This window comes from Tsukamurella sp. PLM1 (genome assembly GCF_023168325.1).
Taxonomy (GTDB): domain Bacteria; phylum Actinomycetota; class Actinomycetes; order Mycobacteriales; family Mycobacteriaceae; genus Tsukamurella.
Genome location: NZ_AP025688.1, coordinates 2330239 through 2445581, shown reverse-complemented (window position 1 = coordinate 2445581; position 115343 = coordinate 2330239). Strand labels below are relative to the sequence as shown.

81 protein-coding genes, 1 tRNA gene, 3 rRNA genes, 28 pseudogenes and 1 riboswitch (2 of these 114 only partly in view) are annotated in these 115343 nt (G+C 70.8%); of the genes and pseudogenes, 84 read left to right on the top strand and 29 right to left on the bottom strand.

Features of this window, described 5'->3' with window-relative positions:
* Positions 1-54 carry the beginning of a sugar-binding transcriptional regulator gene (locus MTP03_RS12640; RefSeq protein ID WP_248492151.1) on the bottom strand. 945 nt of this gene lie to the left of the window's left edge, so 54 of the gene's 999 nt are visible here — the first part of the coding sequence; the start codon lies at positions 52-54; the stop codon falls past the left edge of the window.
* Positions 55-137: 83 nt separating this feature from the next.
* Here MTP03_RS12640 and MTP03_RS12635 point away from each other — a divergent pair, with 83 nt between their 5' ends.
* Together MTP03_RS12635 and MTP03_RS12630 are read left to right on the top strand one after the other, a co-directional pair.
* Positions 138-1175, top strand: a complete 1038-nt coding sequence (locus MTP03_RS12635; RefSeq protein ID WP_248488597.1) for an NAD(P)-dependent alcohol dehydrogenase — start codon at positions 138-140, stop codon at positions 1173-1175.
* Positions 1175-2658 (top strand): annotated as a pseudogene (locus MTP03_RS12630) (mannitol dehydrogenase family protein). Before MTP03_RS12635 ends, MTP03_RS12630 begins: the two are co-directional and overlap by 1 nt.
* A 10-nt stretch (positions 2659-2668) precedes the next feature.
* On the opposite strand, the gene MTP03_RS12625 reads toward MTP03_RS12630, so the two are convergent.
* Positions 2669-4084 carry an FGGY family carbohydrate kinase gene (locus MTP03_RS12625; protein ID WP_248488596.1) on the bottom strand — a complete coding sequence of 472 codons (1416 nt, stop codon included), beginning with the start codon at positions 4082-4084 and terminating at the stop codon, positions 2669-2671.
* Between the two features lie 105 nt (positions 4085-4189).
* Here MTP03_RS12625 and MTP03_RS12620 point away from each other — a divergent pair, with 105 nt between their 5' ends.
* From MTP03_RS12620 to coaE, 3 genes are read left to right on the top strand one after another with little or no spacing between them, the layout of a single operon-like run.
* Positions 4190-5236: a hypothetical protein gene (locus MTP03_RS12620; RefSeq protein ID WP_248488595.1), complete on the top strand. Its 1047-nt coding sequence runs from the start codon at positions 4190-4192 to the stop codon at positions 5234-5236.
* Positions 5193-5450, top strand: coding sequence for a hypothetical protein (locus MTP03_RS12615; RefSeq protein ID WP_248488594.1), 258 nt, complete (start codon positions 5193-5195; stop codon positions 5448-5450). Before MTP03_RS12620 ends, MTP03_RS12615 begins: the two co-directional genes overlap by 44 nt.
* A gap of 10 nt (positions 5451-5460) precedes the next feature.
* A complete protein-coding gene (coaE, locus tag MTP03_RS12610) occupies positions 5461-6357 on the top strand; it encodes a dephospho-CoA kinase (protein ID WP_248488593.1) in 897 nt (298 codons plus the stop codon).
* A 169-nt stretch (positions 6358-6526) separates the two neighbouring features.
* On the opposite strand, the pseudogene MTP03_RS12605 reads toward coaE, so the two are convergent.
* From MTP03_RS12605 to MTP03_RS12595, 3 genes and pseudogenes are all read right to left on the bottom strand, one after another.
* Positions 6527-6679, bottom strand: a pseudogene (locus tag MTP03_RS12605) (hypothetical protein); the annotation flags it as partial.
* A 214-nt stretch (positions 6680-6893) separates the two neighbouring features.
* On the bottom strand, positions 6894-7412 hold the full coding sequence (locus MTP03_RS12600; protein ID WP_248488592.1) for a helicase-related protein: 519 nt from the start codon (positions 7410-7412) through the stop codon (positions 6894-6896).
* Between the two features lie 113 nt (positions 7413-7525).
* Positions 7526-8437: pseudogene (locus MTP03_RS12595) on the bottom strand (DEAD/DEAH box helicase); the annotation flags it as partial.
* A gap of 398 nt (positions 8438-8835) precedes the next feature.
* Here MTP03_RS12595 and MTP03_RS12590 point away from each other — a divergent pair.
* Positions 8836-9333 (top strand): annotated as a pseudogene (locus tag MTP03_RS12590) (TetR/AcrR family transcriptional regulator C-terminal domain-containing protein); the annotation flags it as partial.
* A gap of 98 nt (positions 9334-9431) precedes the next feature.
* On the opposite strand, the gene MTP03_RS23775 reads toward MTP03_RS12590, so the two are convergent.
* The gene (locus MTP03_RS23775; protein WP_371820753.1) at positions 9432-10241 is read right to left on the bottom strand and encodes a DUF402 domain-containing protein; all 810 of its coding nucleotides are present in this window, start codon (positions 10239-10241) and stop codon (positions 9432-9434) included.
* Between the two features lie 36 nt (positions 10242-10277).
* Between MTP03_RS23775 and MTP03_RS12580 the strand changes: the two genes are divergently transcribed.
* The 3 genes from MTP03_RS12580 to MTP03_RS12570 all read left to right on the top strand — a co-directional run bounded on the left by MTP03_RS12580 (position 10278) and on the right by MTP03_RS12570 (position 14108).
* The gene (locus MTP03_RS12580; protein WP_248488591.1) at positions 10278-11306 is read left to right on the top strand and encodes an SAM-dependent methyltransferase; all 1029 of its coding nucleotides are present in this window, start codon (positions 10278-10280) and stop codon (positions 11304-11306) included.
* A gap of 52 nt (positions 11307-11358) precedes the next feature.
* Positions 11359-13521: an excinuclease ABC subunit UvrB gene (uvrB, locus tag MTP03_RS12575; protein WP_248488590.1), complete on the top strand. Its 2163-nt coding sequence runs from the start codon at positions 11359-11361 to the stop codon at positions 13519-13521.
* 140 nt (positions 13522-13661) lie between these two features.
* Positions 13662-14108, top strand: coding sequence for a universal stress protein (locus MTP03_RS12570; RefSeq protein ID WP_248488589.1), 447 nt, complete (start codon positions 13662-13664; stop codon positions 14106-14108).
* 25 nt (positions 14109-14133) lie between these two features.
* On the opposite strand, the pseudogene MTP03_RS12565 reads toward MTP03_RS12570, so the two are convergent.
* Positions 14134-16388, bottom strand: a pseudogene (locus MTP03_RS12565) (ATP-binding domain-containing protein).
* 480 nt (positions 16389-16868) lie between these two features.
* On the opposite strand from MTP03_RS12565, the pseudogene MTP03_RS12560 reads away from it, so the two are divergent.
* Positions 16869-17894, top strand: a pseudogene (locus MTP03_RS12560) (DNA polymerase IV); the annotation flags it as partial.
* Between the two features lie 21 nt (positions 17895-17915).
* On the opposite strand, the gene MTP03_RS12555 reads toward MTP03_RS12560, so the two are convergent.
* A complete protein-coding gene (locus MTP03_RS12555; protein WP_248492149.1) occupies positions 17916-18485 on the bottom strand; it encodes an MBL fold metallo-hydrolase in 570 nt (189 codons plus the stop codon).
* Positions 18486-18621: 136 nt separating this feature from the next.
* On the opposite strand from MTP03_RS12555, the pseudogene uvrA reads away from it, so the two are divergent.
* Positions 18622-21476: pseudogene (uvrA, locus tag MTP03_RS12550) on the top strand (excinuclease ABC subunit UvrA).
* 126 nt (positions 21477-21602) lie between these two features.
* Positions 21603-21836 carry a glutaredoxin-like protein NrdH gene (gene nrdH, locus MTP03_RS12545; protein ID WP_248488588.1) on the top strand — a complete coding sequence of 78 codons (234 nt, stop codon included), beginning with the start codon at positions 21603-21605 and terminating at the stop codon, positions 21834-21836.
* 148 nt (positions 21837-21984) lie between these two features.
* Here the strand turns inward: nrdH and MTP03_RS12540 are convergent, their stop codons facing one another.
* Together MTP03_RS12540 and MTP03_RS12535 are read right to left on the bottom strand one after the other, a co-directional pair.
* Positions 21985-22332, bottom strand: coding sequence for a hypothetical protein (locus tag MTP03_RS12540; protein WP_248488587.1), 348 nt, complete (start codon positions 22330-22332; stop codon positions 21985-21987).
* A gap of 83 nt (positions 22333-22415) precedes the next feature.
* Positions 22416-22901, bottom strand: a complete 486-nt coding sequence (locus MTP03_RS12535) for a recombinase RecA (protein WP_371820752.1) — start codon at positions 22899-22901, stop codon at positions 22416-22418.
* A gap of 273 nt (positions 22902-23174) precedes the next feature.
* On the opposite strand from MTP03_RS12535, the gene infC reads away from it, so the two are divergent.
* The 8 genes and pseudogenes from infC to pheT all read left to right on the top strand — a co-directional run bounded on the left by infC (position 23175) and on the right by pheT (position 30734).
* Positions 23175-23765, top strand: coding sequence for a translation initiation factor IF-3 (gene infC, locus MTP03_RS12530; protein ID WP_248492147.1), 591 nt, complete (start codon positions 23175-23177; stop codon positions 23763-23765).
* A gap of 42 nt (positions 23766-23807) precedes the next feature.
* Positions 23808-24002 carry a 50S ribosomal protein L35 gene (gene rpmI / locus MTP03_RS12525; protein ID WP_013127045.1) on the top strand — a complete coding sequence of 65 codons (195 nt, stop codon included), beginning with the start codon at positions 23808-23810 and terminating at the stop codon, positions 24000-24002.
* 53 nt (positions 24003-24055) lie between these two features.
* Positions 24056-24436, top strand: a complete 381-nt coding sequence (rplT, locus tag MTP03_RS12520) for a 50S ribosomal protein L20 (protein ID WP_248488586.1) — start codon at positions 24056-24058, stop codon at positions 24434-24436.
* Between the two features lies 1 nt (position 24437).
* Positions 24438-25235: an RNA methyltransferase gene (locus tag MTP03_RS12515; RefSeq protein WP_248488585.1), complete on the top strand. Its 798-nt coding sequence runs from the start codon at positions 24438-24440 to the stop codon at positions 25233-25235.
* A 65-nt stretch (positions 25236-25300) separates the two neighbouring features.
* Positions 25301-26794: an acyltransferase gene (locus MTP03_RS12510; RefSeq protein ID WP_371820751.1), complete on the top strand. Its 1494-nt coding sequence runs from the start codon at positions 25301-25303 to the stop codon at positions 26792-26794.
* On the top strand, positions 26700-27056 hold the full coding sequence (locus MTP03_RS12505; RefSeq protein WP_248488583.1) for a hypothetical protein: 357 nt from the start codon (positions 26700-26702) through the stop codon (positions 27054-27056). The genes MTP03_RS12510 and MTP03_RS12505 overlap by 95 nt, the downstream gene beginning before the upstream one ends.
* 104 nt (positions 27057-27160) lie before the next feature.
* Positions 27161-28214, top strand: a pseudogene (gene pheS, locus MTP03_RS12500) (phenylalanine--tRNA ligase subunit alpha).
* A 51-nt stretch (positions 28215-28265) separates the two neighbouring features.
* Positions 28266-30734, top strand: coding sequence for a phenylalanine--tRNA ligase subunit beta (pheT, locus tag MTP03_RS12495; RefSeq protein WP_248488582.1), 2469 nt, complete (start codon positions 28266-28268; stop codon positions 30732-30734).
* A 68-nt stretch (positions 30735-30802) separates the two neighbouring features.
* Here the strand turns inward: pheT and MTP03_RS12490 are convergent, their stop codons facing one another.
* Complete coding sequence (locus tag MTP03_RS12490; RefSeq protein WP_248488581.1) at positions 30803-32635, bottom strand: NAD(P)/FAD-dependent oxidoreductase; 1833 nt, start codon at positions 32633-32635, stop codon at positions 30803-30805.
* Positions 32636-32773: 138 nt separating this feature from the next.
* On the opposite strand from MTP03_RS12490, the gene MTP03_RS12485 reads away from it, so the two are divergent.
* From MTP03_RS12485 to argH, 12 genes and pseudogenes are all read left to right on the top strand, one after another.
* The gene (locus MTP03_RS12485) at positions 32774-33976 is read left to right on the top strand and encodes a helix-turn-helix domain-containing protein (protein WP_248488580.1); all 1203 of its coding nucleotides are present in this window, start codon (positions 32774-32776) and stop codon (positions 33974-33976) included.
* Positions 33977-34068: 92 nt separating this feature from the next.
* The gene (locus MTP03_RS12480; RefSeq protein WP_248488579.1) at positions 34069-34839 is read left to right on the top strand and encodes an acetoin reductase; all 771 of its coding nucleotides are present in this window, start codon (positions 34069-34071) and stop codon (positions 34837-34839) included.
* Positions 34840-34862: 23 nt separating this feature from the next.
* On the top strand, positions 34863-35999 hold the full coding sequence (locus MTP03_RS12475) for a GAF domain-containing protein (RefSeq protein ID WP_371820750.1): 1137 nt from the start codon (positions 34863-34865) through the stop codon (positions 35997-35999).
* A gap of 83 nt (positions 36000-36082) precedes the next feature.
* Entirely contained in the window at positions 36083-36760 is a 678-nt protein-coding gene (locus MTP03_RS12470; RefSeq protein ID WP_248488578.1) for a PIG-L deacetylase family protein, read from the top strand.
* Positions 36761-37110: 350 nt separating this feature from the next.
* Positions 37111-38145 carry an N-acetyl-gamma-glutamyl-phosphate reductase gene (argC, locus tag MTP03_RS12465; protein WP_248488577.1) on the top strand — a complete coding sequence of 345 codons (1035 nt, stop codon included), beginning with the start codon at positions 37111-37113 and terminating at the stop codon, positions 38143-38145.
* Positions 38142-39340, top strand: a pseudogene (gene argJ, locus MTP03_RS12460) (bifunctional glutamate N-acetyltransferase/amino-acid acetyltransferase ArgJ). The gene argC and the pseudogene argJ overlap by 4 nt, the downstream one beginning before the upstream one ends.
* A pseudogene (argB, locus tag MTP03_RS12455) lies at positions 39337-40241 on the top strand (acetylglutamate kinase). Before argJ ends, argB begins: the two co-directional pseudogenes overlap by 4 nt.
* A gap of 5 nt (positions 40242-40246) precedes the next feature.
* Positions 40247-41439 (top strand): annotated as a pseudogene (locus MTP03_RS12450) (acetylornithine transaminase).
* Positions 41436-42373: pseudogene (gene argF, locus MTP03_RS12445) on the top strand (ornithine carbamoyltransferase). The pseudogenes MTP03_RS12450 and argF overlap by 4 nt, the downstream one beginning before the upstream one ends.
* Positions 42374-42386: 13 nt before the next feature.
* Positions 42387-42872 carry an arginine repressor gene (locus MTP03_RS12440; protein ID WP_248488576.1) on the top strand — a complete coding sequence of 162 codons (486 nt, stop codon included), beginning with the start codon at positions 42387-42389 and terminating at the stop codon, positions 42870-42872.
* Between the two features lie 35 nt (positions 42873-42907).
* On the top strand, positions 42908-44329 hold the full coding sequence (gene argG / locus MTP03_RS12435; RefSeq protein WP_248488575.1) for an argininosuccinate synthase: 1422 nt from the start codon (positions 42908-42910) through the stop codon (positions 44327-44329).
* A gap of 8 nt (positions 44330-44337) precedes the next feature.
* Positions 44338-45858: an argininosuccinate lyase gene (gene argH / locus MTP03_RS12430; RefSeq protein WP_248488574.1), complete on the top strand. Its 1521-nt coding sequence runs from the start codon at positions 44338-44340 to the stop codon at positions 45856-45858.
* A gap of 5 nt (positions 45859-45863) precedes the next feature.
* On the opposite strand, the gene MTP03_RS12425 is transcribed toward argH, so the two are convergent.
* Genes MTP03_RS12425 through MTP03_RS12410 form a run of 4 tightly spaced genes read right to left on the bottom strand, consistent with a single transcriptional unit; the run spans position 45864 to position 48779 of the window.
* Positions 45864-46658 carry an SDR family oxidoreductase gene (locus MTP03_RS12425; RefSeq protein ID WP_248488573.1) on the bottom strand — a complete coding sequence of 265 codons (795 nt, stop codon included), beginning with the start codon at positions 46656-46658 and terminating at the stop codon, positions 45864-45866.
* Positions 46655-47296: a TetR family transcriptional regulator gene (locus MTP03_RS12420; protein WP_248488572.1), complete on the bottom strand. Its 642-nt coding sequence runs from the start codon at positions 47294-47296 to the stop codon at positions 46655-46657. Before MTP03_RS12420 ends, MTP03_RS12425 begins: the two co-directional genes overlap by 4 nt.
* Positions 47293-48051 carry an ABC transporter permease gene (locus MTP03_RS12415; protein WP_248488571.1) on the bottom strand — a complete coding sequence of 253 codons (759 nt, stop codon included), beginning with the start codon at positions 48049-48051 and terminating at the stop codon, positions 47293-47295. The genes MTP03_RS12420 and MTP03_RS12415 overlap by 4 nt, the downstream gene beginning before the upstream one ends.
* Positions 48048-48779, bottom strand: a complete 732-nt coding sequence (locus MTP03_RS12410; RefSeq protein WP_248488570.1) for an ABC transporter ATP-binding protein — start codon at positions 48777-48779, stop codon at positions 48048-48050. The genes MTP03_RS12415 and MTP03_RS12410 overlap by 4 nt, the downstream gene beginning before the upstream one ends.
* 150 nt (positions 48780-48929) lie before the next feature.
* On the opposite strand from MTP03_RS12410, the pseudogene MTP03_RS12405 reads away from it, so the two are divergent.
* The 23 genes and pseudogenes from MTP03_RS12405 (at position 48930) to scpB (ending at position 72653) form a co-directional block, all read left to right on the top strand.
* Positions 48930-49423: pseudogene (locus MTP03_RS12405) on the top strand (DUF4334 domain-containing protein).
* Positions 49420-49554 carry a hypothetical protein gene (locus tag MTP03_RS23770; RefSeq protein ID WP_371820749.1) on the top strand — a complete coding sequence of 45 codons (135 nt, stop codon included), beginning with the start codon at positions 49420-49422 and terminating at the stop codon, positions 49552-49554. Before MTP03_RS12405 ends, MTP03_RS23770 begins: the two are co-directional and overlap by 4 nt.
* A complete protein-coding gene (locus MTP03_RS12400; protein ID WP_371820748.1) occupies positions 49536-50492 on the top strand; it encodes a zinc-binding dehydrogenase in 957 nt (318 codons plus the stop codon). The genes MTP03_RS23770 and MTP03_RS12400 overlap by 19 nt, the downstream gene beginning before the upstream one ends.
* A gap of 9 nt (positions 50493-50501) precedes the next feature.
* Positions 50502-50708 carry a Trm112 family protein gene (locus tag MTP03_RS12395; RefSeq protein ID WP_248488569.1) on the top strand — a complete coding sequence of 69 codons (207 nt, stop codon included), beginning with the start codon at positions 50502-50504 and terminating at the stop codon, positions 50706-50708.
* On the top strand, positions 50677-51258 hold the full coding sequence (locus MTP03_RS12390) for a DNA-3-methyladenine glycosylase (RefSeq protein WP_248488568.1): 582 nt from the start codon (positions 50677-50679) through the stop codon (positions 51256-51258). The genes MTP03_RS12395 and MTP03_RS12390 overlap by 32 nt, the downstream gene beginning before the upstream one ends.
* Positions 51259-51282: 24 nt before the next feature.
* A pseudogene (tyrS, locus tag MTP03_RS12385) lies at positions 51283-52550 on the top strand (tyrosine--tRNA ligase).
* Between the two features lie 655 nt (positions 52551-53205).
* Positions 53206-54726: ribosomal RNA gene (locus MTP03_RS12380) — 16S ribosomal RNA — on the top strand.
* A gap of 440 nt (positions 54727-55166) precedes the next feature.
* Positions 55167-58248 (top strand): 23S ribosomal RNA (locus MTP03_RS12375).
* Between the two features lie 130 nt (positions 58249-58378).
* Positions 58379-58495 (top strand): 5S ribosomal RNA (rrf, locus tag MTP03_RS12370).
* Together the 16S, 23S and 5S rRNA genes form the textbook arrangement of a ribosomal RNA operon.
* Positions 58496-59185: 690 nt before the next feature.
* Entirely contained in the window at positions 59186-59368 is a 183-nt protein-coding gene (locus MTP03_RS23765; RefSeq protein ID WP_371820747.1) for a hypothetical protein, read from the top strand.
* Complete coding sequence (locus tag MTP03_RS23760) at positions 59365-59802, top strand: hypothetical protein (RefSeq protein WP_371820746.1); 438 nt, start codon at positions 59365-59367, stop codon at positions 59800-59802. Before MTP03_RS23765 ends, MTP03_RS23760 begins: the two co-directional genes overlap by 4 nt.
* Positions 59799-60749 (top strand): HAD hydrolase-like protein, encoded by a 951-nt coding sequence (locus MTP03_RS23755; RefSeq protein ID WP_371820745.1) that lies wholly within the window; start codon positions 59799-59801, stop codon positions 60747-60749. The genes MTP03_RS23760 and MTP03_RS23755 overlap by 4 nt, the downstream gene beginning before the upstream one ends.
* A gap of 10 nt (positions 60750-60759) precedes the next feature.
* A complete protein-coding gene (locus MTP03_RS12360; protein ID WP_248488567.1) occupies positions 60760-60969 on the top strand; it encodes a hypothetical protein in 210 nt (69 codons plus the stop codon).
* A pseudogene (locus MTP03_RS12355) lies at positions 60969-61789 on the top strand (TlyA family RNA methyltransferase). Before MTP03_RS12360 ends, MTP03_RS12355 begins: the two are co-directional and overlap by 1 nt.
* Positions 61786-64500 carry a DNA repair protein RecN gene (gene recN / locus MTP03_RS12345; protein WP_371820744.1) on the top strand — a complete coding sequence of 905 codons (2715 nt, stop codon included), beginning with the start codon at positions 61786-61788 and terminating at the stop codon, positions 64498-64500. The pseudogene MTP03_RS12355 and the gene recN overlap by 4 nt, the downstream one beginning before the upstream one ends.
* Positions 64501-64578: 78 nt before the next feature.
* Positions 64579-65769 (top strand): putative cytokinetic ring protein SteA, encoded by a 1191-nt coding sequence (steA, locus tag MTP03_RS12340; protein WP_248488566.1) that lies wholly within the window; start codon positions 64579-64581, stop codon positions 65767-65769.
* Complete coding sequence (locus MTP03_RS12335; protein WP_248488565.1) at positions 65770-66690, top strand: copper transporter; 921 nt, start codon at positions 65770-65772, stop codon at positions 66688-66690.
* Positions 66691-66755: 65 nt separating this feature from the next.
* Positions 66756-68409 (top strand): annotated as a pseudogene (locus MTP03_RS12330) (CTP synthase); the annotation flags it as partial.
* An 87-nt stretch (positions 68410-68496) separates the two neighbouring features.
* Positions 68497-69144 carry an NUDIX hydrolase gene (locus tag MTP03_RS12325; protein WP_248488563.1) on the top strand — a complete coding sequence of 216 codons (648 nt, stop codon included), beginning with the start codon at positions 68497-68499 and terminating at the stop codon, positions 69142-69144.
* A gap of 59 nt (positions 69145-69203) precedes the next feature.
* Positions 69204-70118, top strand: coding sequence for a site-specific tyrosine recombinase XerD (gene xerD / locus MTP03_RS12320; protein ID WP_371820970.1), 915 nt, complete (start codon positions 69204-69206; stop codon positions 70116-70118).
* A gap of 109 nt (positions 70119-70227) precedes the next feature.
* Positions 70228-71109, top strand: coding sequence for a ParA family protein (locus MTP03_RS12315; RefSeq protein ID WP_248492145.1), 882 nt, complete (start codon positions 70228-70230; stop codon positions 71107-71109).
* Positions 71106-72003: pseudogene (locus MTP03_RS12310) on the top strand (ScpA family protein). Before MTP03_RS12315 ends, MTP03_RS12310 begins: the two are co-directional and overlap by 4 nt.
* On the top strand, positions 72000-72653 hold the full coding sequence (gene scpB / locus MTP03_RS12305) for an SMC-Scp complex subunit ScpB (protein ID WP_371820743.1): 654 nt from the start codon (positions 72000-72002) through the stop codon (positions 72651-72653). The pseudogene MTP03_RS12310 and the gene scpB overlap by 4 nt, the downstream one beginning before the upstream one ends.
* Positions 72654-72672: 19 nt before the next feature.
* Here the strand turns inward: scpB and MTP03_RS12300 are convergent, their stop codons facing one another.
* Entirely contained in the window at positions 72673-73440 is a 768-nt protein-coding gene (locus MTP03_RS12300; protein ID WP_248488561.1) for a hypothetical protein, read from the bottom strand.
* Between the two features lie 539 nt (positions 73441-73979).
* Between MTP03_RS12300 and MTP03_RS12295 the strand changes: the two genes are divergently transcribed.
* The 5 genes and pseudogenes from MTP03_RS12295 (at position 73980) to MTP03_RS12275 (ending at position 78854) form a co-directional block, all read left to right on the top strand.
* Positions 73980-74336, top strand: a complete 357-nt coding sequence (locus MTP03_RS12295; RefSeq protein WP_248488560.1) for a hypothetical protein — start codon at positions 73980-73982, stop codon at positions 74334-74336.
* Positions 74337-74378: 42 nt separating this feature from the next.
* Positions 74379-75322, top strand: a pseudogene (locus tag MTP03_RS12290) (pseudouridine synthase).
* A complete protein-coding gene (cmk, locus tag MTP03_RS12285; RefSeq protein WP_248488559.1) occupies positions 75319-76080 on the top strand; it encodes a (d)CMP kinase in 762 nt (253 codons plus the stop codon). Before MTP03_RS12290 ends, cmk begins: the two are co-directional and overlap by 4 nt.
* Positions 76077-77518: pseudogene (gene der / locus MTP03_RS12280) on the top strand (ribosome biogenesis GTPase Der). The gene cmk and the pseudogene der overlap by 4 nt, the downstream one beginning before the upstream one ends.
* Before the next feature lie 10 nt (positions 77519-77528).
* Entirely contained in the window at positions 77529-78854 is a 1326-nt protein-coding gene (locus MTP03_RS12275) for an MFS transporter (RefSeq protein ID WP_248492143.1), read from the top strand.
* 290 nt (positions 78855-79144) lie between these two features.
* Here MTP03_RS12275 and MTP03_RS12270 read toward each other — a convergent pair whose 3' ends face one another.
* The 3 genes and pseudogenes from MTP03_RS12270 to MTP03_RS12260 all read right to left on the bottom strand — a co-directional run bounded on the left by MTP03_RS12270 (position 79145) and on the right by MTP03_RS12260 (position 82320).
* Positions 79145-80182: an MlaD family protein gene (locus MTP03_RS12270; RefSeq protein ID WP_248488558.1), complete on the bottom strand. Its 1038-nt coding sequence runs from the start codon at positions 80180-80182 to the stop codon at positions 79145-79147.
* 70 nt (positions 80183-80252) lie between these two features.
* Positions 80253-81247, bottom strand: a pseudogene (locus MTP03_RS12265) (glycosyltransferase 87 family protein).
* 296 nt (positions 81248-81543) lie between these two features.
* A complete protein-coding gene (locus MTP03_RS12260; RefSeq protein ID WP_248488557.1) occupies positions 81544-82320 on the bottom strand; it encodes a siderophore-interacting protein in 777 nt (258 codons plus the stop codon).
* A 126-nt stretch (positions 82321-82446) separates the two neighbouring features.
* Between MTP03_RS12260 and MTP03_RS12255 the strand changes: the two genes are divergently transcribed.
* Both MTP03_RS12255 and MTP03_RS12250 read left to right on the top strand, forming a co-directional pair.
* The gene (locus MTP03_RS12255) at positions 82447-83823 is read left to right on the top strand and encodes a DUF2252 domain-containing protein (RefSeq protein WP_248488556.1); all 1377 of its coding nucleotides are present in this window, start codon (positions 82447-82449) and stop codon (positions 83821-83823) included.
* A gap of 364 nt (positions 83824-84187) precedes the next feature.
* A complete protein-coding gene (locus tag MTP03_RS12250) occupies positions 84188-85105 on the top strand; it encodes a tyrosine-protein phosphatase (RefSeq protein ID WP_248488555.1) in 918 nt (305 codons plus the stop codon).
* Here MTP03_RS12250 and MTP03_RS12245 read toward each other — a convergent pair.
* The 3 genes from MTP03_RS12245 to MTP03_RS12235 form a co-directional block, all read right to left on the bottom strand.
* Positions 85102-85563, bottom strand: a complete 462-nt coding sequence (locus MTP03_RS12245) for a hypothetical protein (RefSeq protein WP_248488554.1) — start codon at positions 85561-85563, stop codon at positions 85102-85104. The two genes, MTP03_RS12250 and MTP03_RS12245, sit on opposite strands and share 4 nt — an antisense overlap.
* Positions 85564-85613: 50 nt before the next feature.
* Positions 85614-86654, bottom strand: a complete 1041-nt coding sequence (locus MTP03_RS12240) for a sorbosone dehydrogenase family protein (RefSeq protein ID WP_248488553.1) — start codon at positions 86652-86654, stop codon at positions 85614-85616.
* Between the two features lie 80 nt (positions 86655-86734).
* Positions 86735-86808 (bottom strand) — tRNA-Pro (locus MTP03_RS12235).
* Between the two features lie 134 nt (positions 86809-86942).
* Here MTP03_RS12235 and MTP03_RS12230 point away from each other — a divergent pair.
* The 4 genes and pseudogenes from MTP03_RS12230 to MTP03_RS12215 form a co-directional block, all read left to right on the top strand.
* A pseudogene (locus tag MTP03_RS12230) lies at positions 86943-87215 on the top strand (NAD(P)H-dependent oxidoreductase); the annotation flags it as partial.
* A pseudogene (locus MTP03_RS23750) lies at positions 87188-87433 on the top strand (hypothetical protein); the annotation flags it as partial. The pseudogenes MTP03_RS12230 and MTP03_RS23750, both read left to right, overlap by 28 nt.
* A gap of 6 nt (positions 87434-87439) precedes the next feature.
* Positions 87440-87673 carry a hypothetical protein gene (locus MTP03_RS12220; RefSeq protein ID WP_248492363.1) on the top strand — a complete coding sequence of 78 codons (234 nt, stop codon included), beginning with the start codon at positions 87440-87442 and terminating at the stop codon, positions 87671-87673.
* Positions 87674-87680: 7 nt separating this feature from the next.
* Positions 87681-88121 carry a nitroreductase/quinone reductase family protein gene (locus tag MTP03_RS12215; protein ID WP_248488552.1) on the top strand — a complete coding sequence of 147 codons (441 nt, stop codon included), beginning with the start codon at positions 87681-87683 and terminating at the stop codon, positions 88119-88121.
* A 32-nt stretch (positions 88122-88153) separates the two neighbouring features.
* Here MTP03_RS12215 and MTP03_RS12210 read toward each other — a convergent pair whose 3' ends face one another.
* Positions 88154-88678 (bottom strand): maleylpyruvate isomerase N-terminal domain-containing protein, encoded by a 525-nt coding sequence (locus tag MTP03_RS12210; protein WP_248488551.1) that lies wholly within the window; start codon positions 88676-88678, stop codon positions 88154-88156.
* 290 nt (positions 88679-88968) lie between these two features.
* Here MTP03_RS12210 and MTP03_RS12205 point away from each other — a divergent pair, with 290 nt between their 5' ends.
* Positions 88969-89607: an alpha/beta fold hydrolase gene (locus tag MTP03_RS12205; protein ID WP_371820742.1), complete on the top strand. Its 639-nt coding sequence runs from the start codon at positions 88969-88971 to the stop codon at positions 89605-89607.
* A 21-nt stretch (positions 89608-89628) separates the two neighbouring features.
* On the opposite strand, the pseudogene MTP03_RS12200 reads toward MTP03_RS12205, so the two are convergent.
* Positions 89629-92544 (bottom strand): annotated as a pseudogene (locus MTP03_RS12200) (FAD-binding and (Fe-S)-binding domain-containing protein).
* Positions 92545-92557: 13 nt separating this feature from the next.
* On the opposite strand from MTP03_RS12200, the gene MTP03_RS12195 reads away from it, so the two are divergent.
* The 17 genes and pseudogenes from MTP03_RS12195 to MTP03_RS23735 all read left to right on the top strand — a co-directional run.
* Positions 92558-94036, top strand: a complete 1479-nt coding sequence (locus tag MTP03_RS12195; RefSeq protein ID WP_248488549.1) for a M28 family peptidase — start codon at positions 92558-92560, stop codon at positions 94034-94036.
* A 53-nt stretch (positions 94037-94089) separates the two neighbouring features.
* Positions 94090-96393, top strand: a complete 2304-nt coding sequence (secA2, locus tag MTP03_RS12190) for an accessory Sec system translocase SecA2 (RefSeq protein WP_248488548.1) — start codon at positions 94090-94092, stop codon at positions 96391-96393.
* Between the two features lie 7 nt (positions 96394-96400).
* Positions 96401-97009 (top strand): CDP-alcohol phosphatidyltransferase family protein, encoded by a 609-nt coding sequence (locus MTP03_RS12185; RefSeq protein WP_248488547.1) that lies wholly within the window; start codon positions 96401-96403, stop codon positions 97007-97009.
* 88 nt (positions 97010-97097) lie between these two features.
* A complete protein-coding gene (gene gcvH, locus MTP03_RS12180) occupies positions 97098-97502 on the top strand; it encodes a glycine cleavage system protein GcvH (protein WP_248488546.1) in 405 nt (134 codons plus the stop codon).
* A 138-nt stretch (positions 97503-97640) separates the two neighbouring features.
* Positions 97641-98081, top strand: coding sequence for an FHA domain-containing protein (locus MTP03_RS12175; protein ID WP_248488545.1), 441 nt, complete (start codon positions 97641-97643; stop codon positions 98079-98081).
* 41 nt (positions 98082-98122) lie between these two features.
* Positions 98123-98817 (top strand): annotated as a pseudogene (locus tag MTP03_RS12170) (MerR family transcriptional regulator).
* 44 nt (positions 98818-98861) lie between these two features.
* Positions 98862-99379 (top strand): annotated as a pseudogene (locus MTP03_RS12165) (bifunctional nuclease family protein).
* Positions 99380-99571: 192 nt separating this feature from the next.
* Positions 99572-100186, top strand: a complete 615-nt coding sequence (locus MTP03_RS12160) for a MerR family transcriptional regulator (RefSeq protein WP_248488544.1) — start codon at positions 99572-99574, stop codon at positions 100184-100186.
* A 13-nt stretch (positions 100187-100199) separates the two neighbouring features.
* On the top strand, positions 100200-100568 hold the full coding sequence (locus tag MTP03_RS12155) for a YciI family protein (protein ID WP_248488543.1): 369 nt from the start codon (positions 100200-100202) through the stop codon (positions 100566-100568).
* A gap of 2 nt (positions 100569-100570) precedes the next feature.
* A pseudogene (locus tag MTP03_RS23745) lies at positions 100571-101257 on the top strand (RNA polymerase sigma factor); the annotation flags it as partial.
* A 46-nt stretch (positions 101258-101303) separates the two neighbouring features.
* Positions 101304-101795 carry a hypothetical protein gene (locus MTP03_RS23740; protein ID WP_248492361.1) on the top strand — a complete coding sequence of 164 codons (492 nt, stop codon included), beginning with the start codon at positions 101304-101306 and terminating at the stop codon, positions 101793-101795.
* Positions 101796-102088: 293 nt separating this feature from the next.
* The gene (locus MTP03_RS12135) at positions 102089-103354 is read left to right on the top strand and encodes an alpha/beta fold hydrolase (RefSeq protein WP_248488542.1); all 1266 of its coding nucleotides are present in this window, start codon (positions 102089-102091) and stop codon (positions 103352-103354) included.
* Positions 103258-104451: a macrolide family glycosyltransferase gene (locus MTP03_RS12130; protein ID WP_248488541.1), complete on the top strand. Its 1194-nt coding sequence runs from the start codon at positions 103258-103260 to the stop codon at positions 104449-104451. The genes MTP03_RS12135 and MTP03_RS12130 overlap by 97 nt, the downstream gene beginning before the upstream one ends.
* 50 nt (positions 104452-104501) lie before the next feature.
* A riboswitch (glycine riboswitch) is annotated at positions 104502-104610 on the top strand.
* Between the two features lie 62 nt (positions 104611-104672).
* Positions 104673-107497, top strand: a pseudogene (gene gcvP, locus MTP03_RS12125) (aminomethyl-transferring glycine dehydrogenase).
* A gap of 42 nt (positions 107498-107539) precedes the next feature.
* A complete protein-coding gene (locus MTP03_RS12120) occupies positions 107540-107968 on the top strand; it encodes a hypothetical protein (RefSeq protein ID WP_248488540.1) in 429 nt (142 codons plus the stop codon).
* Between the two features lie 250 nt (positions 107969-108218).
* Positions 108219-109532, top strand: a complete 1314-nt coding sequence (locus MTP03_RS12115; RefSeq protein ID WP_248488539.1) for a hypothetical protein — start codon at positions 108219-108221, stop codon at positions 109530-109532.
* A 174-nt stretch (positions 109533-109706) separates the two neighbouring features.
* A pseudogene (locus tag MTP03_RS23735) lies at positions 109707-110331 on the top strand (DUF222 domain-containing protein); the annotation flags it as partial.
* A gap of 1535 nt (positions 110332-111866) precedes the next feature.
* Here MTP03_RS23735 and MTP03_RS12105 read toward each other — a convergent pair.
* The 5 genes from MTP03_RS12105 to MTP03_RS12085 form a co-directional block, all read right to left on the bottom strand.
* Positions 111867-112250, bottom strand: coding sequence for a DUF2510 domain-containing protein (locus tag MTP03_RS12105; protein ID WP_248488537.1), 384 nt, complete (start codon positions 112248-112250; stop codon positions 111867-111869).
* Between the two features lie 79 nt (positions 112251-112329).
* Complete coding sequence (locus MTP03_RS12100) at positions 112330-113433, bottom strand: substrate-binding domain-containing protein (protein ID WP_248488536.1); 1104 nt, start codon at positions 113431-113433, stop codon at positions 112330-112332.
* Between the two features lie 10 nt (positions 113434-113443).
* Positions 113444-113761 (bottom strand): hypothetical protein, encoded by a 318-nt coding sequence (locus tag MTP03_RS12095; protein WP_248488535.1) that lies wholly within the window; start codon positions 113759-113761, stop codon positions 113444-113446.
* A complete protein-coding gene (locus MTP03_RS12090) occupies positions 113713-113898 on the bottom strand; it encodes a hypothetical protein (protein ID WP_248488534.1) in 186 nt (61 codons plus the stop codon). Before MTP03_RS12090 ends, MTP03_RS12095 begins: the two co-directional genes overlap by 49 nt.
* A gap of 382 nt (positions 113899-114280) precedes the next feature.
* Positions 114281-115343, bottom strand: partial view of a malate synthase G gene (locus MTP03_RS12085; protein ID WP_248488533.1) — the 3' end only. The gene runs 1118 nt beyond the window's last position; only the last 1063 of its 2181 coding nucleotides appear in the window; its start codon lies beyond the right edge, outside the window — the gene reads right to left on this strand; it ends in the stop codon at positions 114281-114283.

The window sequence follows — 115343 nt, the reverse complement described above, 5'->3', positions numbered from 1 at the left end:
GTGGCCGGGTTCCCGGAAGTGCGCTGCGGTGATGTCACCCGATGCTCCGTCGATAGTGTGAGCAAATGCTCACTAGCGGTGATTCTGCTCACTACGCTAACATCGGTGGTGTGATCCAGGCAACAGTTTTGAAGGAAATGCGCGCCAGCGTGCTGCACCCCGGGGGACGGATGGCCGTCGAATCGAGGCCCGTCCCGGCACCCGACCCCGGCGACGTGCTGGTCGAGGTCGCGGCCGTCGGCGTGTGCGGCTCCGATACCCACTACCTGCGCCACGGACGGATCGGCGAGTTCGTGGTGACCGACCCGATCGTGCTCGGGCACGAGGCGTCCGGGCGGATCGTGGCGGTCGGCGAGGGCGTCCCCGCCGAGCGGATCGGGGAGCGCGTCTCCATCGAGCCGCAGCGCCCCGACCCGCACAGCCAGGAGACCCTCCGCGGCGAGTACAACCTCTGCCCGGCCATGCGGTTCTACGCCACCCCGCCGGTCGACGGAGCGCTGGCCGAATACGTGACCATCGGATCGGCGTTCGCGCACGCGGTCCCGGACTCGGTGTCCGACGAGGCCGCGGCGCTGTTCGAGCCGCTCTCCGTCGGGATCGCCGCGCTGCGGAAGGCGGCCGTCGGCCTCGGCGGATCGGTGCTCATCGCCGGCGCCGGGCCTATCGGCCTGCTCTGCGCGCAGGTCGCGCGAGCCTCGGGGCTCACGCGGATCGTGGCGACCGACCCCGATCCCGCGCGGCGCGCGGCGGCCGAGCGCTTCGGTGCCACGCGCACCGTCGACCCGGGGGTGGACGCGCCCGCCGTGGGGGACGGATTCGACGCCTTCATCGACGCGTCCGGGGCGCCGCCCGCGATCCGCGCGGGCATCCCCGCCGTCCGCCCCGGCGGCCGGATCGTCTTGGTGGGCATGAGCGCCGACGAACTCGAGCTCCCCGTGTCGCTGATCCAGGCGCGCGAGATGATCCTCACGGGCGTCTTCCGCTACGCGAACACCTGGCCGACGGCGATCGCGCTCGCGGCGAGTGGTCGCGTCGACCTCGACGGGATGGTGACCGGGCGCTTCCCGCTGGAGCGGGCCGACGAGGCGCTGAACGCCGACCAAGCCCCGGGCAGTATCAAGGCCGTCGTCCATCCCGGCCGCACCGGCACCGAACCGCACACCCAGGAGCAGTGATGAGCGCACCGATCGACCTGACCCCGGCCGCCCTCCCCGCGGTCACGGGCGCCACCGTGCCCGCCTACGACCGCGCCGCGGTGCGGCCCGGCATCGTCCACTTCGGCGTCGGCGGCTTCCACCGCGCCCACCAGGCCGTTTACGTCGACCGGCTGCTCGGCGCCGGTGGCGATGCCGCGGGCTGGGGCATCCGCGGCGTCGGACTCCGGCCCGCCGACGCCGCGATGCGCGACGCGCTCGTCCCGCAGGGCGGGCTCTACACGCTCACCCTCAAGCATCCCGACGGTGCCGTGGAGACCTCCGTCGTCGGGGCGATCGTCGACTACCTGTACGCCCCCGACGATCCCGAGACGGTGCTCGAGCAGCTCGCGGCGCCGGAGACGCGCATCGTCTCGCTCACCATCACCGAGGGCGGGTACAACTTCTCCGCGACCACGGGCGAGTTCGACGCCGACAACCCGGATGTCCGGCACGACCTGGAGTCGGGCGCGGCGCCCCGCACCGTCTTCGGCTACGTCACCGAGGCCCTGCGCCGGCGGCGCGACCGCGGCGTCCCCGCTTTCACGGTCATGTCCTGCGACAACATCGAGGGCAACGGGCACGTCGCGCAGCGCACCTTCAGCGCCTTCGCCCGGCTGGCGGATCCCGCTCTCGCCGAGTGGATCGCCGAGCACGTGCGCTTCCCGAACTCGATGGTAGACCGGATCACGCCGGCCACACCCGCGTCGCTGCGGGAGGAGGTCGCCGAGCGCGCGGGCGTCGACGACCGCTGGCCCGTGGTCGCCGAGCCCTACACCCAGTGGGTGCTCGAGGACGCCTTCGGCGCGGGCCGCCCGCGGTTCGAGGACGCCGGCGTGCAGGTGGTCGACGACGTCGCGCCGTACGAGCTCATGAAGCTGCGCCTGCTCAACGCGGGGCATCAGGCCCTGGGGCACTTCGCCCGCCTGCTGGGCTACGAGTACGTCCACGACGCCGCCGCCGACCCGGACGTGCGGGAACTGCTCCGGCGGTACATGCAGGAGGAGGGGCGGCCCACGCTGCGCCCCGTCCCCGGCATCGACCTGGACGACTACATCGACACCCTGCTCGACCGGTTCTCCAACCCCGCGATTGCCGACACCGTTGCGCGGCTGTGCCAGGACGCCTCCGATCGCATACCGAAATGGCTTGTGCCCGTCATCGTCTCACGTCTCGACGCCGGGGCCGCGGCGCCCTCGCCGCCGCCGTCGTCGCGGCCTGGACGCGCGGCTGCGAGGGATTCGACGATGCGGGCGCCGCGATCGAGCAGAACGACCGCGAGGCGGACGCCCTCACGGCGCGGGCCCTGCGGTCCAGGGCCGAGCCGCTCGCCTTCGTGACGGCGCCGGACCTCTTCGGCGATCTCGCCGTCCGCCCCGGGTTCACCGAGCCCTACCTCTCGGCGCTGACCGCGCTGCGCGAGGTGGGCGCCCGCGCCGTACTGCGGGACCTGCTCGCCCGGTAGGTTCCGCGGTTCAGGCGCGGCCGAGCACCAGCGCGGCGGCCTCGCGATAGCGGGCGTAGACCTCCGGGGCGGGTTCGGCGGTGCGGGATTCGGCGCCGGGGCGCGACCACTCGGGCGGCGTTCCGCTGTCCGTGCGCGCCCACGCCGCCTGCCGCGCCGCGCCGCGGGCGACGTACTCGCCGTCGGCGGGGAAGTCGACGGCGCGGCCGAAGATCGCGGGTGCGATGGCGCGCACCGCGCCGGAGCGGCCACCGCCGCCCACGACGAGGATCCGCTCGACGGCCGTGCCCTGGTCGGCGATCGCGTCGAGGCAGAACTGCAGCGAGCAGAGCAGGCCCTCGACGGCGGCGCGGGCGATGTTCTCCCGCGTGAGGTTCGTGCCGGTCACGCCCTGCAGGGAGCCGGTGGCGCTCGGCAGGTTGGGGGAGCGCTCCCCGGCGAAGAACGGGACCAGGACCAGGCCGTCGGCGCCGGGCGGCGCGGCCAGCGCGAGCCGCGCGAACTCGTCGAGGCCGGCCCCGAGCATCCGCGCGGTCGCCGCCAGCACCGGGGCGCCGTTGAGGGTGCAGACCAGCGGCAGCTGGTGCCCCGTCGCGTCGGCGAACCCGGCGACGATGCCCGACGGGTCCCGCGGGGCCGTCGCCGTGACCGCACTGACCACGCCCGACGTCCCGAGGGAGACGATGCAGTCCCCGGGCCGGGCGTCGAGCCCCAGCGCGGCGCCGGCGTTGTCGCCCGCGCCGGCGCCGAGCAGCGTTCCGCGGCGGAGCGGGCCGTCGTCGGTGACCACCGGTGTCGACTCCGCGGGGCCGAGCACGCGGGGGAGGGCGGGCCTCCGCCCGCGCAGTGCGAGTTCGAGGAGGTCCGTGCGGTATTCGCCGGTCGCGGCGCTGAAGTAGCCGGTGCCGGAGGCGTCCGAGCGATCCGTCGCGAGGGTGCCTATCCCGCCCCCGCCGAGCCGCCACGTCAGCCAGTCGTGCGGGAGGCAGACCGCGGCCGTCGCGTCCGCGCGCGCGGGCTCCGCGTCGGCGAGCCAGCGCAGCTTCGCGGCGGTAACGGCGGCGACCGGGACGACGCCCACCGCGTCGGCCCACCGGTCCGGTCCGCCGAGGTCCGCGATGAGCTGCTCCGCGGCGGCGGCCGACCGGGTGTCGTTCCACAGCAGGGCGTCCCGCACCACGGAGCCGTCGCGGTCCAGGCACACCATGCCGTGCTGCTGCGCGCCCACCGCGGCGGCGGCCACGTCGTCGAGGCCGCCCGCGGCCCGCGCCGCCACGGCGAACGCGTCGAGCCACGCGGCGGGGGCCACCTCGGTGCCCGGCGGGTGCGGAGCGGATCCGGAACGCACGACCTCACCCGAATCCGCGTCGCACACAACGACCTTGCATGACTGGGTGGAAGAGTCGATACCGGCGACGAGGGGCATGACCGCGATCATCCCAGACGGCTCACATGCACGCATGGACATGCAGCACTTTGACAATGATTTTCATGATCGATTAGTAATTCCGTCATGTCCACTCGCCTTCGCATGACAGTCCCGCTCCTCGCCGCCGCTCTACTCGTGGCCGGATGCGGCAGCTCCGACGTGACCACGGCACCGTCGGCCTCCTCCGGCCACGAGGGCCACGCTCACACCGGCGACGGCGCCGAGAAGCCGGGTGGGGCCACCGAGGAGCGCCGCGCCGCGGCCCGGCTCGCCCTGACCTACGAGGGCGGCGTGCAGGTGCTCGACGCCGCGACGCTCACCGAGATCGCCGACTTCCCCGGCGAGGGCTACCTCCGGGTGAACCCCGCGGGCGACGGTCGGCACGTCTACCTGTCCGAGGGGGACGGGTTCCGCCTGATCGACCTCGGAGCCTGGTCGGTGCCGCACGGCGACCACCAGCACTTCTACTCGGCGGCGCCCCGTCGGACCGACATCCGGATCGAGGCGCCCGAGCCGGGCCACGTCGTACGGCACGACGGCCGGACGGTACTGTTCTCCGACGGCACGGGCACGGTCACCTCGTTCGCCTCGGCGCAGGTCGGCGAGAAGGACGCGCCGCGCGCCACCTACACCGCTCCGAAGGCGCACCACGGCGTCGCGGTCGAGCGGGCCGACGGGTCCATGCTGATCACCCTCGGCGACGAGAAGACCCGCACCGGCGTCGCGATCCTCGACAAGGATCGCAAGGAGATCGCGCGCAACGAGCAGTGCCCGGGCGTGCACGGGGAGGGTGCGGCGGAGGGCGGCGCGGTGCTGTTCGGCTGCGAGGACGGTGTGCTCATCGTGCGCGGCAACGAGATCATCAAGACCGCCGCCCCGACGCCCGGCTACGCGCGGACCGGCAACGTCGCCGCCACCGAGGCCCACGCGGTGGTCCTGGGCGACTACAAGGTGGACAAGGAGGCCAAGCCGGAGCGTCCCACCCGCGTGAGCCTGATCGACACGCGGACCGGCACTGTCAAGCTGGTGGACCTGCCGGCCTCGTACAGCTTCCGCTCGCTCGCCCGCGGCCAGTTCGGCGAGGCCGGTCCTCGGTACCGACGGCGTGCTGCGCACCCTCGACCCGAACACCGGAGCGATCGTCCGTGAGCTGAAGGTCACCGAGCCGTGGACCGAGGACGCGAACTGGCAGGAGCCGCGCCCCGCGGTCTTCACCATGGGATCCACCGCGTACGTCACCGATCCCGCGGCCAAGGCGATCGTGGCGATCGATGTCCCGACCGGCAAGGAGCTGCGCCGCGGCACGCTCGAGCACGCACCCGACGAGGTGTCGGGCGTGCCGGGGGTCAGCGCCGCTCACTAGTGTTGATCCCATGATGCGGATCGGACTCACGGGCGGTATCGGCGCGGGCAAGTCGACGGTGGCGAAGGAACTCGCCGAGCTCGGCGCCGTGATCGTGGACGGCGACAAGATCGCGCGCGAGGTCGTCGAGCCCGGCACGCCCGGCCTCGCTGCCCTCGTCGAGGCCTTCGGTGAGGGCATCCTCGCCGAGGACGGCAGCCTCAACCGGCCCGCCCTCGCGGCGATCGCCTTCTCCGACGACGAGTCCCGCGCCAAGCTCAACGCCATCACGCATCCGCTGGTGGGCGCGCGATCGGCCGAGCTGATCGAGGCCGCGGGACCGGACGCCGTGATCGTGCAGGACATCCCGCTGCTCGTGGAGAACAAGGTGGCGCCCATGTTCCACCTGGTGATCATCGTCTGGGTCGACGCCGAGGAGCGGGTGCGCCGGCTCGTCGGCGCGCGCGGGATGGCCGAGGACGATGCCCGCGCCCGCATCGCGGCGCAGGCCACCGACGAGCAGCGGCGCGCCGTCGCCGACGTGTGGCTCGAGAACACCGGCACCGAGGACGCCACCCGCGCCGCCGTTCGCGCGCTCTGGGCGGAGCGCATCGCTCCGTTCGCCGCGAACCTCGCCGCGCAGCGGCCCGCAGCCGACGCCCCGCACGTGGAGGATGCCGCGTACGGCGAGCGGCTCGTCGGGCGGCTGTGGATCACCCTGGGCGCCGAGGCCGCCTCGGTCACGGCCGACGGTGCCGCGGCCTCCGTCGTGCTCGCCGAGGGCGTCACCGTCGATGCCGTCGCGCACAAGCTCGCGGACGCCGGATTCGCCCCCGCCGCAACGGAGCCCGGGGTCTTCCAGGGTTCCGATCCCGGGCGTGCGGTGACGGTGCGCGTCGCCGCTCAGGGCGTGGCGGGCAGCGCGTAGTAGTCCCGCACCTGCAGTGCGGCGAGGGAGTCCAGCGCGGAGTCGGACGGTCCGGCGCTGCGCCCTCCGCGGGCCCCGCGGCGCCGTACGACTGGATCGTCAGCGCGGTCACCGGCTCGTGGTCGACGAGCGTCGCGAGCGCGTACGCCGCGGCGAGCACGTGCACGCACATCGTGCTGCGCGCTGTGCACGAGCAGTCGGCGGCCTCGAGGACGGGCGCGGGCCGCAGCCCGGCGGCGATCAGGGCGGCGTGGATCGCATCGTCGGGCTCCGTGCGGGACCCGAGCTCGTCGCGCAAGGCCGTCGCGACCGCAGGAGCCATTGCGGCGAACTCGAGGTGCGCCACCGATGCGCTCGCGCCGCTGTGCACCAGCGCGGTCACGCGGCCACCGTCGAACTGCAGTGTGACGCCGCCGTTCCGGGCGAGGCTCCGCGCCCGCGGCGCGTGCGTGTTCGGTGTGCGCGCCGTGATCGGTTCCGCGATCCGGACGAGGTCGGCGCCCCACGTGGTGAATCCGAAGGGGTTCGTGGACATGTCAGTTCTCCCGGTTCCGGCGCAGGACGTCCATCAGCCGCTCGTCGTCGAGTGCTGCCAGCTCGGTCACGATCGATCCGTCGTCGGCGTGCACGCCGAGAAGCGCCTTGCGGCGGTGCATCTCGTCGATGTGCTCCTCGATCGTGGTCGCCGTCGTCAGCGTGGTGACGGTGACCGGGCGGTCCTGGCCGATGCGGTGCGCCCGGTCGGTGGCCTGGGCCTCCACAGCCGGGTTCCACCAGCGGTCGTAGTGGAGCACCTCGCTCGCCCGGGTGAGGGTGAGGCCCGTGCCGCCCGCCTTGAGGCTCATCACGAGGATTTCCGGCCCGGCGCCCGACTGGAACGCGTCGGCGATCGCGGACCGCTCGGCGACCGGCATCTCACCGTGGAAGAACGGCACCGGCCGGTCCAGCACGGACGATGCCGCCGCCGCGAGCATCTCGCCCGTGTCGCGGTACTGCGTGAATACGAGGGTGGGACGGTGCGCCGCGACGTTCGCCTCGAGGATCTCCAGCGCCACATCGAGTTTGCCGGACCGGCCGCGTTCCGGCGACGGCGCGGCACCGTCGGGGAGTCCGGGTGGTTGCAGATCTGCTTGAGCGCGGTGAGCACCGCGAGCAGCCGACCGTGCCGTTCGAGTCCGCTGCCGAAGCCGTCGTCCGCGGCGCGGGCGAGGACCGCGTCGTAGCGGCGGGCCTGCTCGTCGCTGAGGTCGCACACCACCGGATTGACGATCTTCGGCGGGAGCGCGCCCGCCGCGCGGTCCTTGGTGCGGGCCAGCATCACCGGCGCGACGGCGGCGCGCAGGCGTCGCAGGGCGCCGTCGTCTCCGGCCTCGACGGCGCGCGTGAACCGGCGGCGGAAGACCGCCTTCACGGGGAACATCCGTGGGGTGACCACGCGCAGGATCGCCCACAGGTCATCGAGCGAGTTCTCGATCGGTGTGCCGGTGAGGGCGATTCGGAACTCCGCGTCCAATTCCCGGGCGGCGCGCGAGACCTGGGTGCGTGGGTTCTTCAACGTGTGGGCCTCGTCGAAGACCGCTGCGGTCCACCGGGTCTCGGCCAGCTCCCCGGCGGAGCGGCGGAGCCGGGCGTAGGAGACGATCGTGACCTCGTCCAGGAGCGCGGGCGCGAACCGGGCGATTTCGCGCCGCCAGTTGGTGGCGAGGCTCGTGGGGCAGACGACGAGGTGAGGCCCCGGGCCGAGTCGCGTGAGCGCCCCGATCGCCTGCAGCGTCTTGCCGAGGCCCATCTCGTCGGCGAGGAGCGCGCCGCCGTGGTCGTGCAGGGTCCGGAGCAGCCACGCGACGCCGGCGGCCTGGTAGGGCCGCGGTTTCGCGTCGAGGGCGCCGTCGAGGGACGCCGCCGTCGCGGCGGTGTCGGCGAAGGCGGTGGTCGCGTAGGCGGCGGAGGTGACGGCCGTTCCCGTCGGGTCCGGCTCGGCGTGAGCCGCGATCGGCAGCGTCGCCCCGTCACCCCGGAACAGGGCGGACCACGCGGCGAGTGAGGCGGAGGGCCGCGCGGCGCCCGGCAGCGCGGTCACGTCGACGAGGTCGCAGCGGACGTCGCGCACGGCGAGCGCCCCGTCGACCGACACGACGAGCGGGAGCGCCGTGGCGCGGGCGGGATCGTCGAGATCGTGGGAGGACCAGAGGGCGAACTGATGGAGGTCGGGCAGGTACGTGACTTCGAGGCTCAGGGTGCGTCCTTCGCGGAGACCAATAGGATACGCTGTATGGAGTACGCGAACAGTGTACACAGTACGGAGAAAGATGTCGATGAATCCCGAGGACGAGGGTCGCGCGCTGGTTAGGCTGCTGTGGCGGTCAGAGGCAGGAGCCGGCCCGCCGCCGGAAGGGACCCAAGCAGCGGCTCACCGTCGACGAGGTGGTCGCGTCGGCGATCGAACTCGCCGACGCCGAGGGCCTGCCGGCGGTCACCATGCGCGCCCTCGGCGCGCGCCTCGGGGTCGGGCCGATGAGCGTGTACACCTACGTGCCGACCCGGGACGTGCTCGTGGCGCTCATGGTCGATGCGGTCGCGGCCGAGCAGCCGGCGGCGGCGCGCCTGTCCACGCTGCGCGAGTCCCTCACCGCCGCGGTTCGCGCGCGACGCGACGAGTATCTCGCGCACTCCTGGTTGCTCGACGCCCCGTCGTGGCGAGACGTTCTGGGCCCCGGGAAGATCGGGCAGTACGAGGCGCAGCTCGCGCTCCTGGAGGACCTGCCGATCAGCGACCTCGAACGCGACTGGCTCATCGTGTTGCTCGAGAGCTTCGCCGCGGGGGCCGCCCGCAGCTCGGGCGCACGCGGCGCGGCATCGCGGCCGATGACCGACGCGCAGTGGTGGGAGGTCGTCGGGCCGGAGCTGGCCGGTCTCATGCCGCCCGGGAAGTACCCGCTCTCCGGGCGCGTCGGGAGCGTCGTGGGGCAGCACTACAGCGGCCCGGGGGATCCCGACGCAGGCTTCGAGCTGGGCCTGCAGGTGCTGCTCGACGGCCGGAGTCGCGCATTCCCGGCCTGCGGGACGGGTGACGCTCAGCGCCAGGTGACCGGCGCGCCCTCCGCGGCGAGCCAGGCGTCCACGCTGTGCCCGTGCGCCCCGGTGCCCGCGATCGCCCGCGCCGCCGCGTGCAGGGCCCGCTCGGCGTCCTCGTGGCTCAGCAGGTCGGCCGTCGAGGCGGCGAGGAGCTCGTCGACGTCGATGAGCTCGATCGGCCGGCCGGGATGCTCGACGAGGTCGAGGTACCAGTCCTCGGCGTGCCAGGCGTTCCCGTCGCGCCATACCCGCGCGATGTCGAGGTACACGCGCTGATCGCGCTCGTGCCCCGGCGTGAAGTGGAAGATCGTGGCGCGCAGGTCGAACGCCGGCAGCAGCCAGGACTCGATCGCGTCGAACTTCGGATGGTCCGCGCGGCGGAACAGGTACAGCCCGAACGGCGTCTCGCGGAACTCCTCCACCTCGCGGACGAACCCCTTCGGGTCGGTGTTCGTCATGGCCGGCGGGTCGAAGACCTCCCGCTTCGGCGGGTGGATGGCGCCGTCGTCGACCGCGGTGTCGGCGGTGAGGCGCAGCACGAGCGTGACCTCGGTGCGCCCGCGGGGCCGGCCGGCGACCGCCCCCGACGGCCGGAACCCGTGGCGGCGCAGCAGCGCCGACAGCGCCTCGTCCGCCGTGCGGACCAGGAGCCCGTCCAGCCCGCGCGCGCGGTCGCGGGCCTCGGCGAGCAGGGCGGGGACGGCGTCCTCGGCCGCGTCGAGCACCGTCAGGTCCAGCCAGCCCCCGCCGATGGACCCGAGTGCCGCGGCACCGTCGACGGTGAGCTCGAAGGTCTCCTGCGCGCGCATGGATTCAGCCTACGACCGTCTCGCTAGGATTCCCGGGTGTCCCGCTATCTGCTGCTGCCCGCCCCCGCCGCGAACCGCGTCTACGCCGACGCCACGGCGACGATGCTCCGCGCGGAGCTGACGGTGCTCGGCCGCGCCGCGCTCGACGGGAGGATCGGCACCGTCGAACCCGAGACGGTGGCCGGCGTGCAGTACCTGGCGCTGGACGCCGATCGGCTCGACGAACGGGACCTGGCGTTCCTCGGCCTGGCATCGGCGTTCTACGCGCTGTTCGAGCGCGACGGCGAGCTGCTCCGGCCCGTGGCCGTGCCCTCGCCCGAGAAGTACCCCTCGGACCTGCTGACGATTCTCAAGTACCAGGGCAAGACGAACGAGCAGTTCACGCGCCTCGTACTCAACATCACCGCGGCGTCGACCGCGCGGCCGGACGGCGTGCTCGACGGGACGCTGCGCGTGCTCGACCCCGTCTGCGGGCGCGGCACCACCCTGAGTCAGGCGGTCATGTACGGCCTCGACGCGGTGGGGATCGACGTGGACACCAAGGATTTCGAGCTCTACAGCTCCTTCTTCACCACCTGGCTCAAGGACCACCGGTTCAAGCACGCCGCCGCGACCACCGCGGTGCGCCGCGAGAAGTCGGTGATCGCCAAGAAGTACGAGGCGGCCTTCGCGGCGCAGAAGGCCGATTACCTGGCGGGGAGGAAGCAGACGCTGACCTGCTTCGCCGGCGACACCCTGGTGACCTCGCAGCTGCTGAAGCCCGGCTCCGTCGACGTGGTGGTCGGTGACCTGCCCTACGGGGTGCAGCACGGCAGCCGCGGCCCCGCGGCCTGGTGCGCGACCCGATCGACCTGCTGGAAGCGGCACTTCCCGGCTGGGCCACACGGCTCCGCTCCGGCGGGCGATGGGGCTGGCGTGGAACATTCGGGTAGCGCCGCGGGCACGGGTCGCCGAACTCCTCACCGCCGCCGGCCTGACGGTGCTCTCCGGGCCGGGTACGACGACCTGCAGCATCGCGTGGACCGTGCCATCACCCGGGACGTGATCGTCGCCCGGCGGGACTGAGCGCCTGCGCCGCTCGCCAGAACTTGTCACTGGGTCGGCCTACGCTGGACACATGGCATTCGCGGCAGAGCAACCGGTGGTGGCGCACTCCGAGCACCGGCCCATCGGGGAGATCGAACGGGCCTCGGCGGAGTTCACCGTGGTCAGCGAGTACGAGCCGGCGGGCGATCAGCCCACGGCCATCGCGGACCTCGAGCGCAGGCTGAACACGGGTGAGCGGGACGTGGTGCTGCTGGGCGCCACCGGTACCGGCAAGTCGGCCACCACGGCCTGGCTGATCGAGAAGGTGCAGCGGCCCACGCTGATCATGGCGCCGAACAAGACCCTCGCGGCGCAGCTCGCGAACGAACTGCGGGCGATGCTGCCGCACAACGCAGTCGAGTACTTCGTCTCGTACTACGACTACTACCAGCCCGAGGCGTACATCGCGCAGACCGATACGTACATCGAGAAGGACAGCTCGATCAATGACGACGTGGAGCGGCTGCGGCACTCCGCCACCTCGTCGCTGCTGTCCCGCCGGGACGTCGTGGTGGTCGCCTCGGTGTCCTGCATCTACGGCCTCGGCACGCCGCAGAGCTACCTCGACCGCTCCGTGCAGCTGGACGTGGGCATGGAGGTGGACCGGGACGCGCTGCTCCGGCTGCTGGTGGACGTGCAGTACAACCGCAACGACACAGCCTTCACCCGTGGGACCTTCCGGGTCCGCGGCGACACGGTGGAGATCATCCCGTCGTACGAGGAACTCGCGATCCGGATCGAGTTCTTCGGCGACGAGGTGGAGGCGCTGTACTACCTGCACCCGCTCACCGGCGACGTGGTGCGCCAGGTCGACAACCTGCGGATCTTCCCGGCCACCCACTACGTCGCGGGGCCGGAGCGGATGGCCCGCGCGATCGACTCGATCGAGGCCGAGCTCGAAGAGCGGCTGGCGGAGTTCGAGCGGCAGGGCAAGCTGCTCGAGGCCCAGCGCCTGCGGATGCGCACACAGTACGACGTGGAGATGATGCGGCAGGTCGGCTTCTGCTCCGGCATCGAGAACTACAGCCGCCACATCGACGGCCGGCAGGCCGGCTCCGCACCGGCAACGCTGCTCGACTACTTCCCGGAGGATTTCCTCCTGGTGATCGACGAGTCGCACGTCACGGTGCCGCAGATCGGTGCCATGTTCGAGGGCGACCAGTCGCGCAAGCGCAACCTGGTGGACTTCGGGTTCCGGCTGCCGTCGGCGGTGGACAACCGGCCGCTCACGTGGGAGGAGTTCACCGAGCGCGTCGGGCAGACGGTGTACCTCTCGGCCACGCCGGGCCAGTACGAGCTGGGCCAGACCGGCGGCGAGTTCGTGGAGCAGGTGATCCGCCCTACAGGCCTGGTCGATCCGCAGGTGGTGATCAAGCCCACGAAGGGCCAGATCGACGATCTGATCCACGAGATCCGCGAGCGCACCGAACGGGACGAGCGGGTGCTGGTGACCACGCTCACCAAGAAGATGGCGGAGGACCTCACCGATTACCTGCTCGAGGCGGGGATCCGCGTCCGGTACTTGCACAGCGACATCGACACGCTGCGCCGCGTGGAACTGTTGCGGCAGCTCCGGCTCGGCGAGTACGACGTGCTGGTGGGCATCAACCTCCTCCGCGAGGGCCTGGACCTGCCGGAGGTGTCGCTGGTCGCGATCCTGGACGCCGACAAGGAGGGCTTCCTCCGCTCGACCACCTCGCTGATCCAGACCATCGGCCGCGCGGCCCGCAACGTGTCGGGCGAGGTGCACATGTACGCCGACAAGGTCACCGACTCGATGCGCGTCGCGATCGAAGAGACGGAGCGCCGCCGCGAGAAGCAGATCGCCTACAACACGCAGATGGGCGTCGATCCGAAGCCGCTGCGCAAGAAGATCGCCGACATCCTCGACCAGGTGTACACCGAGGCGGACGACACGGACCAGGCGATCGGCGGCTCGGGCCGCAACGCCTCGCGCGGACGGCGCGCGCAGGGCGAGCTGCGGGCCGTGTCCGCGGTGAGCGCCGGCATGTACGAGGGCGAGGACGTCTCGTCGATGCCGCGGGCCGAACTCGCCGACCTGATCTCCGAACTCACCGACCAGATGATGAACGCCGCGCGCGAGCTCCAGTTCGAGCTCGCGGGCCGAATCCGGGACGAGATCGCGGATCTCAAGAAGGAACTGCGCGGGATGGACGCGGCCGGGTTGCAATGACCTGCGAATTCGGTGATTTGCACCACGTCGTGTGTTCCGTGACGCAAACTGCCTGTTCCGGGGCGGGATGGGGCTATTGTGTCGGAGAAGTATGCCAATGGCAGACGTCCGCTAGAGAAATCTAGAGAAAGAGGAACTCGATGAGTGGCTACAGCACGATCGTGGTCGGTACCGACGGCTCGGAGTCGTCGCTGCGCGCCGTGGAGCGCGCTGCTGCGTTGTCCGGCGATGGAACCCAGCTCGTGATCGCGTGCGCCTACCTGCCGAGCGAGTCGGCGGATCCCGCCGCCGCCGACATCCTGGGCGCCGAGGCGTACCAGCTGCAGGGCGCCAATCCCGTCAACGACATGCTGCGCACCGCCGAGGGCCGCGCGGTCAAGGCCGGCGCTCAGAACGTCGAGAAGCGGGCCATCAAGGGTCAGCCGGTCGACGCGCTGCTGGACCTGGTGAAGTCCCTGCCCGAGCCGGCGCTGCTGGTCGTGGGCAACAAGGGCATGAACTCGCTCACCGGCCGCCTGCTCGGCTCGGTGCCGTCGGATGCGGCCCGCAAGACCTCGGTGGACATCCTCATCGTCCACACCACGTAGGCAGCCGTCTGAACAGCGGGGGCCGTCAGGCCTCCAGCGCGCGCAGGGCGCGCGGCAGCGACCCGGACGCGACCACGGTCAGCGTCTGGGTCGCTCGCGTCAGGGCCACATACAGGTCGCGCAGGCCTCGGTCGAACTCCACCGCTGCCGGCTCGCCGACGATGAGCCTCGGTTCGACCACGACCACGTGGTCGAATTCGAGTCCCTTCGAGTCGCGCACGCTCAGCACCCGCACGTTCGGTCCGGTCAGCCGGCGCAGCGCCGGTACCAGCTCCGACGGTGCCAGGACCGCGATGAGGCGGTCCGGGTCGTCCGGCAGCACGGCCCGTACGGCCTCGGCGAGCGCTTGCCCGCCGGAGGAGGCGGCACCGTCGACCCGGACCAGGCGCGGGGCTCTGCGCCCGACCGCACCGAGGTCGGCGGTGCCAGTGCCGGGTCGATCTCGGCCAGCACCGGGGCGGCGAGGTCCATGATCTCCTTGGGCGTGCGGTAATTCACCGTCAGCTCGGCCAATTGGAAGCGGCCGGGTACGTACGGGTCGAGCGCCGCGTTCCAACTGGTGGCTCCCGCGGCGTCGCCTGTCTGGGCGGTGTCGCCCACCAACGTCATCCAGCGGTTCGGGCTGCGGCGCATCGGCATTCGCCATGCCATCGCCGAGAGCTCCTGCGCCTCATCGACGATGATGTGCCCGAACGTCCACGTGCGGTCCTCGCGGGCGCGGTCGGCGGTGGTGTTGAACTCGCGCACCGTCTGACGCTGGGCCAGCTGTTCGGCGTCGATGAGGTCGTACGCCATGAGGATCTCCGCGTCGAACTCGTCGTCGAGGTCCTGCGGTGCGGAGCCGGTGAGGATATCGAGCGCCTCCTGCGCCTCCTCGAGCCGTTGGCGCCACAGCCGCTCGGCCTCGTCGGCGTCCGCGTCGTCGTCGCCCAGGAACTCGGCGATCTCATCGAGGAGCGGGGCGTCGGCGGGGGAGAAGGCGGGGGCGCCGTCGGACCCCGTCATGGGATCGCGATGCAGCTCGGCTCGCTCGGCGTCGGTCAGATCGGGCGCCGCCTCCGCCAGGCGGTCGGCGTCGCGCCACAGCTCCGTCAGGACCCGCTGCGGGGTCAGGGCCGGCCACAGTGCGTCGAGCGCGCCGAGCACGTCCCGATCCTGCCCGAGCTCGTCCCGGATGTCGGAGATATCGGTGCGGGAGAGCAGCATCGAGTCGTCGACCACCGACGAGCCGATCGTGGCGGCGTGCTGCGCGGCGAGCGCGTCGAGCGCCGACTGACGGAACACGGCCCGCGCGGTGTTGTGCGGCCGCCGTGACGAGCGGGCTCGTCCGCGCGCCCGGGTCACGATCTTCTTGTCGAGAATCAGTGGGTAGCCGTCGAACGTCAACTCGATGGGCGCGTCGGGCACCGTCTGCCACCCGCGCACGGCCTGCTTGCACACCTCGACCATGTCGGTCGAGCCCTTGAGCCGCGCCGCTGCTGAGGTGTCCGTGAGCACCGCCGTGACTCCGGGGAAGAGATCGCCGATAGTGCTGAGCAGGACGCCCGTCTCACCCAGGCTCGGGAGCACCTGGCTGATGTAGGTCAGAAACGTCTCATTCGGCCCGACGATGAGAACGCCCGTGCGCGAGAGGTTCTGGCGGTACGTGTAGAGCAGGTACGCCGCGCGGTGCAGCGCGACGGCGGTCTTGCCCGTCCCCGGGCCGCCCTGCACGACGAGGACGCCGCGGTGCTCGGACCGGATGATCGCGTCCTGTTCGCGCTGGATCGTCTCCACGATGTCCGTCATCCGTCCGGAGCGCGCCCGGTTGAGCGCGTCGACGAGGGCCGACTCGCCCGCGACGTTCGTCCCCAGGCCCTGTGAGGCACCGTCGGGACCGGGATCGTGCTGTTCGCCCGTCAGCGTGAGCCGCTCGGCGACGACCCCGCGCAGGTCGCGGCCGCGGGTGCGGACGTGCCGCCGCACGCGCACACCCTCCGGCTGGGCGGGCGTGGCGAGGTAGAACGGGCGGGCGAGCGGTGCGCGCCAGTCGAGCAGGAGCGTGGACAGGTCCTCGTCGTCGTCGAGGACGCCGATCCGGCCGATTCGCCGAACCGCGTCCGGGGTGCCGTCCTCCTCCATGTCGAGCCGGCCGAAGTACAGGTTCTGCTCCGCGGCGTCGTACTTCGCGATGTCGTCCGAGTAGAGCTGGTGGTACGAGTCGCGCTCGGAGATCTCCTGCGGGTTCTCGCCGACCTCCTGCAGGTTGTCGGCCCGCCGGCGGTTCGCGGTGTCGCGCATCGCGTCGATCCGCGCGTACACGCGGTCGAGGTGGGCCTGCTCCTCGGCGAGCAGGGGGTCGACGGCGTCGGTGGTCACTCGAGCTCCTCGTAGGGCGGCGGCGAATCAGGCAGTCCATTGTCCACGATTTCCGGTCGCGGCGCCGCGACACCTCGTGGCCGACGCCGACTCCGGCATTGTTGTAGGGTTTGCGCACCGACGTCGGCCACCGGCGTCAGCAGTACGCTTGCAGAACGCCGAGCGATGTAGTCGTTGTCCCGAGCTGGGCTGATGAAATCACGAGGGGTGACGTGCACGACGTCTTCACACCGGAGCTCCAGGGGATGTTCTGCTTCGTCCTCCTGCTCGCGGCGTCCTTCCTACTCCTGCGCGGGTACTGAGAACCGCCGTGCATCCGACGCTGCGCCGACCCGCGGATGGGCTGTGGGCGGAGGCGAAGCGCGCCTTCCTCTCCGATTGGCGGAACGGCACACTGGACGCATGACGCGGTGGGTGCTGCACGTCGATATGGACCAGTTCCTGGCCGCGATCGAGATGCAGCGGCGCCCGGAGCTCGTGGGCCGGCCCGTGGTGGTGGGCGGTCGCGGCGATCCGACCGAGCGGGCCGTGGTGTCGACGGCGTCGTACGAGGCCCGGGCGTTCGGCATCCGGTCCGGTATGCCGCTGCGGACCGCGGCCAAACGGTGTCCAGATGCCGTCTTCCTCCCGGTGGACTACCCGGTCTACGAGCAGGTCTCCAGCGAGGTGATGCGGACCCTGCGGTCGTTCCCCGACGCGGCCGTCCAGGTGCTGGGCTGGGACGAGGCCTTCGTCGGAGTGGACACGGAGGATCCGGCCGCGGCGGCGGTCGCCGTCCAGCGGGCCGTGTTCGAGGCGACGGGCCTGCACAGCTCGGTCGGGATCGGCGACACCACCGTGCGTGCCAAGAACGCGACCGATCTCGGCAAGCCCCGGGGAACGTTCCGGCTCACGCGCGAGAACTGGTTCGCGGTGATGGGCACGCGCCCCGTGCGTGACCTGTGGGGGATCGGATCGCGACTGTCCCAGCGGCTGGCCGCTCTGGGGATCGGCACGGTCGCGGAGCTCGCCGGCGCCGACGAGACCGCCCTGGCGGCGGAGTTCGGGCCGCGCACGGGGCCGTATCTGCGGGGACTGGGGCGCGGCGAGGGACCCGATCGCGTGGACGAGACGCCGTGGGTCGCCCGGGCCCACGGGCACGAGCGGACCTTCCAGGAGGATCTCGCGACGCCCGAGCAGGTCCGCGGCGCGTTGGACGAGCTCGTGGCCGCGGTGGTGGCGGACCTGCGGGCCGAGGCCCGCCCGTGCATGCGGGTGCACGTGAAGGTCCGGTTCGCGCCCTTCTTCACCGTCAACCGCGTGCGGAAGCTGCCCGAGCCGACGTTCGATCCGGCGACCATCGCCGGCACGGCAGAGTCGCTCTACCGCGCGCTCGGCGACGGCCGTCCGGTGCGGCTGCTGGGCGTGCGTGGCGAGATGGTGCCGCCGGAGGGCGGCTACCCTGACCGGCTACCAGCCGCGCTCGAGCCATTCCGTGAGGTGCGGGCGCTCGGCGCCGAGGGTGGTGCCCTTCCCGTGGCCGGGGTGCACGACGGTGTCGTCGTCGTACCGGTCGAACAGCTTGGTGGTCACGTCGGTGTAGAGACTCGCGAAGTCCGCGGGCGAGCCCGTCTTGCCCACGCCGCCGGGGAACAGGCTGTCGCCGGTGAACAGGTGGACGGGGGCACCGTCGACCTCGGGGCGCAGGGCGAGCGCGATCGAGCCCGGGGTGTGGCCGACGAGCTCGATGACGTCGAACGTGAGGTCGCCCACGGTGAGCACCTCGCCGTCGGCGAGGGTGCGGTCGGTGGGCGCGTCGATGCCCTCGGCGTCGTTGACGCCGGCCGCGGCGGGCACGCCGAGCCCGGCGCGGACCTCGGCCAGCGCATACCAATGGTCCAGGTGGCGGTGCGTGGTGACGATCAGCTCGACGCCGCCGGTCTCGCGCGCGAACTCGAGGATCCGCTCGGCCTCGTTGGCGGCGTCGATGAGCAGCGTGCGCCCGGCGGAATCACTCACCAGGTACACGTTGTTGTCCATACCGCCGACGGAAATCTGATTGATCGTGGTGGTCACGGCCACACGCTACCGCGCCGAGAAAAACTTGTCGGTGGGCTTCTCTAGCATTGACCGGGGCCTCGTCTGTGGGCCTGCAAGCTCGGAGGAAGGGAACACGGTGGTCGATCGCCTGATCGTGCGCGGCGCGCGCGAACACAACCTGCGGGGGATCGATGTCGATCTGCCGCGCGACAGCCTGATCGTGTTCACCGGGCTCTCCGGCTCCGGCAAGTCCAGCCTCGCGTTCGACACCATCTTCGCAGAGGGGCAGCGGCGCTACGTCGAGTCCCTGTCGGCGTACGCGCGGCAGTTCCTCGGGCAGATGGACAAGCCCGACGTCGACTTCATCGAGGGCCTCTCGCCCGCCGTGTCGATCGACCAGAAGTCGACCAACCGCAACCCGCGGTCGACCGTCGGCACCATCACCGAGGTGTACGACTACCTGCGTCTGCTGTACGCGCGGGCCGGCACGCCGCACTGTCCCGAGTGCGGCTCGGTGATCGCGCGGCAGACTCCGCAGCAGATCGTCGACCAGGTGCTGGAGATGGAGCAGGGCACCAGGTTCCAGGTGCTCGCGCCCGTCGTCCGCACCCGCAAGGGCGAGTTCGTCGACCTGTTCAACCAGCTGCAGACGCAGGGCTACTCCCGCGCCCGGATCGACGGGGTGGTGTACCAGCTCGCCGAGCCCCCGAAGCTGAAGAAGCAGGAGAAGCACGACATCGAGGTCGTGATCGACCGCCTGGCCGTGAAGGCGACGGCCAAGCAGCGTCTCACCGACTCGATCGAGACGGCCCTGCGGCTGGCCGACGGCATCGTCGTGCTCGATTTCGTGGACCGGGAGGAGAACGACCCCGAGCGTGAGCGCCGCTTCTCCGAGCGGATGGCCTGCCCCAACGGTCACCCCATCGCGGTCGACGACCTCGAGCCGCGCTCGTTCTCCTTCAACTCGCCGTACGGCGCGTGCCCGGAGTGCGACGGGCTCGGCGTCCGCAAGGAGGTCGATCCGGAGCTCGTCGTACCAGACCCGCTGCTCTCGCTGGCCGACGGTGCCATCGCCCCGTGGTCGTCCGGGCAGAGCGCCGAGTACTTCCTCCGGCTCCTCTCCGGCCTCGCCGACGCGATGGGTTTCGACCTGGAGACCCTGGAAGGATCTGCCGGCGAAGGCCCGCAAAGCGGTCATCGAGGGCTCCGAGCACCAGGTGCACGTGAAGTACCGCAACCGGTACGGCCGTACCCGCTCGTACTACGCCGAGTTCGAGGGCGTGATGCCCTTCCTGCACCGCCGCCTCGAGTCCACCGAGTCGGAGCAGATGAAGGAGCGGTACGAGGGCTACATGCGCGACGTGCCGTGTCCTGCGTGTTCGGGCGCGCGGCTGCGGCCCGAGATCCTCGCCGTGACGCTCGATCACCCGCGGTTCGGCGAGAAGTCGATCGCGGACGTCGCGGCGATGTCCGTGGGGGAGTGCTCCGACTACCTCTCCGACCTCAAGCTGGGCGCGCGCGAGGCGGCGATCGCCGGGCGCGTGCTCAAGGAGGTGCAGGCCCGCATCGCGTTCCTGCTGGACGTCGGGCTCGAGTACCTCTCGCTCGCGCGCCGCGGGCTCGCTGTCGGGCGGCGAGGCGCAGCGCATCCGGCTCGCCACGCAGATCGGGTCCGGCCTCGCGGGCGTGCTCTACGTGCTCGACGAGCCGTCGATCGGCCTGCATCAGCGCGACAACCGCCGGCTCATCGACACCCTCGTGCGGCTGCGCGACCTCGGCAACACGCTCATCGTCGTCGAGCACGACGAGGACACGATCCGCACCGCGGACTGGGTCGTCGACATCGGTCCGTACGCGGGCGAGCACGGCGGCAAGGTCGTGCACAGCGGGACGTACAAGGCGCTGCTCAAGAACAAGGACTCGCTGACCGGCGCCTACCTGTCGGGGCGGCGCGCGCTGCCGGTGCCGGCCGTGCGGCGGCCGATCGACAAGAAGCGCCAGCTCAAGGTCGTGGGCGCGCGCGAGCACAACCTCCAGAACATCGATGTCGCATTCCCGCTCGGCGTGCTGACGGCGATCACGGGCGTCTCGGGTTCGGGGAAGTCCACGCTCGTCAACGACATCCTGGCGACGGTGCTGGCGAACAAGCTCAACGGGGCGCGCCAGGTGCCGGGGCGGCACAGCCGGGTGACGGGGCTGGACGGGCTCGACAAGCTGGTGCAGGTGGATCAGTCGCCGATCGGCCGCACGCCGCGGTCGAATCCGGCCACCTATACGGGCGTCTTCGACAAGATCCGGACCCTGTTCGCCGCCACCACCGAGGCGAAGGTCCGCGGATACCAGCCCGGACGCTTCTCGTTCAACGTCAAGGGCGGCCGGTGCGAGGCGTGCTCGGGCGACGGCACGATCAAGATCGAGATGAACTTCCTGCCGGACGTCTACGTCCCCTGCGAGGTGTGCCACGGCGCGCGGTACAACCGCGAGACCCTCGAGGTGCACTACAAGGGCAAGAACATCGCCGAGGTGCTCGACATGCCGATCGAGGAGGCCGCCGAGTTCTTCGAGGCTGTTACGTCGATCCACCGCTACCTCAAGACCCTCGTCGAGGTCGGCCTCGGCTACGTCCGGCTGGGCCAGCCCGCGACCACCCTGTCGGGCGGTGAGGCGCAGCGCGTCAAGCTCGCGGCCGAGCTGCAGAAGCGGTCCAACGGCCGCACCGTCTACATCCTCGACGAACCGACCACGGGCCTGCACTTCGAGGACATCGCGAAGCTACTGCAGGTGATCGACGGGCTCGTCGACAAGGGGAACTCGGTGCTCGTCATCGAGCACAACCTGGACGTGATCAAGACCGCCGACTGGATCATCGACATGGGGCCCGAGGGCGGCAGCGGAGGCGGCACCGTCGTCGCGCAGGGCACGCCCGAGGACGTGGCCGCGGTGCCGGATTCCTACACAGGGAAGTTCCTCAGCGAGGTTCTGGCGACGTAGCGGCGCTGCCCGCCTGGGGACGGCCCTGTGGATGCGCGGTGGACGGGTTGTGGATGCCTGTGGAGCGCAATCCACAGCATCTTGTGTAAATTGCACGCATGTGACACTAGATGTAGTGTCTATGACATGAGCAACGTGATCGTCTACACCAAGCCCGCGTGCGTGCAGTGCACGGCGACCCACCGTGCGCTCGACAAGGCGGGCGTCGAGTACACGTCCGTCGACATCAGCCTCGACGACGAGGCTCGCGAGTACGTCCTCGCGCTCGGCTACCTGCAGGCGCCGGTCGTCGTCATCGACGGTGCCGACCACTGGTCCGGTTTCCGGCCGGACCGCATCAAGACCCTCCAGGCCGCCTGAGCCGCCTGGCTGGCGGGGACCCGGCGCGGGCCGACGTCCGCGCACGCGAACGGACCCGCAGTCGCGGGGATGCGGCTGCGGGCCCGTTCGTTCGGCCGCGGACGATGTTTCGTTGTCGATGTTCGGCTATCGACGTCCGGTCATCGACTCAGCGGTGCGGGTGGCAACGCCCCGGAATCCAGCGGCCCGGGACCCAGCGGCCCTGCTCGTACCAGCCGTTGTGCCAGCGCGGCTGCACCCAGTAGCCCGGGTGCCAGCCCCACCGGTCGACCCAGCCGGGACGCCAGTAGCCGCGCTCCCACCAGCCCGGATGCCAGCGGCCGGGGGTCCAGTAGCCGCCCACCCACCGGCCGGGTTCGCACCAGCCGTGGCCCGGGTGGGACACGGCCGGGGTCGTCGGGGCGGCCGCCGCCGTGCCTGCGGTGACCACCCCCATGGGTGCCATTACTCCTGCAGCGACCACTACGCCGGCCGCGAGCTTCTTGAATGTGTTCATGCGAGGACGGTACGCCGAATGTGACCTGGAACACTAGACCTATTTACACAGGTCAGGGTGGCTTTGGGGGTTAACCCTGAGGGTTAGCTGTACACCGGTCCGGTGTATTTCTCACCCGGACCGTGGCCCGGTTCATCCGGGTAACTGCTGTATTCGCGGAAGGCTAGCTGCAGCGACTTCAGGCCGTCACGATACGGGCCCGCGTGCGGCCCCAGGTACTCAACTGACGCCGTCGTGAGGCCGGCCAGCGCGGTGATCAGTCGCCGGGCCTCGTCGAGGTCGAAATGGGAGCTCTCGCGCGGATCGAACGGCGCGGCGTCGGGGTCGCCGGCGTTCTCCGCGGCGCCGCCGGTGAGGCCGAGCTTCTCGGCTGCGGCGCTCATCAGGAGCATCCACGCGCTTGAGATGACCTCGATCGACGGCGACTCCGCGACCAGTCGTTCCAGCGTGTCGGGTGCGGCGGCCGGTGACGCGTCCGGATCGGAGGGCTCGGGCGACGAATTCGGATTCTCACTCACGACTGCTACACTGTCATGTGCGACCGCTCCGGCCTCGAGCCGGGGCAGCAAGTGGAGTCCACTCCCACCACGCCGACTCGAGGTCGGCTGGTCCCGGTCGCCGCACTCCGTCCCATCAGGGAATACCGGGTGCGGTCTCCTCGTTGGAGGAGGGGTCGATCGTCGGTGCACGCCGCGACGGCCCGAATCGGTCGGTGTGGGCCCCGCCAGGTGTGAATCGCCTGGCCGGGGCCTTTTCGCTGTTGTGGGCCCGTGGGCTGCGCGGCGGTCTACGAGTGAAGACCGCTCGCACTGAGAACACGAGCACCTAACTGAGGAGGCCCCATCAGCACTGAGACACGCACCAACGGTCAGATCCGCGTCCCCGAGGTCCGGCTCGTCGGCCCCGGCGGAGAGCAGGTCGGGATCGTGCGCGTTGAAGATGCGCTCAAGCTGGCGTACGAGGCGGATCTCGACCTGGTCGAGGTGGCGCCGAACGCCCGTCCGCCCGTGTGCAAGATCATGGACTACGGCAAGTTCAAGTACGAGGCCGCGCAGAAGCTGCGCGAGTCCCGCAAGAACCAGCAGATGACCGTGATCAAGGAGCAGAAGCTCCGCCCGAAGATCGACGACCACGACTACGAGACCAAGAAGGGGCACGTCGTCCGCTTCCTGGAGCAGGGCTCCAAGGTGAAGGTCACGATCATGTTCCGCGGTCGCGAGCAGTCGCGCCCGGAGCTGGGTTTCCGCCTTCTGCAGCGCCTGGGCGCCGATGTGGCCGAGTACGGCTTCATCGAGACGTCCGCGAAGCAGGACGGCCGCAACATGACCATGGTCCTCGCCCCGCACAAGGGTGCGAAGACCCGCGCCAAGGCGCAGCAGGACAAGGACGCCCCGGCGACGCGGCCCGCCGCGCCCGAGGCTCCGGCCCAGTAGCGACACCTCGCCACCGGCCACGAACAACGAAGAGAGACGAACATGCCGAAGAACAAGTCCCACAGCGGTACCGCGAAGCGCTTCAAGATCTCGGGTAGCGGCAAGGTCCTGCGCCAGAAGGCCGGCCGTCGCCACCTGCTCGAGCACAAGAGCTCCCGCGTGACCCGTCGCCTCGACGGTGTGGCCGAGGTCGCCCCCGCCGACGTGCGCCGCGTCAAGAAGCTGCTCGGCAAGTAAGCCGCTCCGCAATACCCGCTCGAACTTTTCCATCACGTAAGGACTGAAGACCTATGGCACGCGTCAAGCGCGCAGTGAACGCTCAGAAGAAGCGTCGTTCCATCCTCGAGGCGTCGAAGGGCTACCGCGGTCAGCGGTCGCGCCTGTACCGCAAGGCCAAGGAGCAGCAGCTCCACTCGATGACCTACGCGTACCGCGACCGCCGCGCGCGCAAGGGCGACTTCCGCAAGCTGTGGATCACGCGCATCAACGCCGCCGCGCGGGCCAACGACATCACCTACAACCGCCTGATCCAGGGCCTGCGCCTGGCCGGCGTCGAGGTGGACCGCAAGAACCTGGCCGAGATCGCCGTCTCGGACGCCGCCGCCTTCACCGCGCTCGTCGAGATCGCCCGCAAGGCGCTCCCGGCCGACGTGAACGCGCCCGCCGCGTAACTTGACGCAGCACTCGCAACGACCCGCGGACCAGCTCTTCACGGAGCGGACCCCGCGGGTCGTTGCCGCATCCAAGCTCCTCCGCGCCGCCGGCCGGCGCAAGGCCGGGCGGTTCCTCGCCGAGGGCTCCAACGCCGTCACCTCTGCGGTCGCGGCGGGCCTCGTCGAGGAGCTCTTCGTCACCGAGGAGGGTGCCGGTCGGTACCCGGAACTGCTCACGGGCCACGAGGCGTACGTGACCGAGCGCGCCATGCGCGGCCTGTCGGACACCGTCACCCCGCCCGGAATCGTGGCCGTCTGCCGGGCCCTGCCCGAAGGCCGCGTGCCCGACGGTGCCCGGCTGGTCGCCGTCCCCGTCGACGTCGCTGAGCCCGGCAACGCCGGAACCGTCATCCGCGTGGCCGACGCGGTCGGCGCCGACGCCGTACTCCTCGCGGGCGACGCCGTCGACCCGATGAACGGCAAGGTCGTGCGCGCCTCCGCCGGTTCCGTCTTCCATCTGCCCGTCGTGCAGGAGCGCGACGCCGCCACCGCGATCGCGCAGCTCAAGGCATCGGGACTGACGGTGCTGGCCACTGCCGCCGACGGTGAGGTCAACCTCGACGACGCCGACCACCTGCTCGCGGGGCCGACGGCCTGGCTGTTCGGCAACGAGGCCCACGGCCTTCCGCGCGAGCTCCAGACCCTCGCGGACCACCGCGTCGCCATCCCGATCCGGGGGCGCGCCGAGTCGCTCAACCTCGCCACCGCCGCGTCGATCTGCCTGTACGCGAGTTCGCGCGTGCAGAATCGGGGATAGGTCCTCACCGAGTCCGGGTAGGACTACTCATCCGCGACGGCGTCCGCGCCGGAAGCATGGTGACCATGAGATTCCTGCCGTCCCGCTCGGCCGTCCTCGACGGCACCCCGGACACCCGCGACCGCGCGATCGACGTCGCCCGCCTCGCGAGCCTACTCGTCGTCATGTTCGGCCACTGCGTGTTGCTGCTCGCCACCATCACCCCGTCGGGCGTATGGGTCGGCAACACCCTCGGCGCGCAACCGGCTCTGCAGCCGATCACCTGGGTGCTGCAGGTGATGCCGCTCTTCTTCCTGGCGGGCGCCGCCAGCTCGGCGTACGGGCTGAAGCAGGGGACCGCCTGGGGCGGATGGCTCCTCGGACGGGCCCAGCGGCTCGCCCGGCCCGTGTTCTGGTACCTGGCCTTCTGGTCGGTGATCCTGGTCGGGGCCCGGTTGCTGCTGGGCGAGTCGAGCGCCGCACGGCTCGGAGGTGAGTCCGTCGCACTGCTGTGGTTCATCGGCGTGTACCTGCTGGTCCTGGCCTTCGTTCCGGTGCTCCTGCGCGGCGGTCGGGCGACACTGGCCGGGGTGACGGTCGGCCTGCTCGTCGCGTCGGCGGGGTTCGACGGTGCGCGTCTCGCCACCGGCGCGATCGAGTGGGGCTTCCCGAACTTCCTGATCGTCTGGCTGATCCCCGTCGTCATCGGCGTCGCCTACGCCCGCCGGATGATTCCGACCCGGTTCGCGCTGGCGGCCGCCGCGGTCACGTTCGTCGCGGCCGTCGCCGCCGTCGTCGTCGGCCCGTACGACGTGCCGCTCGTCGTGACGGGCGCCGAGACGTTCTCCAACACCACGCCGCCCACCCTTCTTCTCGGCGTGCACTGCGTGTGGGTGAGCCTGCTGTTCGTCGCGGCTGCGCCCGCGATCGGGCGCTGGGCGCGGCGCCCCCGGGTCTGGTACCCGGTGGCAGTGGGCAATGGCGGCGCGATGACGCTATACCTCTGGCACATCCCCGCGATCGCCATCGCCGCGTTCGCGCTGCACTACCTCGGGATCGATGCGGTCGACCCGCACCAGCCCGGCTTCTGGGGCCTGATGGGCCTGCGCGCCGCACTCTTCGCCGTGGTGATGTTCGCGCTGTTCGTGGTGCTGTCGCCGCTGGAGCACCGTCGGATCCCGTGGTGGGATGCTCCCGTCGCGGCATCCGGAGCCGCGGGCGCGCTCGTCGGCGCGCTCGTGTGCGTCGCGGGTCTCGCCGTGCTGCTGATGGCCAAGGAAGGCCTCGGGTCGAGTGCGGGTCGGCAGGCGATGGTGGTGTTCGTCGGAGCGCTGGCAGGCGCGCGGGCCTGCGCCGCCCGAACTGCGGTCGAGAACCCGATGCCGACCGTCGCCGAGTCGTCCGATCCGGCGTACCGTCGGCCCCATGGCGAGACGGGCGCGGGTGGAGGACGTCGCTGCGATCGCGCTCGGCCTGCCCAGGGTCGTGGAGGTCGCGGCGTGGGGCGGTCGCCCGGCCTGGCAGGTGGGAAGGAAAGTGTTCTGCGGCAACAGGTCTCCGCGTCCCGATGCGGTCGATGATGCCGGTGCCCGGCTCGACGATGTGATCCTGATCCGCACGCCCGACGAGTCCGACAAGCTCGCCTTGGTGCAGGCTGACGGGCCGTTCTTCACCACGCCGCACTTCGACGGCTACAACGCCGTCCTGGTCCGCGCGTCCCGCCTCGGCGAGATCACCCGCGACGAGCTGGCCGAGGTGATAGAGGACGCGTGGTGCGCGTGCGCCCCGAAGACGGTGGTCCGGAAGTGGTTGGCCGGGGGCGCCGACGGGCGCGATGCCTGACCGACGCGCTGGGCGCGTACCAGCGGTAATGCGATTCCGTCCGTGGAACGCCGTCGACTAGTCTGGTCGGGTACCGTCCCACCCGCACCGAGGAGCCCAGAGCAGTGTCGGAAGACCAGATCGCCCCCGTCGACGACCTCAGCGAAGCCGCGCTCGACGCGTTCGCCGACGAGGCCGCGCGGGCGTTCGACGCCGCGTCCGACCTCGAGGCCCTGAACGCCGCCCGGCTGGCCCACCTGGGAGAAGTCGCCGCTCGCGCTCAGCAAGCGTGCCCTCGGCTCCATCCCCAAGGGGGAGCGCAAGGACGCGGGCAAGCGGGTCAACATGGCGCAGGGCCGCGCTCGCGCCGCCTACGAGCAGCGCAAGGCCGTTCTCGACGCCGAGCGCGACGCCGCGGTGCTCGTGTCCGAGTCGATCGACGTGACGCTGCCGTCGGCCCGCGCCCCGCAGGGCGCCCGCCACCCCGTCAGCATCATCGCCGACGAGGTCGCCGACTTCTTCGTGGGCATCGGCTGGGAGATCGCCGAGGGCCCCGAGGTCGAGACCGAGCACTTCAACTTCGACGCGCTCAACTTCCTCCCGGATCATCCCGCCCGCTCCATGCAGGACACCTTCTACGTCGCGCCCGAGGGCTCGCGGCAGGTGTTGCGCACGCACACCTCCCCGGTGCAGGTGCGGTCGATGCTCACGCGCGACGTGCCGATCTACGTGGCGTGCCCGGGCCGCACGTTCCGCACCGACGAGTTGGACGCCACCCACACCCCGGTGTTCAGCCAGGTCGAGGGCCTCGCGGTCGACAAGGGGCTGACCATGGCGCACCTGCGCGGCACCCTCGAGGCGTTCGCCAAGGCGATGTTCGGCCCCGAGACCACCACCCGGATGCGGCCGAACTACTTCCCGTTCACGGAACCGTCGGCCGAGGTCGACGTGTGGTTCCCGAACAAGAAGGGCGGCGCCGGCTGGATCGAGTGGGGCGGCTGCGGCATGGTCAACCCGAACGTGCTGCGCGCCTGCGGCATCGACCCCGAGGAGTACTCGGGCTTCGCCTTCGGGATGGGTCTTGAGCGCACCCTTCAGTTCCGCACCGGCCTGTCCGACATGCGCGACATCGTCGAGGGCGACGTCCGCTTCAGCCTGCCGTTCGGCGTCCGCGGCTAGTCGCCACGCCGACCCCAGCCACACAGTCACACCAGGAGAAGGACTTCCACCGTGCGCGTTGCACAGTCATGGCTCACCGAGATCCTCCGCCGCGACACCCCCGACTGGGGCGTCAGCGCCGACGAGCTCGACGCGGGGTTCGTGCGGGTCGGCTTCGAGGTCGAGGAACTCGACTCGCTCGACACCGTGACCGGCCCGCTGAAGATCGGCCGCGTCGCGCACATCGAGGAACTCACGAACTTCCGCAAGCCCATCCGGTTCTGCCAGGTGGACGTCGGCGAGGCCGAGCCGCGGGGCATCGTCTGCGGCGCCCGGAACTTCGCCGAGGGCGACCTCATCGTCGCCGCCCTGCCCGGCGCCGTGCTGCCCGGTGGTTTCGAGGTCGCGTCCCGCAAGACCTACGACCACGTCTCCGACGGGATGATCTGCTCGGTGTCGGAACTCGGGCTGGGCAACGATCACTCGGGGATCCTCGTGCTGCCGGCGGGCACGGCGCAGCCCGGCGACGACGCCAAGCAGGTGCTCGGCATGGACGACACCGTCATCGAGCTCAACGTGACGCCCGACCGCGGCTACGCGTTCTCGGTGCGCGGCCTCGCCCGCGAGCTCGCCTGCGGCTACGACCTGCCCTTCACCGACATCACGACCCCGTCGCCCGCGCAGGGTTCGGGCGCCGGCGGTGTGGACGTCACCGTCGAGCCCGAGTCCGGCTGCACCCGCTTCACCGCGCTGCGAGTGGAGGGCATCGACCCGAAGGCCGTGAGTCCGTGGTGGCTGCAGCGCCGCCTGCTCACCTCGGGCGTACGCCCGATCAGCGCCGCGGTCGACGTGACCAACTACCTCATGCTGCTCAGCGGCCAGCCGCTGCACGCCTTCGACGCGGACCGCGTCCAGGGCGGCCTGACGGTGCGCGCGGCCCGCCCCGGAGAGACGCTCGAGACCATCGATCACGTCGAGCGCGAGCTCGACCCCGAGGACACGGTCATCGTCGACGATTCCGGACCCGTCTCGCTCGCGGGCGTCATGGGCGGCGCGACCACGGAGGTCGGTGACGACACCGTCAACGTGATCCTCGAGGGCGCCATCTGGAACCCCGTCAAGGTCTTCCGCACCGGCAAGCGGCACAAGCTGAGCTCGGACGCCGCCAAGCGTTACGAGCGCACCGTCGACCCCGCGATCTCCGTGTGGACGGTCCGCGAGGCGGCGCGCCTGCTCACCGAGATCGCGGGCGGCACGGTGGTCGGCGAGCTCACCGACCACGGCTCCTACGGCGACCGCCCGCAGGTCACCATCGCCGCGGACCGCCCGGACCGGGTCGCGGGGATCACCTACGCCCCGGGCACGACGGTGCGCCGCCTCACCCAGGTCGGGTGCCGGGTCGAGGGCGAGAGCAGCCTGACGGTGACCCCGCCCACCTGGCGGCCCGACCTGAACATGGTCGCCGACCTGGTCGAGGAGGTGCTACGGCTCGAGGGGCTGGAGCAGATCCCGCCCGTGCTGCCTGCCGCGCCCGGCGGCCGGGGACTGAGCCCCCGGCAGCGTCGCCGCCGCGTCGTGAGCCGCTCGCTCGCGCACACGGGCCACGTCGAGGTGCTCACCAGCCCGTTCCTGCCCGCCGGCGTCTTCGACACGTGGGGCCTGGAGGCCGACGACCCGCGCCGGAACACCACGAAGGTCCTCAACCCGCTCGAATCGGATCGGCCGGGCCTCGCCACCACGCTGCTGCCCGGGCTGCTGGAGATCCTGGCGCGCAACGTCTCCCGCGGCCAGCGCGACCTCGCGCTGTACACGATCGCGCAGGTGGTGCTTCCGTCGGAGGCCACGGCTGCGGTCGACCCGATCCCCGTCGACCGGCGCCCCACCGCTGAGCAGATCGAGGAGCTCAACGCGTCGCTGCCGAGCCAGCCGGAACACATCGCTCTCGTGTTCGCCGGCCGGCGCACCCTCTCCGGCCCCTGGGGCGAGGGGCGACCCGCCGATGCGACGGACGCCTTCGAGGCCGCGCGCGAGATCGGCCGCGCGAGCAACATCGAGCTCACGCTGCGGTCAGCCCAGTTCGCGCCGTTCCATCCGGGCCGGTGTGCGGAGGTCCTCGCCGGTGACGTCGTGGTGGGCCACGCGGGCGAGCTGCACCCGGCCGTGCTCGAGCGTGCCGGGCTCCCGGCGCGGACCTGCGCCGTCGAGCTCGACCTCGACGCGATCCCGCTCGTCGAGAACCTGCCCGCGCCTGTGGTCTCGCCGTTCCCGGCGGTGCTGCAGGACGTGGCGGTCGTCGTCGACGCCGCGGTCCCCGCGGAAGCCGTGCGGTCCGCGCTGGCCGACGGTGCCGGCGAGCTCCTGGAGGCGATCTCGCTGTTCGACGTCTTCACGGGCGCGCAGGTGGGCGAGGGCCGCAAGTCGATGGCCTTCTCGCTGCGCTTCCGCGCGGGCGACCGCACGCTGACCGAGGACGAGGCTTCCGCCGCCCGTGACGCCGCGGTGGCGAACGCTGCGCAGGAGGTGGGCGCCGTCCTGCGGTAGCCCCTGACGTGGAGCCGGCCCCGGCGGCGCACTCGAGGTGCAGCCGTCGGGGCCGGAGTCTTTCGTCGCTAGCTGGTGTGGTGCACCTCCGCCAGCTTGTAGACCGGTGTGTCGATGCCCTCGTACCGGGCCTTGAGCTGGAGCGCCAGGTAGAGCGAGTAGTGCCGCGACTGGTGCAGGTTGCCGCCCATCATCCACAGGCCGGGGACCTGGGTGGGCTTCCACATGTTGCGCTGCTCGCCCTCCCACGGGCCGGGGTCCTTGGTGGTCGCGGAGCCGAGACCCCAGCACTTGCCCAGCTTGTCGGCGGTCTCCTGATCCATGAGGTCGGCGGCCCAGCCGTTCATCGAGCCGTACCCCGTGGCGTACACGACGAGGTCCGCGGGCAGTTCCTGGCCGTTCTTCAGCACCACGCTGTTCTCGGTCAGGTGGTCGACCTGCCCCTTGGCGAGCGTGATCGAGCCGTCGATGATCAGGCCGGCGGCGCCGACGTCGATGTAGTAGCCCGAGCCGCGGCGCAGGTACTTCATGAACAGGCCCGAATCGTCGTCGCCGAAGTCCAGGTCGTATCCGGCCTTCTCCAGCCCGGCGTAGAAGTCGGCGTCGATCTCGCGGACCTTGTCGTAGATCGGCTTCTGGAACTCGTTCATGATCTTGTACGGCAGCGACGCGAAGATCATGTCGGCCTTGTCCGTGGTCACACCGGCGGCCAGGGCGCGCTCGCTGTACAGGTCGCCCAGGCCGTGCTCCATGAGCGACTCGGACTTGATGATGTGCGTCGAACTGCGCTGCACCATCGTGACCTCGGCGCCGGCCTCGATGAGGGCCTTGCTGATGTCGAGCGCCGAGTTGTTCGCGCCGATCACCACGACCCTCTTGCCGGCGTAGGCGTCGGGGCCGGGGTGCTTGCTGGAGTGGTGCTGCTCGCCTTGGAAGACGTCCATGCCGGGGAAGTCCGGGATGTTGGGCTTGCCGGACATGCCCGTCGCGAGCACGAGCTGCTTGGGATGCAGGGTCAGGTGCTCGCCGTCCTTGTTCACCTCGACGGTCCATTCGCCCTTCGCCTCGTCGTACGACGCGGACAGCGCCTCGGTGCGCGACCAGTACGGCACCTCCATGACGCGGGTGTACATCTCGAGCCAGTCGCCGATCTTGTCCTTGGGGGCGAAGACGGGCCAGTTGGCGGGGAAGGGCAGGTACGGCAGGTGGTCGTACCAGACGGGGTCGTGCAGGCAGAGCGACTTGTAGCGGCCGCGCCACTGATCGCCCGGGCGGTCGTACTTGTCGACCACCAGGGCGGGCACGCCGAGCTGCCGCAACCGTGCGCCCAGGGCGATGCCGCCCTGGCCGCCGCCGATCACGAGGGTGTCAGGTTGGACCGAGCGCCCCAGCTCGGCCTCCTCCCGCTCGCGGCGCTCGGCCCAGGTGGGGGCCTCGACGTGCGCGCCGTGCACGGCGCCCATCGGTCGGCGCACGCCGAACGACTCCTCGTGGCCCTTCAGCTCACGGAGCGTCGTCAGGAGCGTCCAGGCCCGATCGACACCGTCCTCGCCGCGCCGGATACGGACGTGGCCCTTCCCGCGGCCCACACCCGTCTCGAAGCCGATGAAGGCCTCTGCCACCTCGTCGCCCGACGCGGGGTCGGTGGTCGCGAAACCGTTCGGGGCCGTGTCTGCGAGCCGCTCGGTGAGCATCGCCGCGATCTGGTCGCGGCCCTCGCTGGTGTGTAGGTTCCAGGTGAACGACACCAGGTCACGCCAGAAGCCTCCGGGCTCGAACAGCTCGGTCACTGCGGTGACGTCGCGGGCGACCAGCGCGTCCTCGAACTTCGCGAGCCAGGCGTCCACCCGTCCCTGAGGGCCGGTTGCGACGTCCTGAGCGGATTCCGCGATCGCGGTCATGTCGTACTCCTTCACGTTCGATCAGTGCTGTGGTGTGAATCACACTCCTGGTGTGATGGGGGTTACAAGGGTTGCGTCCCGTTGCACGGTTCTGGTCGATCGCGCCTGCTGCGAACGGCTGCGATGCAGAATCGAGGAGTGGCACACGCAGTGGAGCCGGCGGTGGCGCACGGAGAGGATCCCCGGACCTATGCGCGCCTGCTGGCCGAGGTGTACGACGCGACGATGGCCGGGGAGCGGCCGCCGGCGCGCCCGCGTGAGGTGATCGGTGACTCCTGGGAGCGGGTCATCGCCGCAGGCCTGCGCCCCGATTCAGGGGCCGGGCCCGCGATCCACTCCGCCGATCTGACCCGCCTGCGCCGCGAATCCGGTCTCGCCGGTCTCATCGACGACTTCACCGCGGGCCTCGCGCCCATCACCGATGCCGGGGCGAGCATCATGGTCGTGTCCGACGCCGAGGGTCGGCTGCTGTGGCGCAGCGGCTCGCCGCGCGTGCTGCGCGAGGCGGACCGGCTCGGCTTCGTCGAGGGAGCGGCCTGGTCGGAGAGCGACGTGGGTACCAACGCCATCGGTACGGCGCTGGCGTCGCGGGCGGCCGTGCAGACGTTCTCGGCGGAGCACTTCGCCCGCAATCAGCACCCGTGGACCTGCTCTGCCGCACCGATCCGAGACCGTCGGACGGGGCGCGTGCTCGGCGTCGTCGACCTCAGCGGACCCGCGTCCACGGTGCACCCCACGACGCTCGCGCTGGTTGCGGCCGTCGCGGGCCTCGCGGAGGCGACCCTGCGCGAGGCCCACCTGGCCGGGCTCGACCAACTGCGCACCGTCGCAGCCCCGTTGCTCGCGGGGCTCGGCGGCCCGGGCCTCGTGGTGGACTCGCACGGCTGGGTCGCGGCCGTCTGTCAGCTCGCGCCGTGCACCCGGGTGACCCTGCCGACCGCGGTGGACTCGGCGCACCTGTGGCTCCCGGAGCTGGGGCAGTGCGCCGTCGAACCGCTGCCCGGCGGGTGGTTGTTGCGTCCCGTCGCCGACGAGGCCCGGGAGGGCGCCACCCGGGTCACTCTCGACCTGCGTGCCGGGAAGGCGCCGTCGGTCACCGTCGCCGGTGCCACGGGGGAGTGGCGGCACCAGTTGACACCCCGGCACGCCCAGATCCTCGAGTTGTTCGCCGACGGTCGCGGGCACACCGCCGCGCAGGTCGCGCAGTCGCTGTTCGGCGACCCCGCCCGCGTGGTCACCGTGCGCGCCGAGATCTCGCGGCTGCGCCGGGTGCTCTCCGGGCTCATCGCCGCGCAGCCCTATCGCTTCGCCGACGCCGTGGTGGTCGAGACCCTGCGTTGAGCCGTCTCGGGCTCGCAACCCCTCGCAACCTTGGTCGAGTGTGTTCCGGGTCACATAGAACGGATGTGACCGCGTCGACGAAGGGACACAGGATGGCACGCATCGCATTGGTGACGGGAGCGGGACGAGGGATCGGCGCGGGCATCGCACGACGACTCGCCGCGGACGGCTTCGACCTGGCCCTGGTCGACCTCACCGCCGACGGTGTCGAGGCCGTCGCGGAGGAGGTCCGGGCGACGGGGCGTCGCGCCGTCGCGCTCACCGCCGACGTCTCCGACCGCGACGCGGTGTTCGGTGTCGTCGCCGCCACCGTCGAGGCGTTGGGTGGCCTCGATGTGATGGTCAACAACGCCGGCGTGGCGCTGGTCGGGCCCGTCGCGGACGTCACCCCCGAGGAAATGCGGCGGCTGTTCTCGGTCAACGTCGACGGCGTGCTCTGGGGCATCCAGGCCGCGGCGGCGTCGTTCATCGAGCGCGGCGTGCGCGGCAAGATCGTCAACGCCGCGTCGATCGCCGGTCACGAGGGCTTCGCCATGCTCGGTGCGTACAGCGCCACCAAGTTCGCGGTGCGCGGCTTCACCCAGGCGGCCGCGAAGGAGTACGCGACGCACGGCATCACCGTCAACGCCTACTGCCCGGGCGTGGTGGGTACGGACATGTGGGTCGAGATCGACCGCCGCTTCGCCGAGCTGACCGGCGCCGAGGTCGGCGCGACCTACGACCAGTTCGTCGGCGGCATCGCGCTGGGCCGCGCGCAGACCCCGGAGGATGTCGCCGCCTTCGTCTCGCACCTGGCCTCGCCCGATTCGGACTACATGACTGGGCAGGCCGTGCTCATCGACGGCGGCCTCGTCTACCGCTGACCGCGCAGGGAAAGGGGACGGGCGTGAGCGAACCTGCGATGTCGGCGGGCGAGGACCCGCGACGCTACGCGCGACTGCTGTCCGAGGTGTACGACGCGACCATGAGCGGCTCCCGCCCGCCGGCCCGGCCGCGGGGCGTGATCGGCGACTCGTGGGAGCGGGTCCGGGCCGCGGGGCTGGCGCCCGACGCCGACGCCGGGCCCGCGCTCGGGTGGATCGACGTCGAGCTCGGCCGCCAGGAGTCCGGGCTCGGCTTCGTACTCGAGGAGCTGACCGCGGGCCTCGCGCCGCTCACCGCCGACGGCGACAACATCCTGGTGGTGGCCGACCGGTTCGGCCGCGTCCTGTGGCGCTCCGGTTCGCCCCGCGTCCTCGCGCACGCGGACCGGCTCGGCTTCATCGAGGGCGCGGGCTGGGCCGAGGACCAGGTGGGGACCAACGCCATCGGCACGGCGATCGCGTCCCGCACGCCCGTACAGATCTTCTCGGCCGAGCACTTCGCCCGTAGTCATCACGCGTGGACCTGCGCCGGTGCGCCGATCCGCGACGTGCACACCGGCCGCATCCTGGGCGTCGTCGACGTCTCCGGCCCCGCTGCGACGGTCCACCCCACGACGCTGGCGCTGGTCTCCACCGTCGCCAAGCTCGCCGAGGCGCGGCTGCGCGAGGTGCACCTCGCCGGGCTGGAGCGGCTGCGGTCCGTCGCGGCGCCCATGCTCGCGGGCCTCGGCCGCCCGGGTCTCGCGGTCGATACCAACGGCTGGGTGGCCGCCGTCGGCGACCTGCCGCCGCGCTCGCGCGTCGCGCTGCCTGCGGACCTGGCGGGCCCGTCGGTCCGGCTCCCCGAACTGGGGCTGTGCACCGTCGACCCGCTGCCCGGCGGCTGGCTGCTCCAGCCCGACCCGGGCGACGGGCCCGACGCGATCACCCGGGTCACGCTCGACCTGCGTCCCGGCCGCGCGCCCGAGGTCGCGGTCGCGGGCGGCGGGGGAGCGTGGCGGTACCAGCCCTCGCCCCGGCACGCGCAGATCCTCGAGCTCCTCGCCGACGGTGCCGGCCGGACGGCCGCGCAGCTCGCCGAGGCGCTGTTCGGGATCCCGGTCGGGTGGTCACGGTGCGGGCGGAGATCTCGCGGCTGCGGCGCGTGCTGTCGGGGGTGATCGCGGCGCAGCCCTACCGGTTCGCCGACGGCGTGTCGGTCGAGTTGCTGCGCTGACCGCTCCCGGCCTCTAGCGTGGAGCCCGTGAGCGAGCCGCAGATCTTCCCCGAGGACTGGACCACGGCGCTCGTCCTGGTGGCGCACCCGGACGATCCTGAGTACGGGATGGCGGCGGCCGTCGCCCGCTGGACCTCCCAGGGCAAGACGGTGGCCTACGGCCTCGCGACCTCCGGCGAGGAGGGTATCGAGGGCATGACGCCCGGTACCGCGGGGCCGGTGCGCGAGGAGGAGCAACGCCGGTCCGCCGCCGTCGTCGGGGTCGACGAGGTGCGGTTCTGGGGCTACCCGGACTCGCGGGTGACGAACACGCCGGAGCTGCGGGAGTCGATCCGCAAGTCCATCGCCCGGTACGAGCCCGACATCGTGATCACGCTGTGGGGCGGCCCGGAGTGGGCGCCCGGCGCGCCGAACCAGAGCGATCACATGGAGTTCACCCGGGCGGTCGCCCAGGCTGCCGCGGCGGCGGGCGTCACGGCCTATCAGACGGCGCCCGAGCCCGAGTACATCGTCGACGTCACCGGGTTCACCGAGCGCGCCGTGGAATCGCTCGCCGAGCACCGCCAGTACCTCTCGGTGCTCGACCCGGGTACGCCCGTCATCGAGCAGGCCCGCGCGCAGATCGCCTCCGCGTGCCTGCCCCGCGGCGAGTACCGGCACACCGTGGGCTTCCGAGGCCTCAGCCCAGGTGGAAGGCCTGGGTGATGTGGTTGCCGCGCCGGTGATCGCCCACGAGGCTGGGGCGGCCGTGACCCATTTTCACCAGCATGGCACGGTTCTCCACGCGCGGCGCGAAGCCGTCCAGGACGCGGTTGACGGTGCCCCGGATCCCGCTCGCGGCGCGGCAGGGTCAGTGGTTGAGTGAGGGCGTCGGGGTTCGACGCCGGAATGTCGTTGCGCATACCAACTCTTTCGGGCGCTGGGTGCTGTTCGTTACTGCTACCCAGGGTGCCGACGACTCCTGATGAGCGGCTGGGCGGAACCTGTGGGTGTTCGTGGCGTGCGTTCTCCGGATCCGTTGTGAATAGGCTTGCATGGTGGTGCATAATCATTGCATGACTGTTTCCGTGGCGATCGCGGGCGCGAGCGGCTACGCCGGGGGAGAGATCCTCCGGCTGCTGCTCGGCCACCCGCAGTACCTGTCCGGTGAGCTGACCATCGGCGCGCTGACCGCCGGCGGCAACGCCGGCAGCACGCTGTTCGAGCACCACCCGCACCTGCTGCCCCTCGCCGACCGCGTCCTGCAGGAGACGACCCCGGAGACACTGCGCGGCCACGACGTCGTCTTCCTCGGCCTGCCGCACGGCAAGTCGGCCGAGATCGCCGAGGCGCTGCCCCCGTCGACCCTCATCATCGACTGCGGCGCCGACTACCGGCTCAAGGACGCCGCCGAGTGGGAGCACTACTACGGCAGCGCCCACGCCGGCACCCGGCCCTACGGCCTGCCCGAGCTTCCGGGCAACCGGGACGTGCTCGCCGGCGCGTCCCGCATCGCAGTCCCGGGCTGCTACCCGACGGTGTCGACCCTCGCCTTCCTGCCCGCCGTCGCGGCCGGCATCGTGGCGCCCGAGGTCACCGTCGTCGCCGTGAGCGGCACGTCCGGCGCGGGCAAGTCCCTGCGGACCGACCTGCTCGCCTCCGAGGCGATAGGCTCGGCCCGCGCCTACGGCGTGACCACCCACCGGCACACCCCGGAGATCACCCAGAACCTCTCGGATGCGGCGGATTCCCCGGTCGCCGTGTCGTTCACGCCCATCCTCGTGCCCATGGCCCGGGGCATCCTCGCCACCGTCTCCGCCCCGACGACGGTGACCGCCGCCCAGGCCCGGGACGTGTACGAGCAGGCGTACAAGGACGAGCCGTTCGTGCACCTGCTCCCCGAAGGCGCTCAGCCGCAGACCAAGTCGGTGCTCGGTAGCAACGCCGTGCACGTGCAGGTGACCGTCGACGAGCGCGCCGGGCGCCTCATCGCGACCGCCGCGATCGACAACCTCACCAAGGGCACCGGCGGGGCCGCCGTCCAGTCCATGAACCTCGCGCTCGGCTGGCCCGAGACCGCCGGCCTGTCCACCGTAGGAGTCGCACCGTGACCTTCAAACTCGTTCGCAACCAGGGCGTCACGGCGCCCCTGGGGTTCAAGGCCGCGGGCATCGCGGCGGGGATCAAGGCCTCCGGAAAGCCGGACCTGGCACTGGTCTTCAACGAGGGGCCGCACTACGCGGCGGCCGGCGTCTTCACCCGCAACAAGGTCAAGGCCGCGCCCGTGCTCTGGAGCGAGCAGGTGATCAAGGACGGCCACCTGCGCGCGGTGATCCTCAACTCGGGCGGCGCGAACGCCTGCACCGGGCCCGGCGGCTTCCAGGACACCCACGCCACGGCGGAGAAGGTCGCGGAGACCCTGAGCCACTGGGGGACCGAGACCGGCGCCGGAGAGGTCGCCGTGTGCTCCACCGGCCTCATCGGCGACCGCCTGCCGATGGACAAGCTGCTGGCCGGCGTCACCGAGATCGTGCACGAGATGGGTGGCGGCCTCACCGGCGGCACCGACGCCGCGCACGCCATCATGACCACGGACACCGTGCCCAAGGAGACCGCGCTGCATCACTCCGGCGGCTGGAACGTCGGCGGCATGGCCAAGGGCGCCGGCATGATGGCGCCCTCGCTCGCGACGATGCTCGTGGTCCTCACCACCGACGTGCACGCCACCCCGGAGCAGCTCGACGAGGCCCTGCGGTACGCCACGGGCTACACCTTCGACCGGCTCGACGTGGACGGCGCCACGTCGACCAACGACACCGTGCTCCTGCTCAGCAGCGGCGCCAGCGAGAAGACCTGCACGCAGGAGGAACTCAACGCCGCCGTGCGCGCGGTCTGCGACGACCTCGCCGGCCAGCTGCAGGGCGACGCCGAGGGTGTCACCAAGCGGATCCTCATCACCGTGACCGGCGCCGCCTCCGAGGAGGAGGCCCTCGTGGGCGCCCGCGCCATCGCCCGCGACAGCCTGGTCAAGACCGCGCTCTTCGGCAGCGACCCCAACTGGGGCCGCGTCATGGCCGCGATCGGCATCGCCCCGATCGAGCTGGTCCACGACAAACTGACCGTCTCCTTCAACGGGCAGCCGATCGCCGAGAACGGTTGCGGCGTCCCGGGGCGCGCGAAGTGGATCTCTCCGGACCCGAGATCGACGTCACCGTCGACCTGGGCCTCGGGCGCGGCACCGCGACGATCCGCACCACGGATCTCTCGCACGCGTACGTCGAAGAGAACTCGGCGTACTCCTCATGAGCGCACCCGATCTCACGCCGCTCGACAAGGCCGGCGTGCTCGCCGAGGCACTGCCCTGGCTGCTGGACTTCCACGGCAAGACCGTCGTGGTCAAGTACGGCGGCAACGCCATGATCGACGACGAGCTCAAGCGCTCGTTCGCCCAGGACATGGTGTTCCTGCGGACCTGCGGCCTGCACCCCGTCGTGGTGCACGGCGGCGGCCCGCAGATCACCGCCATGCTCAAGCGGCTCGGGATGGAGGGCGAGTTCCGCGGCGGCTTCCGCGTGACCACGCCCGAGGTGATGGACGTCGTGCGGATGGTCCTGTTCGGCCAGGTCGGGCGCGAGCTGGTGGGACTGATCAACTCCTACGGGCCCTTCGCCGTCGGCATGTCCGGCGAGGACGCGCACCTGTTCACCGCCACGCGGCGGCAGGTCGTGGTCGACGGTGCGCCGACCGACATCGGGCTCGTCGGCGACGTGACCGCGGTGAGCCCGGAGGCGGTCAACGACCTCATCGCGGCCGGCCGCATCCCGGTGATCTCGACGATCGCGCCGGACGCGGACGGGGTGGTGCACAACATCAACGCCGACACCGCCGCGGCCGCACTCGCGGAGGCGCTCGGGGCCGAGAAGCTAGTGGTGCTCACCGACGTCGAGGGCCTGTACACGAACTGGCCGGACCGCTCCTCGCTCACATCGGAGATCGACACGGATGCGCTGACCGCACTGCTCCCGAGCCTCGACTCCGGCATGGTCCCCAAGATGGAGGCGTGCCTGCGAGCCGTGCACGGGGCGTCCCCACCGCGCACGTCATCGACGGGCGGGTGCCGCACTCCGTGCTTCTCGAACTGTTCACGAGCAAGGGCATCGGCACCATGGTGACCCCGCCGAAAACCTCTTCACAGACCTGGATCTGACACACATGACGAACGAAGCAATGCAGTCGCGGTGGAACGCCGCGCTGATGGACACCTACGGGACGCCGCCGATCGCGCTCGTCTCCGGCCGCGGCGCGACCGTGACCGACGCCGACGGCAAGGAGTACGTCGACCTACTCGGAGGCATCGCCGTCAACGCACTCGGGCACGCGCACCCGAAGATCGTCGAGGCCGTGACGCTACAGGTCTCGACGCTGGGTCACGTCTCGAACCTGTACATCAGCGAGCCCGTCGTGCGCCTCGCCGAGCGGCTCACCGAGGCCGTCGGCGTGCCCGGCACGCGGGTCTTCTTCAGCAACTCCGGCGCCGAGGCCAACGAGGCCGCCATCAAGATCGGCCGGCGCACCGGCCGCACCGCGATGGTCGCCGCCGACGGCGCCTTCCACGGCCGCACCATGGGCTCCCTGGCGCTGACCGGCCAGCCCGCCAAGCGCGAGCCCTTCGCGCCCCTCATCGAGTCGGTGACGCACGTGCCCTACGGCGACGCCGCGGCCCTGCGCGCCGCCGTCTCCGGCGGAAGCGGCGCGGTGGCGGCCGTTTTCCTCGAGCCGATCATGGGGGAGGGCGGCGTCGTCGTCCCGCCCGCGGGTTACCTCGCGGAGGCCCGCGCCGCCGCGACCGAGGCCGGCGCGCTCCTCGTCCTCGACGAGGTGCAGACCGGGATCGCCCGCACCGGAACGCTCTTCGCGTACCAGCGGGCGGGCGTCACGCCCGACGTCTTCACGCTCGCCAAGGGACTCGGCGGCGGCTTGCCCATCGGCGCGACGGTGGCCGTCGGCGCCGCCGGCGAGTTGCTCACGCCCGGCCAGCACGGCACCACCTTCGGCGGCAACCCGATCGCGGCGGCGGCGGCGAACGCGGTACTCGACGTGATCGAGGCGGACGGCCTCGCCGAGCGGGCGGACGCGCTGGGCAAGAGCATCAGCGCGGCGATCGAGGGGCTGGGGCACCCGCTGGTGACCGGCGTCCGCGGTTCCGGTCTGCTGCTGGGCATCACGCTCGCGCAGCCCGTCGCCAAGACGATCGAGACGCACGCCCGCGACGCGGGCTTCCTGCTCAACGCCGCCCAGCCCGACGTGGTCCGCCGGCCCCGCCCCTCGTCCTCACCGACGAGCAGGCCGACCGCTTCCTCACCGCCCTGCCCGCACTGCTCGACTCAGCCCAGGAGCATTCATGACCCGCCACTTCCTCCGCGACGACGACCTCAGCCCGGCCGAACAGCGCGAGGTGCTCGCGCTCGCCGCGGAGGTGAAGGCGGCACCGTTCTCGCGGCGCCCGCTGGAGGGCCGAGGGGCGTGGCGGTGCTCTTCGACAAGAACTCCACCCGTACCCGGTTCAGCTTCGACGTCGGCATCGCGCAGCTCGGCGGCCACGCCGTCGTCGTGGACACCAAGTCCACCCAGATGGGCCGCGACGAGTCCCTCGCCGACACCGCCCGCGTGCTGTCGCGGTTCGTCGACGCCATCGTCTGGCGGACGTACTCCCAGGACGGCCTCGAGGAGCTGGCGCGCTACTCGACGGTGCCCGTCGTCAACGCCCTCTCCGACGACTTCCATCCCTGCCAGATCCTCGCCGACCTGCAGACCATCGCCGAGCGCAAGGGCGCCGAGGGCACCGGTTCCGTCGCCGGCCTCAAGCTCACCTACCTCGGCGACGGCGCCAACAACATGGCCCATAGCTACATGCTCGGCTGCGCCACGGCCGGGATCGACGTGACCATCAGCGCACCGTCGGGCTTCCAGCCGGACGAGAAGTTCGTGGAGGCGGCCCGGGCCCGGGCGAAGGAGACCGGCGCCGAGGTGAGCATCATCTCCGACCCGGTGCTCGCGGTCGCGGGCGTCGACGTGGTCGTGACCGACACCTGGGTGTCGATGGGGCAGGAGGGCGACGGCGTCGACCGCAACGCGCCGTTCCGGTCGTACCAGATCAACGCCGAGCTGCTCGCCCACGCGGATCCGGACGCGATCGTGCTGCACTGCCTGCCCGCGCACCGTGGGGACGAGATCACTGACGAGGTGATCGACGGGCCGCAGTCCGCCGTGTTCGACGAAGCCGAGAACCGCCTGCACGCGCAGAAGGCGCTGCTCACCTGGCTGCTGGAGCACTCGTGACCGGGGTCCGGGCGTGAGCGAGCAGCCGCTCGCCACCCGCGCCGGGCGGCAGGCGGCCATCGTCGAGATCCTGGCGAACCACCAGGTGCGCAGCCAGGCCGAGCTGCAGGCGCTGCTCGTGCGCGGCGGCTACGAGGCCACGCAGGCGACCATCTCGCGCGACCTCGACGAGCTGGGGGCGGTGAAGCTGCGCGGCGCAGACGGCGGCGCCGGCGTGTACGTCGTTCCCGAGGACGGTTCGCCCGTGAAGGGCGTCTCCGGCGGCACCGAGCGCCTCTCCCGCCTCCTGGGCGAACTGCTGGTCTCCACCGACCACAGCGGCAACATCTGCGTCCTGCGCACCCCGCCGGGCGCGGCGAATTTTCTGGCGAGTGCGCTCGACCGGTCCTCGCTGCCCGAGGTCGTCGGCACCGTCGCCGGCGACGACACCGTCCTCGTCGTCGCGCGCGAGCCCCTGACCGGCAAAGACCTCGCCGAGCGCCTCGTGGCGCTCGCCTGAATCCGCCCACTCACCACCAGATAGGCTTATCGACCATGTCCAAGGTCCTCTCCACCCTGCCCATCGGCGAGCGCGTCGGCATCGCCTTCTCCGGCGGCCTCGACACCTCCGTGGCCGTCGCCTGGATGCGCGACAAGGGCGCCGTGCCCTGCACGTACACCGCGAACATCGGCCAGCCGGACGAGCCCGACATCGACGCGGTGCCCGGCCGCGCCAAGGAGTACGGCGCCGAGATCGCGCGCCTGGTGGACGTGCAGCCGCTGCTGGTGCAGGAGGGCATCGCCGCCCTGCAGACCGGCGCGTTCCACATCCGCTCGGGCGGCAAGACCTACTTCAACACCACCCCGATCGGCCGCGTCGTGACCGGCACCATGCTGGTGCGGGCCATGAAGGAGGACGGCGTCGACATTTGGGGCGACGGCTCCACCTACAAGGGCAACGACATCGAGCGGTTCTACCGCTACGGCCTCATGGCCAACCCGGCGCTGCGCATCTACAAGCCGTGGCTGGACTCGCAGTTCGTGACCGAGCTCGGTGGCCGCAAGGAGATGAGCGAGTGGCTCGTCGCGCACGGCTTCCCGTACCGCGACTCCACCGAGAAGGCCTATTCCACCGACGCCAACATCTGGGGCGCCACGCACGAGGCCAAGGATCTGGAGTACCTCAACACGGGCGTCGTCATCGTCGACCCGATCATGGGCGTCGCCCCGTGGGACGAGTCGGTCGAGATCGCCACCGAGGACGTCACCGTCACCTTCGAGGCCGGCGTGCCGGTCGCGATCAACGGCGTCGAGTACTCCGACCCGGTCGAGCTGGTCCGCGAGGCGAACCGCATCGGCGGCCGCCACGGCCTGGGCATCTCCGACCAGATCGAGAACCGCATCATCGAGGCCAAGTCGCGCGGCATCTACGAGGCGCCCGGCATGGCGCTGCTGCACGCCACCTACGAGCGCCTGGTGAACGCGATCCACAACGAGGACACCATCGCGACGTACCACAACGAGGGCCGCCGCCTGGGCCGCCTGATGTACGAGGGCCGTTGGCTGGACCCGCAGTCGCTCATGCAGCGCGAGGCCATCATCCGCTGGGTCGCGTCCGCCGTCACGGGCTCCGTGACCCTGCGCCTGCGCCGGGGCGACGACTACTCGATCATCGACACCACGGGCCCCAACCTGAGCTACCACCCCGAGAAGCTCTCGATGGAGCGCGTCGGCGACGCCGCCTTCGGCCCCGACGAGCGGATCGGCCAGCTCACCATGCGCAACCTCGACATCGCGGACTCGCGCTCGCGGCTCGAGCAGTACGCGGTCCAGGGCATCGTCGCGGGCGAGACCGCGGCTCTGGTCGGCGAGCTGGAGCAGGGCGGCGCCGACGCCATCGTCGCGGGCGGCGAGAAGACCCCGTCGAACTTCGACGAGGTGGGCAACCACGCCGCGTTCGACCTCGGCACCGACTAGGAGATCCGTTGAGCGAGAACGCCGAGAAGCACGCCGGCGAGCCGGCCACGAAGCACGCCGGCGAGCCGGCCACGAAGCACGCCGGCGAGCCGGCTACGAAGCACGGCACTAACGAGGGCAGCCTCTGGGGCGGACGGTTCGCGTCCGGCCCCGCCGAGGCGATGGCCGCGCTGAGCAAGTCCACGCACTTCGACTGGGCGCTCGCCCCGTACGACGTGCGCGCGTCGAAGGCGCACGCCCGCGTGCTCAACCGCGCGGGGCTGCTGTCCGACGAGGACCTCGAGGCCATGCTCGCGGCGCTCACCCGGCTCGGGGACGACGTGGCCTCCGGGGCCTTCCAGCCGGCCGAGTCCGACGAGGACGTGCACGGCGCGCTGGAGCGCGGCCTCATCGAGCGCGCGGGCCCCGAGGTGGGCGGCCGGCTGCGCGCGGGCCGGTCGCGGAACGACCAGGTGGCCACGCTGTTCCGGATGTGGCTGCGGGACGCGGTGCGGCTGGTGGCGGTCGGCGTGCTCGACGTGGTGGACGCCTTCGTCGCGCAGGCGCAGGCGAATCCCGATACGATCCTGCCGGGCAAGACGCACCTGCAGGCGGCGCAGCCGATCCTGCTGTCGCACCACCTGCTGGCGTACACGCATCCGCTGCTGCGGGACGTGCAGCGGCTGCAGGACCTGGACAAGCGGATCGCCGTCTCGCCGTACGGTTCCGGCGCGCTGGCCGGCTCCTCGCTCGGCCTCGACCCCGATGCCATCGCGGCGGACCTCGGGTTCGATTCCGCGGCGGACAACAGCCTCGACGCCACGGCGTCGCGCGACTTCGCGGCCGAGGCCGCGTACGTTCTCGCGCAGATCGCCGTGGACCTGTCGCGCTGGTCCGAGGACGTGATCCTGTGGAGCACGGCCGAGTTCGGCTACGTGACCCTCGCCGACGCGTGGTCCACGGGCAGCTCGATCATGCCGCAGAAGAAGAACCCCGACGTCGCGGAGCTCTCCCGCGGCAAGGCGGGCAGGCTCATCGGCAACCTGTCGGGCCTGCTGGCGACGCTGAAGGCGCAGCCGCTCGCCTACAACCGCGATCTGCAGGAGGACAAGGAACCGGTCTTCGATTCGGTGGAGCAACTGCGGCTGCTGCTCCCGGCCGTCGCCGGGCTCACGGCCACCCTCACGTTCCATCCGCAGCGGATGGGTGCGCTGGCCCCGGCCGGCTTCACGCTGGCGACGGACGTCGCCGAGTGGATGGTGCGCCAGGGCGTGCCGTTCCGGATCGCGCACGAGGCCGCGGGCGAGTGCGTCCGCGCCGCCGAGTCCCGCGGGGTGGGCCTCGACGGCCTCACCGACGCGGAGTTCGCGGTGGTCCACCCGGCGCTCACCCCGCAGGTCCGCGAGGTCCTGACGGTGCGCGGCTCCGTCGCCTCCCGCAGCGCCCGGGGCGGCACGGCCCCGTCGGCCGTCGAACGCCAGCTGGAATCCGTGACTGTCGCGGTCCCGCCGCTGCGGGCCTGGGCCGAGGCAGTGCCCGGCGCCCAGTAGCGGAGTCAGGCCCGGCGCTGCCGGAGGTCTCCGATCCTGCGCATCGCCGCGAGCGTCGGCAGACCGACCGCGGGTGCGACGTCGACCGAGCGGGACAGGATTCCGCGCCAGCGCGGCACCACCCGGAACACCTGCCTGGAGTCCAGGAGTTTCAGCCCAGCGGCAGCCACCGTGTCCGCGTCGAGCGGCTTCGGGCCCGAGAACAGCATGGCCGCGCCGGGGTCCTTCTCGCGGTCGGTGACCATCGCGGTGCCGACGACGTCGGGGCACAGCGCCCGCGCCCGGATCGGCAGGCCCGCGTGCGAGAGATCGCCCTGGAGCGACGTGGTGTAGGACAGCACCGCAGCCTTCGTCGCGGCGTACAGCGCGAGCCCGGGGACCGGCGTGAGCGCGGAGATCGACGCCACGTTGAGGATTGCGCCGCCCCGCGCCCCCATCGCGCTCACGGCCGCAGCCGATCCGCCGATCGGGCCGCGCAGGTTCACGTCGAGGATCGCCCCGATCTCGTCGTCGCCGTGGGTCCACGCGTCACCGGCGATGAGGATGCCCGCGTTGTTCACCCAGACGGCGAGCCGGCCGAGTTCCCGGGCCCGGTCGGCGACCGCGCGGTGCGATTCCAGGTCACGGACGTCCTGTGCGAGGCCGACGGCGCCGCGCCCCACCTCCGCGGCGGCCCGTTCGGCGGCGGGACCGTCGATGTCGGTGAGGATCACTCGGTGGCCCTGGTCGGCCAGGCGGTGGGCGAAGCGCAGGCCGATGCCGCGCGCGGCCCCGGTGACGACGGCGATGGTGGTGGTCATGGCTCGAATCTAGACGTAGAGGCCCCGCGGATGTTCGGATCCGTCACGCGCAGAGGGCCGGTGATGACCTGCTGCAGCGGGGGAGCGGCCAGGGCGACCACCTCGCCGACAGTGAGCGAGGCGAGGGGCTCGAACCGCACCACGTAGCGGGCGACGAGGAGCCCGAACACCTGGGCCACCATGAGATTCGCACGGAGTAACCCGTCGCCGGGGCCCGCCTCCATGCGGCCGATCAGCTCGGCGAGCGCGATCTCGAGCAGGAATCCGCGGACGATCCCCGGGTCACCCTCCCCGAGGTTGGTGCGGATCACCGCGACGCCCACCTCGCGCAGCGGCCCGTCCCAGAGCCCGAGGAGGGCGGTCAGCAACGCCCGGCCGGCATCCTCGAGCGGGGCCTCGCGCAGCGGCGCGCGTACCAGCTCCGGGTCGACGGGGATCGCGAGCGCGGCCAGGTACAACTGCTGTTTGGTCCCGAAGTAGTGGTGCACGAGGGCCGGATCCACACCGGCCGCGTCGGCGATCGACCGCACCGTCGTGCCCGCCATACCGCCGCGGGCGAACGCGGCGCGCGCGGCTCCCAGGATCTCGGCGCGGGTGTCGGGGCTGCCGGACCGGCGGCCGGTGCGCCGCGGGGTCACGCCACTCGGCGGGGCAGGGTCGCCGCCGCCAGCGCGAGACCGACGACCGCGAAGCCCACGACCACCGCGAGCGAGGCCCACATCGTGCCGGTGGCGTCGGCGTGGGCGCCCACCTCCTGCAGCGCCTTCACCGCGTAGGTCATCGGCAGTACGTCGGCGATGGCCTGCAGCCAGCCCGGCATCGCGTCGTGCGGGACCAGCAGGCCGCACAGGAAGATCTGCGGCACCACGATGACCGGCATGAACTGCACCGCCTGGAACTCGGTGCGGGCGAACGCACTGCACAGCAGGCCCAGCGCGACGCCGAGCCAGGCGTCGACGACGGCGATGAGGACCACGAGCCACACGCTGCCGGCGGTGTCCATGCCCAACAGGTACGCGGCGACGGTGGTCGCGACCACCGCCTGCGCCGTGGCCGCGGCGGAGAAGGCCGCCGCGTAGCCGAACAGCAGGTCGGCCTTCGCGAGTGGCGTCGTCAGGAGCCGCTCGAGCGTGCCCGACGCGCGCTCGCGCTGCATCGCGATCGACGTGACGATGAACATCAGCGCGAACGGCAGGACGCCGAGCAGCACCAGCGCGACGCGGTCGAACAGCTGCGGGCCGCCGGGCGCGTCGTCGTAGAGGAAGTACATCAGCGTCAGCAGCAGGGTGGGGACCACGACGATCATCGCGATGGTGCGCGGGTCGGCCCGCAACTGACGCAGGACGCGCACGGTGGTCGCGCCGGTGATGGTGGGGTTGAGGACGGTGCTCATGCCGTCGCCTCCTGTTCGCGGACGAGCGCGAGGAACGCGTCGTCGAGGGTGGGTGCGCCGGTGCGGGTCAGCAGTTCCGACGGTGCGAGCTCGGCGACCAGCCGACCCTCGCGGAGCAGGATGAGGCGCGCGCAGTGCGCGGCCTCGTCCATGACGTGACTCGAGACGACCAGGGTGGTGCCGCCGGCGGCCATGGCGGCGAACCGTTCCCACAGTTCGGCGCGGAGCAGCGGATCGAGTCCGACCGTGGGCTCGTCGAGGATGAGCAGCTCCGGGTGCGCCACCAGCGCGCACGCGATGCTGACGCGCGAGCGCTGGCCGCCGGACAGGGCGTCGGCGCGGCGGTCCGCGAAGGCGCCCAACCCGACCGCCGCGATCGCCTCCGCGACATCGGCTTTCGCGGTGGAGCGGCGCGCCGGGTACAGCGCGCCGAAGTACGCGACGTTCTGCTCCACCGAGAGGTCGCCGTACACGGCGGGGGACTGCGTGGTGTATCCGACGCGGGCGCGCAGCTCGGCGCTGCCGGCCGGACGGTCGAGCACCGTCGCCGTGCCGCCGGTGATGCGCTGCGCGCCGACGATCACCCGCATCAGGGTGGTCTTGCCGGAGCCGGACGGGCCCAACAGGCCGGTGATGGCGCTCCGGGGTATCTCGGTGTCGATGCGGTCGAGCACGGTGTTGCCCCCGCGGACCACCGTGAGTCCGGATAGGGAGATCGCGCTGGTCATGATGCCTCCAGGTAATTCACTTGGCGATGAATTCATCGTCTAGTGAATTATGCATCCAGTGGCGTCGGGGCGTCAAGCCCCACCGTCGTGACGCAGGAACCTGTTCCGATTCCAGCCCGCAATACGGAGAACACCCGATAACATCGGGGCATGACCGCAGAGCGCACCGTCCGCGGGCTCATCGACGAGCCGCGCCCCACTGACCCCACCGAGTTGGCGGCGCTGTTCGCACAGCTCGAGCCCGTGACGATCGAGTTCCTGTTCGGCGATTGGCGCGGCGGTGAACTACCCTCGGCCACCCGATGGACGGCGCGCTGGGGCGGGCCCGTTGGCATGGCAAGAGCTTCCGCTCCGCGGTCGACGTGCAGCCTCTGGTGTGCCTCGACGAGAACGGCGCGAAGTACTCGAACGTCGAACTGGGCAAGGGCGAGGCGACCCTGCGGCTGATCGACTTCGAGGGCCGGGTCACCGCCTCGATGGTCTACGACGGACAACCGGTGATCGACCACTTCGTCAAGGTCGACGACGACACCGTCATGGGCGTGATGACCGGCAAGAAGCTGCGCGCGCCGTACTTCTACTTCTATTTGGAACGGGAGGAGGGCGGCTCCACCGGCTCGGGGTGCGCGGAGCCGACGGCATGACCCGCACGATCGCGCACGTCGTCGCGGAGCAGGGTGCGGCACCGTCGGATCTCGAGGTGGAGGTCCCCGACCCGATCGGGCACCGGTGCTCGTGCGGATTCACGCGGTCGGGGTGTGTCACACCGACCTGACGCTCGCCGGGAACTGGCCCGAGCAGGGGCTGCCGGTGATCCTGGGGCACGAGGGCGCCGGAGTCGTGGAGGCCGTGGGCCCCGACGTGAGCGGCCTGCGGGTGGGCGACCGCGTCTGCCTGACCTTCGACAGCTGCGGCGCGTGCGCCTTCTGCGTCGACGGTACGCCGGGGTACTGCGAGCAGGCGATCGTGCGCAACTATCTGGGTCTGCCCGGTATCCGGGCGGGGGAGACGGCAGTGACCGGAGGCTTCTTCGGCCAGTCCAGCTTCGCCGGATACGCACTCGCGACCGACCGGAACGCGATCCCGATCGGCGACCTGCCGTTCGAGCTCGCCGCGCCGCTCGGCTGCAGCATCCAGACCGGCGTGGGCACCGTGACCAGGGCGTTGAACGTCGGGCGGGGCGAGTCCGTCGTGGTCTTCGGGACGGGCGCGGTGGGGCTCGCCGCGGTCATGGGTGCGCGGCTCTCCGGCGCCGCCACGATCGTCGCGGTCGACCCGCGGGAGGACCGGCGCACGCTCGCCCTGGAACTCGGCGCGACGCACGCAGTGGAGGCGGGACCGCAGGCGGTGCAGCGGATCCTCGAGGTCACGGGCGGCGGGGCGCACGCGGCGCTCGACACCACCGCGCGGACCGACGTACTGAACCAGGGCCTGCAGGTGCTCCGCCCCAAGGGCACGCTCGCGGTCGTGGGCCTGGGAGCACCGTCGGCCGACCTGCCCGTCGTGCTGATCATGACCCGCGGACTGCGCCTGATCGGCGTGATCGAGGGCGACAGCGAGCCGTCGGAGTTCCTGCCCGAGCTCGCGGTCGCAGTCCGGGAGGGGCGGCTGCCGGTCGATCGCCTGGTGTCCACCTTCACCGACTTCGACGAGGCGTGGGCGGCGGCGGAGGCGGGGACCGCGATCAAGCCGGTGTGGCTGCCGGGGCGGTAGGCTGCGCACATGCCCATCGACGCGACGCTGCTGAAGATCCTCGCCTGTCCGCAGGACAAGGGCCCGCTGCTGTACGTCCCGGACGAGCTGTTCTACAACCCGCGCCTGCGCCGCGCCTACCCGATCGAGGACGGGCTCCCCGTGCTCCTGATCAGCGAGGCACGCGACGTGGATGCCGAGGAGCATGACGCCATCGTGGCGCGCGCGGCTGGCTGACCACCCGCTGCGCGCGGCGCGGCTGGTACTGGGCTCCACTCTCGAGGTGGGCGCCGTGCGCGCCCGGATCGTCGAGGTCGAGGCCTACGGGTCGCCCGAGGACGGACCGTGGCCCGATCCGGCCGCGCACACCTACCCAGGGCCGACGCCGCGCAACGAGCCGATGTTCGGTCCGCCCGGACACCTGTACGTCTACCTGTCGTACGGCATCCACACCTGCATCAACGTCACCGCCGGTCCGGACGGTACGGGTGGCGGGGTACTCATGCGGGCCGCGGAGATCACCTCCGGCATCGACCTTGTCCGCGAGCGCCGGGGCGGCCGCGACCGCGACGAACGACTCGCCGCCGGGCCCGGCCGGCTGGGCCAGGCACTGGGGATCACCCTGGCCGACAAGGGGACGGACCTCCTGGACCCGGGTTCGACGGTGCGCCTGCACCTCGCGTCCCGGCGGGGCCCGGTCGAGGCCGGCCCGCGGATCGGGATCAGCCGGGCCGAGGACAAGCCCTGGCGGTTGTGGCTGCGGGGCGATCCATCGGTGAGCAGGTAGAGCCGCGTCAGTCACAATGGTCGGGTGAGTGCTGACATTCTCGAAGAGCTGACCTGGCGCGGCCTGATCGCGCAGTCCACCGACATCGAGGCGCTGCGCGAGCGCCTCGCCGCCGGGCCGATCACGCTCTACGCGGGGTTCGACCCCACCGCCTCCTCGCTGCACGCCGGTCACCTCGTCCAGCTGCTCACGCTCCGTCGCTTCCAGGAGGCGGGGCATCGGCCGATCGTCCTCGGCGGCGGCGCCACCGGGCAGGTCGGCGATCCCCGCGACGTGGGGGAGCGCGTCATGAACTCCGTGGACACGGTCGCCGAGTGGGCGGCCAAGATCGACTCCCAGCTGCAGCGCTTCGTCTCGTTCGAGGGCGACGACGCCGCGATCCTGGTCAACAACCTCGACTGGCACGGCTCGATGAACGTGCCCACCTTCCTGCGCGACGTGGGCAAGCACTTCTCCATCAACGTGATGTTGGCGCGCGACACGGTCAAGCGCCGCCTCGAGGCGGACGGCATCAGTTACACCGAGTTCAGCTACATGCTGCTCCAGGCGTACGACTACGTGGAGCTGTCGCGCCGGTACGGCTGTGAACTGCAGATCGGCGGCTCGGACCAGTGGGGCAACATCGTCTCCGGCGTGGACCTGAACCGGAAGATCGACGGTCGGCACGTGCACGCCCTGACCACGCAGCTGGTGACCTCGTCGGACGGCACGAAGTTCGGCAAGTCCACCGGCGGCGGCTCCCTGTGGCTCGATCCGGAACAGACCAGCCCGTACGCCTGGTACCAGTACTTCGTGAACACCGCGGACGCCGACGTGATCCGCTACCTGCGGTGGTTCACCTTCCTCACGCGCGAGGAGATCGCCGAGCTCGAGCGCGAGACCGTCGAGGCCCGCATCGTCGTGCGGCGCAGAAGCGCCTGGCCGCGGAGATGACCACGCTGGTGCACGGCGAGGAGCACACCCGCGCCGCCGAGCTGGCGTCCCAGGCGCTGTTCGGCCGGGGCGACCTCGCGGACCTGCCCGAGTCCACCCTGGCAGCGGCGCTGACCGAGGCGTCGGTCGCCGCGATCGCAGCGGGGGAGCCGCGCACGATCGTCGACCTGCTGGTGGCCACGGGCCTCTGCGAGTCGAAGGGCGCCGCACGCCGAGCCGTGAAGGAGGGCGGCGCGTACGCGAACAACGTGAAGGTGGACTCCGAGGAGTGGGAGCCGGCCGGCGCGGACCTGCTCCACGGGCGCTGGCTGGTGCTGCGCCGCGGCAAGAAATCGTTCGCGGGGGCGCGTTTCGCCTGATATCCGCTGGTCATGACCACTGAGGCCGTCCCGCCGCAAGGCGCGGGGCGGCCTTTGTGCTGCAGGTCACAATCGCGGGTTTCGACGGTGCGCCTCGTCCGCCATGCCCTCTGACCTGCGGATATTAACAGCGAGTTACGCCGTGACCTGCGGATTTGCCTCTCCGTTCCACGGTGCGTAACTTATTCGAAGTCAGCGCGACACCGACCAGGACGGGGCCGAAAAGCCCAGGTCAGGGACGTGAAACGCAGACGGGCTTCGATTCCGGAGCCGGCCCCGGTTTGACACCGAGACCGACTCTGATCTAAGCTGGAACGGTTGCTCCGAGCGGCCAGGCTTTGACAAGCCGGCCGGTCAGATGTAACCTGGAACGGTTGCCTGCGAAGGTTTCCAATCCACCGATACAGCCCGCTAGGGATGTGGTGGTGCGGGCCGCGTTTGGCGTGTTCTTTGAGAACTCAACAGTGTGTCGATGAAATTGTCAGTGCCAAAATTTTTTGGCACGCATGGACAATCATTATTTGGTTGTTTGTGTTGTGGCTTTTCTCGTTTATTTCTTTGCGAGATGTATTTCTGGAATCATTGATTTTTGTCAGTGGTTTCGTTTTGTTCAGGATTTCCTGGATTATGCTGAAACCTTGTGTTTCTAGTGTTTTTTATGGAGAGTTTGATCCTGGCTCAGGACGAACGCTGGCGGCGTGCTTAACACATGCAAGTCGAACGGTAAGGCCCTTTCGGGGGTACACGAGTGGCGAACGGGTGAGTAACACGTGGGTGACCTGCCCTGTACTTCGGGATAAGCCTGGGAAACTGGGTCTAATACCGGATATGACCTTCTCCTGCATGGGGGTTGGTGGAAAGCTTTTGCGGTACAGGATGGGCCCGCGGCCTATCAGCTTGTTGGTGGGGTAATGGCCTACCAAGGCGACGACGGGTAGCCGGCCTGAGAGGGCGACCGGCCACACTGGGACTGAGACACGGCCCAGACTCCTACGGGAGGCAGCAGTGGGGAATATTGCACAATGGGCGCAAGCCTGATGCAGCGACGCCGCGTGAGGGATGACGGCCTTCGGGTTGTAAACCTCTTTCAGTAGGGACGAAGCGCAAGTGACGGTACCTACAGAAGAAGCACCGGCCAACTACGTGCCAGCAGCCGCGGTAATACGTAGGGTGCGAGCGTTGTCCGGATTTACTGGGCGTAAAGAGCTCGTAGGCGGTTTGTCACGTCGTCTGTGAAAACCCGAGGCTTAACCTCGGGCCTGCAGGCGATACGGGCAGACTTGAGTACTGTAGGGGAGACTGGAATTCCTGGTGTAGCGGTGGAATGCGCAGATATCAGGAGGAACACCGGTGGCGAAGGCGGGTCTCTGGGCAGTAACTGACGCTGAGGAGCGAAAGCGTGGGTAGCGAACAGGATTAGATACCCTGGTAGTCCACGCCGTAAACGGTGGGTACTAGGTGTGGGTTTCCTTCCACGGGATCCGTGCCGTAGCTAACGCATTAAGTACCCCGCCTGGGGAGTACGGCCGCAAGGCTAAAACTCAAAGGAATTGACGGGGGCCCGCACAAGCGGCGGAGCATGTGGATTAATTCGATGCAACGCGAAGAACCTTACCTGGGTTTGACATATAGAGGATCGCCGGAGAGATTCGGTTTGCCTTGTGCCTTCTATACAGGTGGTGCATGGCTGTCGTCAGCTCGTGTCGTGAGATGTTGGGTTAAGTCCCGCAACGAGCGCAACCCTTGTCTCATGTTGCCAGCACGTTATGGTGGGGACTCGTGAGAGACTGCCGGGGTCAACTCGGAGGAAGGTGGGGATGACGTCAAGTCATCATGCCCCTTATGTCCAGGGCTTCACACATGCTACAATGGCGCGTACAGAGGGCTGCGATACCGTGAGGTGGAGCGAATCCCTTAAAGCGCGTCTCAGTTCGGATTGGGGTCTGCAACTCGACCCCATGAAGTCGGAGTCGCTAGTAATCGCAGATCAGCAACGCTGCGGTGAATACGTTCCCGGGCCTTGTACACACCGCCCGTCACGTCATGAAAGTCGGTAACACCCGAAGCCGGTGGCCTAACCCCTTGTGGGAGGGAGCTGTCGAAGGTGGGATTGGCGATTGGGACGAAGTCGTAACAAGGTAGCCGTACCGGAAGGTGCGGCTGGATCACCTCCTTTCTAAGGAGCATTTAGTGCCGTATCGAGCCCGATCGTGGTTCGGCGGTCGCTCATATTATTGGGTGGAACACTGACACGGTAATTCTTATCGCCCTGGTGGCCGGCTGGTGCTGGTCTGGGGGTTTCGTCGGCACACTGTTGGGTGTCTGAGAGGACACGTCTTCTCTGTGCTGCTGCGTGTCTGCGCCGGCGTACTGGTTCTTCGGGGCCGGGCTGGTGGCGGTGTGGTGGTGTGTGTTGTTTGAGAATTGTATAGTGGACGCGAGCATCAACCATGATGCCGGATCGTTTGTGTCTGGTTGTCGTGGTTTTTGTTTCTGTAATTTTACATGTTTCTGTGTAAGCATTTTGTTGTGTTTTTTTGGCGCTTGATGTCATGAAGGGCGCATCGAATTTTGTGATGGCTTCGGTTGTTTCGGGTTTGGTGTGTGTTTTGTGTGTTGTAAGTGTCTAAGGGCGCACGGTGGATGCCTTGGCGCAAGGAGCCGATGAAGGACGTGGGAGGCTGCGATATGCCTCGGGAGCTGTCAACCGAGCTGTGATCCGAGGATTTCCGAATGGGGAAACCCAGCACCAGTCATGTGGTGTTACCTGCCGTTGAATATATAGACGGTGTGGAGGGAACGAGGGGAAGTGAAACATCTCAGTACCCTCAGGAAGAGAAAACAATAGTGATTCCGTGAGTAGTGGCGAGCGAAAGCGGATGAGGCTAAACCATGCACATGTGATACCGGGTAGGGGTTGTGTGTGTGGTGTTGTGGGGTTCATCTTTCCAGTACTACCTTGCTGGAGGGCAGTGAGAAAGTGTCATGTTAGGTGAAGTGGCCTGGAATGGTCCGCCGGAGGGGGTGAGAGTCCCGTAACCGAAAACGTGGTGCCTGTCTTGATGGATTCCCGAGTAGCAGCGAGCCCGTGGAATTTGCTGTGAATCTGCCGGGACCACCCGGTAAGCCTGAATACTACCTTGCGACCGATAGCGGACTAGTACCGTGAGGGAAAGGTGAAAAGTACCCCGGGAGGGGAGTGAAATAGTACCTGAAACCGTGTGCTTACAATCCGTCAGAGCCTTCGGGTGATGGCGTGCCTTTTGAAGAATGAGCCTGCGAGTCAGTGCTCGGTGGCGAGGTTAACCCGTTGTGGGGTAGCCGTAGCGAAAGCGAGTCCGAATAGGGCGGTTGAGTCGCCGGGTCTGGACCCGAAGCGGAGTGATCTACCCATGGCCAGGGTGAAGCAGCAGTAAGATGTTGTGGAGGCCCGAACCCACTTAGGTTGAAAACTGAGGGGATGAGCTGTGGGTAGGGGTGAAAGGCCAATCAAACTCCGTGATAGCTGGTTCTCCCCGAAATGCATTTAGGTGCAGCGTCACGTGTTTCTTGCCGGAGGTAGAGCTACTGGATGGCCGATGGGCCCTCACAGGTTACTGACGTCAGCCAAACTCCGAATGCCGGTAAGTGAGAACGTGGCAGTGAGACTGCGGGGGATAAGCTTCGTAGTCGAGAGGGAAACAGCCCAGATCGCCGGCTAAGGCCCCTAAGCGTGTACTAAGTGGAAAAGGATGTCCGGTCGCGAAGACAACCAGGAGGTTGGCTTAGAAGCAGCCACCCTTGAAAGAGTGCGTAATAGCTCACTGGTCTAGTGGCTGGGCGCCGACAATGTAGCGGGGCTCAAGTACACCGCCGAAGCCGCGGCACTCACACTTTCGGGTGTGGGTGGGTAGGGGAGCGTCGTGCAGCCGTAGAAGCAGCGGGGTGACCCAGTTGTGGAGGCTGCGCGAGTGAGAATGCAGGCATGAGTAGCGAATGACAAGTGAGAAACTTGTCCTCCGGATGACCAAGGGTTCCTGGGCTAGGTTAATCCTCCCAGGGTGAGTCGGGACCTAAGGCGAGGCCGACAGGCGTAGTCGATGGACAACGGGTTGATATTCCCGTACCCGTGTCAGATCGCCCCTGATGAATCAGTTGTACTAACCGTCCTGAAGCTTCCAGATCACCTTCGGGTGACGGTGGAGTGGATGCACGGGACCTCGGCTGGTAGTAGTCAAGCGATGGGGTGACGCAGGAAGGTAGTGGGGCCAGTCAGTGGTTGTACTGGTGTAAGCCTGTAGGGCGGGATCTAGGCAAATCCGGATCCTGTGGTGCCTGAGAGGTGATGCGTAGCCGTTGCGGTGAATTCCATGATCCTATGCTGCCGAGAAAAGCCTCTAGCGAGATCTGATGTGGCCCGTACCCCAAACCAACACAGGTGGTCAGGTAGAGAATACCAAGGAGATCGAGAGAACTGTGGTTAAGGAACTCGGCAAAATGCCCCCGTAACTTCGGGAGAAGGGGGACCCGACCTGGTGACGGCTTTTTCGGCTTGAGCTGGGTGGGGTCGCAGAGACCAGAGAGAAGCGACTGTTTACTAAAAACACAGGTCCATGCGAAGTCGTAAGACGATGTATATGGACTGACGCCTGCCCGGTGCTGGAAGGTTAAGAGGACCGGTTAGCCGTAAGGCGAAGCTGAGAATTTAAGCCCCAGTAAACGGCGGTGGTAACTATAACCATCCTAAGGTAGCGAAATTCCTTGTCGGGTAAGTTCCGACCTGCACGAATGGCGTAACGACTTCTCTGCTGTCTCAACCACAGACTCGGCGAAATTGCAGTACGAGTAAAGATGCTCGTTACGCGCGGCAGGACGAAAAGACCCCGGGACCTTCACTATAGCTTGGTATTGGTGTTCGGTTCGGTTTGTGTAGGATAGGTGGGAGACTGTGAAGCGGGCACGCCAGTGTTCGTGGAGTCGTTGTTGAAATACCACTCTGATCGTATTGGATACCTCAACCTCGGACCATGATCTGGTTCAGGGACAGTGCCTGGTGGGTAGTTTAACTGGGGCGGTTGCCTCCCAAAATGTAACGGAGGCGCCCAAAGGTTCCCTCAGCCTGGTTGGCAATCAGGTGTTGAGTGCAAGTGCACAAGGGAGCTTGACTGTGAGACTGACAGGTCGAGCAGGGACGAAAGTCGGGACTAGTGATCCGGCACCGGCAAGTGGAAGCGGTGTCGCTCAACGGATAAAAGGTACCCCGGGGATAACAGGCTGATCTTCCCCAAGAGTCCATATCGACGGGATGGTTTGGCACCTCGATGTCGGCTCGTCGCATCCTGGGGCTGGAGTAGGTCCCAAGGGTTGGGCTGTTCGCCCATTAAAGCGGCACGCGAGCTGGGTTTAGAACGTCGTGAGACAGTTCGGTCTCTATCCGCCGCGCGCGTTAGAAACTTGAGGAAGGCTGTCCCTAGTACGAGAGGACCGGGACGGACGAACCTCTGGTGTGCCAGTTGTTCCACCAGGAGCACGGCTGGTTGGCTACGTTCGGAAGGGATAACCGCTGAAAGCATCTAAGCGGGAAGCCTGTTCCAAGATTAGGTTTCTCACCACCTTGAGTGGGTAAGACCCCCTACAGACTATGGGGTTGATAGGCCAGAACTGGAAGCGCAGTAATGCGTGTAGGTGACTGGTACTAATCGGTCGAGGACTTACCACACACATAACATTCGCCAAAACGAGCAACGAGCCTCGCAGAAACGAATAGCGTGTAACTGAAACAGAATCCAGACGTTGGTCTGGTTCGCGTCCACTATGCAATGTCTGAGACAACACATGTCTCGAAGTGTTACGGCGGCCATAGCGAAGGGGAAACGCCCGGCTCCATTCCGAACCCGGAAGCTAAGCCCTTCAGCGCCGATGGTACTGCACTCGTGAGGGTGTGGGAGAGTAGGACACCGCCGGACTAAAATTAGATACAGGATGAAGGCCCTTGGGGATCGTGTCGAGCACTGTGAAGTGCTCCGCATCCTCAGGGGCCTTCGTCATGTCCAAGTACAGTAAGAGCGTGAGAGTCGCCGCCGGTGGCGACGGGAAGCGAGTGCAACGTGGCAGAGTCGAGCGGCGAACGCCGGCGGCGCGCGGGATTCACCAATCCCGCGGACCGGAACGACCGCGGTAACGGCGGAGATTCGTCACGTAGCACCAGCCGGAGCAACGACCGCGGGGCCCGTGGCGACGACCGTCGCGGTGGGGATCGTCGGGACTTCCGCGGCGGTGATCGCCGTGACAACCGCAGCGGTGATTCCCGCAGCGGCGACCGGCGAGAGTTCGGAGGCCGCCCGTCCGGTGAACGGCGTTCCTCGAGCGATCGGCGCTCCGCGGGCTCCGGCGACCGCCGGGACTTCGGCGGGCGCCCGTCGGGGGACCGCCGCGCGGCCGGGGGTACCGCTGACCGTCGAGGTGGCGGACCGGGAGGGGACCGCCGGGGCGGCGGAGATCGGCGCGGCGGTAGTTCGTACGGCGGTCGCAACGGCGCGGGTCCGCGGCCCGGCGGCGGGTTCACGCGCGACGATCAGCGGTCGGACCGGCCGCGGACTCGGGCGGGCGAACCGTCGATCCCGAAGGACGTCGACCCGAAGGAGCTCGATCCCGGGGTGCGCCGCGATCTGCTCAGCCTGGACAAGAACAACGCCGAGCTCGTCTCGTCGCATCTCGTGCTCGCCGGGCGGCTGCTGGACTCCGACCCCGCGGCGGCCCGGCGCACGCGCGGGCGGCGCGGGAGCGGGCGGGTCGCATCGCTGCGGTCCGGGAGGCGTGCGGGATCGCGGCGTACATGAACGGCGAGTGGGCGGAGGCACTCAGCGAGCTGCGGGCCGCCAAGCGGATGGGAGGCAGTGTCAATCTGCTGCCGATGATCGCCGACAGCGAGCGCGGTCTCGGGCGACCCGAGAAGGCGATCGAGACGGCCCGCGGCGACGAGGCGGCGAAGCTCATCGGTGACGATCGGACCGAGCTGCGCATCGTCGAGGCGGGCGCTCGGATGGACATGGGCGAGTACGACAAGGCCGTCGTCACGCTCCGTGCCGAGGACTTGAACCCGGCCCGGCGGGGCTTCCACGCCGCGCGCCTGTTCTACGCGTACGCCGAGGCCCTCCTCAACGCGGACCGTCGGTCCGACGCACTGACGTGGTTCCTCAACGCGGCCGCGGCCGACGAGGACGAGTTCACCGACGCCGAGGATCGGGTCGCCGAGCTGTCCGACGGCGAATGAGCGGCTCGCTGGTCAGCGCGTACGACAGGCTGCTCGTCGATCTGGACGGCACCGTGTACGCGGGGGCGGCGGCGATCCCCGGCGCAGCGGAGGCCCTCACGGACCTTCCCGTCACCTACGTCACGAACAATGCGAGTCGCGCACCGTCGGACGTGGCGCGGCACCTGCGCGACCTGGGCTTCTCCGCACCCGACTGTGCCGTTGTCACCAGCGCGCAGGCGGGCGCGGGACTGCTCGCGTCGCTCGTTCCAGCGGGGACTCCGGTACTCGTGGTCGGCGCTCCGGCCCTGCGGGCAGAGGTCGAGACACGGGGCCTCTCCGTCGTCGACCGCGCCGAGGACGCCCGCGCCGTGATCCAGGGCCACAGCCCGGAGACCGGATGGGCGCAGCTGTCGGAGGCGGCGCTCGCGATCCGCGCCGGTGCGGTGTGGGTCGCCACCAACACGGACGCGACGCTCCCCACCGAGCGAGGGTTCCTCGTGGGCAACGGGTCGATGGTCGGCGCCGTGCGCAACGCCACCGATCGTGAGCCACAGGTCGCCGGCAAGCCGTTCACCCCGATCTTCGTCGACGCGATGCGCGCGGCCGGGGCGACGACCGCGCTCGTGGTGGGCGACCGGCTCGATACCGACATCGAGGGCGGCAACGCCTTCGGCGCCGACACCTACCTCGTGCTGACCGGCGTGAACGACGTCCAGGACCTCGTCAGGGCACCCGACCGGCACCAGCCCACCTTCGTCGCCGAGACCCTCGCGGGCCTGCGCCTGCCGGCCGAGGCGTCGCTCCCCGGGCAGCGCCCCGGGTGGACGGCCACCGTCGCGGGAGACGACCTGATCGTGACTGCCGCGCCGGGCGCGGATCCGGCGGAGGCCGTGTACGTGGCCGTGGCCGCGGCGCGCGAGCTCCCCGAGCAATCCCGGGCGGGCCTGCGCCTGAGCATCCGCTAGCGTGGAACCGATGAATCCGGAAGGGCGGGACGCGGCCGGCGTGCGCACGGCCGTCGAGGATCTGATGCACCGCGTCGACGAACTCGACGCGGCGCCCGTCGTCGACCCCGGCTCCGTCGCCGGCGTCGGCGAGCTCGCCGTACTGGGACGCCAGGCCGCGCTGTTCGAGCAGGCCCACGAGCTGCTCGTCAACGCTCTGGACACGGTGGACCGCGCCTGATGGCGCGCAGGGTACGGCTCGACGCCGAACTGGTGCGCCGCGGGATGGCCCGCTCGCGCGAGCATGCGCGCGAGCTGATCGACGCCGGACGGGTCACCGTCAACAAGCAGATCGCGCGGAAGGCCGCCAACCAGATCGATCCCGCCGATCCGGTGCACGTCACAGCCGTCGCGGGTGAGGTCGAATGGGCCTCCCGCGGTGCGCACAAGCTGATCGGTGCGCTCGACTCGTTCCCCGACGTCGCGGTCCAGGGCCGACGGTGCCTCGATGCCGGCGCGTCCACGGGCGGCTTCACCGACGTCCTGCTGCACCGCGGCGCGCAGCGGGTCTACGCCGTCGACGTCGGCTACGGCGAGCTGGTCTGGCGGCTGCGCGACGACGCCCGAGTGACCGTCATGGACCGCACCAACGTCCGCACGCTCGAACCGGAGGTGCTCGGGGCCCCGTCGACCTGGCGGTCGGCGATCTGTCGTTCATCTCGTTGGCCCTGGTGCTGCCGGCGCTGGCGCGCTGCTCGGCTCCCGGCGCCGACCTGCTACCGATGGTGAAGCCGCAGTTCGAGGTGGGGAAGGGCAACGTCGGGTCGGGCGGAGTGGTCCGCGACAGTCGGCTGCGCGCCAGCGCGGTGCGCGGCGTCGCCGAGGCGGCCGCCGCGGTGGGGCTGTCGACCCGCGGGATCACCTTCAGCCCGCTGCCCGGTCCGTCGGGCAACGTCGAGTACTTTCTGCACTTGCGCAAGGACGACGGGGACGGAGCCGTGCCGCTCCCCGCCGACGTGGACGAGATGATCTGGACGGCCGTGACGGAGGGACCGCAGTGACGACAGCGCACGACCGGACGTTCCTGGTGGTGGTGCACACGCTGCGCAGCGACGTGGACCGCACGGTCGACGACATCCGGCGGCGTCTGGCCGCTGCCGGGGTCCACATGAAGCTCGAGAGCGACGTCCGCGAGGCGCCCGACGACGCCGCGGTCGGCTGCGAGGTGGTCGTGGTCCTCGGCGGCGACGGTGGGTTCCTCCGCGGCGCCGAGCTCGCGCGCCGCGCCGACGTCCCCATCGTCGGCATCAACCTCGGTCACGTCGGTTTCCTGGCAGAGTCCGAGGTCGACACGGTGCCCGCCACCATCGACGACCTCGTGCACCGCCGCTACACCGTGCACCCGCGGATGACGCTCGACGTCGCGATCCACGACGGCGACCGGCTCGTCTCCGAGGGGTGGGCGCTCAACGAGGTCAGCGTGGAGAACCGGTCGCGGCAGGGTCTGCTCGAGTTGGTCACCGAGGTCGACGGCCGTCCCGTCTCGCGGTTCGCCTGCGACGGCCTGCTCGTCGCGACGCCGACCGGCTCCACCGCCTACGCGTTCTCCGCCGGCGGGCCCGTCATGTGGCCGGACCTGGAGGCCCTGCTCATCGTGCCGAGCAACGCGCACGCCCTGTTCGCGCGGCCCATGGTGACGAGCCCGCGCTCCGTGATCGCGATCGAGGTCGAGGGCAGCAGGCACGAGGCGATCGCTTTCTGCGACGGCCGCCGCACACTGGAGGTCCCCGAACGCGGACGCATCGAGATCCGCCGCGGGGAGGAGCCCGTGCGGTTCATCAAGCTGGGCGCGGGCCCGTTCACGGACCGGCTGGTGACCAAGTTCCAACTGCCCATCAGCGGCTGGCGCGGCCGCCATGACGGCGACGCCGGCGGCGCCGACTACAGCGGCGGCGCAGCGCACGACAGCACGGGAATCGGGGATAGCGAAGTGCTCGAGGAGATCCGCATCTCGTCGCTCGGCGTCATCGAGCAGGCCGCGGCGGAGTTCGCGCCGGGCCTCACGGTGCTCACCGGCGAGACCGGCGCGGGCAAGACGATGGTCGTGACGAGCCTGCATCTGCTCGCCGGTGCGCGCGCCGACCCCGGACGTATCCGCGCGGGGGCCGACAAGGCCGTCGTCGAGGGCCGTTTCTCGCTGACCGGGGCCAGCTCGGCCGATCTGGTCCGCGAGACGGTCGACGGTGCCGGCGGCGACCTCGACGACGACGCCGTGATCGCGGTGCGCAGCGTCGCCGCCGATGGACGCTCGCGCGCCTATCTCGGCGGTCGCAGCGTTCCGGTGGGCACCCTGTCGGAGTTCGCCGGGCCGCTGCTCACGGTGCACGGGCAGAACGACCAGTTGCGGTTGCTCCGGCCCGAGCGACAGCGGGACCTCCTCGACGCCTTCGCCGGCACCCCTGTGGCCAAGGCGCTGCGCGCGTACCAGCGCGTGCGGGAGGAATGGCTCGCCGCCCGCGCGGAGCTCGCCGACCGCACCACGCGCTCACGCGAATTGGCCCTCGAGCAGGACCACCTCACGGCATCGCTCGCCGAGATCGACCGCGTCTCCCCGACCCCGGGCGAGGACGCCGACACCACCTCGAAGATCAAGCGGCTCTCGGACCTCGACACGCTGCGGGACGCGGCCGACACGTCCTACGCCGCGATCACGGGTGGCGGCTACGGCAGCGACGCCGAGAGCGCGGGCTCGGTCCTGGACCTGCTGGGAACCGTCCGCGCCGCGCTCTCCGGTTCGGACGACGCCGCGCTGCGCGCGCTCGCCGAGCGGATCGAGGAGGCGACGACCGTCGCCGGCGACGTGGCGACCGAGCTCGGCGGCTACCTCGCGGACCTGCCCAGCGACCCGTCGGAGCTCGAATCGCTGCTGTTGCGCCAGTCCGAGCTCAAGACCCTCACCCGCAAGTACGCCCCCGACATCGACGGCGTGATCGCGTGGGCGGACGAGGCCCGGACCCGGCTGGAAGGGATCGATACCTCGGCGGAAGGCCTTGCGGCGCTGCAGAGCCGCGTCACGGAGCTCGAGGCGGAACTCGCCGCTGCGGCCGCGACTCTCACCGCGGCGCGGATGAAGGCCGCCGGCTCGCTCGGCAAGAAGGTCACGGGCGAGCTGCGCAAGCTGGCCATGGGCGACGCGTCGATCACGGTCGACGTGGCGCCGGACGCGGTGGCGCACGACGGGGACGGGATCGTGGTCGACGGTGCCGCGCGCCGCGCCGGCGCGTACGGCACCGACGTGGTCGAGTTCCGGCTGGTCGCCCACGACGGCGCGAACCCGCTGCCCATCGGCAAGTCCGCGTCGGGCGGCGAGCTCTCCCGCGTGATGCTCGCGCTCGAGGTGGTCCTCGCGGCCACCGAACAGGGGCTCACGATGGTGTTCGACGAGGTCGACGCCGGCGTGGGCGGGAAGGCGGCGGTCGAGATCGGGCGGCGGCTCGCGGCGTTGGCGCAGCGGCATCAGGTGATCGTCGTGACGCACCTGCCGCAGGTCGCCGCGTTCGCGGACACGCACCTGACCGTGGGGAAGCAGACCGGCAAGGGCTCGGTGACCTCGACCCTGACCGCGCTCTCGCGGGAGGAGCGGATCGCCGAGCTGGCCCGCATGCTCGCGGGGCTCGGCGATTCCGACACCGGCCGCGCCCATGCGGAGGAACTCCTCGACGCCGCCGACAGCGACAAGGTCGCGCAGTCGGGAGTGCACGCGTCCAAGTGACACCCGTGTGATTCAAGTTTCCCGTGTTGTCGGCGCGCCTCCCGTGATCAATGTGACTGACGGTGCAAGATGGCAGCCATGAAGCTCACTGGCCTGCTGTCCCGCAACACGGCGAACCTGCCCGGCGTCACCGGCACCGCCCGGGTCGACAAGGACACCACGCGTCTGCTCGGCCGGATCGGCCGCGGCGACATCGTGGTGTGCGACGAGCTGGACCTCGACCGCACCACCGCCGACCTCATGGTCGAGGCCGGCGTCGCGGCGGTGGTCAACGCGTCGCCGTTCATCTCCGGTCGCTACCCGAACCTCGGCCCCGAGGTGCTGGCGGCCGCCGGGATCGAGCTCATCGACGACGCGGGCAAAGAGGTGTTCTCCCGGATCAAGGACGGCGCGAGGGTTCGCGTGCACGAGGGCGTCGTGTACGCCGGCGAACGCGAGCTGGCCGAGGGCGAGGAACTCACCGACACCGACGTGACCTCGCGCATGCTCGCCGCCCGCTCGGGCGTGGTCGACCACCTCGAGGCCTTCGCCGGCAACACCGTCGAGTTCATCCGCGTCGAGTCGCCGCTGCTCATCGACGGCGTCGGCATCCCGGATGTCGAGGTGAACCTCAACGAGCGCCACGTGCTCGTCGTCTCCGACGGTCCCGATCACGCCGAGGACCTCAAGCGCCTCAAGCCGTTCATCAAGGAGTACGCGCCGGTGCTGATCGGCGTGAACCGTGGCGCCGACGCCCTGGTCAAGGCCGGCTACCGCCCCGACCTCATCGTCGGCGACCCGGAGATGATCACCACCAACACCCTGCGCTCGGGCGCGCAGGTGGTGCTTCCCGCCGCGCCCGACGGGCACGCCCCGGGCCTCGAGCGCATCCAGGATCTCGGCATCGGCGCGATGACCTTCCCGGCCACCGGTTCGGCGGCCGACCTCGCGCTGATCATCGCGGACCACCACGGCGCCTCGCTGATCGTCTCGGTGGGCCACTCGGCGTCGCTGGAGGAGTTCTTCGACGCGGGTCGCCGCGAGTCGAACCCGTCGACCTTCCTCACCCGCCTCAAGGTGGGTACGAAGTTGGTCGACGGCAAGGCCGTCGCCACCCTCTACCGCAGCCGCGGCCACGGCGGCGCGATCGCGCTGTTCATCCTCGCGGCGCTCGTCGCGGTGGTGGTCGCGGTACTGGTCTCCAACCAGGGCCACGACCTGCTGCAGTGGGTGATCGACCAGTGGAACCGTTTCGCGCTCTGGGTCCAGGGCCAGTTCCGGGCCCTCTAGGTGCCCGGCCCGACCCGCCGCCTCCGCTCCTCCGGCGCCCGTCGGCCGGCCCTGTTCTGGGCCGCGATCCTGCTGGCGTTCGCCGTCGGTGTGGCGTTGGGCGGCGGCGTCCTGGCGCGGTTCACCACCGACGGTGATCTCAAGGACCTGCGCGCCCAGGTCGAGGAGCTCGAACGCGCGAACCACGGCCTGACCGATCGCGCCCGCGCGGCCGATGCGTTCGCGGACGCCGCAGCACCGTCGACCCTGGGACGCGGCCTGGCCGGCATCCCCGTGCTCCTCGTGGCCGCGCCCGGCGCGGACCGCGCCGACGTCGCGCAGATCGCGCGGCGCGTCACGCAGGCCGGCGGCACCGTCGCCGGGAACCTGACGCTCACCGCCGCGCTCTACGCCGACGACCAGTCCGAGCGACTGCGCGGCGTGGTCGACAACGCCGCGCCCACGGACGTGGCGATCGACGCCGCGCTCGTCGATCCCCGCGCCCGCGCCGGCGATCTGCTGGGGAACATCCTGCTCGCCGAGGACGCGGTCGAACCGCCGTCGAACGGACGTACCGACGCGCTCGCCGCGCTGCGGCAGGCCGGGTTCCTCACCTTCGACGGCCCGACGGTGCCCGGCGCCCGTGCCGCTGTCCTCGTGACGGGCGGCACGGTGCCCGGGGCACAGGCGGCTCAGGGCCAGGGGATCGGCCGCCTCGCGGCTGGACTCTCGCGCCACGGCGCCGGCGTCGTGCTCGCCGGCCGGACCGGATCGGCGCAGGGTGCGGGCCCGATCGTGGTCGTGCGGCAGGACCGGGCGCTCGCGCCGCGGCTCGCCACCGTCGACGATGCCGACACCGTCGTCGGGCAGGTCTCCGTCGCGCTCGGGCTCGTGCAGGCAACGCGCGGGGACGTCCGCGCGTACGGAACGGGCGCACGCTAACGGCAGGTGATAGGCTGAAGTCCCGTAGATGAAGCAGGTTTGTCCGCTCGAATACGGGAGTCTCATTGCCCTCTCCTCGCGTCGGCGCGCGTGTCGCCACGAAGCACATTTTCGTCTCCGGGGGCGTCGCGTCCTCGCTGGGTAAGGGCCTGACGGCTTCCAGTCTGGGGCAGCTCCTCACCGCGCGTGGTCTGCGCGTGACCATGCAGAAGCTCGATCCGTACCTCAACGTGGATCCGGGCACCATGAACCCGTTCCAGCACGGCGAGGTGTTCGTCACCGAGGACGGCGCCGAGACCGACCTGGACGTGGGCCACTACGAGCGGTTCCTCGACCGCGACCTGTCCGGCATCGCGAACGTGACCACGGGACAGGTCTATTCGACCGTCATCGCCAAGGAGCGGCGCGGCGAATACCTGGGCGACACCGTCCAGGTGATCCCACACATCACCGACGAGATCAAGAACCGGATCCTCGCGATGCAGGCGCCGGACGCCGAGGGCATCGCCCCGGACGTGGTCATCACCGAGATCGGCGGCACCGTCGGCGACATCGAGTCGCAGCCCTTCCTCGAGGCCGCCCGCCAGGTGCGCCACGACGTGGGGCGCGACAACGTCTTCTTCCTGCACGTGTCGCTGGTGCCGTACCTCGCCGCGTCCGGCGAGCTCAAGACCAAGCCCACGCAGCACTCCGTCGCCGCGCTGCGCTCGATCGGCATCACGCCCGATGCGCTGATCCTGCGCTGCGACCGCGACGTGCCCGAGGGGCAGCGCAACAAGATCGCGCTGATGTGCGACGTCGACATCGACGGCGTGATCTCCTGCCCGGACGCCTCGTCGATCTACGACGTGCCGAAGGTGCTGCACCGCAACCAGCTCGACGCCTACGTGGTGCGCAAGCTGGGCCTGCCGTTCCGGGACGTGGACTGGACCGTGTGGGGCGACCTGCTCAAACGGGTGCACGAGCCGCGGGAGACGGTCAACATCGCGCTGGTCGGCAAGTACATCGACCTGCCGGACGCCTACCTGTCGGTGACCGAGGCGCTGCGCGCCGGCGGTTTCGGCAACTGGGCCAAGGTGCAGATCTCGTGGGTGCCGTCGGACGACTGCGAGACCGAGTCCGGTGCCGTCGCCGCGCTGCGCGACATGGACGGCATCCTCATCCCCGGCGGCTTCGGCATCCGCGGCATCGAGGGCAAGCTCGGCGCGATCCGCTACGCCCGCAAGCGCGGCGTGCCCCTGCTGGGCCTGTGCCTGGGCCTGCAGTGCATCGTCATCGAGGCCGCGCGGTCGGTGGGCCTCGAGGGGGCGAGCTCGACCGAGTTCGACGACGACACCCAGCACCCCGTGATCTCGACGATGGCGGATCAGGAGCAGGCCGTGGCCGGTGAGGCGGATCTCGGTGGCACGATGCGCCTGGGCGCCTACCCCGCTTCGCTCGAGCGCGGATCGATCGTGGCGACCGCGTACGGCGCGACCGAGGTGTCGGAGCGGCACCGTCACCGCTTCGAGGTGAACAACGCCTACCGGGACCGGGTCGCCGAGTCGGGCCTGAAGTTCTCCGGGACCTCGCCCGACGGGCACCTCGTCGAGTTCGTCGAGTACCCGAAGGACGTGCACCCGTTCCTCGTCGGCACGCAGGCGCACCCCGAGCTCAAGTCCCGGCCCACCCGTCCGCACCCGCTGTTCACGGCGTTCGTGGGCGCGGCGCTGAAGTACCGCTCGGAGCTGGAGCTCCCGGTCGGCGTGCGGACCGTCGCGGTCGACGCCGAGCCGGAGGCGGCACCGTCGGACGAGGACACCGTCGATGCCTGACGAACCGCACGAATTCCGGGCCGTCGGGACCGAGAACGTCTACGAGGGCCCGATCTTCGCGGTCCGTCGCGACGAGGTGACGATGCCGGGCGGCGGCACCGCGATCCGCGACGTCGTGGAGCACGACGGTGCCGTGGCCGTGGTCGCGATGAACGACGACGGCGCGATCGCGATGGTCAACCAGTACCGCCACCCGATGGGCCGCCGCCTGCTGGAGATCCCGGCGGGACTGCTCGACCACTCGGGCGAGGAGGAGCCGGTGGCCGCCGCGCAGCGCGAGCTCGCGGAGGAGACCGGACTCGGCGCGCGCGAGTGGCACGTGCTGGTGGACCTGGCGCCGTCGCCGGGCTTCACCGACGAGATGGTGCGGGTGTACCTGGCGACCGACCTGCGCTACTGCGAGATGGCGGAGCAGGAGGACGAGGAGCTCGACATGACCGTCGAGTGGATCCCCATGCCCGACGCCGTGCGCATGGTGCTCGCCGGCGACATCGTGAACTCCACCTCGGTGAGCGCGATCCTCGCGGCCACCATGGTGACCGACGACGACACGCCCCTGCGCTGCGCCGACGCCGCATGGCCCGGCCGGCCCACGGCGCTCGCCGCGCGCAAGGGGCGACCGGTGGAGGACGGGCAGTAGCCGTGCCGTCGGCGAGGGCGACGCCGGCAGCGGCCGGGACCGGTCGGCTCGGCGAACAGCTGCGCGCGTACGTCGATCACCTGACCGTGGAGCGCGGCGCGGCGCCGAACACCCTCAGCAGCTACCGGCGCGACCTGGCGCGGTACCGCGAGTACCTGGGCGGGCTGGGCGTGGACGACCTCGGGAAGGTCACCGAAGCCCAGGTCAGCGGCTTCCTCGTGGCGCTGCGCGAGGGGTCGGCCGAGCACCCGCCGCTGGCGGCCAGTTCGGCCGCACGGTCGCTCATCGCGGTGCGCGGGCTGCACCGGTTCGCCGCCGCCGAGGGGTTCGCCGCCGTCGACGTGGCCCGCGAGGTGCGCCCGCCCGCGCCCGCCAAGCGGCTGCCGAAGGCGCTGCCGGTGGAGCAGGTGATCGCGCTGCTCGAAGCCGCCGGCGGCGAGTCGGAGTCCGACACCCCGTCGCGGCTGCGCGACCGCGCGATGCTCGAGCTGCTGTACTCGTGCGGCGCCCGGATCTCCGAGGTGACGGCCCTGGACGTGGACGACATCGACGCGGAGTCGCGGTCCGTGGTGCTGCTGGGCAAGGGCGGGAAGCAGCGGGTCGTGCCGATCGGCCGGCCCGCGCTCGCGGCGTTGGACGCGTACCTGGTGCGGGGGCGGCCGGCGCTGGTGAAGCGCTCGAACCCGGCCCTGTTCCTCAACGTGCGCGGCGGGCGGCTGTCGCGGCAGTCGGCGTGGCAGGTGCTGGCCGCGGCGGCCGAGCGCGCGGGCATCGACACCACGCGCGTCCACGTCTCGCCGCACACGCTGCGGCACTCGTTCGCGACGCACCTGCTCGAGGGCGGCGCCGACGTGCGGGTGGTGCAGGAACTGCTCGGGCACGCCTCGGTGACCACGACGCAGGTGTACACGCTGGTCACCGTCCAGGCTCTGCGCGAGGTGTACGCCCAGGCGCATCCCCGCGCCCGCGGCTGATCGCGTGCCGCTGCGGCGCCCGCGGCTCGCGCGCATTAGGGTGGATGAGGACTTTATCTGGAGGTGGCAAGTGGCGGCAGCGCCGGACGCGGAGAACCCGGGCCTCGACCTGGGGGAGCTGGCACACCACGCACCCCCGCGGGACCCGCACGACGAGACTCTCGACGCGACGGGACGCCCGCGGATCGAGTTCCCCGAGCCCACCCCGAAGCCCACGCACGGGCCCGCGCGCGTGATCGCGGTGTGCAACCAGAAGGGCGGTGTGGGCAAGACCACGACCACCATCAACCTGGGCGCCTCGCTCGCGGCCTACGGGCGGCGGGTGCTGCTGGTGGACCTCGACCCTCAGGGCGCGCTGTCGGCCGGGCTCGGCGTGGCGCACCACGAGCTCGAACTCACGGTGCACAACCTGCTCATGGAGTCGCGGATCTCCGCGGACGACGTGCTGCTGCGCACCCGGGTCGAGGGCCTGGACCTGCTGCCGTCCAACATCGACCTCTCGGCCGCGGAGATCCAGCTGGTCAACGAGGTCGGCCGCGAGCAGACCCTCGCACGCGCGCTGTACCCGGTCCTGGACCGCTACGACTACATCCTGATCGACTGCCAGCCGTCGCTGGGGCTGCTCACCGTGAACGCCCTCGCGGCCGCCCAGCAGGTGCTGATCCCGATGGAGTGCGAGTACTTCGCGCTGCGCGGCCTCGCGCTGCTGACCGACACGGTCGACAAGGTGAAGGACCGGCTCAACCCGGCGCTGGACCTCGCCGGCATCGTCGTCACCATGTTCGACGCGCGCACACTGCACTCCCGCGACGTGATGTCGCGCGTGGTCGAGGTGTTCGGCGACGCCGTCTACCGCTCGGTGATCTCGCGGACAGTCCGCTTCCCGGAGACGTCCGTCGCGGGGGAGCCGATCACCTCGTGGGCCCCGAAGTCGGCCGGGGCGAACTCCTACCGGGCGTTGGCGCGCGAAGTCATCGCGCAGGAGAAGTGACCCCCACCGACGCCGAGCCGATCGAGGCGGTCGCGGAGCACGCATCGCCGGACGTCGCCGTTCCGGGCGCCGACGGTGCGCCGGAGGCACCGTCGGGCTTCACCGTGCGCCTGACGAACTTCGAGGGCCCCTTCGACCTGCTGCTGCAGCTGATCGGTGGGCGTCGCCTCGACGTGACCGAGGTGGCGCTGCACGTGGTGACCGACGAGTTCATCGCGTACACCAAGCAGCTCGGGGCACAGGCCGACCTCGACCAGACCACCGAGTTCCTGGTGGTCGCGGCCACGCTGCTCGACCTCAAGGCGGCGCGTCTCCTGCCCGCCGGCGAGGTCGAGGACGCCGAGGACCTGGCGCTGCTCGAGGCCCGGGACCTGCTGTTCGCGCGCCTGCTGCAGTACCGCGCCTACAAGCAGGTCGCCGAGCTGATGGCGCAGCTGGAGGCGAAGGCGAACCGTCGGTACCCCGGGCCGTCGGGCTGGAGGCCCGGTTCGAGGAGCTCGTGCCCCGGTCCAGCTGGGCGTGACGCCCGAACAGTTCGCGCTCGTCGCCGCGTCCGCGTTCACCCCCAAGCCGAAGCCGACAGTCGGACTCGGGCACCTGCACGTGCCGAAGGTCTCGGTGCCCGAGCAGGCCCGCCTCCTCGCGGCGAGGCTGCGGGAGCGGCCCGACCACTGGTCGGGATTCGCCGAGCTCGTCGCCGATTGCGACTCCGGCATCGCGGTGATCGCCCGGTTCCTCGCGCTGCTCGAGCTCTACCGCGAGCGTGCGGTCCTGTTCGACCAGCCCGAGGCGCTCGGCGACCTCAAGGTCCGCTGGTCCGGGGAGAACGACGGTGCCGTGGTGGGCGGCACCGTCGACGAATACGACGACGCGCCGGCCCAGGAGGACGAGTGAGCGACGAACCCGTGGATTTCGCCCTGGTCGAGGGCATGGAACCAGACGAGCTGCGATCCGCCCTGGAGGCGCTGCTGCTGGTGGTGGACGCGCCCGCCACCGCGGACCAGCTGGGCACCGCGCTCGAGGAGCCTGAGGAGCGGATCACCGCCGACCTGCGGGCGTGGGCCGGCGAGTTGGCGGAGCGGCGCTCGGGGATGGAACTGCGCGAGACCGCCGAGGGCTGGCGGCTCTACAGCCGGGCGGAGTACGCGCCGTACGTCGAGCGGCTGCTGCTCGACGGGGTGCGGTCCAAACTGACCCGCGCGGCCCTGGAGACGCTCGCGGTGATCGCCTACAAGCAGCCGGTGAGCCGCTCGCAGGTGAGCGCAGTGCGCGGCGTCAACGTGGACGGCGTGATGCGCACCCTGGCCGCGCGCGGCCTCATCGCCGAGGCCGGGGCCGACGGCGGCGCCACCACGTACGCGACCACCGACCTGTTCCTCGAGCGGCTGGGGCTCACGTCGCTGGACGAGCTGCCGCCGCTCGCGCCGCTGCTGCCCGAGGTCGATGTGATCGAGGACCTCAGCTCGCACCTCGACGAGGAGCCGCGGTTCGCGAAGCTGAGCCGCCCACGGGCCGCGGACATCGGTTTCGACCCCGACGCCTGATCGTCCGTCGCTCGTACTTCTACGCGGAAACCGCGACAACCTCGTGCGTGTTCGTCCAGGTTTCCGAGTACAAGTGCAGTTCCGGGGTCGACGGTGCCGGCCCTGCCCAACCCCGGACGCGGAGTTCGCGCTCGATCCGAGCCACGAACGTGGCCCGAGCCGGCGGGTTCGTGAGCATGGTGGAGCTGACCAGGATGAGCGTCCAACCGTCGCCGGTGATCCGGTTCCACCGGGCGATGTCGCGTTTGTGCTGGTCCGAGCCGCGGTGGTAGTCGCCCTCGTACTCGATCGCGATCCTGTGCCCCGCGGATCCGAGATCGGTGTGCAACGCCGTTCCCGGTATCGGGCACTGCGTCTCGAACATCACGAATCCCGCTCGGTGCACGACGAGCCGGGTGAACGTCTCCCACGGCGACTGCGCGCCGGGCACGACCTCCGTGAGTTCGCGCCGCACCGCCGCCGTGTTGTGCAATCCGGGGTGGTCACGGATGTACGCCTCGATCTCCTCCACCGTGGTCGCCGCGATGCCGAACTCGTTCGGGCGGACGCACTGCTCGATGGCGGCGATCGCCTGATCGCGGTACTCGTGCCGACCGAGGTCGAACGCGGTGCGCACGGCGGAGGTGGCGTGACGGCCGAGGACGTCCTCGATGTCGTCGGCGGGGAGCCTGCCGGTGCGGATGATCACATCCCGGCGCCGCCGCTGCGACGGCAGCCAGATCTCCGGCGGGTGGCCCTCCGCGAACTGGATGCCGTGCAGACCGGCCGCGGACCAGCCGGTGAACACGCACCCGGGGTACACCAATTCGAGCGCGTCGAGGCGATCACGAAGACACACTTCGGCTTCGCCCGACTGTCGGACCCCGTGGATGACCGACGCGAACAGACGCCGCGCGCAGTACTCCGAGTGCTCGCCGAGTAGGTCCCGGGTTCTCCGCTGCATACTCATTGGACGCACCAGCCGCTCGTTCGGATCCCGAGCGCCCATTTGTAGACGGATACCGTGCTCGGGTACTGCGCAGATGCCGCGGTTTCCGGGTACAAGTGGCACGGGAGCTAGGGTCGAGGCCATGCCCGACATGTCAGTCGTACTTCGGGAGGCGTTCCCGCTCGGTTCCCTCGGGCCGACGGTGCGCCGCTGGTGGCCGCTGGTCCTCACCGGCGTCTCCGCGGTGCTGTCGGTGTGGGCGGCCACCGCGCCGTGGCTCGGATTCAAGGTCGGACAGGTCGGTCTCCCGTGGAGCTTCACGGGCACCGGCCGGCTCGTCCTCACCGGAACCGGCCTCGACGGCGATCAGGTCGCGGCCGGGGTTCCCGGAGTCGGGCATGGTCGCCGATGCGGTGATCCCGTGGGGTTACGTCAGCGCCGGGCTCGCGGTCGCCGCCCTGATCCTGGTGATCGTGGCCACGGTGCGTCCGGCGTTCGCCGTCCGCGGGCGCGCGATCGCGAGCGGCCTGTTCGGGCTCGCCGCGGTGCTGGCGGTCCTGGTGTGGATCTTCCCCGACATGATGATGAGCGGCCTCGACGAGCTGACCGGCGGGAACGAGGGCGGCGACCCGCTGTTCTTCCCGCCCGAGGGCGGACTGGTGAGCACGGTCGTGGTGACCTCCGTCGCCGCGTCCGTGCTGTTCATGGGCCGCCGGAACCGCTCGCTGAGCGAGATCCGCGGCGCGCGCGGCTGACGAATACCGAAATCGCGTCGGGCCTGCGATGATGGACAGATCATGAACAGACCCGCTCGCCGTGATGGCACACCGGACCGCAGTAGAACCAGCAAGCCGAGGAAGGGCGCCGAACAGCCGCGCAAGCAGGCCGGCCGCCAAGGCGGGGTTCCCCGCCTCTCGAACGCCAAACCCGCTCGCACGCAGAACGTCCCCGTGCGGGAGCCGGGGGACGGCGCACCGTCGAATCCGTGGACAGTGGGGGATGCCGCCGCCGAGGGCGTGCGCCTGCAGAAGGTGCTCGCGCAGGCCGGCGTCGCGTCGCGACGCGTAGCGGAGGAGATGATCGCGGACGGCCGGGTCGAGGTGGACGGCGAGATCGTCACCGAGCAGGGCCGCCGGGTGGACCCGAACGTCGCGGTGGTGCGCGTGGACGGCGTGCGAGTGGTGGTCAACGAGAACCTCGTGCATCTCGCGCTGAACAAGCCGCGCGGCTGGCAGTCGACGATGAGCGACGACATGGGCCGTCCGTGCGTGGGCGACATCGTGGCCGAGCGGGTCGCCGCCGGTCAGCGGCTGTTCCACGTGGGCCGACTCGACGCCGACACCGAGGGCCTGCTGCTCGTCACCAACGACGGCGAGCTCGCCCACCGCCTCATGCACCCCTCGTACGAGGTGCCCAAGACGTATCTGGCCTGGGTCCAGGGCGAGGTGCCGCGGCGGCTGGGGAACACGCTGCGCAACGGTGTCGAGCTCGAGGACGGCCCCGTGAAGGCGGACAAGTTCTCCGTGCTGGAGGCATCGGAGGGCCGCTCGATGGTGCGGATCGTGCTGCACGAGGGCCGCAAGCACATCGTGCGCCGACTGCTGGCCGAGGTGGGGCACCCCGTCGAGCGCCTGGTGCGCACGCACGTCGGTTCCGTGGCCCTGGCGATCAGCGTCCGGGCTCGCTGCGCGTGCTCGGCCGCGACGAAGTGACGGCGCTCTACAAGGCGGTCGGGCTATGAGCGACCTACGAGAAGAGAGCGGTGGGACTGTGACCCTCGTGATCGCCATGGACGGCCCCTCGGGGACCGGGAAGTCGACGGTGGCCCGGCGTATCGCCGAGAACCTCGGCGCGCGCTACCTGGACACCGGCGCGATGTACCGCGCCGCCACGGTGTGGGCGCTGGACCAGGAGGTGGACCTCGCGGACCCGGCGGCGATCGCCGCGGCGACCGCGGATCTGCCGCTGGCGATGGGCTGCGACCCGCTCTCCGAACAGGTCGAACTCGACGAGATCTCGATCACGAGGCGGATCCGCGAGGACGACGTGACCGCAGCCGTCTCGGCCGTCTCCGCGGTGCCGGAGGTGCGCGAACAGCTCGTGGACTACCAGCGGGCCATCGCCGCCGACGACGATTCGCCGATCGTGGTGGAGGGCCGCGACATCGGCACCGTCGTCTTCCCCGACGCGCCGGTGAAGATCTACCTCACCGCCTCCGCCGAGGCGCGTGCGCAGCGCCGTCACGCACAGAACACCGAGCTGGGTCTGCCCAGCGACTACGACGAGGTGCTGGCATCCGTGCAGCGCCGCGACGGCCTCGATTCGACCCGCAAGGTCTCGCCGCTGCGACCGGCCGACGATGCGATCGAACTGGACTCGTCGGACATGGACCTGGATGAGACCGTCGCCGCTGTGGCCGAACTGGCCGACCGTGTTCTCGGTCGCCGGGACCGGGGCGAGCGGGTCGAATCCGCGCAGGCGAAGGAGGCCGCACGATGAGTGACACCGAGTTCGAGTACGCCGACTCCGGTGCCGGGGACGGCACGTGGGAGGACGAGGGTGACTTCGCCGACTACGAGGGCGATTTCAGCGACCTCGAGGCGGAGGCCGCGGAGGCGGCCGCGAAGTTGCCGACCGTGGCCATCGTGGGCCGCCCGAACGTGGGCAAGTCGACGCTGGTGAACCGGATCCTCGGCCGCCGCGAGGCCGTGGTCGAGGACATCCCGGGCGTGACCCGCGACCGGATCAGCTACGAGGCCAACTGGGCGGGCCGGCGGTTCCTGGTGCAGGACACCGGCGGCTGGGAGCCCGACGCCAAGGGCATGCAACAGTCGGTCGCGGCGCAGGCCGAGGTCGCCATGCGCACCGCCGATGCGATCGTCGTGGTCGTGGACGCCACCGTCGGTGCGACCGCGACGGACGAGGCGGTCGCCCGCGTGCTGCGCCGGTCCAAGGCCCCCGTCATTCTTGCGGCGAACAAGGTCGACGATCAGCGCACCGAGGCCGAGGCCGCGACGTTGTGGTCGCTGGGCCTAGGTGAGCCGTACACGATCTCGGCCGCCCACGGCCGCGGTACCGGCGACCTGCTCGACGTCATCCTGGAGAAGCTGCCGGAGACGCCGCGCGAGGGCACCGGCGGCATGGGGCCGCGTCGGATCGCGCTCATCGGCAAGCCGAACGTGGGAAAGAGCTCGCTGCTCAACAAGCTCACGGGTGAGAACCGCTCCGTCGTGGACAACGTCGCGGGCACCACCGTCGACCCGGTGGACTCTCTCGTCGAGCTCGGCGGCAAGACCTGGAAGTTCATCGACACCGCCGGCCTGCGCAAGAAGGTCAACCAGGCCAGCGGGCACGAGTTCTACGCGTCGCTGCGCACGAAGGGTGCGATCGAGGCCGCCGAGGTCGCGATCGTGCTCATCGACGCCTCGCAGCCGATCACGGAGCAGGACCTGCGGGTGCTGTCGATGGTGATCGAATCCGGCCGCGCGCTCGTGATCGCGTACAACAAGTGGGACCTGGTCGACGAGGACCGGCGGTACCAGCTGGAGAAGGAGATCGACCGGGAGCTGGTGCAGATCCCGTGGGCGCTGCGCGTGAACATCTCCGCGCAGACCGGCCGCGCGCTGCAGAAGCTGGTCCCCGCGATCGAGACGTCGCTCGAGTCGTGGGACAAGCGCATCCCGACGGGCCGCCTCAACAACTGGTTGCGCGAGGTCATGGCCGCGACGCCGCCGCCCCTGCGCGGGGCAAGCTGCCCAAGGTGCTGTTCGCGACTCAGGCGGCGACGCGGCCGCCCACGTTCGTGCTGTTCACCACGGGATTCCTGGAGGCGGGCTACCGCCGGTTCCTGGAGCGCCGGCTGCGTGAGGAGTTCGGGTTCGACGGTTCCCCCGTGCGGGTGAACGTCCGGGTCCGCGAGAAGCGCGCGAAGAAGTAGCCGCGTGAGCGTGGGGGCGGCCGGTGCGGTACCGGGTTCGACGGTGCCCGGCGTCCCGCGCCGCCAGGTGGTCGCGTGGTGCACCTGGGATTGGGGGAGCGCCGCGTTCAACGCGGTGATGACCACGTTCATCTTCACCGTGTACCTCACGGGCGCGGTGGGCGAGGACGTGGCGGCCCCCAGCGCGACAAGCCGGCTGTCGTGGGCGATGGCGGCGGCGGGGTTCTGCGTGGCGGTGCTCGCACCCGTCCTCGGCGGCCGCTCCGACGCGGCGGGGCGCCGCAAGTTCTCGCTGGCCGTGTGGAGCGCCGTGGTCACGGTGTGCACGGCAGGTTGTTTCTTCGTGCGCGACGAGTCGCAGTACCTGTGGCTGGGGCTATTGCTCCTCGCGGTGGGGACGGTGGCGTTCGAGCTGGTGAACGTGCCGTATTACGCGATGCTCCGGCAGGTGTCGACGCCGGCGACGATCGGGCGGGTGTCCGGGATCGGTTGGGCCTGCGGCTACTTCGGTGGCATCGTGCTGCTCCTGATCTGCAACTTCGGCTTCATCGCCGGTGACGGGCCCACCCGGGGATTCCTGAACGTACCCACCGAGGGCGGGCTGAACATCCGGTTGGTCGCGCTGTTCGCGGCCGCCTGGTTCGCGATCTCCGCGCTGCCGGTGCTGTTCTTCGTGCCCGAGCTGCCCGCCGACCCGTTGGCGGCGCCGCGGCGCGGGATCGTGGGGGCGTACCGGGACCTGTTCGCGACGATCGGGTCGCTGTGGCGCGAGGACCGCAACGTGGTCTGGTTCCTGGTGGCGTCGGCGGTGTTCCGCGACGGGCTGGCGGCCACGTTCACGTTCGGGGCGGTGCTCGCGCACTCGGTGTACGGGATGAGCGAGTCGACGGTGTTGCTGTTCGGCGTGGCCGCGAACGTCGTGGCGGCGCTCGGGGCCGTGATCGCCGGGCGGTTCGACGACCGCATCGGGCCGCGGCCCGTGATCGCGGCGTGCCTGCTGGGGATGCTGATCGCGGGGATGGTGCTGCTGTTCGTGAGTGGCGAGACGATGTTCTGGGTCTTCGGGCTGATGCTGACTGTGTTCGTGGGCCCGGCCCAGTCGTCCGCGCGCAGCATGCTCGCCCGGATGACGGTGCCCGGCCGCGAGGGGGAGATGTTCGGGCTGTACCAGACCACGGGGCGAGCGGCCTCGTTCCTGGGGCCGGCGCTGTTCGGCGTCTTCGTCGCGGTCTTCGACGCCGACCGCGCCGGCATCGGCGGGATCATCGTGGTGCTGGCCCTCGGGCTCGCGCTGCTCCTGCGCGTGCGTCCGGCCCGCGACCGCGCGTTGCTGTAGGGCCGCCCACCCGGTGTGGACGGGTGCACGGAGTGTGTGGCACACGGTAGGGGACGGAAGCCCAGGGAGGGGATTCGGCGTCGCCCGGGGATGAACGCCGGAGCCGCCGCTCGGCGCGGCGCCGATGGCCGACGCCGAAAGGATCACCGCCGGATCGGCTGTCCGAATCGGGCCGAATTCGAGGGCGTTCGTTCGGCGATTGTCCCGGACGGTCCAGTCGCCGGTGCCGATCGCACGCGGCGGTACCAGTCCGCGCCAGGCCGTCGGCGTAGCCGACAGTGCTGAGCGAGTCAGCGCGCGGGCTTGGCGGGCGACGTGGGCTCGGCGGGAGGCCGGCCGGCAGCTGCGGGCCCATCGCCGGCCTCGGGCGGGAGGACAGCGGCGATGGCGGGGTAGTCGACTGACAGGCGCAGGTTCAGCACGGTGCCGTTCGCGGTTTTCGGCATCGCCTTGCGCACGTTGTCCATCAGCTGGGCCAGCTGGATTCCGACGCCGCGTGCGCTGCCGTTGGGGAAGGCGCGCAGGATCGGCTGCATGAGGCTCACCAGCATCGGGGTCGCGGTCTCGAGCCCGGCGAGGGCCTCGGGGGTGAGTATCGCCTGCAGGCCCGCGATGAAGCCGTCTCGTTCGTTGTTGAACCGATCCTGCATCGCGAGGGTCCGCTTCGAATCCCCGTTGTGCAGGGGCTGATAACCCGCGGTGACGCCGAACGCGGGCAGCACGCGCGCGACGGTCGCGTCGGCGGCGATGAGCGACCGCGTGATCGTCGGCAGGGTCTGCGCGGCGGTCAGGCGCTGGGTGTCGTGGACGGTCTGCGCCACGCTCCCCAGCGCGGTCAGCAGCGGCAGCATCGCCTTCGACGAGGCGTCGACGTCGCGCAGTACCTGGCTCATGTGCGGCCGCAGGGCGTCGTTGTTGACGTCGCCGATCGTTGCGATCATGGTGGACACGGTGTTGTCGGTGATCCGCCGGTTCGGTGCGAGTTCGGCGCCGTCACGCAGCGGGCCGCCGCCCTCGTGCGGAGTCAGGACAACTTCGGAGATGCCGAACAGGTTCCCCGCCGAGAACGCGGCCTCGACGTTGTTGGTGAGTGACCGGCCCTGCGGCCCGTCCAGGCGCAACCGGACGCCCTGCTGAGCGTTGCCCAGCGCCTCGACAGCGGTCACCGTGCCCACCTGGAGGCCCTGGAGCCGGACCTTCGAACCCTCGGCGATGCCGGCCGCCACTGCGGGCGTCCGCAGCGTCAGCGTGAACACGTCCTGCGGCCGGAACGCGTTGTACGTCCAGACGGCGCCGCAGATGAGCAGCACGCACAGGGTGACCGCCACTCCGCGTCGACGGAGCTGTGCGGGGTCGGGGCGAAGCCTGGTACCGGAGCAAGATCCACGAATAGACAAATTATCCGCTGTTGTCTGAAATCCCCGCTCCGAGAGGCCCTTTTGTGCCCACCGTCACGACGCTCGCCCTTCTGTGACGGCGCACACCCACGACTCCCGCGACCAGTACGGCAGCGGTGAACAGCACGTACCCGCTCCCGATGATCTGCTGCCACCACGCCCAGGCGAGCTCGCGGTCGTCGCGGCTCGGCAGCAGCCAGTGCGGTCCCACGAAGAACAGCGCGGCCCCGAAGGCGACGGTCCGCCCGAACGTGCGGCTCGGCGTACCGTCGGACAGGGCGACGACGGCGAGGAGCAGGGCCGGAGCCGCCCACACCCAGTGGTGCGACCAGCTCACGGGAGAGACCAGGAGGACCGCCGCCGCGTTGACCAGGAGCGCGGCCGGAACCGCGCCGTCGGCGAGCAGCCGCCGCATCCACACCGCGGCGAGCACCACGGCCACTACTGACAACGCGAGCCACACCGCGGTCGACGCGCCGTCACCGAGTCCGAGTCGGAACGCGAAGCCCTTGAGCGACTGATTGCCCGCGAAGTACGGCGGGCCGATCCGGCTCGTCTCCTTGAGGGTGTGGAACCAGTACTGCGCGGAGTCGGCGGGCATGATCAGCCATGCCACCCCGACCGACGCCGCCGCTGCGGCGACGCTCGTCGCCAGCGCGCGCCAGTCGCGGCGCAGCAGGAACAGCAGCAGGAACGCCGCGGGGGTCAGCTTGATCGAGATCGCGATGCCGATCAGCGCGCCGCGCGGCCAGCGCGGATGCCGCACCAGCACATCTACCGCGATCGCCGCCATGAGCAGTGCGTTGACCTGGCCGAAGCCGAGGTTCTGCCGCACCGGCTCGAGGTACTCGGCGGCGGCGACGCCGGCCAGCACGATCGCGAACCGGGTGCCCCGGTCGAGCCCGGGCGCACGTGCGCGAGCACCAGCCACAGCGTCAGGCCGATCGCGCCGAGAGTGAGTGCGAACATCACCGCGCCCGCCGCCCAGGAAGACATCACGGCGAACGGGACGAAGGCGATGGCCGCGAGCGGCGGGTACGTGAAGGGGAGCGCGATGTCGCCGATCGGCGGCAGCTTCCCGTAGAGGTCGCCGCCGTCCAGCCAGGTGCGCGCGCCGAGCCGATAGACCTCCAGGTCGAGGAAGCCGTGCCACACGTTCAGTGCCAGGCCCAGAACCGTCGCCGCGACGAGGAGTGCGGCGCCCGCGACGACCCGGCGACGGGGCGTGGACAGCAGCGTGGGCGGGGGTGGCAGCGGGCTCGGCACCGAGCCACACTATCGCAAAGCCCGGATCAGTCGATCTGCCCGATGGGCTGGCGCTTCTCGGCTTGGAACGCGTCCTCGGCCCGGCCGCGCGCCCAGTATCCCGAGATGGAGATCCGCTCGCGCGGGACGCTCAGCTCCCGCAACACCTTCCGGATGGCCTTGATGGATTCGCGCTCGCCGTGCGCGAACACCTGGGCGCTCGCGCGGTCGTCGGGCCAGTGGGCGACGGCGACCTGCCGGGCGAGGTGCTCGGTGTCCGCGGTGTCCGGGTTGACCACCCAGCGCACGTCCACGCCAGACGGTGCCGTCAGCGCGATCCGGTCCTCGTCGCCCTCCACCTCGATGAGTGCCGTGCCCCGGGCGCCGTCGGGTAGGGCCTCGAGCGCTGCGGCGATCGCCGGCACCGCGGAGAGGTCGCCGGCGAGCAGGTGCCACGCCGCCTCCGGATCCGGGCGGTACGCGCCGCCTGGGCCCATGATCGTGAGGGCGTCGCCCGGCTGCGCGGACCCCGCCCACGGACCGGCGAGGCCCTCGTCGCCGTGGACCACGAAGTCGATGGCGATGCGGCGGGCGGCGCGGTCGAACGCGCGGACGGTGTAGGTACGGGTGGCGTCGCCGAACGCGAGCTTGACGTACGCGTCCGTGGCGGCGAGGCCCGGCAGGGACGGGTCGCCGAACTCGGCGAGGGATTCCCCCTCGGCGGTCACGCGGACGAGGTGGGCGCCGATGGTGTCGGTGCGAACGACCGTGACGTCGTAGGTCGGTCGCGGGCGGCGGGCTGGGGGAGTGCTGGTCTCGGTCACGCCGTCCACCGTACGCCTCATTAGTTAGGGTCTCCTAAACGAGGGTGCGGAGTGGTCCGGCGGCTCGCGGTCGTACGGGATCGGGATCCCGCCGGACGCCGGTGTACGCGACTACTATCGGGGTTCATGACGTCAGACCGACCGAGCGGCAAGGACCTTCGCAAGCTGGTCTCCCGCGCCTCCCAGGGACGGTTCGCCTCCGACGGCCGCGATCCGGTGGGGATCATCCGCGAGCAGAACAGCACCCGCATCCAGGAACTCGTCCCGGTGCGCATCGCGCGCATGCTGCACTCGCCGTTCACCTTCTACCGCGGCGGCGCCGCGATCATGGCGCACGACCTGGCCGGAGTGCCGAACACGGGCGCGCTCGTGATGAGCTGCGGCGACGCGCACATCGCGAACTTCGGCCTGTTCGCCTCTCCCGAACGACGCCAGCTCTTCGACGTCAACGACTTCGACGAGGCCGGGGTGGCGCCGTGGGAGTGGGACGTCAAGCGCCTCGCGGCGAGCGTCGTGATCTCCGCCCGCGAGAACGGCTACACCGACGCGCAGGCCACCGACGCCGTTGTCGCCGCGGTGGGCACCTACCGCACCACACTGGCGCAGCTGATGCAGCTCGGTGCCGTCGACCGCTACTACGTCTCGGTGGACGTCGACACGCTCACCGCCGTCGCGGACGACAAGCCGTTCAAGGCCCTCATCGCGCAGACCGCGAAGAAGGCCCGCAAGCGCACCTCGGGGCGCATGGTCGAGAAGATCACGGCGACAAGGGAGAACGGCGAGCCGCACATCGTGGCCGACCCGCCGACGCTGGTCCCCGCGCCGACGAAGCTGGTGCAGGACTTCGAGGGGATCTACGGCCACTACCTCGACTCGCTGCGCGCGGATGCGCGCGCCCTGCTCGCCCAGTTCCGGGTTCTCGACTGGGCGCTGCGCGTCGTGGGGGTCGGCAGCGTGGGCACCCGCTGCTTCATCGTGCTGCTCGGCCGAGACGCCCCGGACGGCACCACGGAGACGCTGTTCCTCCAGGTCAAGGAGGCTGCCGAATCGGTGCTGCAGACCTACGGCCGGCTCGGGCCCGCGATCATGCCGCCCGGCGCCCCGTCGAGCGGCGTGCAGGCCTGGCGCGTCGTGGCCGGCCAGCAGACGCTGCAGGCCCAGTCCGACCCGTTCCTCGGGTACACGCCCACGGTGCGCGGGCGCGACTACTACTGGCGACAGTTCCGCGACATGAAGGGCTCCGTCGCGACCGAGTTGCTCACCCACAACCAGTTCGGCCAGTACGGCAGGGCCTGCGCGGGCGTGCTGGCGCGGGCGCACGCCCAGTCGCCGCAGGCCGCGCTCGCATCGACGTACCTCGGCAAGTCCACCGAGTTCGACGAGGCGGCGGCCCGGTTCGCGACCGCCTACGCCGATCAGAACGAGAAGGACTACGACGCGGTGCGCGACGCGGTCAAGGCCGGGGTGCTGCCCTGTGCCGACGACACGGGCCGAGAGTCTTAGCGGGACCTTGACGGCGCCGGCCCTTCCCGTCGCGGCACCGCCCCAGTAGACCGGTAGGCGTGACTCTGATGGAGGTTCTCCCCTCACTCGCGCGGGCCGGCGTCGCCCGCTCCTTCGACCCCGCGATCTGGCCGGAGGGCACGGCGATGGACGGCGACGACGTCCTCATCGCCGGCGTCCCCGCCGGCGTCCTGACGGGCCCGCCGGCCGACGGCGCACCGTCGGGCCCGCCAGTGGTGGTGTGCCGGATCGCCCGGCTCGTGCGCTCCGGCCCGGTGGTGCTCTGCGACGTGGCCGGCCCCGTTCCCCGCACGCCGTCCTGGCGGACGTCGCGTGGCCCGGTGCGCGGCTCGCGGGGGCGCGGATGCGGCAGCTGCTGGTGCGGGGGTCCGACGGTACGCGGCTCGCCGCGCGCGTCGAGGTGCCGGCCGCCGTCCCGCTCGACGCGCTCCTGGTGCTCGCGCTCCGCGGCCCCGGAGGCGTGCGCTGGGCGCGTCCACAGGAGGCCTTGGACGCCCGGCATGACCCGTCCGGCTACGCTCGGGATGTGGACAACTTCCGCGATGTGGCGGGGCCGGACGGGTACGAGGCCGAGGGCGGGCGCATGCGCCGCGGGGTGCTGTTCCGTTCCAACGCCCTCGACGAGGCGTCGGTCGACGGTGCGCGGCTGGCCGCGGTGGGCCTGACGGGGGTCTTCGACCTCCGGATGACCGTCGAGGTGACGCCGAAGCCCGACGTGGTTCCCGGCGGAGCGCGGTACGTGCGGTTCAACGTGATCGGCGACGACGTGGAGCTCGGCGCGCTGGACCCGAAGTCGCTCACCGATGCGGCCGGGGCGCGCGAGCTGCTGACGGACGTGTACCGGATGTTCGTCGCCGAAGACAACGCGCGGGCCCAGTTCGCCGGGCTGCTGCGCGCCATCGCGGCCGCCGATGGCCCGCACGTGTTCCACTGCAGCGCGGGCAAGGACCGCACGGGCTGGGCGGCCGCGGTCGTGCAGCGGATCCTGGGCGTCTCGCCCGACGACGTGCTGGCGGACTACCTGCTCACGAACGAGTACTCCGCGGCGACGATCGCGAAGATCGCGGCCGGTGCCGCGGCGGAGCGGGGCGCGGCCATCGGCGAAGCCGCGCGGGTGCTCGCGGGGGTCTTCCCGGAGGCGCTGCAGGCGTCGTTCGACGAGGTGGACGCTCGCTACGGCGGGTTCGACGGATACGTGCGCGCCGGGCTCGGGCTCGATGACGGCGTGATCGAGAAGCTGCGGGCGAAGCTGATCGCCTAGGCGGCCTTCCGGCCGCGGGTGGCGAACGTCCCGTCGACCTGGCGGAAGCCGATCGCGTCGACCGCGCACTCCAGCCCGCCGTCGCGGAGCGCTGTGCACGATGCGCCGTGGACCGACAGGCGCGCCCCCTGCGGGAGCCGGTCGCGTCGTTCGCCGGCTCCCGGTCGCCGCTCGAGGAAACGCCAGCCGCGCTCGGTGATCTCCACCGCTTCGGGCCGAATGCTGCGCCCACGCACCGTGATCCGCGTGCCCGCCGGCGCGGAGATCCCGCAGCGGACCGTGGTGGGGTCGGCGGTGATCGTGCACGCGCGGGTGGCCCCGTCGTAGCGGTAGGTGAAGGCGTATCCGCCGCCGTCGGTTCGGTACCGATCGGGGTCCACGGCGGGCGCGGCGCCGGCGGGTGCCGCGGACAGCACCGTTGCGACGGCGAGGACCGGTGCGAGGAGGGCGCGCTTCATGCACGCCACTGTAGCGCGGATTCAGCGAGAATCCGCTGGTGCGGTGCAGGTCAGCGACCGGTCAGGCGGACGATGCGGTCGTCGCCGGCGCGGGGATCGCCGCGCCCGTCGGTGTTGTTCGTGACGATCCAGACGGCACCGTCGGGTGCGCGGACCGCGTCGCGCAGGCGGCCGTACCCCGTGGCCTCCTCGGTGGACGTGTCGGTCGCCGCGAGGGGAATCACGCGCACGCGCTCGCCGCGGAGGTTCGCGACGTACAGGCGTTCGCCGACGACGGCGATCCCGCTCGGACTGGCCTCCGCCGGCCGCCACTGCTGCAGCGGGTCGATGAAGCCGTCGCGGCGCGCGGCCCCCTCGGCGACGGGCCAGCCGTAGTTGCCGCCCGGCCGGATGAGATTGAGCTCGTCCCAGGTGTTCTGACCGAACTCGCTGGCGTACAGGGCCCCGTCGGGGCCCCACGCGAGGCCCTGCGGGTTGCGGTGCCCGTAGCTGTAGACCAGCGAGCCGGGGAACGGGTTGTCGGCGGGGCGGGCGCCGTCGGGTGTCATGCGCAGGATCTTCCCGCCGAGCTTCGCGAGGTCCTGCGCGTCGTCGCGCTGCGCCGCGTCGCCGACGGTCGCGTAGAGCATCCCGTCGGGGCCGAACGCGAGGCGGCCGCCGTTGTGGATGGACGCGGCGGGCAGGCCGGTGAGGATCGGCTGCGCCGGCCCCAGCGTGTACCGCCCCGCGACGCCGCGCAGCGGCAGCCGGACGATCCGGTTGTCCTCGGCCGTGGTGAGGTACGCGTAGAGGTGGCCGTCGCGGATCGCGATGCCCAGCAGGCCGCCCTCGCCCCGCGCCGCGACTCCGTCGATCCGGCCGACCTCGCGCGGCCGGCCCTGCCACACCTCCACGATCCGGCCGGAGTCGCGCTCGCTGACCAGGGGATCGTTCCCCGCGAAGGCGACCGACCACGGCGCGTCCAGGCCCGTGACCAGTGTGTCCGCCGGTGCGGTCCGGGCGGTCGGGCCCGGTTCCGGCCGGCCCGACGGTGCCTCGCCGCACCCCGCCAGCACCAGTACGACCGCGAGCGTGACTGCGAGGCGTCTCATGCGCCCAGAGTAGGGCGGAACGTCCGGTTGGGCAGTCCGGATACGACGAAAGCCACCTGGTTGTCAGGTGGCTTTCGTTGTCGGGCTGACAGGATTTGAACCTGCGACCACCTGACCCCCAGTCAGGTGCGCTACCAAGCTGCGCCACAGCCCGTGACTCGCTCTCGCGTGCTGTGCAAGATTACCCCACGCGTTCGACGGGGCGAAATCCGCAGGTCATCCGCGCCCGGGCCGGTGAGCGACCGGCCGGGCGGGAATCACCGCCCCGGCCCGCGGGTTGCGCGAGGTATGGACCATACGACCGACGGACGGCGTGCGCTGTGGGTGTTCGCCCATCCCAGCGGGGAATCGCTCAATGCCGCACTGCGGGACGCGGGGGTGGCGGAGCTCCGCCGCGCCGGGTGGTCGGTGGACGTCGACGACCTGTACGCCGAGGGCTTCGACCCGGTGCTCGTCGACGAGGGCGGCGCGGACGTGCGCCGCGAGCAACGCAGGCTGCTGGACGCCGATCTGCTGATCCTGCAGTACCCGCTGTGGTGGTACGGGCCGCCGGCGATGCTCAAGGGCTGGATCGACCGCGTCTTCGAGCGCGGATTCGCCTACGACGTGGCCGATCCCGCGACCGGCCGCAAACGCAAGTACGGCGACGGGGCCTCGTGGGACGCCGCGCGCTCGCCGTCGTCACCGCCGGCGATCGCGCCGGTTCGATTGCGCCGCGGGGTATCAGCGGGGACGTCGAGGACATCTTCTGGCCGCTGCTGCACGGCACGTTCTGGTACACGGGCATGGCGGCGCTGCCGCCGCATCTGATCACCGACGTGTACGGCCTCGACGCGGAACGGGTGGGGCGGCTGGCCGACGGCCTCGCCACCAGGTTGCGCACCGTCGACGCGGACGAGCCGATCCCGTACCTGCCGTTGACCGACGAACACTACGACCATTCGATCGCCCTGCACCCGCACGTGCGTGCCGGCGAGCGCGGCGGCCGGGCGCACCGGCGAGAGCGTTCGAGGGCATGATCGGGGCATGACACTCAACGACACCGCGGCCGCGGCCGGGGCCTGGACACTGGAGAACGGGCACCGCGCCCTGCTCGCGATCACCGGCGGCCGGTTCCCCCGGCGGATGCTCGGCATGCAGACGCTGGAACTGCACACGATCGGGCGCAGGTCCGGGCAGCGCCGCTCCACGATGCTCACGGCGCCCGTCTTCGAGAAGGACCGGGTGGTGGTGGTCGCTTCGAAGGGCGGACATTCCGAGAACCCCGACTGGTTCAAGAACCTGGCGGCGAACCCGGACGTCGAGATCACCGTCGACGAGGTGACCACGCCCTGGACGGCGCGCGCGGCGACCCCGGAGGAGAAGAAGCAGCTCTGGCCGCAGATCGTGAAGACGTACCGCGGCTACGACGGCTATCAGAAGCGCACGGATCGCGACATCCCCGTCGTGATCTGCACGCCCCGGTAGCGCGCCGCTTCCGCGGGCCCGTCCCGGGTGGATCAGGGGGTGAACTGCGGGTCCCGCCCGATGAACGCCATCAGCGAGACCACGTCGTCGGTGCCGTCGGGCACGGGGATCGGCGCCCCGAACTGCCCGGACTGCTGCAGCATCGGCCCCATCGCCTCGAGCCCGCCGTGCAGCGCCCGCGCGAACCCCGGGTCGAGCTGCGGGGTGATCCCGCTGGAGCGGGCGAGGTCCCAGGTGTGCATGAAGACGTCGGCGCTGTAGAACTGGTCCAGCAGCTGATCGAGCTGCTTCTCGCCGAGCATCGGATGGGTCACGACGCGATCGGCGTCCGGCGCGTCGAGCAGGGCCTGCACGGCCTCGGTGAGCCGGCCGAAGGCGGCGGCCGGAGCCGCCGCGTCCGCCGGCGCGCCCGGAAGCTCGACGCCGGCGCCCGCGAGGAACCCGGGGAGCCATTCGACGAGGTGGCCGACGACGTCCCGGGCCTTCCACTCGGGGACGGGCGTCTGCGCGTCCCAATCGGTGACGGCGCCGGCGACGTCCGCGAAGGCGGCCGCCACGGCGCGGTGACGGTCGGCGGGGAGAGGGAGCTGAGTTCGGTCATGGCGTCACTGTTGCACGGGCCACCGACACGTGCGTGCCATAGCCTGGGATCCGTGACCGAACATCTGAGCATCGCCACGCCCGCGGGCTCCTTCGACGCCATCGCCGCCGGTCCCGAGACCGGCCGGCCCGTCCTCCTGCTCCACGGATTCCCCGAGGCTGCGACCGAGTGGAGTCACCAGGTCGCGGTGTTGGGGGAGAAGGGCTTCCGCGCCGTGGCCCCGGACCAGCGCGGCTACTCCCCGGGGTGCGGCCCGACGCGCCCGCCGAGTACGGGATGTCCGAGCTGGTGTCCGACGCGATCGCCATCGCCGACGCGCTCGGCTGGGAGAGGTTCGATCTCGTCGGCCACGACTGGGGCGGCGCGGTCGCCTGGTGGACGGCCGCCGAACACCCCGGCCGGCTGCGCTCGCTCACCGTCGTCTCCACGCCGCACCCGGCGGCGCTCGGCCACGCCATGCGCACCGACGAGGACCAGGCGAACCGGTCGCGGTACATGCTCGAGTGGCGCAACGCGCCCGCCACCGAGAACGCCATGCTGGCCGACGGTGCGCGGGAGCTCCGCAGGCTGTTCGGGCGGGACGTCCCCGCCGGTGCGGTGGACGAGTACGTCCAGCGCCTCCGGGAGCCGGGCGCGCTCACCGCAGCGCTCAACTGGTACCGCGCGGGGCGCCCGCCTACCGCGATCGGCCCCGTCGAGACTCCCACCCTGTACGTGTGGACCACCGACGACGTAGCGTTCGGCGACGTCGCCGCGTTCGCGACGAAGGACCACTGCACCGGCCCGTACCGCTTCGAGATGCTCGAGGACGTCTCGCACTGGGCGCCCGAGCACGCGCCCGAGGCGATCACGACCTTGCTGCTCGAGCAGCTCGACGCGACGTGACGGGTTCGGGCCGTCGCGCCGCTATCGTGTGCTTGGGTCGAGCAGCTCCGCGAGGTGTCTCCCCGGCGCCGCGCCGAGTTGCGCCACCTGCATCGCGCACGAGAACCCGTCCGTGAGGACCGCGGCGCCTTCCGGCGCGGACCTGAGCGCCGGGGCGGGCCTGCTCCGCGACCTTCATGCTCACGTCGAAGTGCCGGCGCTCGAAGCCGAAATTGCCTGCCACGCCGCAGCATCCGGTCGCGTCGCGCACTGTCGTGCCGGCGGCCTCGAGGATCCGGCGGTGCGCGCCCGCCCCGAACACCGCGTACTCGTGGCAGTGCGTCTGGAGCACGACCTCGTACGGCACGCCGCTCGCGGGCGCGGGGCGCCACCCTTCGCGCAGCATCGCGTCCGCGTACGAGGCGAAGGTGTGCACCCGCGCCGCGACGCGGCGGGCGGCGTCGGTGGGCACCAGGTCCGGGAGGTCCTTGCGCAGCGCGGCGGCGCAGCTCGGTTCGATCACGACGATCGGGTCGGCGGTGCCGTCGTCCAGCGCGGCCGCGGCGCCCGCCAGGCGTTTCGCCGCGATGGCGAGCTGCCCGGTCGAGATCCAGGTCAGACCGCAGCACACATCGGCGGAGCACTCGACCCGCCGGCCCGCGCGGTCCAGTACTCGGGCCGCCGCACCCGCCACCGCGGGCCGCAGGCCGCGCGTGAAGGTATCCGCGAACAGGACCACCCGCGGACCGCGGGGCGGGGCACCGTCGGACAGGGCGGCCGCGACCTCGCGGCGCCAGGCGCGCCGGGACGCGAACCGGGGCAGGACTCGCTCGCGGGACACCCCGCCCAGCGCGGTTATGAGGCGCGAGAGAGGCGTCCGGAGAACCGCGTTGGCGACCGGCGCCGCGAAGCCGGCCAGCTTCAGCCACACCGGCAGCCGCCCCAGAGTGTAGTGCGAGACGGGCCGCAGCCGGCCGTCGTAGTAGTGCGCGAGGAACTCCGACTTGTAGGTGGCCATGTCGACGCCGGTCGGGCAGTCGGTGGAGCAGGCCCTGCAGGACAGGCACAGGTCCAGGGCCTCGCGGACCGTCTCGGAGCGCCAGCCCTCGGCCACGGTCGCCGAGCTCCGCACCATCTCCTGCAGCGCTCGGGCCCGTCCGCGCGTGGAATCGGTCTCGTCGCCGGTCGCGCGGTAGCTGGGGCACATCACGCCGCCCGCGGCGGAGCGGCACTTGCCCACGCCGATGCAGCCCTGCACCGCATGCACGAACGGGTCGACGCCCGAACCGTGCGCGGGAAGGCGGACGTGCGTGGGCCACGGGCGGTCCGGCACGCCGTCGAGAGCCAGGTTCGCGTCGACCGGATCCGGATCCACGATGGACGCGGGGTTCAGCAGCCCCGACGGATCCCAGATCCGGTGGAACGCGTCGAACGCGGCGAGCATCGCGGGGTACATCACCGGCAGGAACTCCGACCGCGCGCGCCCGTCGCCGTGCTCGCCCGACAGCGAGCCCCGTGCCGCACCACCAGTTCCGCTGCGGCCGCGGTGAACCGGCGGAACACCGCACGGCCCTCGTCGGAACGGAGGTCGTAGGTGATCCGGATGTGCATGCAGCCGGCGCCGAAGTGGCCGTACATCACCCCGTCGAGGTCGTGCTCGGCGAGCAGGTCGCGGAACTCGGCCAGGTAGTCGGCGAGGCGTTCCGGCGCGACCGCGGAGTCCTCCCACCCCGGCCACGACTCGCCGCCGGATGCGAGCCGCGACGACAGCCCGGCACCGTCCTCGCGCACCCGCCACAGCGACGCCCGCTCGCCGGGGTCCGGCACGACCCGGCCGTCCACGAGGCGGCCGTGCGCTCGGAGCCGGTCGAGCAGCTCGTGCGCCCGGGCCTCGACGGTGCCGGGGTCCTCGCCGTCGATGTCGACGTAGAGCCACGCGCCCCCGGCCGGCAGGGCCGCGACGGAGTCCACGCCGCGGCGTGCGCGCATCGTGGCGACGATCTGCTCGTCGACGCCCTCCACCGCGGCCGGGGAGAACTCGAGCACGGCCCCGATGTCGCGGGCGGCGTCGACCACGTCGCGGTAGCCGAGGCACACGAGCAGCGCGCTGGACGGCTTGGGCACCAGCCGCACGCGGGCGCGCACGACGATCGCGCACGTCCCCTCGGACCCGACGAGCGACCGTGCCACGTCGAACCGGTTCTCCGGCAACAGGTGGTCGAGGTGGTAGCCCGAGACCTGCCGCGGGATCGTGCTCAGCCCGTCCGGAACAGTGCCAGGTTCTCCGCCGCCAGGTCCCGCAGCCGCGCGTTGAGTTCGTCCGCGCGCGGCGGCGGCGACGTCGCGCGGGTCGGTGGCCCGCAGCCCGCGTTCCGCGGCGGTGATCCGGAGCCCGTCCGCGGTCACCAGGTCGAGTTCGAGCACGTGGTCGGACATTCGGCCGTGGCGCACCGAGTGATTCCCGCAGGCGTCGTTGCCGATGGCCCCGCCGATCGTCGCGCGGGTGCGGGACGAGGGATCGGGCGCGAAGGTCATTCGTCCCCCGGTCCGCGCCTCCACGGTGCGCGTGAGCTCCGCTAGGACCACCCCGGGGTCGACGTCCGCGACTCCGGCGGCCTCGTCGACTGCGTGGATCGCGGTCAGATGTCGTGAGCAGTCGAGCACCAGCCCGGTCCCGATCGCGTTGCCCGCCATCGATGTCCCTCCGCCGCGCCCGATGACGGGGATGCTCAGGTCACGGCATGCGCGGACGGCCGAAACCACGTCGTCGACGGTGCGCGGGAACGCGACCGCGAGCGGCTCCACGCGGTAGTTGGAGGCGTCGTAGGCGTATTCCGCGCGGCGCAGCTCCGACGTCTCGACGGCCACCCCCGCCGCGGCCAGCCGCCGCGCCGTCTCGTCGGGAAAGTGTGTGTTCACCCCGCAATCATCCGCCCATGCGTATGTAATGGGAGTCATGTTGCATAGGCGAATGAACTCCACCACCATCCGGGTCGTCACCGCGCTCACCGCCGTGGGACTGGCCGTCGCGGGCTGCGGCACCTCCGGCGACGAGGCGGCACCGTCGGACTCCGTGGCCGCGAGCGCGGCGCCCAGCAGTGGTGCGGCCAGCGGCCCCAGCAGCGCCGCGCGACCGGCCCCAGCCGGCGCGGCCGACGACGCCGGTGCCACGGGCAAGGCCCGTGCGCTCGCGGACGCCGTCACGCTCGACGGTGCCGTGGCCCACCTGCAGGCGTTCCAGGACATCGCGAACCGCAACGGCGGCAACCGCGCCCTGGGGTCGCCGGGCTACGAGCAGAGCGTCGAGTACGCCGAGAAGGTGCTCCGCGACGCGGGTACAAGCCCACGCGCCAGGAGTTCACGACGGCGGTCTGGACGGCGTCGAAGGTCGACGTCCGGCGGCGGGCGCGCCCGTCAAGGCCGCGGCGCTGTCGTTCTCCGGCGCCACCGAGGGCACCGTCACCGCGAAGGCGGTCGTCACGGGCAACCAGGGGTGCTCGAGGCCGACCTGCAGAAGGTGACGGAGGGGTCCATCGCGGTGGTGCAGCGCGGCACGTGCACCTTCGGCGACAAGTACAAGACCGCGGCCGCGAAGGGGGCGAAGGCGCTCGTCATCGTCAACAACGCGCCAGGGGACTGGAAGGGCGGCACACTGGGCCTCGACGACGGTGCCTCCATCGCCGTGGTCGGCGTCGCGCAGGACGCACCGATCGCCGACGGCCAGGACCTCACGCTGACCGTCGACGCGAAGACCCAGAAGGCCAAGACCTGGAACGTGCTCGCGGAGACCGAGAAGGGCGACGACGCCAACGTCCAGATGGTCGGCGCGCACCTGGACGGCGTCACCGAGGGGCCGGGCATCAACGACAACGGTACGGGCTCGGCCGCGGTCCTGGAGACGGCGGCCAAGCTCGGCGCCGGTGCCGACGTGAAGAACAAGGTCCGCTTCGCGCTGTGGGGCGCGGAGGAGGAGGGCCTCGTCGGATCGGAGCACTACGTGTCCTCGCTGAGCGAGGAGCAGGCGTCGAAGATCACGCGCTACCTCAACTTCGACATGCTCGGCTCGCCCAACGGCGGCTACTTCACGTTCGACGGTGACGGTTCCTCGAAGCTCGACGGGGGCGCCGGGCCGGCGGGCTCGGGCGTCATCGAGCAGGTCTTCCGGAACTACTTCGCGTGGCGGAACGTGCCAGTCGAGGCCTCGGCCTTCGATGGCCGGTCCGACTACGGCCCGTTCAAGGATGTCGGCATCGCGTCGGGCGGAGCGGACACCGGCGCGGACGGCAAGAAGACCGAGGCGCAGCAGCGGCAGTGGGGTGGCACGGTCGGCGAGATCTACGACCCGAACTACCACAGCCCCCGCGACACCATCGACAACGTCAACCGCGACATCTACCGTGTGGCGATCGGCGCGGTCGGCTTCTCCACGGCGTACTTCGCGGCGCTCTGACGCCCCGGTAGTCTCGACTGCGCAAGCGGTCGAGAGTCGAGTGCGGAGGTCCCGTGGGCAGGTTCAGCAACAAGGTGTGGAAGGTGCTCGGCGCGCAGAGCACGCGGAACCAGTCCCGGTCCGTCGCGCTGATCGAGCAGTCGGCCGCATTCGACGAGTGGGCGCAGGGGCTCTCCGATGCGGAGTTCCCCGACGCCGCGCTGGCGCTGGACGTCTACGACGCGAAGACACAGGACCGCGCGAGGTTCATCGCCGTCGCCCGCGAGGCCGCGGACCGCGCTCTGGGGCTGCGCCCCTTCGACGTGCAGTTGCAGGGCGCCGACCGGCTGCTCGAGGGCGACGTGGTCGAGATGGCCACCGGCGAGGGCAAGACCCTCGCCGGGGCCGTCGCCGCCGCGGGCATGGCGCTGGCCGGGCGCAGCGTGCACGTGATCTCCCCGAACGACTACCTGGCGCGACGCGACGCTGAGTGGATGAAGCCGTTCTTCGACCTGCTCGACGTCACCGTCGGGTACGTGGCCGAGTCCTCGACCCGCGAGGAGCGGCGTGCGGCCTACGCGAAGGACGTGGTGTACGGCTCGGTCAACGAGATCGGCTTCGACGTGCTGCGCGATCAGCTCGCGACCCGCGCCGAGGACCTGCTCTCGCCGAAGCCCGATGTCGCGATCGTGGACGAGGCGGATTCCGTGCTCGTCGACGAGGCGCTGATCCCGCTCGTGCTCGCCGGATCCGTCAAGGGAGACGTGCCGCAGGCCGCGATCATGGAGGTCGTTGCCCGGCTCCGCCAGGGCAAGCACTACGAGGTCGACTCCGACGGCAAGTCGGCGTTCCTCACCGACGACGGCGCCCGCCTGGTTGAGGAGGAACTGGGCGGCATCGACCTGTACTCCGACGCGCACGTCGGTTCCACGCTCCCGCAGGTGAACATCGCGCTGCACGCCTACTCGCTGGTCGAGCGGGACGTGCACTACATCGTCCGCGACGGCGAGGTGAAGCTCATCAACTCCTCCCGCGGCCGCGTCGCCGAGCTGCAGCGCTGGCCCGACGGTCTGCAGGCGGCGGTCGAGGCGAAGGAGGGGCTCTCGCAGACGGATTCGGGCGAGGTGATCGACACGATCACCGTGCAGGCCCTGCTGCAGCGCTACGCGCTGGTGTGTGGCATGACCGGCACCGCGATCGCCGCGGGCGAGCAGCTGCGCCAGTTCTACGACCTCGGCGTCTCGCAGATCCCGCCCAACACGCCGAACATCCGCGTCGACCAGCCGATGCGCGTCTTCGACAACAAGGGCAACAAGGTCGCCGCGATCGTGGACTACGTGCGCGAGGTGCACGAGACGGGCCAGCCGGTGCTGATCGGCACGCACGACGTGGCCGAGTCCGAGGAGCTGGTACACATGCTCAAGATCTCGGGCGTGACCGCGACCGTGCTCAACGCCAAGAACGACGCCGACGAGGCGCGGATCATCGCCGACGCCGGGACCCGGGGCGCGGTCACCGTCTCGACGCAGATGGCGGGCCGTGGTACCGACATCAAGCTCGGCGGGCACGACGCCGGCGACGACAGCGCCGAGCACGACGAGGTGGCCGAGCTCGGCGGGCTCGCGGTGGTCGGCACGGGTCTGCACGACACGGAGCGGCTCGATCAGCAGCTGCGCGGCCGGGCGGGCCGCCAGGGCGATCCGGGGACCTCGGTGATCTTCGCGTCCGTCGAGGACCCGATCGTGGAGCGGCACCTTCCGCTCAAGCGCTCGCCGGGCGGCGCCGACCCGGAGACCGGCGAGTTCCCCCGCGGCAAGGCCGCCGACATGCTCGACTCGGCGCAGCGCGTCGCCGAGGGCGGGATGCTCGAGACGCACGCCAACACGTGGCGGTACAACCAGCTCGTGAACCAGCAGCGCGACCTGGTGATGGCGCGCCGGCACACGCTCCTGACCACCGACCGGCCGCTGGTGGACTTCGAGGAGTACGAGCCCGAGCGGCTGGACGCGCTCCGCGCGGAGATCGACGACGACGTGCTCGAGCAGGCGGCCCGCGAGGCCTTCCTGTACCACCTGGACCGGACCTGGGCCGAGCACCTGGCGTTCGTCTCCGAGGTGCAGACCACGATCCACCTGCGGGCGCTGGGACGTCAGTCTCCGCTCGACGAGTTCCACCGGCTCGTGATCGAGGAGTTCCGCAAGCTCCCGGACGAGGCGGTGCGCCGTGCCCGCGAGACGTTACGGGAGGCGGAGATCACCGCCGACGGGATCGACCTGGCGGGCGCCGATCTCGGGCGCAACACGTTGACCTGGACCTACATGGTCCACGACAACCCGTTCGCCACGAAGGGCATGGCGAACATGTTCGGGATGATCTGAGCGGGACGTGAGCCAGCCGGGGAGGGAGGCAACGTCGGACCCGGGCACGCGACCGAGCGCGCTCAACGTGCCCAACGCCTTGAGTCTGCTCCGCCTGCTGGGCGTGCCGCTGTTCCTGTGGCTGCTGCTGGTGGAGCACAGCGACGTCTGGGCGCTGGTGGTGCTCATGGTGTCGGGGTTCACGGATTGGCTCGACGGCAAGCTCGCGCGGCTGCTGAACCAGCAGACGCGGCTCGGCGAACTGCTCGACCCGGCCGCCGACCGCCTGTACATGATCGCGATCCCCATCGCGTTCGGCGTGCGCGAGATCCTGCCGTGGTGGGTGATCGCGCTGGCGATCGGCCGCGAGGTGGTGCTGGCCGGCACCGTGCCGCTGCTGCGCAGTCGCGGTATCACGGCCCTGCCCACGCTCTACCTGGGCAAAGCCGCGACGATGGCGCTGATGTACGCGCTCCCGATGCTGCTGGCCGGGACCTTCGACAACGGGTTCGGTGCCGTGATGCACCCGCTGGGCTGGGCGTTCCTCATCTGGGGCCTGGGCATGTACTGGTGGACCCTGGCGCTCTACTGGTGGCAGACGGTGCTGGTGATGCGTGACCTGCCCCGGGTGCGGTAACCCGGGGGTGTGTTGCTCAATCATCATGCCGCCCACTAAGTTGTAACCCGCTGCGCGCCCGCACAGCCCTCGCGAAAGGACGTCCACGTTGAGTGCCAGCTTCCCTGGAGAACTGCTGTACACCCCTGATCACGAGTGGCTGCTGAAGAAGAGCGACACGGTGGTGCGGATCGGGATCACCGACTACGCGCAGGACCAGCTGGGCGACGTGGTCTTCGTGCAGCTCCCGGAGGACGACGCCGAGGTGACCTCGGGAGATTCGTTCGCGGAGGTGGAGTCCACCAAGAGCGTGTCCGACATCTTCGCGCCGCTGTCGGGTACCGTCGTCGCGATCAACGGCGAGCTGGATTCGAGCCCGGACCTGATCAACTCGGATCCGTACGGCGAGGGCTGGATCGTCGAGATCGAAGCCTCCTCCCCGGAGGATCTCGAGTCCGCGCTGGGTGAGCTGCTCGACGCCGACGCCTACAAGGCGCTCACCGCCGAGGCGTGAGACGTCCTTCCTTAGAGCGGCTTTAGAGCTGTTCGAATCCGGCCGCCTTTCCGGCGCCGGGCGCGGTACCGTGGACAGCGAGTCCATCTGGTGCCGTGATCCATAGATCTGTGCAGTAATCACTGACGAAGGAGCGATGTGAGCGAGAACGACAAGGGCAACGAATCGGCCCCCGTTGAGACCACTTCGGTGTTCCGCGCCGACATCATCCGCGAGATGGACGCCTCCGGAGGCCCCGAGAACGATGCGCCCGTCCAGGGCCTCGACAACCTCCCGGCCGGCGCCGCCCTGCTCGTGGTGAAGCGCGGCCCGAACGCGGGTTCCCGCTTCCTGCTGGACCAGGAGACCACCTCCGCCGGCCGCCACCCCGACAGCGACATCTTCCTCGACGATGTCACCGTGTCGCGGCGCCACGCCGAGTTCCGCGCCGTCGAGGGCGGGTTCACCGTGGTCGACGTGGGCAGCCTGAACGGCACGTACGTCAACCGCGAGCCGGTCGACGCGTCGCCGCTCGCACACGGCGACGAGGTGCAGATCGGTAAGTTCCGGCTGGTGTTCTTCGTCCCCACCGCGGGCTGACACCTGTGACGGCACCACGTCAGGAATCCGCCCCGAGCGCGATGTCGATCGGGGCGGTCCTCGAACGTCTTCGTGACGAGTTTCGGACGTGACCATCTCCAAGATCCGATTCCTCGAGTCGGAGGGGCTGGTCACTCCCGACCGGTCCCCGTCGGGGTATCGGCGGTTCTCGCCGAAGGACTGCGAGCGGCTCAAGTACGTGCTTACCGCGCAGCGCGACTATTACCTGCCGCTCAAGATCATCAAGGAGCAACTGGACGCGCACGATCGGGGCGAGGCCGTCGACGGTCCCGCCCCGCGTGCGCCCCGCGCGCTCGCAGCGGTGTCGTCCAAGACGGCGCCCGCCACCGACTTCTCGGCGCGTCGGCAGACGCGGATCAGCCGGTCCGACCTGCTGGCCCGCTCGGGCGCGGACGAGGCGTTCCTGCGCGAGCTGGAGCGGTCCGCGCTGCTCAATTCGGGCAAGGCGGGCTTCTTCGACGAGGACGCCGTGTCGCTGGTGCAGGCCGCGAAGGCGCTCGCCGAGTTCGGCCTCGAGGCGCGGCACCTGCGCGCCTTCAAGACGTCGGCCGATCGCGAGGCCGGCCTGATCGCGCAGATCGCCAACCCCGTCGCCCGCGGGGGCGACGCGGGGGCGGCCGAGCGCGCCGCCGAACTGGTGCGCGAGCTCGCGGCGCTGTCGGTCACCTTCCACACGCAGCTGGTCAAGGCCGCGGTCAAGGACGCCGTCCGCTGACCCGGTTGTGGGTCGGCGGCCGCCGTCGCCGGTAAGCTGGAACCATGATCGAGATGACCGTCGCGGGCATCCGGATGGACCCGCCGCAGAACGATCCCGTGCTGCTGTTGCGTGAGGCTTCCGGGCCTCGGTACCTGCCCATCTGGATCGGGCAGGGCGAGGCCACCGCCATCGCGATCAAGCTGCAGGGCGTGGAGCCGCGCCGGCCGCTCACGCACGATCTCATCGTCGATCTGCTCGAGACCCTCGGCCGTTCCCTCACCGAGGTCCGGATCACGGGTCTCCAAGGGGCACCTTCTTCGCCGACCTGGTGCTCGACGGTGACCAGACGGTCTCGGCCCGGCCGTCGGACTCCGTGGCCATGGCAGTGCGCCTCGAAGTGCCGATCTACGCGGAGGAGGAGGTGCTCGCCGAGGCGGGACTGCTCCTTCCCGACGAGGAAACCGAAACGGGCGCAAGCGAATCCGGCGAAGAGCCACCGGCCGATGAAGAGGTCGAGGCGTTCAAGGAGTTCCTCGATTCGATCTCCGCCGACGACTTCAAAGCGCCCGGCGACTCCTGACCCTTCGGTCACGATTCGGTCTCGACCTAAAGTTCAACTTGAGGTTGTGGGTGTGTCGCGTTGATTCGAGGCGCCGCGCGCCATAGCGTTCACGACGAACACCGCGAATGGCACCGAGGGAATTACACCGACGGCCTCCACGCGGCAGGCGTACCGTTGAGGTGCGCACGGGACCTCACGAGGGAGACGGCAGTGACCGATCAGGACGGCACCGGGCAGAACGCTCCGCACACGGATTCGTCCGTCGGCACGCAGGGCGCGCTGGACGACATCGCCCCCGGCATCTTCCCCAATGACACGATCCCCGACGAGCTGCTCGGCTACCGCGGCCCCAGCGCCTGCCAGATCGCCGGCATCACCTATCGCCAGCTGGACTACTGGGCCCGCACCTCGCTGGTCGTCCCGTCCATCCGCAGCGCCGGCGGGTCGGGCACGCAGCGCCTGTACTCGTTCAAGGACGTGCTCGTCCTGAAGATCGTCAAGCGCCTGCTCGACACCGGAATCTCGCTGCAGAACATCCGCGTCGCGGTCGACCACCTGCGGTCGCGCGGCGTCGAGGACCTCGCCCGGATCACCCTGTTCTCCGACGGCACCACCGTGTACGAGTGCACCAGCGCCGAGGAGGTCGTGGACCTGCTGCAGCACGGCCAGGGCGTCTTCGGCATCGCCGTGTCGGGCGCCATGCGCGAGCTCACCGGCACGATCGCCGACTTCCCCGGCGAGCGGGCCGACGGCGCCGCCGCCGAGGCCGCGCCCGAGGACGAGCTGGCCTCGCGTCGCCGCAACCGCGCCCGCGCCACCGGGTAGCTCCGACCTCGCCATGAAGTTCCTGCTCCTGGGTTACACCCCGGCCGAGGCCTGGGACGGCGCGACGGCGGACGTACCGTCCGAGGATGCGCTCGCGGCGTTCGCCGAGTATCAGAAGTTCGAGGCGGAGCTCCGTGCCACCGGCGAGTTCGTCAGCGCCGAGGGGCTGGGGCATCCCGTGATGTCCACGACGGTCCAGAAGCGGGACGGCGCAGTGGTCGTGACCGACGGTCCGTACGCGGAGCTCAAGGAGGTGCTCGCCTCCTTCGCGATCATCGACGTCTCGAGCCTCGACCGGGCGAAGGACATCGTGGCCAGGATGGTCGCCGTACTCGGCGAACCGATGGAGATCCGCCCGATCATGGGCGACGATTTCGCTTGACGGTGCCCGCGCGCGACCTCGAGACCGTGCTGCGGACGGAGGCCCCGCACGTGGTGGGCGCGCTCGCCCGCCGGTTCGGGCGGTTCGACGCCGCGGAGGACGCCGCGCAGGAATCGATGCTCGCCGCCGCCCGGCAGTGGCCGGAGGAGGGCGTTCCCGACGATCCGCGCTCATGGCTCATCCGCGTCGGCTACCGCCGCATGGTCGACCTCATCCGGGCTCAGCAGGCGGACCGTCGTCGCGCGGAGGAGTACGCGGCGGCCGCGGAGCGCGGAACCGAGGCCCTTGCCGTCGACGACAGCCTGCACGTGCTGCTGCTGTGCTGCCACCCCGTGCTGTCGGCCACCTCACGGGTCGCCCTCACGCTGCGCGCCGTGGGAGGCCTGAGCACCGCGGAGATCGCCCACGCGCACGGTGTCACGGAGCAGACCATGGCGGCGCGGATCAGCCGGGCCAAACAGCAGCTCCGCAGGGCCGGAGCCCGGTTCGAATTCTCCACCGCCGACGACCTGGAGGTCCGTGCCGCGTCGGTCCGCACGGTTCTCTACCTCGCTTTCAACGAGGGCTACACGGCGACGGCGGGCGCTCGGCTGGTGCGTACCGATCTCGCGGCCGAGGCGATCCGCCTGGCGCGCCTGTTGTGTCGCCACGTGCCCGACGACGCGGAATCCGCCGGCCTGCTCGCCCTCATGCTGCTCGTCCACGCCCGCCGGGACGCGCGGGCCGACGCCGACGGTGCGCTCGTCCCCGGCGGAGCAGGACCGCGCGCGGTGGGACCGCCCCATGATCGCGGAGGGCACGGCCCTCATCGAGGCAGTGTGGCAGCAGGGCTCGGTCGGCCCGTACCGGCTGCAGGCGGCGATCGCCGCGGTGCACGACGAGGCGCCGTCGGATCGGGAGACGGACTGGCCCCAGATCGCCGCTCTCTACCTGGCGCTCGAACACCTCGAACCGGGCGGGCCGGTGATGCTGGCGCGGGTCGTCGCCGTCGCCCACGCCTACGGCGAACAGCAGGCCCTCGACCTGCTCGACACCCTCGACCGCGCGCACGGGTTGCTGGCGAACCCGCTCACCGCGCAGCGGGCACACGCGGTCCGGGCGCACCTGTTGGCCCGCTCGGGACGCGACGACGTCGCGCGGGCGGAGTTCCTCGCGGCCGCTGACCTCACGGCGAACGACGTGGAGGCGCGATACCTCCGGGACAGGGCCGGCGAACCACCGGCGTGACCCGCCGGAAGAAATTCTGCGAGAGACGTCAAGAACCGCGCGTCGGTTCCGAGGTGTCGTGTGAAGGCCGCCGAAGGGGTGGCCGGACACCACGAAGGAGCTCGCCATGAACGCCATCAGCACCACCGTCACCTCGACCGTCACCTCAGCGGACGGCACCGTCATCGCCTACGAGCGCACGGGGTCCGGCCCGGCGATGGTGATCGTCAGCAACGTCGCCGAGGACCGTACCGGCGTCGCGGGACTCGCGGCCGCGCTCGCCGGGGACTTCTCGGTGATCACCTACGACCGCCGTGGCCGCGGAGCCAGCGGCGACCCGCAGCCGTACGACCCCGCGCGAGGTCGACGATCTCGCAGCCCTCCTCGACACCGTGGGCGGGCCGGCCTTCCTGGCCGCCGGGTCCGGCGGGTGCGGCCTGACCCTCGACGCGGCGAGCGCCCTCGGCGACCGCGTCGCGGGCGTCTACCTGTACGAGCCGCCGTTCATCGTCGACGACTCCCGCGACCCCGCACCGGCCGGTTACCTCGCGCACCAGGAGGCGCTCGTGGCCGCCGGCCGCCGGGACGAGGCGGTCGAGTACTTCATGACCGAGATGATCCGCGTCCCCGCCGAGTACCTGCCGATGATGAAGGAGGACCCGTCCTGGCGGGAGATGGTGCGCTACGCCCACACCTACGCCTACGACGGCCGCATCCTCGCGGGCCTGCAGGACGGGACGCCGCTGCCGACCGACCGCTGGCACATCGAGGTTCCGATCGCCGTCGCGGTCGGCGGCAACGGGGAGGAGTTCATCCGGCGCGGGGCTGCCGCGCTCGCCGCGCTTCTGCCGAACGTCACCGTCCTCACTCTCGAGGGGCAGGATCACTCCGCCTTCTGGATCGCGCCGGAACCGGTGGCCGAGCAGCTGCGGGCGTTCCTCCGCGGGATCGCGGCACCGTCGGGGATCGAGGGGAGCGGCGTCGATGCGGCGGGCGCGCACCCCGAGCCCAGCACGGCCGTCGCAGCACTCGACCGGCTCGTCGGCGAGTGGACGGTCACCGGCGGTGCCGAGGGCGTCGTGCGGTACGAGTGGATGTCGGGCAGGCACTTCCTGATGCAGCACGTCGAACTGGAGCAGTTCGGCGAGCGGATCACCGGTCTCGAGGTGATCGGCCACCTCAAGCCGTTCGGCGAGCCCGCGGGCTCGGCCCTGGCGTCGAGGTTCTACGACTCACTGGGCAACACCCTCGACTACACGTACGAGCTCGAGGGGACACCCTCACCATCTGGGCGGGCCCGGCCGGCAGCCCGGCGTACTTCCGCGGCGAGTTCGCCGACGGGGACCGGGTGCTCGACGGTGCCTGGTTCTACCCCGGCGGTGGCGGTTACGCCTCGACGATGGTGCGCCGCTGAGCGCCTGTGGCGTGCGCCGCGATCGATCCGCTGTGCCCCGCCGTCCTGCCGGGGCATAGCGTGGTCGGTATGGCCCACATCGCGATGTTCTCCATCCCCGCGCCGGGGCACGTGCTCCCTTCGCTGGACCTCATTGCGGAACTCGTCCGTCGCGGGCACCGCGTGACCTACGTCGACGACCCGTCCATGCGGGAGACGATCGCGCGGACCGGCGCCGAGTTCCGCGCCTACGACTCCGTGCTCCCGAAGATCGGCGACGCGGCCGGGGCCGGCGACGACGAGGCCTACGGCGGCGACGTCATCGACCAGCTGACCCTGTTCGCCGACGAGTACGAGAACCAGCTGCCCCAATGGTCCGCTCTCTACGAGGACGACCGTCCCGACCTGATCCTCTACGACATCGCCGGGGCGATGAGTGTGGTCCTGGCCAGGAAGTGGGGGATCCCGACCCTCCAGATCTCGCCGACCTACGTTGCCTGGGAGGGCTACGACGACGACATGGCCGACTTCCACACCCTGCTGCGCACCGACCCGCGCGGGATCGCCATGCTCGCCCGCCAGGATGCGCTGCTGGCGAGACACGGCATCGACGAGGACTCCCTGCACTTCCTGGGCAGCCCGGAGCACTCGCTCGTCCTGATCGCGCCGTCCATGCAGCCGAACGCCGACCGGGTGGACCGCACGCGATACACCTTCACCGGGCCCGCCCGCCGCCTGCCGGACGCGGCGGCACCGTCGGGCGGGACGGACCGTGCGACGACGCTCCTGGTCTCGTTCGGCTCCGCCTTCACGGATCAGCCCGCGACCTACCGCGCCGCCTGCGACCTCGCCGCGCAGCGGCCCGACTGGCGGGTGATCCTGCAGGTCGGGGGCCGTACGGACCCGTCGACGGTGACCGCCCTCGACGGTTCCGTGCCGCCGAACGTCGAGGTGCATCCGTGGATCGACCAGGTGCGGGTGTTGCAGGAGACCGACGTCTTCCTCTCGCACGCCGGCATGGGCGGGGCCAGTGAGGCGATGCTGACCGGAACTCCCGTCGTCACCGCGCCGCAGGCAGCCGACCAGTTCGAGAACGCGACGATGCTCGCCGCGGCGGGTATCGCCGTACCCGTTCCCGAGGTGCTGAGCGGGGCGACGCTCGGGGCGGCGTGCGACGCGGCGCTGGCGCTCACGGGGCGCGCGCAGGAACTGGCCGCGGAGCTCGCCGAACTGGGCGGACTCGCGCGCGCCGTCGAGGTCGTGGAGGCTCGTCTCCCCGCCTGACCTCACCGTACGGGCGTCCTGTTGAAATGCGTTAGAATCTTCGTGCGTCGCAACACCGCGTGGGAGAGCCCAGCGGGCACCGTCGAGCACGGGCCCCCGGGCGCCGAAGGAGCAACACCTCTCCGTCAATCTCTCAGGCACCAGGACCACGTGGGTTGGGCGCCTCTGGAGCCGCCGGCGACTGAGGGGAGGGCGTCGTCCCCTGCTCGGAGGTCAGAGTCGTGTCCAACTTCCCCGCCCGTCACATCGGCCCCGACACCGATGAGCTCGCACAGATCCTGCGCGTGATCGGCGTCGACAGCCTCGACGACCTGGCCCGCGCCGCCGTGCCCTCGGCCATCCTCGATCCGGAGGCCGACAACGGCCTCGGCGCCCTGCCCGCGCCGATCGACGAGCACGAGGCCCTCGCCGAACTGCGTGCCCTCGCGGACCGCAACACCGTCGACCGCACCATGATCGGGCTCGGGTACTACGACACGCTGACCCCGCCGGTGCTGCTGCGCAACATCATCGAGAACCCGGCCTGGTACACGGCCTACACGCCGTACCAGCCCGAGATCAGCCAGGGCCGCCTCGAGGCCCTGCTCAACTTCCAGACCATGGTCTCCGACCTCACCGGCATGGAGATCGCCAACAGCTCCATGCTCGACGAGGCGACCGCCGCCGCCGAGGCGATGACCCTGCTGCGCCGCGCCGGCAAGTCCAAGAGCCCGCGCCTGGTCGTCGACCGCGACGTCTTCCCGCAGACCCTCGCCGTGATCGAGACCCGCGCCGAGCCGCTGGGCATCGAGGTGCTGGTCCACGATGTGACCACCGGCCTGCCCGAGGGCGAGTTCTTCGGCGTCATTCTGCAGACCCCGGCGCGTCGGGCCGGATCGCCGACGTGCAGGCCGTGATCGACGGTGCCCACGAGCGCGGCGCGCTCGTCGCCGTCGGCGCCGACCTGCTGGCGATGACGCTCCTGACGCCTCCCGGCGAGCAGGGCGCGGACGCCTGCTTCGGCACCACGCAGCGCTTCGGCGTGCCGCTCGGCTTCGGCGGCCCGCACGCCGGCTACCTCGCGGTGCACAGCAAGCACGCGCGGCAGATCCCCGGCCGACTCGTGGGCGTCTCCGTCGACGCCGACGGCAACCTCGCCTACCGCCTGGCCCTGCAGACGCGCGAGCAGCACATCCGCCGCGAGAAGGCCACGTCGAACATCTGCACCGCCCAGGTGCTCGGCCGTCCTCGCCGCGATGTACGCGAGCTACCACGGCCCCGAGGGGCTGCAGGCGATCGCACGTCGCGTCCACCGTCGCGCCACGATGCTCGCGGACGCCCGGGCGACGCCGTCGTGCACTCGACGTTCTTCGACACCGTGCTCGTCAACGTGCCCGGCCGCGCCGACGACGTCCTCGCCGCCGCCAAGTCCGCGGGTTACAACCTGTGGCGCGTCGATGACGACCACGTCTCGGTCGCGTTCGACGAGACGAGCACCGAGGCCGACGTCTTCGCGCTGTTCCCCGTCTTCGGGGTTACCGCGGCAAGCGGGCTGTACGACGACGCGGCGCCGTCGGACATCGAGAACCGGACCTCGGAGTTCCTGACGCACCCGGCGTTCCACGCCTACCGCACCGAGACGGCGATGCTGCGCTACCTGCGCAAGCTCTCCGACAAGGACATCGCGCTGGACCGGTCGATGATCCCGCTGGGCTCGTGCACCATGAAGCTCAACGCGACCGCTGAGATGGAGTCCATCACCTGGCCCGAGTTCTCTCGGCTCCACCCGTTCGCGCCCGCCGCGGACAGCGAGGGCATCCGCGCCCTGATCGCCCAGCTGGAGGAGTGGCTGGTCGCGATCACCGGCTACGACAACGTCTCGCTGCAGCCGAACGCCGGCTCGCAGGGCGAGTACGCGGGCCTGCTCGCGATCCGCAACTACCACCTCTCCCGCGGCGACGCGCATCGCACCGTCTGCCTGATCCCCTCGTCGGCGCACGGGACGAACGCCGCGTCGGCCGTGATGGCGGGCCTGCGCGTGGTGGTCGTCGCCTCGCGCGAGTCCGGCGACGTGGACACCGCGGACCTCAAGGAGAAGATCGCCAAGCACGCCGACGAGCTCGCGGCGATCATGATCACCTACCCGTCCACGCACGGCGTGTACGAGCACGAGGTGCGCGAGATCTGCGGGGCCGTGCACGAGGCCGGCGGCCAGGTCTATGTCGACGGTGCCAACATGAACGCGCTGGTCGGGCTCGCGCGGCCCGGCAAGTTCGGCGGCGACGTCTCGCACCTGAACCTGCACAAGACCTTCTGCATCCCGCACGGAGGTGGCGGTCCCGGTGTGGGCCCGATCGGCGTCCGCAGCCACCTCGCGCCGTTCCTGCCCGGGCACCCGCTGGAGCCGTCGCTGGGCACCGGCCCAACGATCTCGGCGGCGCCCTTCGGCAGCGCCTCGATCCTCCCGATCACCTGGGCGTACATCCGGATGATGGGCGCGTCGGGCCTGCGTCGCGCGACGCTGACCGCGATCGCCTCCGCGAACTACATCGCGGCGCGCCTGAACGACTCCTTCCCGGTGCTCTACACCGGCGAGAACGGCCGCGTCGCGCACGAGTGCATCCTGGACGTGCGCGGCATCTCGAAGGAGACCGGCGTCTCGATCGACGACGTGGCGAAGCGCCTGGCGGACTACGGTTTCCACGCGCCCACGATGAGCTTCCCCGTGGCCGGCACGCTCATGGTGGAGCCCACGGAGAGCGAGTCGCTGGGCGAAATCGACGAGTTCTGCGACGCGATGATCGCGATCCGCGCCGAGATCGCCCGCGTGGCGTCGGGGGAGTGGCCGGTGGACGACAACCCGCTGCGCGGCGCCCCGCATACCGCGGAGTGCCTGGTCGCCGAGTGGGAGCACCCGTACTCGCGCGAGGTCGCCGTGTACCCGCAGGGGCTGCCGTCCGGCGGGGCGCGCGCCAAGGTATGGCCGTCCGTCCGCCGGATCGACGGTGTCTACGGCGACCGCAACCTGGTCTGCTCCTGCCCGCCGATCGAGGCGTTCGCGGAGTAGCACACCACCGCTCCGAGTATTCGCTTTTGTTAAGCTGCGCTTATGCAGCGATGGATCTCGGACAATCCGTACCAGGCGGGCATGCTCGCCGGTCTCATGGTGTTCCTGCCCGTCACGCTGCTCCTGGCGTGGTTCCTCGGGCGTGACAAGCGGTTCGGTTTCCGACCGCTGGACATCGTCATCGGGTTCGGCTGTGTCTATCCGGTGGCGCTGGTGCTCGCGTGGACCGTGCAGTACTCCGAATTCGCCTCGGGGTTCGCGCTGTTCGCAGGGTTCACCCTCGCGTACGTGCTCGCGCTGAGCGTCGCGAAGGTGCGCAGCACGCGCGCGATACGCCGCGACGAGACCGCCCGGACGGCCGCGCGTGCGGCGATTCCGGCGCCGGCGCGGGAGTACTTCGGGCGCGAGGGATTCGCCCGGGTGCTCGACGGGGTGGGGAGTTCCCCGCGCCCGACATCGCGTCGGACGTGATCGCCTACTGGACGTTCCGCGCGCTGGATTCGGGTGACTACGTGGAGTGGTCGCGGTCGATCCACTACGCGACCGCGATCAGGGGCTGGCGCATGTCGTCCCCGACGCTTGCGGCCTCGATCCCATGGCTCGTGAATCCCTTCCTGCGAAGCGCTGACAAGACGTGGGATCCCGCCGTGGACCAGGGGTTCCGAGACCGGGCACTCCCGTTGCTCGCAGCCCGGTTCGGCACTGCGGCACAAGTGGCTGCATGAGTGGGTACCTCTGGAGCTTCGCGGGCTGCGCCACCGGAGCGCTCGTCGCGGTGATCCTGATGTGCGTGCTGCTCGGGCCGTTCTTCGACCTGGAATCCGCCGCCCCGACCCGCGGCGACGGATGGATCGGCTTCGCGATCGGGCTCGCCGTCGCTCTCGGGCTCACTGCCGTCCGGATCGTGGTCGCGCCGGATCCGTCGCCGTTCGTCGAGAAGCTGGGCCTCGGCGCGGGCATCGGCGTCATGGCCGGGGCGCCCCAGTTCCTGGCGCTCGCGCGGGGGCACCGTCGGGCTCCGGAACCCGAGCCCGCCCTGGCGGCGCCACCCCGCCGGCCCGGGGAATTCGTGGTCCCCGTGACGTTCTCGGCGGGGGTGCGGCGCCACTTCGCGGCGCCCGGGGCGCGGGCCCGCTACGTGATCGCGGCGTACCGCCGGGGCCTGATCCCGCCGGAGTCCGTGCCCGGCCTGGCCGCCGAACTCGCGCCGCTGGTGCCCGACGGTGCCGCCTGGCGCGAGCTCTCGGTGTGGCGGGGCGGGCACGGGCTCGACGATCTGGTGGATCGCGCGGCGGCCGCGATCGGCTACGAGCCGACTGAGGAGAGCGACCGGGCGGAGGTCGTGGAGCGCCTCGTCTACTGGGCGATGTGCAGCAGCGATCCCGGGGTGCGCGCCGCGGTCGTGACATTACTTGCGCCGCAGACGGTCCCGGGGTCTCGGACCCTCCCGGACTGGGAGGTGCGCGACCGGATCGATCGGCGGCGTTCGGCGGTGATCGACGGGCTGGAGGTCCGGTACGACGAGGGCGTGGGGCCGGCGGTGCACCGGCACTTCGCGGACCCGACGGTGCGCGCCCGCGAGCTGATCGCCGCGTACCGGCGCGAGGCCCTCCACTCGTCGTTCGTCCCGGGACTCGCGGCGGAGATCGTGGCGGACCTGCCGGGCGCGGGCGAGGCCTGGACGGAGTTGGCCATGGCATCGAGCAGCTCTGTGCGCGCGGACCTGCTGCCGGTGCTCGAGCGTGCCGCCGTGGAGATCGGCTACGAGCGGACGGGCGAGCAGGCGGAGCGGGATCTGCTCGAATCCGCGGCGTATCAGCTGGTTCTGGATGGGCGGACCCTGGACCAGTCGCGGCGGCTCGAGCGGGTCGACTTCGAGTTCGGCCACGACGGGGCGTTGGAGGCGATGCGGGATGCGCGATATCTCGCCGGCGACGACTACTTCGGGCAGTTGCGGTCCGTGCGCAGCGATGTCGCGGCGTATCTCGAGGGACGATACGGCGTATCGGGCGTCACTCGAATCCTCGATTCATAGTTGCAATAGACTCGAACGGGTGTACTATGGAGGCATGGCGCTTCCTGCGGCACTACGCGATCTACCTGGGGATCTGCTTCCCTGGGGCTCGCGGGTGCGCGGAGTGAAGAGCGCGCGGTCGCTGCGGTTCTGTTCGAAGAACGCCGGTCTGAGAACGTCGCGTACTGCCGGACGATGACGGGGCTCTACGCCCTGCACCGGGTGATGTACGCCGATGATGAGGCGGCGTATCTGGCGCGTCCCGGCGAGTACGCGGAGGCGGTGGAGGCCCGGCGGCGGCTGGCGGCCGCCGAGGAAGCGCTCGACGCGCAGGTGTCCACGCTCCTGCGGATGGGGTCCGCGGCGGCGCGCCACGCGGTCGAGACCGCGATCGGGCTCGTGGAACGGGTGCCCAAGGTGTTCGGGCTGGTCGGGGAGAATGTGATCTCCCCGAAGGCGGCGGAGGCGGCCCTGTGCCGTGCGCGTGCGCTCGGAGCCGAACAGGTACGTGAGTACGACACGGCGCTGCACGAGCGGCTCACGCGAGAGCTCGAGGTGGTGTCCTTGCCCGCGCTGCGCGAGGCTGCGGATGCCATCGTCGATCGGCTCGACCACGAAGCGGCCGAACGTCGTCGCAAGCTCGCCGAGCGGGATCGGCGGGTCACGTTCCGCCCGGACGAGGACGGCATGGGCGCGGTGTTCGCGCTGCTGCCCGCCCACGATCAACGAGCTGTCCGCGCGGCTGGACCACATCGTGACTACGGTGTGCGACGGCGACCCGCGCACCGTGCCGCAGCGTCGTGCCGATGGGCTGATGCAGTTGTCCCGCGGCTATGGCACGCTGGGCTGCCAGTGCGAGACGGAGGACTGCAGGTACCGCGAGGCCGTCTTCTTCGGCGAGCCGGACGCCGACGGTGCCGTCACCCGGTTCGTCACCCTCTTCCACGTCGTCCTCAACGAGCGGGACGTCCCTGAGGCAGCAGAGGCCGAGTCGGCGGCTGAGCGCTGTGCGGACACAGCTGCGGGCGACGTGGATGGCGCCGCCGGCGCAGAACCTGCCGCGGTTGCCGATGCCGGCGCGGCCGCGACGGCGAGCACGGGGACAGTCGCGAGCATGGTCGAGCACACCGGCTCGGCGGCGTCCGGCGAGCAGCCTGCTGCCGGGTACCTCGTGGGGCACGGACCGATCTCTGTGGAGTACGCCCGCGAGCTGGCGCAACGTCCCGATGCGAAGGTCCGCCCGTTCGGCCGCCGCATCACGGACGAGGTCGTGCCCGCGGCCGGCTCCGACTCTCCTGAGTCCGGTACGGCCACTACTCACGTCGGCCCGCTCGGCACGCTCGACATCGCGTTCGCGTTCGCCGAGATCGTTCTCCACCTGGAGCACTCGGGCGAATTCGCCGACGATTCCGCTGGATTCGCGTGGCCGGTTCCCGAACCAGGTGGTGGTTCCTCCTTCGACCACTCGGACGGTGACGATCCGGACGCCCACGCCCCGGACGGTGGCGACGACGACCCCGATGACGACGATCTCGATGACGGCGATCCCGGTGACGACGATCCCGATGACGACGATCCCGATGACGGCGACCCGGACGATGACCCGGACAGTGGCCCGGGCGGTGGGGGTGGAGGGCCTCCGGGCCGCTGCCGAACCCGGGCGGCGACTCAGGCGGTGCGGCCCCGCGTGCAGACGCGCCGTCGCCCGCCGCTCCGAGTACGGCGCCGGTGGTGCGGGCGCGGGGGAGTCGCGGATACCGGCCGTCGGTGGATCTCGACCGCTACCTGCGGCTCACGATCCCGCGGTGTGTGTTCCCGTACTGCAACCGCCCGGCCTCGCGAGCGCAACTCGACCACAGTCGCGAGTTCGACCACCGCGCCCCCGAGCTCGGCGGACGGACGACCGCTGACTGCCTGCAGCCCCTCTGCATCGCGCACCACCACGTCAAGACGGCGGGGAGGTGGATCGACGCCAGGCTCCGCGACGGGAGGATCCTCTGGACCTCGCCGGACGGGCGACGGTACATCGTCGACCCGAGCAGTACGGTGCTGGCGCTGTTCCCCGACCTCGCGCGGGTGGAATGGATCGTGCCGGACGGCGTCGGAACGGGGAACGCCGATCCGGGCGCCGATACCGTCCAGTCCGGCGGCCGGACCCGCCTGCAGCGTGAGCACGCTCGCCGCGAGCGACTCCGTCAGCGGAACATCGCGGCGGTCGAGGACGAGATCGCCCGCGCGCGTGAGCCCCGCAGCATCGTCGAGGATCGTATCGACCAGGTGCTCGGCGCTCCACGGCCCCGGGAGCGCACCGCGCGCTGCCGCAGGACGAACAGCCGCCCTTCTGATCCGGCCGGGTCAGATCTTCTCGAAGACCATCGTCGCCTGGATGCGGTCGCCGCCGGCGAATCCCTTGCTGCCCGACGACGAGGTGCTGATCGTGTGCAGGCGATAGCCCAGGGCCGCTTGCTGATTGATCGCGGCCTCCAGCTCGGTAAGGTTGCCGGAACCGGTCCCCAGGAACTTCTCCTTGAGCACCACCTGCAGCACCACGTAGTTCATGCCGTTCTGCGCCGGACGGGGCTGGGCGCCCGCGGTGGCCTCGGCCTCGATGCGGTTGATCATGCCGCCGATCCCGCCCTGCTGCGGCGGCCGTTGCGTCTGCTCGGTCCACCGCTGCCCGTCCCACCAGCGCTGGGTTCCAGATCCGTCGTCGTACCACCCGGGTGTCGTGTTCGTCACCGGCCGATCGTAGGCGCGCACCGTCGTGCACCGGGCCGTTCGGCACCGGATTCATCCGTTCGGACGAGCGCTCAAGCGCTCAACGGCCCTTGATCGCGTCGGCGAGGGTGGTCACTGCCGCGTTCGACGCGGGCGCCGAGGGCTCGACGGTGCCGAAGTCCACGGACGGCGTGCCAGCGGGCGTGGGCCGACCCGGAACGCGGAAACCGGCTTCGGCCAGCGGCGCGGCGTTGTCGTCCTCGGTGAGGAAGGCGACGAAGTCGGCCGCCGCGCGCTCCTGGGCGTCGGACGTGTCGCCACGGTCCAGGACGGCCGCGGGATACGTCGCGGACGCCGTCGGGCCGCCGGGATGCACGCCGATCGGCGCCGCACCGCCCCGCCCGCGTCCGAAGGCGTACAGCTGCTGCTCGGTGACGGGGACGGCGAGCGCACCGTCGCCGGGCGTGGTCAGGGACTCGAGCGTGGCCACCGCGCTCGTGGACCTCGGCGCGGCGGAGGCCCACCGCTGCAGCGAGCCGGTCACGACCGGGCTCTTCGCGGCATCGTCGGACAGCGCCGCGCCGCCGGTGCGCCCGACCGCGGCTGCCACGGACTGCGCCGCGAGGAAGGTCCCGTCGGAGTCGGCCCCGGTCGGCAGCGCGATCCGGAGCGACTGCTGCTTCCCGGGCAGGTCCAGCCAGCGCACATCGGCGAAGTCCTCGCGCGCCGACGCCCGCACGGCGAGGACCACCGGCGATGACGCGATCGACGTCGGCTGCCCGGACACCTCCGCAGGCTTCGCCGCCGCGAGCCTAGCCGTCCAGACGGTGCTCTCCGGGATCCACAACGACGGTGCCGCGCCCAGCTTCGTGTCCCAGGTGCCCGTGAGCGCGCCGAGCGCGACCGGCGAGTCGACTCCCGAGACCTCGATCTTCGCGCAGTAGTCGGCCGACACGGTGCCGGAGGAGTTGAACGTGTCGGCCACCCGACGCAACGACTCGACCAGCGCGGGCGCCGCGGCGACGTGCACGGGGAGATCGCCGCGCACGCACGTGGCCGCAGCGTCGCGGCCCTCCTGCTCGGAGCGGCCCGACAGCCACACCATCGCCACGGCGACGACCGCCACGACGACGATCGCGACGACCAGCGCGATCAACCAGCGCGCGACGCCGCGGGAACCCGTTCCAGACCGATGTGATCCCATCGACAGCAACCTACCCGAAGATCCCGCGCGGCGGCGCGGACTCCTGCGCGTTCGTGCTGGTGAAGGGCTTCGCACCGCCCACGAACCGGGCCACCTCGGTGCCCGCCAGCAGGGTTCCGGGGAACGGGTCGCCCGCGAGCCGACGTGCCAGGCCGTCCGGTACCCGCCCCGCGACCAGCGTCAGGTTCCCGAATCTGCGGCCTTTCAGCACCCCCGGTTCGGCGGCGACCGCCACGGAGCCCTCGGAGGAGCCGCCGAAGACCTCCGCGACCGTCGCGGTCACGGACCGGGCGAAGGCGAGCGGCGCACCGTCGGCGATGTTGAGCACGACGACCGCGCCGGGCGCGAGCAGCGGTACCAGCGAGGCGAAGAACTCCGAGGTGGTGAGGCCCGCAGGGTGCGGGCTCCGGCGAACACGTCCAGGACCAGCAGGTCGACGGTGCCGAGCATGCCGGGCGGCAGCACGGACGCGGCCTGCGCGGCGTCGGCGCAGCGGATCTTGATCTGCTCGCGCCTGGGCAGGGCGCTGTGGCCCGGACGGCGTCGATCAGGGCGCGATCCACCTCGAGGACCTGCTGGCGCGAGCCGGGACGGGTGGCGGCGACGTAGCGGGGCAGGGTGAAACCGCCGCCGCCCAGGTGGACGGCGGTGATCGGCTCGCCGGTCGGTCGTGCCAGGTCGATGACGTGCCCGATCCGGCGCACGTACTCGAAGACGAGGTTCGTCGGGTCGCCGGTGTCGACGTAGCTCTGCGGCGTCCCGTCGAGGAGGACGGTGAACGCGCCGGGCCGGTCGCGATCGGCTTCGATCACGACCGGCCCGGCTTCGGTCACGGGGACGGAACCGCTCAGCTGTTCGCGGCCTTGTACTCGCGACGACGCGCGTGCAGGATCGGCTCGGTGTAGCCGTTCGGCTGCGTGCCGCCGAGCAGGATCAGATCCTTCGCGGCCTGGAACGCGATGTTGGTGTCGAAGTCCGGCGCCAGCGGGCGGTAGTCCGGATCGCCGGCGTTCTGCTGGTCGACGACCGGCGCCATGCGCTTGAGCGCCTCGATGACCTCGGCCTCGGTGACGACGCCGTGGCGCAGCCAGTTCGCGAGCAGCTGCGAGGAGATGCGCAGCGTCGCGCGGTCCTCCATCAGGGCCACGTCGTGGATGTCCGGCACCTTCGAGCAGCCGACGCCCGCGTCGATCCAGCGGACCACGTAGCCGAGGATCGACTGCGCGCTCTCGTCCAGCTCCTCGCGTTTCTCCTCGTCCGACCAGTTCGGGTTCTTCGCGAGCGGGATGGTGAGGATGTCGTCGACCGACGCGGGATCGCGCTTGGCGATCTCGTTCTGCACCTCGAACACGTCCACCAGGTGGTAGTGCAGGGCGTGCAGCGTCGCGGCGGTGGGCGAGGGCACCCACGCGGTGGTCGCGCCGGCCTTGGGCTGGGCGATCTTCTGCTCGAGCATCGCGGCCATCAGGTCGGGCATGGCCCACATGCCCTTGCCGACCTGCGCCTTGTGCTGCAGGCCCGCGTGCAGACCGATGTCGACGTTGCTGTCCTCGTACGCGGGGTACCAGGTCTGGCCCTTGAGCTGACCCTTGCGGACGATCGGACCCGCGGCCATCGAGGTGTGGATCTCGTCGCCCGTGCGGTCCAGGAAGCCGGTGTTGATGAACACGACGCGGTCGTTCGCGGCGGCGATCGCGGCCTTGAGGTTCACCGACGTGCGGCGCTCCTCGTCCATGATGCCCACCTTCAGCGTCAGCGCGGGCAGGCCCAGCAGCTGCTCGACGCGGGCGAAGATCTCCGCGGCGAAGGCCACCTCGTCGGGGCCGTGCATCTTCGGCTTCACGATGTACACCGAGCCGGTGCGCGAGTTCCTGATCTCGCCCGACAGGCCGTGGATCGCGATGAGCGAG

Bases quoted from the DNA above. Each gene is read 5' to 3' on its own strand.
- MTP03_RS12635 (WP_248488597.1), top strand. From the start codon at position 138: ATGCGCGCCAGCGTGCTGCACCCCGGGGGACGGATGGCCGTCGAATCG.
- MTP03_RS12625 (WP_248488596.1), bottom strand. From the start codon at position 4,084: ATGCCCCTCGTCGCCGGTATCGACTCTTCCACCCAGTCATGCAAGGTC.
- MTP03_RS12620 (WP_248488595.1), top strand. From the start codon at position 4,190: ATGACAGTCCCGCTCCTCGCCGCCGCTCTACTCGTGGCCGGATGCGGC.
- coaE (WP_248488593.1), top strand. From the start codon at position 5,461: ATGATGCGGATCGGACTCACGGGCGGTATCGGCGCGGGCAAGTCGACG.
- MTP03_RS23775 (WP_371820753.1), bottom strand. From the start codon at position 10,241: ATGCGCGCGCAGGAGACCTTCGAGCTCACCGTCGACGGTGCCGCGGCA.
- uvrB (WP_248488590.1), top strand. From the start codon at position 11,359: ATGGCATTCGCGGCAGAGCAACCGGTGGTGGCGCACTCCGAGCACCGG.
- MTP03_RS12570 (WP_248488589.1), top strand. From the start codon at position 13,662: ATGAGTGGCTACAGCACGATCGTGGTCGGTACCGACGGCTCGGAGTCG.
- MTP03_RS12555 (WP_248492149.1), bottom strand. From the start codon at position 18,485: ATGGACAACAACGTGTACCTGGTGAGTGATTCCGCCGGGCGCACGCTG.
- nrdH (WP_248488588.1), top strand. From the start codon at position 21,603: ATGAGCAACGTGATCGTCTACACCAAGCCCGCGTGCGTGCAGTGCACG.
- MTP03_RS12540 (WP_248488587.1), bottom strand. From the start codon at position 22,332: ATGAACACATTCAAGAAGCTCGCGGCCGGCGTAGTGGTCGCTGCAGGA.
- rpmI (WP_013127045.1), top strand. From the start codon at position 23,808: ATGCCGAAGAACAAGTCCCACAGCGGTACCGCGAAGCGCTTCAAGATC.
- rplT (WP_248488586.1), top strand. From the start codon at position 24,056: ATGGCACGCGTCAAGCGCGCAGTGAACGCTCAGAAGAAGCGTCGTTCC.
- MTP03_RS12510 (WP_371820751.1), top strand. From the start codon at position 25,301: ATGAGATTCCTGCCGTCCCGCTCGGCCGTCCTCGACGGCACCCCGGAC.
- MTP03_RS12490 (WP_248488581.1), bottom strand. From the start codon at position 32,635: ATGACCGCGATCGCGGAATCCGCTCAGGACGTCGCAACCGGCCCTCAG.
- MTP03_RS12480 (WP_248488579.1), top strand. From the start codon at position 34,069: ATGGCACGCATCGCATTGGTGACGGGAGCGGGACGAGGGATCGGCGCG.
- argC (WP_248488577.1), top strand. From the start codon at position 37,111: ATGACTGTTTCCGTGGCGATCGCGGGCGCGAGCGGCTACGCCGGGGGA.
- argG (WP_248488575.1), top strand. From the start codon at position 42,908: ATGTCCAAGGTCCTCTCCACCCTGCCCATCGGCGAGCGCGTCGGCATC.
- MTP03_RS12425 (WP_248488573.1), bottom strand. From the start codon at position 46,658: ATGACCACCACCATCGCCGTCGTCACCGGGGCCGCGCGCGGCATCGGC.
- MTP03_RS12415 (WP_248488571.1), bottom strand. From the start codon at position 48,051: ATGAGCACCGTCCTCAACCCCACCATCACCGGCGCGACCACCGTGCGC.
- MTP03_RS12410 (WP_248488570.1), bottom strand. From the start codon at position 48,779: ATGACCAGCGCGATCTCCCTATCCGGACTCACGGTGGTCCGCGGGGGC.
- MTP03_RS23770 (WP_371820749.1), top strand. From the start codon at position 49,420: ATGACCCGCACGATCGCGCACGTCGTCGCGGAGCAGGGTGCGGCACCG.
- MTP03_RS12395 (WP_248488569.1), top strand. From the start codon at position 50,502: ATGCCCATCGACGCGACGCTGCTGAAGATCCTCGCCTGTCCGCAGGAC.
- MTP03_RS12390 (WP_248488568.1), top strand. From the start codon at position 50,677: ATGACGCCATCGTGGCGCGCGCGGCTGGCTGACCACCCGCTGCGCGCG.
- MTP03_RS23760 (WP_371820746.1), top strand. From the start codon at position 59,365: ATGAACGGCGAGTGGGCGGAGGCACTCAGCGAGCTGCGGGCCGCCAAG.
- MTP03_RS23755 (WP_371820745.1), top strand. From the start codon at position 59,799: ATGAGCGGCTCGCTGGTCAGCGCGTACGACAGGCTGCTCGTCGATCTG.
- MTP03_RS12360 (WP_248488567.1), top strand. From the start codon at position 60,760: ATGAATCCGGAAGGGCGGGACGCGGCCGGCGTGCGCACGGCCGTCGAG.
- steA (WP_248488566.1), top strand. From the start codon at position 64,579: ATGAAGCTCACTGGCCTGCTGTCCCGCAACACGGCGAACCTGCCCGGC.
- MTP03_RS12325 (WP_248488563.1), top strand. From the start codon at position 68,497: ATGCCTGACGAACCGCACGAATTCCGGGCCGTCGGGACCGAGAACGTC.
- MTP03_RS12295 (WP_248488560.1), top strand. From the start codon at position 73,980: ATGGTCGCCGATGCGGTGATCCCGTGGGGTTACGTCAGCGCCGGGCTC.
- cmk (WP_248488559.1), top strand. From the start codon at position 75,319: ATGAGCGACCTACGAGAAGAGAGCGGTGGGACTGTGACCCTCGTGATC.
- MTP03_RS12255 (WP_248488556.1), top strand. From the start codon at position 82,447: ATGACGTCAGACCGACCGAGCGGCAAGGACCTTCGCAAGCTGGTCTCC.
- MTP03_RS12250 (WP_248488555.1), top strand. From the start codon at position 84,188: ATGCGGCAGCTGCTGGTGCGGGGGTCCGACGGTACGCGGCTCGCCGCG.
- MTP03_RS12245 (WP_248488554.1), bottom strand. From the start codon at position 85,563: ATGAAGCGCGCCCTCCTCGCACCGGTCCTCGCCGTCGCAACGGTGCTG.
- MTP03_RS12240 (WP_248488553.1), bottom strand. From the start codon at position 86,654: ATGAGACGCCTCGCAGTCACGCTCGCGGTCGTACTGGTGCTGGCGGGG.
- MTP03_RS12220 (WP_248492363.1), top strand. From the start codon at position 87,440: ATGGCGGCGCTGCCGCCGCATCTGATCACCGACGTGTACGGCCTCGAC.
- MTP03_RS12215 (WP_248488552.1), top strand. From the start codon at position 87,681: ATGACACTCAACGACACCGCGGCCGCGGCCGGGGCCTGGACACTGGAG.
- MTP03_RS12195 (WP_248488549.1), top strand. From the start codon at position 92,558: ATGAACTCCACCACCATCCGGGTCGTCACCGCGCTCACCGCCGTGGGA.
- MTP03_RS12155 (WP_248488543.1), top strand. From the start codon at position 100,200: ATGAAGTTCCTGCTCCTGGGTTACACCCCGGCCGAGGCCTGGGACGGC.
- MTP03_RS12130 (WP_248488541.1), top strand. From the start codon at position 103,258: ATGGCCCACATCGCGATGTTCTCCATCCCCGCGCCGGGGCACGTGCTC.
- MTP03_RS12120 (WP_248488540.1), top strand. From the start codon at position 107,540: ATGCAGCGATGGATCTCGGACAATCCGTACCAGGCGGGCATGCTCGCC.
- MTP03_RS12115 (WP_248488539.1), top strand. From the start codon at position 108,219: ATGAGTGGGTACCTCTGGAGCTTCGCGGGCTGCGCCACCGGAGCGCTC.
- MTP03_RS12100 (WP_248488536.1), bottom strand. From the start codon at position 113,433: ATGGGATCACATCGGTCTGGAACGGGTTCCCGCGGCGTCGCGCGCTGG.